Origin of the sequence: Rhodococcus sp. C-2 (assembly GCF_027854095.1) — a bacterium.
Taxonomy (GTDB): domain Bacteria; phylum Actinomycetota; class Actinomycetes; order Mycobacteriales; family Mycobacteriaceae; genus Rhodococcus_F; species Rhodococcus_F qingshengii.
The window spans coordinates 1-113,153 of sequence record NZ_JAQGFI010000008.1 but is presented as its reverse complement, the minus strand read 5'-3'; the positions used below and the strand labels follow the sequence as shown (position 1 = coordinate 113,153).

The window sequence follows — 113,153 nt, the reverse complement described above, 5'->3', positions numbered from 1 at the left end:
GGTCGCAGGCGTCATTCCCAGTGATGCCAGGGCAGACACAAGCGCGACGCCAAAGATCACCCACCAGGCCTGGCGGAAGGTGTCGTAGTCGACAGCAGAGCCGAGAACCGCGATCAGAACGCTCACGCCGAGAACGGTTCCGATCTGTCGGCTCATGCTGACGATTGCGCTACCGGTGGCCGATCTGGCAGGTGCCAGATCCGCCGTGGCCTGCGACAGGATGGTCGGCAGGGCAAGGCCGACACCGATCCCGGCGATGATCCAGCCTGGTAGGAGTCCGGTCGCGTAGTTGGGCGTCGTATCAACCGAGACGAGAACGAGTACGGTTCCGACTGCCCACAGAAGGCTGCCGAGTGCGGCGACGCGTCCCGCCGAGTACCTCCGCGTCAGCGATCCGCCGGCGATGGCGAACAGCGGAACGAGAAGCGGACCCGGTGAGACGGCGAAACCGGTTCGCAGAGCGGAGTATCCCCAGGCTTCCTGGAGCCACAGGATGTTCGAGAGAAGACCCGCGGCGAATGCTGCGCTGAACAGGATGGCGGTGACGTTGGACCAGGCAAACGAGCGGATCTTCAGAAGATCCGGTGCAATCAACGGAGTCCGGTGACGAGAGTTGCTCCACCAGAACGAGAGTAGTGTCACGGCGGCCACGGCGAAGGCGATCAGAACGCGATTGTCGGTCCATCCCCAGTCCGGACCCTGGACGAGTGCCAGGGCGAGAGAGCCGATTCCGACGGTGAGCAAGGCGGCGCCGACGAAGTCGATACCGGCATCGGGGTCCTTGTGTGTTGTATCCGGTACGAGTCGGACTGCGAAGTAGAGCAACACGATGCCCACTGGAACATTGATCAGGAAGACCCAGCGCCACGAGGCCTCTACGAGGATGCCGCCCACGACAGGGCCGAATGCAGCTGCTGCAGCGCCGGCGGCTGCCCAGATGCGAACGCCGGATTGACGTTTCGCGGCGGGAAGCGCATTGATCAGAAGCCCGAGGCTGGCCGGGGTGAGCGCAGCGGCGCCGACTGCCTGGACGATACGGAAGGCCACCAGTGCCCACAAGGACGGGCTGAAGGCACAGGCGGCGCTGGCGAGGGTGAACAGTGCGAGGCCGGCGATGAAGGCGCGCTTGTGCCCGATCCTGTCCGCCCAGCGTCCGAGGGGTATCAACAGTGCGGCGTAGACGATCGCGTAGCTGTTGAGGATCCAACTGAACTCGCCCAGCGAGTGACCCGGGTAGCTCTTGGCGATGTCGCCGAAGGCCACGTTGACCACAAAAAGATCGAGGCTGGCGACAAACGGCGCCCCCGACAGTATCGCGAGCAGGGGTCCGATCCGCACCGGCTGGCTATGAAGTTCCATAGTCAGCAATCTAGACTCTGGCTATGGTTATGGCAAGCCAGGGGGTATGGTGAATTGCATGGACGCTGTACGACTGACCGGAGTGCTCGAAGATCGCGACGCCTGGCGGGCCACGCACTGTTCGATCGGGCGGGCCATGGAAGTGGTCGGCACTCGATCCGCGATGCTCATTCTGCGAGAGGCCTATTACGGCACAACGCGTTTCGACGACTTCGCGTCGCGAGTCGGCATCACCGAGGCGGTTGCGTCGGCGAGGCTGAAAGAACTCACTGAGGCGGGACTGTTCGAGCGTGTGCCGTACAAGGAGCCTGGAAAGCGGACGCGGCACGAGTATGTGCTCACCGAGAAGGGCCGTGACCTGCTGCCGGCGGTTCTCGCGCTGATGCAGTGGGGCGACAAGTATCTGCACGGCGGAAAAGGTGGACCGTTGGAGGTGGCCGACGACGCTACTGGTGAGCGCGTTCGCGTCGAGGTGCGCAGTGAGTCGGGTCGTGAAGTGCCTTTGGGGGAGTTGCGAGTCTCTGTCAACGAATCGCGTCGGCGATTGCGCGAATAGCGATGCATCTCAACAGCTCTCGAGTGTGGGTCTTCTTGAAGTTGTCCGGTTTGTCTCTGGTTATCGAAAGTATGTTCGATTAAACTTTGGGCATGGACAGTCGGGATGCGTGGCAGCTGGATGGCGAGGACCTCAAGGGTGAGGTTCTGGATCTGGTGCGCGCCCGGCACGAGTTGCAGTCGCGGATGGTGTTGCTGATCGTGGAGATGTTTTCCCGGGACGTTCTCGGTGGGAAGGGTTTTCGGGCGATCGCGCAGTGGTTGCACGGTTCGACGAATTTGGAGATCGGTGAGTGCAGTCTGCTGGTCGGGTTGGCGCGGTTGTTGATGCTCGAACCTGTTGTCGGCGATGCGTTTCACCGCGGGGATGTTGATGCGTTGAAGGCGCGGCAGGTGGCGTCGTTTTGTCAGCATCCGCCGAAGAACATGACCCTGGCGGATGTGGACAAGGCTCGCGGGATTTTGTTGTCGTTGGCGTCGAAGAACATTGCGGATTGCGATGCGGTGCGGGCGGCGATTCGGCGGATCGAGAAGCAGTACGGCAAGCGCGAGGACGGCGTCCCGGTCGGCGAGGATTCCGAACGTAACGAGTTCTACGCCTCGAAAGGCTTGTACGGGCGGGTCACTGTGAAGGGTGATCTGGATGCTGTTAACGGGGCCCGGTTGATCACGTTGTTGTCGAGTCTGTCGGCTCCGACGCCGGAGAAGGACGGCGTGAAGGACACGCGTACTCCGGCATTACGGCGTGCGGACGGGTTTTGCGAGTTGTTGCGCCGGTACGAGCGGGCGGGGTTGGGCCCGATCGAAGGCGGAGTGAAACCGCACATCACGGTCACCGCGTCCGCGAAAGACATGACCGACCTTAAAGTTCTGAAAGACCTGTTGCCGTCCACCGAGGAGCTGGGATTTGCGTGGGCGGATTGGGTGGGCCCGATCAGCATCGACACCGCCCGGATGTTGGCGTGCGACTGCACAGTCACCCGGATCCTCCTGGATGAGAGTGGTGTTCCGCTCGACTGCGGTAAGGAAGCGAGAACGGCGACCGTTCCGCAGCGGCGGGCGTTGACGGTTCGTGATGGCCGGTGTGCGTTTCCGGGATGCGGGACACCATCGGGGTGGTGCGATGCCCACCATATTGTTCACTGGAACGATGGCGGCCCAACAGATCTCGACAACCTGATCTTGTTGTGCGGTCACCATCACCGGACACTGCACCACACCGAATGGCGGGTCGAGATCGGCCCCGATCGAAAAACGGTGTTCTACCCACCGATGTCGATCGATCCGTATCAACAGCCGATCGGCGGGAACAGCCCACCGACAGCGGCGTGAACCGCGACAACTGAAGACGTGAGCACCGGGGCACCTCTACGCCCCGGTGCTCGAGCTCGCGTTTGGGAGTTTTGTGGCAAGGCGTCAGCTCAGTGATTTCTTGAACCCGACATGGGAGGCCACAAATCCGAGTCGCTCGTAGAAGTCGTGAGCTTCCTTGCGAGTTTGATCCGAAGTGAGCTGCGCCAGAAACGCGCCGCGCCGGGCACCTTCTTCGCAGGCCCATCGGATCATCGAACTGCCGATGCCTTTACTTCGGTAGTCCTCGTGGACGCGAACTGCTTCGATCTGCAGTCGCGTGGCACCCATCCGGCTCATACCCGGAATGAAGGTCAATTGCATTGTGCCGATTACCGCGTCGCCGACCAGAACGGTGACGAGAAGTTGAGCCGGATCCTCGTCGATTCGCTTGAACGCGTCCTCGTAGATCGTTCGAGCTTCGGGGTTGGTCGTCTCCCGGGTGCTGCCGATCGGGTCGTCGGCGAGCAAGTCGATCAGTGCCTCCACGTGTCGAATCTCGGCCCGCGTGAGGGTGTACTCCACTCCGCCGGACTGAAATGACGTCGCAATCATCGATGCTCCCCTGAAGAAGAATGAATGTCTGAAATGTCAGACTCTCACGAGTCTCCTCCAGCGCACTCGATCACGTCCAAAAACGCATGAGGGCGTTACCGAGCATGGCGTAGTAGTCGGACACACCGCTCAATTCGAAGATCCAGTAGATCGCGTCGAAGAAGACGACATTGATCTGTGGGACGAACAGGAGCGCAACCAGCAGGAGCAGTCCGTACGGCTTGAACTGGTCGAGTTGGTGCCGTGTATTGGGTGCGAGGTAGGGCTCCAGCGCGTTGTAACCGTCCAGACCCGGGACTGGGAGCAGGTTCAAAACTGTTGCCATGACCTGCAAGAAAGCCAGGAAACTGAGGCCGGCCCAGAACGTCAGATGCTCGGCCGATGAGCCGTACGTACGTATGACGACGAGGAGGATCACGGCGGCGACGGCATTCGTGAACGGACCGGCGAGCGATATTCGGGCCTGCACCTTGGGCGGGAACATCCCGGTGCGCAGGTACACGGCGCCGCCGGGAAGCCCGATGCCGCCCAATGCGATGAACAGCACCGGCAGACCGATCGAGAGCATCGGATGGCTGTACTTGAGCGGGTTGAGCGTCAGGTAGCCACGAGCCTCGACGTCGGTGTCTCCATGACGCCACGCCAGATAGGCATGCGCGAATTCGTGCAAGCAGAGCGTGACCACCCAGCCGGCAACCACGAGGACAAAAACACCCGCGCGGCCCGCGATGGAACCCCACGTCGAGTTCCAAGCGACGATTCCGGCGATGACAGTGATCGCAACTACGCCGAGGAAGACAGGGCTCGGCCGAACCGCCGACCGTGCTGCTCCGGTTCTCACCTGACCAACAACCAAGTCTTGTCGTGCCGGTAGAAGGTCGAACGCTTCAGATCGCGTGGGTTGGCCACCCCATCGCGAACCAGTCGCGCTGCCGGCGAGCCCAGTTGAATGGCTCGGCCTTCCAGCCAGCGTCGCCCGCTCCAGCGGCTCTTGCGGTCGACTGATGCCTTGATCCCGGGGAGCTTGGGGCTCGGCACTATCCGGATGCCGGGGACTGTGCCGGAGAACAGCTTGTTGTCGTCGACGTAGGCCTCGCCGATCAGTTCGTCTGCATCCGCCGGACCCGTGACAGTTGCTGCACCGACCAGCGCGATTCCAGCGTCGTCGCGAATGAGCGGCACGGTGTGGACTGTGCCTTTCAAGGCCGTGCGCGCAGCTCGTGCACCGGTCGCGAGTTTGTACGCGTCGGTTGCGTCGGACCTGTTCTCGGTGACGTAGGCGAGTTCGACGTTGAGTCGCTCCAATCGCATCAACCGCGTCAATGCCGCGGCAAACGCGCCGTCGTTACCCACGACGATCAAGCGAGGCTCCGTCACGACCTGCAGTTGGGACAGTGCCTCGTCGAAGTCTTGCTTCTCCGGAAGTTCAGGGACAGTGAACGACGTGAGTTCACCCAGGGGGAGTGGAACCGGCGAATCGCCACATTTGAGCACCACAGGGGTCAAAGCCACTCCTAGCTCGATCAAGACTTCTTCTCGGGTAGTGGGACCTCGCCACCCTTCCCCGAAATGGCCGTCCGAATCACTGCCGACGATCTTAGTGCGAGTCTCTGTGTCGACTCGCAATCGTGACGGTCACCGGCCAAATTCTGGACCGTCAGGTCTGGTCTGATGCTCTGGGCTAGACTGCTCCTTCGGTCACTGCAACAGTTCGGCGCTGCATCATGTGCGCGGAAGCCAGGCAGTACCAATGCGGCGGGACAACTGCTGCACGTCGACCGTAGGAGACAACGTCATGCCGGCAATCGTCCTGATCGGCGCCCAGTGGGGCGACGAAGGTAAGGGCAAAGCTACAGATCTACTGGGCGAGCAGCTTCAGTGGGTCGTGCGATACCAGGGCGGTAACAACGCCGGACACACCGTGGTTCTGCCGAACGGTGACAAGTTCGCACTGCACCTCATCCCGTCCGGAATCCTCACCCCCGCCGTCAACAACGTCATCGGTAACGGTGTCGTCGTCGACCCGGGTGTGTTGTTGACCGAATTGGCAGGCCTGGAAGAGCGCGGCGTGGACACGTCCCGCCTGCTGCTTTCTGCTGATGCGCACCTGATCATGCCGTACCACGTGGCCATCGACAAGGTCACCGAACGCTTCCTGGGAGCGAAGAAGATCGGCACGACCGGCCGCGGTATCGGCCCGTGCTACCAGGACAAGATCGCCCGTGTCGGTGTCCGTGCCGCGGACGTCCTTGACGAGAAGATCCTGACCCAGAAGGTCGAAGCAGCACTCGAATTCAAGAACCAGGTGCTGGTCAAGATCTACAACCGCAAGGCACTCGACCCGCAGCAGGTCGTCGAAGAGGTACTGACGCAGGCCGAGGGTTTCAAGCACCGCATCTCGGACACGCGCCTGGAACTCAACCTCGCCCTCGAGCGCGGCGAGACCGTTCTGCTCGAAGGTTCGCAGGGCACTCTGCTGGACGTCGACCACGGCACGTACCCGTACGTGACCTCGTCCAACCCCACTTCGGGTGGTGCGGCGGTCGGTTCGGGAATCGGTCCCACCAAGATCACCACCGTGCTCGGCATCCTGAAGGCGTACACGACGCGTGTCGGTTCCGGTCCGTTCCCGACGGAGCTGTTCGACGATCACGGCGCATACCTGGCGAAGCAGGGCGGCGAGGTCGGTGTCACCACCGGACGCGCTCGTCGTACGGGGTGGTTCGACGCTGTCATCGCGCGCTACGCGACGCGCGTCAACGGCATCACCGACTACTTCCTCACCAAGCTGGACGTGCTGAGCAGCCTCGACACTGTGCCGATCTGTGTCGCGTACGAGGTGGACGGTGTCCGCCACGACGAAATGCCGATGTCACAGAGCGATATTCACCACGCCAAGCCCATCTACGAAGAGATGCCCGGCTGGTGGGAAGACATCTCGGAGGCTCGCACCTTCGAGGAACTGCCGCAGAATGCGCAGAACTACGTGCTTAGGCTCGAAGAGCTTTCGGGTGCGTTCATCTCCTGTATCGGTGTCGGCCCCGGCCGCGACGAGACGATCGTCCGGCGCGAGATCGTCCGCTAGTTCGTTCCCTCGAAATCCCCGCTCATGCAAGCATGAGCGGGGATTTCGTGTTTCAAGCCAGCTTCGACAAGTGCGCGGTGACGGTCATCCAGTCGGGAAACTTGGTGCTGCCGAACTTGATCCACTCGCCCTCGAATCGATCTGCTCCGTTTGCTCCGCGGTCGTCGACGAGGTAGTCGCCCCGATTGAGGTGTTTGTGGTGCGAGAGGATCAGACGTTTGTACGCGACGCTGCCTTCCTCCATTCCGAGGTGCTCTTGTACCCACAGAACCTTGTCGTGCCAGGCTGTGGCGTTCTTCCACGGCGCTGTCGAGAGGATGTAGGTGTCGAACTGCTGTGCCAGTTGGTGGTAGGCGTCGATAGCGCCGTCGAGAGGATCCATGCGAGAGAAGATGTGCGGCGCTTCGTCGAGGTCGTTCTTGTACTTCTCTCGGACGCTGTCGGTCAGGCGATCGATGCCCGACTGGAAGTTGACCAATGTGTTGTCGAGATCGATATAGAGAATTTTTTTGGAAGCCGGCATAGGAACCCTTTCTGGAGACTTTCTGAGTGCGAAAAGAGTCCAGTTTTACGCAACTGGACTGAGATCAGTGAATTCTTCCCCCTGATCACAATCGCACGGGGGTCTGACAGCGTCGTTCTCGCGGTCTGAAGTCTTGTCGTGGAAGATGCCGCCGAGGGGTGCTGCCAGGCGAAACTGCTCCAAACGAATGTATGTACCTTCACCTTCGGCGGGCGCGAAGAAGTAGACGAGTGCCACGAAGAGTCCGATGCCGATCAGGGTTGCGAAGGTAGTCATGGACATATGATCAACTCGACTGGTATTGAGTTACATAGCCAAGTTGTCGATACTGGACTGCATGATGACTCGAGTTCTCGGTGCCCGTTCGCTTGCGCGCGATCTGGGATCCTGGCAGGAAGAGTCCGGACGCAGGCCCGCGTACCGTGCGCTTGCCGACGGTATCCGCCTGCTCGTGCACGACGGTCGCGTTCCGCTGGGAGTCGCACTGCCGAGTGAGCGTGAACTTGCGGCGGTACTCGAACTCAGTCGAACCACGATCACGTCGTCGTACTCGGTGCTGCGAGACGAGGGGTACCTGATCAGCAGGCAGGGTTCGCGAAGCACCGTGGCATTGCCTGCCGGCGCGCGGCCGAACGGGTTGATGTTCCGCTCCCATCAACCCGGGCCGAGTGGACCCGTCGTCGACCTCAGTTACGCGGCGATGGCAGCTCCCGCCGCTCAGGTCGAACTGGCGTATGCGTCTGCGCTGCAGGAACTTCCGAACTTCCTTCCCACGCACGGGATGGAACCGGTCGGGATCGCCGACTTGCGTGACGTGATCGCGCAGCGCTACACGGCGCGGGGTCTTCCCACCACCGCCGAACAGATCATGGTGACCTCGGGTGCGCAGCACGCGCTTCGATTGTTGCTGTCGGTGCTCACCTCACCCGGCGAGCGAGTGCTGGTCGATCATCCGACGTACCCCAATGCGCTGGAAGCGATTCGGCGAAACGGCGCTCGGCCCGTACCGGTTCCGGTCCGACCGGAGTTCGCAGCAGCCGGAGCCTGGGATCTCGACGGGATTCGTAGTGCAGCAAGGCAAACCGCTGCCAGAATGGCATACCTGATCCCCGACTTTCACAACCCGACCGGCCTCTGCATGGACTCTTCCGGCCGCGCCGAGCTTGCGAAGATTGCGCACGAAACGCGAATGACTCTGGTCGTCGACGAGACGATGGTGGATCTGTGGCTCGACGCACCACCGCCGGCGCCGGTCGCCTCACATGGGCGAGGCGCAGCGAAAACCGAAGTGGTGACGCTCGGTTCGACGGCGAAGTCGCTGTGGGGCGGGCTACGTGTCGGTTGGATTCGCGCCGATGCCGCGCTCATCACCCAGTTGGTGGGGGCGCGTGCCGCGGTCGACCTCGGTACTCCCGTCATGGATCAGTTGGCAGCCGCCTACTTGCTCGCCGACGACCGCTCGTTGCTCGAACAGCGTCGCGAAGTTCTGCGAGAACAGCGTGCGGTACTCCTCGGTGCGGTGGCCGAGCATCTGCCGGACTGGCGTCCCACCATCGGTTCCGGCGGAATGTCGGTCTGGATGCGAATGTCCGCGCCCGTCTCGACGGCGTTGGCGGCGGTGGCACCCAACTTCGGCGTACTCCTTGCCGCCGGCCCCCGTTTCGGCGTAGAAGGTGCGTTCGAACGATTCATCCGCGTGCCGTACGCACGTTCTGCCGAGGACCTCATTCGCGGCGTTGCGTCCATCGCCGCTGCGTACGACACTCTCGCGACGGATCGCGACACGGCAGACCAACGAATGGTCGTCGTCTGAGAACTGGGTACACACCCTGAAAGTGGTGTGAAACCAGGAGGTAGGGCATGACGGCGGTAGACGGTACAGGCGCAGCGGGAACCAGTGCGGCGGAAGCGCTCGCAGAACGATTGTTCGCGGCCACGCTCGGGGCATCGGAGCTGCAGGCCGTGTATCTGGGCGACCGGTTGGGCTGGTACCGCGCGCTGAGCGATCACGGCCCGCTCACGTCGACGGAGCTGGCGGACCGGACGGGGACCGTCGAAAGATATGCGCGGGAGTGGCTCGAGCAGCAGGCCGTCGCCGGTTATGTGGACGTCAATTCGGATGCCGATCGCCGGTACAGCCTGCCGCAGGCCCACGCCGATGTTCTGGTCGACGACGAGAACCTTCTTTTCCTGGCGCCGCTGGCGAGGCTGTTCGTCGCGACGACGTCGTCGATGCCACGTCTACTCGACGCTTATCGTCACGGTGGGGGAGTCACGTGGGAATCGATGGGCCCCGATGCTCGCGAGGGTCAGGCGCTACTGAATCGGCCGATGTATCTCCATCAGCTCTGTCAGCAGTTTCTGCCGGTGGTCACCGACCTGCACGCCACACTTTCGGACGGCGGGCAGGTCGCTGATCTCGGGATGGGGGAGGGCTGGTCGTCGATCGCGCTCGCCCTCGGATACCCGAAGATCGAAGTGCACGGCTTCGACGTCGACGCGGCGTCGGTGAACGCTGCCCGTCGTAACGCTCATGATCGGGGGGTGGACGACCGCGTGCATTTCTCGTTGGTCGACGTCGCCGGACAGGCTCCTGAGGCCGGGCGAGCCGATGCCGGGACCTACGACGCCGTCTTCGCTTTCGAGTGCCTTCACGACGTTCCGGATCCGGTGGGTTTTCTTTCCACGGCTCGGGCGATTGCCCAGCCGGGCGCTCCGGTGATCGTGATGGACGAACGAACGGCGGATGAGTTCGATCCCGAGGCGGGTCCGATCGAGCAATTGCTGTACGGATTTTCGCTGACCTGCTGCTTACCGGACAGTCTTTCGCATCCGGGAAGCATTGCCACCGGGACGGTGATGAGGCACTCGACACTCGAAAGCTATGCCAAGGCGGCAGGTTTCGAGCGGGTGGACGTGCTGCCGATCGAGCACGAGATGTTCAGGTTCTACAGGTTGGGCTGACGCCCCGTGCGCCTTTTTGGTTGCAGTAACTACCAAAAAGGCGCACAGGGGCCGAAGGCCCTAGGTCCAGACCGTATCGATATCCGTCGCCTCACGCGCCGGCGCAGCAGGCGTCGTGGTGGGCGTGCGCGAGAAGCGCGGTGCGGGAGCATGCTGGGTGACGCCGTCCAGTTCGATGAGCGAACCGCGAGCCGCGATGTGTTCGTTGGACGGAGCCTCGGCGAAAGTCAGGACAGGGGAGACGCAGGCGTCGGTGCCGAGGAAGATCTTGGCCCACTCGTCGCGAGTCTTGGACAGGAACTTTTCGGTGAAGAGCTTCTTCATGTCGTCCCACTTGGACGTGTCCATCTGGTGAGGGAGCGTCGCGGGATCGAGTTCGAGGCCCTCGAGCAGCAATGCGTAGAACTGGGGTTCGATGGATCCGACGGCCATGTACTTGCCGTCGGAGGTCTCGTAGGTGTCGTAGAACGGAGCGCCGGTGTCGAGGAGATTGACGCCGCGCTCGTCGGACCAGACGCCGCGACCGCGGAATGCCCACATCATGTGGGAGAGCGCGAGGGTTCCGTCGACCATTGCCGCGTCGACGACCTGGCCCTTACCGGACGTCGAGCGCTCGACGAGAGCCGACAGAATGCCGAAGATCAGGAACATGGAACCGCCGCCGAAATCGCCGACCATGTTGAGCGGCGGGACCGGACGTTCACCCTTGCGTCCGATGGCGTTGAGGACACCGGTCAGTGAGATGTAATTGATGTCGTGACCGGCGGCGTTGGCGAGCGGTCCTTCCTGTCCCCAGCCCGTCATACGGGCGTAGACGAGGCGCGGATTGCGCTCCGAGACCACGTCGGGTCCGAGTCCCATGCGTTCCATGACGCCGGGGCGGAAACCCTCGATGAGGACGTCGGCGCGGCCCAGGAGATCGAGCACTTTCGCGACGTCGGCCGGGTCCTTCAGGTTGGCCTCGACGATGCGGCGGCCGCGCTTGATCTGGTCGGTTGCGTTCGAGTCTTGCGGAATCTGCCCTGCGCGCTGCACGATGACGATGTCGGCGCCCATGTCCGCCAACAGTGTCGCGGCGTGCGGGCCCGGTCCCAATCCAGCGAATTCCACGATCCGAATGCCCGCGAGCGGGCCCTTCTTCTCCACAGCTTCTGCAGACACACGCACTCCCAATTCAGACGGTGACAACACTTCTGACCCGACGGTAACGTGTCGAATCGATCAGGTGTGCTCCGGGGCACTGTGTCCACCGAGGGAGGCGCCGATCACTAGACGGCGGCACCCTCGAACTGAGCGTTGTAGAGACGGAAGTACGCGCCCGCCGCTGCGATGAGTTCGTCGTGTGTGCCCTGTTCGACGATCTTGCCCGACTCCATCACGACGATCAGATCGGCGTTACGGATGGTGGAGAGCCGGTGCGCGATGATGAAGCTGGTCCGCCCGACGCGCAACGCGGACATTGCTTGCTGCACAAGCTGTTCCGTACGTGTGTCGACCGAGCTCGTCGCCTCGTCGAGAATCAGCAGCGACGGCTCCGACAGGAATGCACGAGCGATCGTGATGAGCTGCTTCTCGCCGGAGCTGATGTTCGACGCCTCCTCGTCCAGCACGGTGTCGTACCCGTCCGGGAGGGTGTGGATGAAGCGGTCGACGAAGGCAGCGCGTGCGGCTTCGTGAATCTCGTATTCGCTGGCGTCGAGTCGGCCGTATGCGATGTTGTCGCGGATCGTGCCGCCGAAGAGCCAGGTGTCCTGCAGAACCATGCCGACGTGCTTGCGCAAGTCGGAGCGGCGCATCTGCGAGATGTCGACGTCGTCGAGAGTGATTCGGCCGGAGTCGACTTCGTAGAAGCGCATGAGCAGGTTGACCAAGGTGGTCTTGCCGGCACCGGTGGGCCCGACGATGGCGACCATCTGCCCGGGCCGAGCCGTGAGGTACACGTTCTCGATCAACGGCTTGTCCGGCTCGTACCGGAACGAGACGTTCTCGAACTCGATGTGACCGACGTTGCGATGACGTCCGGCGGGCTCGGGGAGAAGCGGCACGTCGATGTCGGGCGACTGCTCGGGTTCGTCGAGAAGCTCGAAGACCCGCTCCGCCGACGCGGCTCCGGACTGCAGGCTGGTCGACATGGACGCGATCTGCGTCAGTGGCTGGCTGAACTGGCGCGAATAGACGATGAAGGCCTGAACGTCACCGAGTGACATGTTGCCGCTGGCGACCTTGAGAGCGCCGACCACAGCGAGCAGCACGTAGGTGATGTTTCCGACGAAGTTCATGACCGGCATGATCAGGCTGGAGAGGAACTGTGCGCCGAAGGACGCGTCGAGGAGCTTCTTGTTCTGCTCGGCGAATTCACGCTCGGCTTCGGCCTGATGCCCGTACACGCGTACCAGGTCGCGACCGCTGTAGTTCTCCTCGATCTGCGCGTTGATCTTGCCCGTCTCGGTCCACTGAGCCTTGTACAACACCTGTGCTCGCTTGGCGACCCTGGCAACGAGGAGCACCGATACCGGCACCGCGATCAGTGCGATCAGGGCGAGCATCGGAGAGATGACGAACATCATCGTCAGGACGCCGAGGACGGTGAGCACCGACGTCAGGAGCGAGGTCAACGTCGACGACAGCGTCGACGAGATGTTGTCGATGTCGTTGGTGACGCGGCTGAGGATCTCGCCACGCGGCGTCTTGTCGAAGTATGGAAGGGGGAGACGGTGAAGCTTCGCCTCGACCGATGCACGCAGGTTGTAGATGGTCTTCTGGACGATGATGTTGAGGAGGAATGCTTCCAACCAGGCAAGCAGCGACGAGAGCAAGTACACGCCGATCGCGAGCATGACGACCTTGCCGATGGCGTCGAAGTTCAGACCCACACCGGGAACGACGTCGGTCGAGTTGGCGACAAGATCGGCGAACGTCGAATTCCCTGATGCCCGGATGGCGTCTGCGGCCTGCTCGCGGGTGAGTCCGGCGGGCAGGCTCTTGCCGATGAACCCGGCGAAGATGAGGTCTGTCGCGTGACCGAGGATTTTCGGCACTGCGACGGAGAGTGCGATGCTGGCGATCGTCGCAACGACGACACAGAAGACCGCAAACTTGTGCGGCTGCAGAAGCGAGAGAAGCCGCTTCATCGTCGCCTTGAAGTGGCGAGGTTTGGTGTCAGTCGCGGTCAGCGCGGGCTTCGGCTCTTTGTCGGGGGTCTCGGGGTTACTCGACTTCGCATCCCCGTCCGCGGATTCAGGTTCGCTCGGGATCTTGGCGAACACCACCGTCGGGGCATCGTCGAAGTACTGGCTGTTGGGGCCGCCCCATGTCGGGTCCTGCGGGCTGGTCATGCGCTCATCTCCGCGGGAATCTGGGAAGCCACGATCTCTTGGTACGTCGGACAGTTGGCCAGAAGGAACTGATGGTCGCCGAGGCCGACCGGCGCACCGTCTTCGAGGACCATGATCTGGTCGGCATCGATGATGGATGCGACGCGCTGAGCCACGATGATGACCGTCGAATGAGTCGAAACCGTCCGGAGTTCGCGTCGGACCGCGGCGTCCGTATGCATGTCGAGAGCGGAGAACGAATCGTCGAAGACGAAGATCCGGGGTCTGCGGACCACCGCTCTGGCGATGGCGAGACGTTGTTTTTGTCCGCCCGAGAGATTGCCGCCGCCCTGGGCGATCGGTGACTCGAGACCGTCGGAGAGTTCCCGGACGAAGTCGTCTGCCTGGGCGATGGTGAGGGCTGCCCAGATGTCGTCGTCGGTGGCGGTCGGGTTTCCGTAGCGGATATTGCTCGCGATCGTGCCGGCGAACAGATAGGCCTTCTGGGGCACGTATCCGAAGTTGGCGAAGAGTTCGTCCTGATCCCAGCCACGGACGTCCAAGCCGTCGACCAGGACGGCGCCGGCTGTGACGTCGAACAGCCGGGGGATGAGTGAGACGAGGGTCGATTTGCCACTGCCCGTACTGCCGACGATCGCGGTGACCGTTCCTGGCATGCATCGCATCGAGACATTCGACAGAACCGGCGTTTCTGCTCCCGGATACGTGAATCCGGCTCCACCGAACTCGACAACGCCGTAGGGGCTGGTCGGGCGAAGGGGCTGGGCCGGCGCGGGCACGGTCGGCTCGGTGTCGAGTACTTCGGTGATGCGGTCGGCACACACGGCGGCGCGGGGGATCACGACGGCCAACATGGTCGCCATGACCACGGACATCAGGATCTGCATGACGTAGGCGAGGAAGGCGCTGATCTGGCCGATCTGCATGTCTCCGGTGTCGACCAGATGCGCGCCGAACCACAGGACCGCGACGCTCGACAGGTTGGCGATCAACATGACGGTGGGCAGCAGAACCGCCTGGTACCGGCCGATGAGGAGCGAAGTGTCGGTCAGTTCCTTGTTGGCCTTGTCGAAGCGGATCGTTTCGTCGGGTTCGCGAACGAAGGCGCGAATGACACGCATACCGGTGAGCTGTTCGCGCAGTGATCGATTGATGTTGTCGATCCGCGTCTGCATCGTCCGGAAATGCGGGATCAGCTTGGCCACCACGACCGAGACGGTGATGCCGAGCAGTGGTACCGAAATCGTCAGGAGCCAGGACATCTGCAGGTTCTCGCGCAGAGCCATGATGATGCCGCCGATGCACATAAGTGGGGCGCTGACGAGCATCGAGGACGTCAGCATGACCAGGGCCTGGATCTGCAGGACGTCGTTGGTGTTGCGTGTGATCAGCGTCGGCGCACCGAAACTGTTGAATTCGCGATCCGAGAAACTGCCGACTGCCTTGTAAAAGGCGCCTCGAACGTCGTGGCCGAAGCCCATCGACGATTTTGCAGCCAGATAGGTCGATGCGACCGACGCGATGATCGACGCAAGCGAGACCAGGAGCATGATCCCGCCGGTGGACATGATGAATCCGGTGTCGCCTCGGGCGACGCCGTCGTCGATGATCCGCGCGTTGAGTGTGGGGAGGACCAACGACGCGATGGCCCCGAAGAGTTGCAGTGCGAGGACCCCGGCAAGCAACCAGCGGTACGGCGGCAGGTACGTCTTGAGGAGTTTTGCTAGCACGACGGTTCCCGGTGAGTTGCCTCGGTTGCCGCTCGTTCGCGATTGATCACACGCACACGGTATGACAGATCGCGGTCGAGGTTGGCACCGACTCTGACGATTGCATCCTTTTGTCCTAATTGACTGTGATCTCGAACACACTCGAATTCGAGATTGGATTCAGGTCACAGCACCTGAACTGCAGGTTTACATATTCATCCAATGTGTCACGTTTTCGCTTGGACAGAAACAAACTGGACGTACGTATTTAGCTTGGCTACAAAGACGTGGAGCGAACAAAACGTGCGCCGCGTCATAGATATTCATGCAAGGAGTCACATATGGGATCCCTCGGAAACCTCCTCAAGGCCAACGGTATGGGCTGGGGCATTCTCCAGCTTCTGCCCCTGGTCAACATGCTCAAAACCCTTCAGGGGCTGGACACCGCGAGCTCGAACTCCTGACGTCGACCTCGAGAAATCTTCCGAAACAACACAGGAGTAGTCGCATGACCTCGATTCAGAATCTCGACGCCTTCCTCAAGAGCGTTCTTGCATTCGTGACCAAGTTGAACGCGGGATCGGCAGACGGCTCGGGTTCGGCCGGTTCGGCCGCCGAGTAGTTCTCGGTCCTCACTTCATCTCAACTGCATTCCGACAAAAGGAGGCCCGACATGGGTTCATTCGAAGACTTCAGCGGCGTCGTCAAGACGTTCATTCCGGTGCTCAAGGACCTGTTCACGGCACTCGGTGGTGGCTCTCTCACCCCTGGGACGGGATCGGCGGCCGATAAGTAAGTCCAGTTTGTCCGAAAGTGTGGCTCGCAGTTGTCTGCGGGTCACACTTTTCGGCTTTTCACTGTGAGCTAAATCACATTATGGGACATTCTATAGGGTGAATTTGCGCTTTGAACTGCAATTATCCGTAAAGGTGTGACCGAAAGTCCGCATTGATAGCTATTAGGTAGCTAGACAAGTGTGGAAAGCCGGTCTATAAATGCAGGCAGCGCCAAGTAAGTGCGCTACATCACAGCTCGGGATGTTGTTCGGGGGGCGGTTCAGCCATCCGTGCGGCAGAAGTTCCCGAACCATCTCGGCCACCGCCTGCGGCCGGAATGGCGCTGGAACATCACATCACCTCACATACAGGAGAACCTCCTATGTTCGGATCACTCAGCACCCTCGGACCCCTGCTCACCGCGCTCGGAGCTTTCCTCAAGTCCGTTCCCACCGAATCGCTGTCCGGCAAGGGCGAGGGCTCGTCCACCGGTTCACTCTCGGGTCTGTCCAGCGGATCCGCCGAGTAGTCATCCCTTCCGGCAGGTCCATTCGGCTCCGCCGATCGGATTGCATGCAGGTGCCCTCTGTCCACTGTCGTGGCCGGAGGGCACTCGCGTTTGCGGAGATGGTCGCAGCTGCCGTTTTGGCATGTGAACACAGAACTGCGAGTGGCAGCACCTGCGTACGATGGTTCGACGACATCGGCATACGGTCACCGCGACGTCCGGTGCTCCCGAATTCAGAGGTAGCCGACCGCGAGGTGACGCATGGTAGGGACGAGTCGCTTTCTGCGCCTTCTCCTAGTGCTGGCCGTCGTACTTGCGGCATCGTTGATCGGCATCCTCACGCGCCCACCAGGTTTGCTCGCGACATTCTGGTGCGCCAACGCCATTCTGCTGGGAATGATGGTCAGATGGCCGGTCCTGATCGAATGGCGGACGTGGATCGCCGCGGCCGTCGGATACGTCTGCGCTGACCTGATTACGGGCAACTCGCTGTCGCTTGCCCTGCAGCTGAACGGGGCCAACCTCGCCGGAGTGACGCTCGGTGTTCTCGTTCTGTACTACTTGAAGCGCACACCGTTCCGATTGGTCGATTCGCAGTCGCTGGTATGGATGGTCTTCGTTTCGTTCGTCGCGGCGACTGGTACCGCGGCCACGGCCGGCGCCTTGGACCGGCTCTTACGCGGTCAGTCCTTTGCCGACACGTTTTTCCACTGGGGTGCCACCGAGGTCATGGCGTACCTGCTGGTCCTTCCTCTCATTCTCACTCTCACCATCCCGTCGAGCCTTGCCGAGTTCCGCAGGAAACTGACCGCCAGAACTGTCGCCGCTCTGAGCGTTCCGCTACTCGCCACTGCAGCCTGCGTGCCGATCGCCCTCAGTATCGAAGGGCCGATTGCGCTGGTCTTGCCGATTCCAGCTCTCCTCTGGTGTGCCACTCGCATCTCGGTTCCGAGCACTGCCTTCGTTTCAGTGGTCTGGTCGGTGTGGTCACTCATGATGGCGGGTAGCGGTCGACTCGACATCGGAGATCAAGCCGCCTCGACGTGGAACGAGGACGTCATCACATCCATAGCGGTCACCCTGATCGCGTTGGGGCCGATAGCGGTTGCCTGTGCGACCGAGGAACGCCGTGCTGCCGAGCGTGAGCTCTTCCTTGCCGTCGAATTCGACCATCTGACCGGGGTCCTCTCGCGCGGTGCGTTCCTCGGCCACGCGGAAGCGGAACTTGCCGACGCGGCTCGCACACAATCTCCGGTCGGCCTGCTGATGCTCGACCTGGACCACTTCAAGAGCATCAACGACACGCATGGACATATGACCGGTGACAGCGTTCTCGCGAACTTCGCCGAGCGGGCCGCTGACCGATTGTCGGACGGCGATCTGATCGGAAGGCTCGGCGGCGAGGAGTTCGCCGTTCTGCTTCCGGACTGCAGCTACGCGCGAGCAATCGATGTCGCCGAGACGGTCCGCGGCGCGCAAGTCGAGTACTCGGCCGAATCAGATGTGACGAGCACCGTCAGCGTCGGCGTCGCGTGGGTCGATCATGCGACGCCGGCGCTGTCGACCCTCATGAGCGTCGCAGACGAGGCTCTGTACGACGCCAAGCGTGCTGGGCGCAACCTCGTGAAAGTGCACCGCGTCGGCAACGACACCGTGCCGCAACGGAATTCCGAGCCGGACACTGCCACCCGCACCTATCGCAAACCTGCGCTACCCCGAACGATCCGGCGAGGATTTGGCCGCGAAGGTGTGGTGGACGGCCGATAACCGCGCTGACCTGCATCGGGATTGGCATATAGTCGCACCCATGCAGCTTGATTCGACGCCTTCGCCCCTGCCGACGCTTCCGCTCCGATTCGGAACCCCACTGACCGAGAACTCCATCCGCGTGATGATGTTGGGATCAGGCGAGTTGGGTAAGGAAGTTGTCATCGCGCTGCAGCGTCTGGGCGTCGAAGTGATTGCGGTGGATCGGTATCCCGATGCCCCTGGGCACCAGGTGGCTCATCGTGCTCATACCGTCGACATGACCGATCCGGAAGCACTGCTTGCCGTCATCGAGTTGGAAAAGCCTCACTTCGTGGTTCCCGAGATCGAGGCCATCGCGACGGATGCGCTTGCACTCGTCGAAGAACGCGGGGGTGCGGTGGTCATTCCGACCGCCCGAGCCACCCAGCTCACGATGAACCGTGAGGGAATCCGTCGGCTCGCGGCCGAGGAGTTGGGCCTGCCCACTTCGCCGTACGCTTTCGCGGACTCGCTTGCCGAAGTGCAGGCAGCGACAGACCGAATCGGTTTCCCGTGCGTCATCAAGCCAGTCATGTCCTCGTCGGGGAAGGGACAGTCGACGGTTCGATCCGCCGAAGATCTCGACGCCGCATGGGATTACGCGATGGCCGGAGGTCGTGTGAATCACGGCCGGGTGATCGTCGAAGGCTTTGTCGATTTCGATTACGAGATAACGCAATTGACAGTTCGAGCCGTCGGTGAGAGCGGTCAGGTCGAGACGTCGTTCTGCGAACCGATCGGGCACCTGCAGGAGGCCGGAGACTACATCGAATCGTGGCAGCCGCAGCAGATGTCCGCGGTTGCCCTCGCCTCGGCCCGAGACGTCGCCGAGAAGGTGACCACGGCTCTGGGCGGGCGAGGCATCTTCGGCGTCGAGCTATTCGTGAAGGGCGACGACGTCTTCTTCTCCGAAGTGAGCCCACGGCCGCACGACACCGGATTGGTGACTCTGCGGACGCAGCGACTTTCGGAGTTCGAACTGCATGCCCGCGCGATCCTGGGCTTGCCGGTCGACACGACGCTCACGTCTCCGGGAGCATCGGCAGTGATCTACGGCGGAGTGGAGGCAAAGGGGATCGGATTCGACGGCGTCGCCGAGGCGCTCGCGGTTCCCGAGACGGACCTGCGGCTCTTCGGCAAGCCGGAGAGCTTCACGCGTCGTCGCATGGGTGTTGCAGTGTCGACGGCCGCCGATGTGCCTACTGCACGCGACCGTGCTCGCGAGGCTGCGTCGAAGGTGCGTCCCGTCGGATGAGTCCAGCGGCCGAGGTCCTCGTCGGGCTGGTCATCCTGGTCGGTCTGATCGGTGTCGTCGTTCCGATTCTCCCGGGGACGCTTCTCGTTTTCGGTGCAATTCTGGTGTGGGCGATCATGACCGGTGGTGCCACGGCGTGGATGGTGTTCGCGCTGTCCACGCTGGCACTGGTGGTCACCGGGATCGTGAAGTACACGTGGCCGGGCAAGCGGATGAAGTCCGGGGGAGTGCCCAACCTGTCGGTGGTGGTCGGCGGCGTCGTCGGCATCATCGGGTTCTTCGTGATTCCGGTCGTGGGGTTGTTCCTCGGATTCATCGTCGGAACGTATTTCGCGGAACTAGCGCGGCTGCGCCGTTACGACATCGCTTGGTCGTCGACGCTTCACGCGGTGAAGGCAGTCGGATTGTCCATGCTGGTGGAACTGTTCGGAGCGCTGATCGCGGCGGGGCTGTGGCTGGGAGCCGTTGCGTTCACCTGAGCGCAGCGGTACCAGGAGCGGGCGTTGTCGCACATGACCGCGGGCAGGTCGTCGCCGACAGCGTCGGCGATCACGTCCAGGTCGTGGACCTCGAACGCTCGACGTGCCCGTGTACCGGGTAGATCGGTGCCGAACATCAGCGCAGCGGGATTGACCGCGTGGATCTGGCGCAGCACATCGCTGACGTCGGAGATGGTGGTGCGGCCGAACCCGGTGGCTTTGACGCGCACTCCGCGGTCGACGAGGTTGAGGAGATACGGCAGTCCGCGGGTGGACATTCCCAAATGGTCGATGCTCACCGCGGGCAATTTGGCGAAGACCGGTTCCAACGACAGCAACAGCGTGGCATCGACGTAGAACTCGGCGTGCCAGTCGACCAGATCGAAAGCGCGGTTGGCAAGATCGGCAAGCAGACGCAGGTCGGTGGCGCCGCGGCGCAGGTTGAACCGGACGGCACGCACTCCCAGTGCGTCCAGGGCAACGATGTCTTCATCCGTCGCATCGAGCGGCAAAGCAGTGACGCCCACCCAGCCTTCGCCGAGTTCGGACAAGGCAGCTTTCAGGTATTCCTGGTCATTGCCCTGGTACGACGCGGTCACCACCGCGCCGCCGTCAACGCTGAGGCCCTTCAGCGAGGCAATCCGGGCCCGGTAATCGGCCACGGTGAAGGGCTCAGGCAGGTACCCGTGATTCTCGACCAGCGGGAAGCGCGGGTCGATGATATGCACATGGGCGTCAAACACGGGGTCTATTTTGCCCTGTTGCCCTGGGTCCCTGCACACACCACCGGCCCGATGTGACCTGGGTCGCGTCGGGCCGGTGGAGGGCTTCTGTTCAGTTACTTCCGCGCACTCAGTTCGCGCGGTCGGGCTCGGATGCCTTCAGCATGTCGTGACGCTCGACGACCTTGATGCGCTCACGGCCCTCGGGCTCGCCCAGGCTGCGCTCGTGCGCGTCGAGGCGGTACCAGCCCTGCCAGGTCGTGTACGGAACCTGCTTGCCTTCGAGGAACTCGATGACTGCGTTCTCGTCGGGGTTCGCGGCGCCCGCGAAGTCGACGGAATCCTCGAGAAGATTCGCGACGGTTTCGTTGGCGTCACCCTTGGTGTGGCCGATGAGGCCGACGGGGCCGCGCTTGATCCAGCCGGTGACGTAGGTGGCCGGCATGAACCGGGCTGCGCCCTCGGCGTTGTCGTCGGCGACGACGCGTCCGGCGTCGTTGGGGACGGTGCCGGCCTGGTCGTCGAACGGCAACTGCGTGATGTTCTGCGAGAGGTAACCGACGGCGCGGTACACGGCCTGGACATCCCAGTCCTTGTACGTGCCGGTGCCCTTGACGTTGCCGGTGCCGTCGAGCTGAGTGCGCTCGGTGCGCAGGCCGACGACCTTGCCGTCTTCACCGAGGATCTCCGTGGGAGATTCGAAGAAGTGCAGGAACAGCTTGTGAGGACGGGCTCCGACGTCGCGAATTGCCCAGTCCTGCAGCGTATTCGCAACCATGTCGACCTGCTTGGAGTTGCGGCGAGCCTGCTCGGAACCCTCGTCGTAGTCGATGTCCTCGGGGTCGACGATGACCTCGATGGTCGGCGAGTGGTCGAGTTCGCGCAGTTCGAGAGGGGTGAACTTGGCCTGGGCCGGGCCGCGGCGTCCGAAGACGTGAACCTCGACGGCCTTGTTGTTCTTGAGGCCCTCGTAGACGTTGGCGGGGATCTCGGTCGGCAGCAGTTCGTCGCCGGTCTTGGCGAGAACGCGGGCGATGTCGAGTGCAACGTTGCCGACGCCGAGGACGGCGACCTTCTCGGCTTCGAGCGGCCACGTACGCGGTACGTCGGGGTGGCCGTCGTACCAGGAGACGAAGTCGGCCGCGCCGTAGCTGCCGTCGAGTTCGATACCCGGGATGCCGAGCGCACGGTCGGCGTTGGCGCCGGTGGAGAAGATGACCGCGTCGTAGAACGACTGCAGGTCGTCGAGGGTGATGTCGGTGCCGTAGTCGATGTTGCCGAGCAGGCGTACCTGAGGCTTGTCGAGCACCTTGTGCAGGGCGGTGATGATGCCCTTGATGCGCGGATGATCAGGCGCGACGCCGTAACGAATCAGGCCGAAGGGCGCGGGCATGCGCTCGAAGAGGTCGATGCTGACGCCGCGGCCGGAAACTGCGGTGTCGGATTTCATGAGGGCGTCGGCGGCGTAGATGCCGGCGGGGCCGGCGCCGACGATCGCGACCCGGAGTGGGCGGTTGGAGTCAGTCATCGTGAGGACAGCTACCTTCTTCGAAGTTCGGACAACATATCGACAAGTATCCAATTTAGCCGAACCTAAGCACAGTGCCTCGGTTGCGGCCGAACGGATCCACACTCTCACTCGATCGGTTGTGGGTAAACCTATTCTTTCCTCCCATTCTCCTGTTGTCTGGGGTATCCGGGGTAGGGGCCTGATCCTTGACGGGCCACAATTTCAAGTTGTGGGGGACTATTGGCGTTATGAGTGACGAGCTGCGCGAATCCGACAACATCGATGGCAAGAAGGCGTCTGCGGGGCCGTTCCTCTTGGCTGTCGCCATCGTCGCCTTGATCCTGGGTGGAATCTTCGTCGCATCGTGGATCTCGCCGGCCGAGGAGAACGTCACCGAGTCGGACCGCGTGAGCCGCTCCGTCACCGACTACGTCGATGCCGAGAATCGGAATGACGCGGAGACGATCAAGACCCTGACCTGCGCGAGCTTCAATTCGAGCAACGGTCCGATGGCCGGCGTCGACGGGACGGTCGAGCTGAAGGGTGTGGACGGGGTCGCGGTCAACGGCGATCGCGCCCGGGCCGACGTGACGATCACCGGTGGCGGAGCGGGCGAGCGAGTCTCGACCTGGGCCCTGACCCGTGACGGCAACCGTTGGGTCGTCTGCAACTGACGGCCCGCTCAGGCGCTCACGGCAGTCTTGTGAAAACATGGACTACGTGAGTTACGCAGGCGATCTGACGCCGGAGCAAGCCTGGGAGCTGCTCCGCGAAAACCCCGACGCCGTGCTGGTCGACGTGCGGACCGATGCGGAGTGGAAGTACGTCGGTGTCCCCGATGTGTCCTCCCTCGGCAAGCAGGCTGCACTGATCGAATGGGTGAGCCACCCGACCGGCGCGCGCAATGACAACTTCGTCGACCAGTTGAAGGAAGCCGGCATCACTGCTGATTCCTCCGGGTCGGAGCGTCCGGTGATTTTCCTGTGTCGATCCGGACAGCGTTCCATCGGTGCGGCGGAAGCTGCGACTGCGGCGGGCATCGGCCCGTCGTACAACGTGCTCGACGGGTTCGAAGGCGCATTGGGTGCCGACGGACATCGCGGACTTGTAGGTTGGCGGGCCATCGGCTTGCCGTGGAGGCAGCAGTGAGCGGAATTCCCCAGGGTGGCGCATTTCAACGGGCGCTGCCGGACGACGTCGGTCTCGGCACTCTCGGTGTTCGCGGCGGACTGATGCGTACCGGGTTCGAGGAGACTTCCGAAGCGCTGTTCCTCAACTCCGGATTCGTCTACGAGAGTGCAGAAGCCGCCGAACAAGCCTTCACCGGCGAGGTGGATCATTTTGTCTACTCCCGCTACGGCAACCCGACCGTCAAGATGTTCGAAGAGCGTCTGCGTCTCATCGAAGGTGCAGAAGCCTGCTTTGCGACTGCCAGCGGAATGTCGGCAGTCTTCACGGCGTTGGGCGCACTGTTGGCCAACGGCGACCGATTGGTGGCTGCGCGCAGCCTCTTCGGATCCTGCTTCGTCGTGTGCAACGAGATTCTTCCGCGCTGGGGAGTCGAGGTCGTCTTCGTCGACGGTGAAGACAACGCGCAGTGGGAAGAGGCGCTGTCCGTGCCTACCACGGCAGTGTTCTTCGAGACGCCGTCCAACCCGATGCAATCTCTCGTCGACGTTCGACGGGTGTCGGAGCTTGCTCATGCAGCCGGTGCAAAGGTAGTGCTGGACAACGTCTTCGCGACGCCGCTTCTGCAGCGCAGCCTCGATCTGGGCGCCGACGTCGTTGTGTACTCCGGCACCAAGCACATCGACGGTCAGGGCCGCGTGCTTGGTGGCGCGATCCTCGGTACCGAAGAATACATCAGCGGTCCCGTTCGAGAACTGATGCGGCACACCGGTCCTGCGCTCAGTCCATTCAATGCGTGGACTCTGCTCAAGGGCCTGGAGACGATGCCGGTCCGTATTCGGCACTCCGTGGCTTCGGCACTCGAGATCGCCGAATTCCTCGAAGGACACTCCGGCGTCAAGTGGGTCAAGTATCCGTACCTGACGTCGCATCCGCAGCACGAGCTCGCGAGGTCTCAGATGAGCGGTGGCGGAACGGTTGTCACGTTCGAGCTCGATGCGCCTGACGGAGAGGGCAAGAAGCGGGCGTTCGAGGTTCTCAACGGTCTGCGCGTCATCGACATCTCCAACAACTTGGGAGATTCCAAGTCGTTGATCACTCACCCCGCCACGACGACGCACCGGGCCATGGGTCCGGAAGGCCGTGCAGCAGTGGGTCTTACAGACGGCGTTGTCCGTCTGTCCGTCGGTCTCGAAGACACGGCTGATCTGTTGGCTGATCTGAAGCGAGCACTCGGCTGAATCGCTGGAGCGCCTTGCCTCGAACTTCCGACGGCAAGGCGTTCTACGGTGCGGGCGTGAGACCCAGTTGTTTGACGTCGATCGTCAACGCCGTCGTATTCAGTGTGAGACCTGAGCTTGTCGTGTCGGTGGGGTAGATCGTGAACAACACCTGCGCCGTCAGATTGGTGTTGTTCAGGGCCGACGTGACCGCGATGAGGTTCGGCGTCGGTGCTGTGCTGTCGTACAGCAGATTGTTGCTCTGATCCGTGACGTACGTGCGAAGGTCGATGTTGGCGGCCGCGAGCCCGCCGCTCAACTTGGTCTTGTCGACTGTCACGTTCGCTTTCAGACGTGGGCCGGTGGCCATCACCTTCGAATCGCAGAAATACGTGTAGTTGAATCCGGGCTTGAGCCGGTAGGTAGTGATGTCCGGGATATATACGAGTGGATTCGGATTGGTGGGCGCGTTGACGTAGACCTGCGAATACCAGCCCCCGCTGCTCGTGGTCACGCACGCTCCCAGATCCAGGGTCCCGGACTGGACAGCGGCGCTTGTCAGGGTCGCACTGTCGGTCCACTTCGCCAATGTGCCCGAACCGCCGAGCAATACGGCTCCGGCCGCGGCAACTGCCATGGCAGCTTTCGTTGTCTTTCTCATCACGGCACCAGCGCCTTGATCTCGTCCGGCAGTTCGCTCGGGGCAGGAGATTCGGCCCAGACTCCCGTTGACGTGTCGATGACGGTGACTCCGGAAGGGGTGATTACGTATAGCTGATCGGTACCGGTGAGCCAATGCAGGACAGCGTCGCTGTCGACGGTACCTCGATAGACTTCAGTACCTGATGAATTCGACACGGACACAACGGTTCCAGCGGAAGTCGAGAGCTTCTGTGCACTGTGACCGGTAGTGGTCACCGGGGCGTCGACGGGAACCTCGCTCGGGGTGGTCGTAGTTGGTGGCACCGTTGTCGTTGTCGTTGTAGCGGTCGTCGTCTGGGGCGCCGTAGTTGTAGCCGGTGACGAGGTGGTTGTCGACGGTGCAGTTGTGCTGGTGGTTGTCGACGGTGCAGTTGTGCTGGTGGTTGTCACAGCCGGCGCCAATGTCGTGGTGGGCGTGGTGGATGAGGCGGTCGTGGAAGTGACGGCCGTGGAAGTGACGGCCGTGGTAGGAGTGCTCGGAGCGTCTGCCGCCAGTGCCGGCGCTGCCGATCGACTGAGAGCAGATGTCCCGCTGATCGGACCGCCACACGAGTAGAGCAGGCCGACGAGAATGCTGAATTGGTAGCCGGAGTACGACGGCGTGACCGACGTGCCGCTCAGTCCATGGATTTCGATGTTGTAGGTGCCGACGATGAGCGGGAACGCGACTGTTGTACCGCCCGAGCCGTATCTCATGGAGCCTGTAGTAGACGTTGCGGTGTAGTCATTCGATCCCAACAAGGATCCGTTGCTATCGCGGGCAATGAGACGGTATGAGCTTCCGACCGTCGCTGGCCAAGTGATCGTTACTGCGACCGCAAAATTCACTGCGCAACTGGCTGTGCTTGGAGACGTGGGAAAGGTTGCAGCAGTGCCGAACTGAATGCTTGTTGCCGTGGCTGTGTCGGTGTACCCCGCCTTGGTACCACCGATCTGGGACACACCGACCATCGTGAGACCGACCGTAGCCAAGGCGACGATGGCCTTGAGGGCATGGGAGTCGCCGCGTATGTCCTGACGATCCCGCTGAGGTTCCTCCGCGTCGGAAGCCTCACGTCGACGGAACACGATGTACAGGAGCCCACCGACGGCAATCGCACCAAGCACAAGCCCACTCGGTCCGGACAGCCAGACTGCCACGTATCCGAGGCGGTTGATGCTGAAGAAGACGCGATCGGCTTCGGTGATGACGTAGGGATCGGGATCGGCGATCGGATTTGCATCACCACGTAGTTGTGCGACGGCAAGGTTGTTGCCCTGCTGATCTATTGATTCCACACGATGGGTGATGCGCGTGCCTTGGCTGTCGGAGACGCTGACGATGTCACCGACCAGCACTTCCGAAGCAGGCACGGTGCGCGCGAATGCGAGAGCACCGGTATCGATCGCGGGTGACATCGATCCACTCCGAAAGATCAGCGGGGTGATACCGAAAGCCAGACCGGCGATGAAAATGATGATGGATACCAAGCCTGCGAGGGCTCCCAGACTGAGCAGGACTTCCCGTACCCGGTTCGGCATCGAGGCCTTTGCATGTTTTTTCGCGTGTCGAGCCATTGCCATCACACCTTTGCCGTGAAGGTCAGGACGATGTTCGACGTGCTGTTCGTCGGCGGTGTCGGTGTTGTCGGAAGCTGCACCGAGACACATAAATTCTCGGTAGCCCCGACCGCCAGTGGGCGGTCGGGGCTACCGATGGCTTGATTCGCGGTGAGTGTCAGCGCGAGCGAGGACACAACGTTGGCGCCGTCAGTGCACTTGTTGGCAACAGTTCCGTTGGAGGAAACCGTCATTCGTAGAGAGGTCGTCAACGCACCACTACTCGTAGACGTGATCGTGTACTTCAGCGGGACAGTTGTCCCTGTGCCCAGGTTGTTGACCTTGATCAGAGCGGTATTCGAATCGCCGGGAATCATTCCGGACTTGCCAAGCTCACTGAAATTCAGAGACCTGGTCAGAATGGGCTGGGCAATGCTGTTCAACTGCAGATTGATGGAACCCGTCGTGATGTTGCCCGAGGTTGCCGTGGCGGAAGACGTCCAGGCCGCGAGTGTGGTCACGCCGCCGACACCCAGTACCATCCCCAAAGCGAGCAGCGCGCGAAAGCGCGTGCTGGTCAACAGGTGACGAATCCGGTGAGCCGGACGGTCAGGGCGCGAGGGCATCGTGCTGGCCTTTCTCGATCTGGGCGTTGTCTGCGGGCTCGAAAGGTGCAGGGTCAGCAGCCAATCGGGCGCGAGCTCGCTCCTTCCGGCCGTCACGGATGCCGCTGATCATCATGTACGACGCGTACAGCAGTAGAGCGGTCACTACGATCACCACGATCACGGTGCGCTGCTCTCCCGTCAGCCAGGTGTTCACGTAACCGAGATAAGGCAGGCTGTACCAGACCTTTCCCCGGATCTGCACCGGCCGCACTTCCTTCTCGTCAGGCTCACCGTTCGCATCGCCCTGGGTGATGAAAGTTCTTTCACCCTTCTGGTTTTCACTTGTGGCGATGATCCGGTGCGTGACGACGGTCGGCTGACCCGATTCCAGCTGGTACGTAATAGGTGTACCGATCCCCAGTTCGGACGGATCGACAGGTTTGACCACTACCAGTGATCCAGGGTTGTACGTCGGGCGCATCGAACCGGTCAGAATCGTGAAGCGCTGTGCTCCGGCAAAGAAGGGAACGACAATCGTTGCGACGATGACTGCCGAAATTGCCAGCAGCAGTGTCCAGCTGACAATCGAGGTGACCCACCACAGAGGGCCGGTACGTTCACCGCGTATGGTCGAGTGTTTTGTCATACCGGACCTGCCTGGAACGTGAAGGTGGCCTTGTTCGTTTGACCGGAGACCGCACCAGAGTCCACCGCGAGCCGCAGACACAAGACGTAGGTGCCGCCAGGCACGAGCGGATCCGGCATGTACGCCGGTGAAACCGGGTGCTGCAGCGACGCGGTCATCGGTGCTGACATCAGGGATGGAACGGCAGGAGCTGCCGTGTTCACGCCGGTCGGGCAGGCGCCTTCGTTGGCGACTCCGTACGTGGTCAACGTGAATCCCGTAAGTGCGGTCGTCGACTGCATTCGCCATTGCAGAGGATCAGTCCCCGAATTCTTGACGGTGAGCGGTGCTTGCACCGTGTTTCCCGGGACAACGGGCGTCGCGGCCGTCGTCAAGTTCGCCAGGGTGTACGCCGCACTGGTTCCGGCAGTTGTACCAACCGTGAGGTTGACGCTGGCGGCTGTCGCCGTACCGCCATTCGCGCTCGCCGAATCGGACCACAGCGCGAGCGACTGCTGTGACGATGCAAACACCGCTACAGCAGCCACCGCGACTGCGATCGCTCCCCAGACCTTTTTCCTCATGAAATTACGGGGCCGGTGTCAGTGCTGTCTGAGTGACGACCAACTTCATCGCCGACAAGTTCAGCGACTGGTTCTGCGCGACCTGATTGGCCACCTCGTTGAAGTTCAGCCGGACTCCGACGTGGACGATCGTTCCGTTCTGGGCTTTGGTGATCTGCGAAATCGGGTTGCCGCCAGTGTCCTTGATTGTCGTCACGGGCACGACAGCAGCGGCAAGCTCGGCGCTGTTCGCACCCGGAACGATTCCGGCCGTATCAGCGGTCAGAACAGCCGCGAGACGATCGCCCACTGCGGTCACAGTGACGTCGCAGGTGTATTCGATGCTCTCGGTGGTGACTATTCGGTAAGCCGAGATGTTGGTGATCGCGGTCTTCGTCGGGTTGAGGGAGTTCCACCCGCCACCGACCGGTGCGCAAGAGCTCAGGTCGAGGGCGCCGGACGTGACGGGCCCGCCGCCACTGACGTCGGCCGAATCGCTCCAGACTGCGAGCGAGCCGGCACCGCCGAGGAGGAGGGCACCGGCCGCCGCAGCAGCGATCGCACCCTTGGTCTGCTTCTTCATGAAAATCTCATTTCATGTCTGGGACCCGAAATGGGGCCATTCAGACATGAGTATCAGACACGGCAAACGATTCGTTACCACTTTTCGAAAAATCAATTTTACGACTGGAGTCCAACTGTCACTCGGTGTCGAAATGATCTTTGACCTGCGTCTAACTACTCGTTTGTAAGTTTGGTGCGAATAAAACCGTTGGTTTGTTCAGTTGGACAAAGCGGACGAGTCGGAACTTGGCAAATCTGCTGTTTTTTACCAGTTAATTACCGAGTTTCGGTTTTGTTTTGCAATTTGAATCAATTGTTTGTGTTGCTACGGAATGGATCGGTTGTTGTTCCCACAAGATCGGCGACCGACTCGAGGACGATGGTCGGGCGGTAGGGATAGAGCTCTACCGACGCGCGGGTCGAGATCCCGGTCATCACCAGAATCGTCTGCAGTCCGGCTTCGAGGCCACAGACGATGTCGGTGTCCATGCGGTCGCCGATCATCAACGTATTGGCGGAATGAGCGCCGATGGACCGCAGGGCTGAGCGCATCATCAAGGCGTTGGGCTTGCCGACGTAGTAGGGATCGCGTCCGGTTGCCTTGGTGATGAGTGCCGCGACCGAGCCGGTGGCCGGCAGCGAGCCGTCACGCGACGGCCCGGTGGCGTCCGGGTTGGTGGCGATGAACCGCGATCCACGCTCGACCAGGCGAATGGCGGTGGTGATTGCCTCGAAGGAGTACGTTCGCGTCTCGCCGAGGACGACGTAGTCGGGGTCGCTGTCCGTCAGGACGTAACCGATGTCGTGCAGGGCAGTGGTCAGGCCCGATTCGCCGACCACGTAGGCGCTGCCGCCTGGCCGCTGGTTGGCCAGGAACGTCGCGGTTGCGAGCGCTGACGTCCAGATCGACTTCTCCGGGATGTCGAGTCCCGAATTGAGCAGGCGTGCTCGCAGGTCACGCGGGGTGCGGATGGAGTTGTTGGTGAGCACCATGTACGGGATGTCGTTCGACGCCAGCTCTGCCAGGAACGTGTCCGCTCCAGGTATCAAGTGCTCCTCGTGGACGAGAACCCCGTCCATGTCCATGAGGTAGGTCCAACCGGTCTGATCTTCTGTACTGGTCATTGCTCCAGTATGTGCGGGTGGCGCCCGATGTGGGCGGTCAAGCGAGAAGGCGCCACAGGCCGATCAGGCCGACGACGACAATCGTGTAGCGCAATGCAGTGGGGGACAGGCGCCGTCCGTAGCGGGCGCCGAGGACGCCACCACCGAGTGAGCCGACGGCGATCAAACCGGCTGCTGCCCAATTGATCTGATCGAATGCCAGAGTGATGTACATCCCTGCTGCAACGATGTTGACGAGCAGCGACAGCAGGTTCTTCGCGCCGTTCATGCGCTGGAGGGTTTCCGGGAGGATGGCACCCATCACACCGATGAGAAGGATGCCCTGCGCGGCAGTGAAGTATCCGCCGTAGATGCCGACTGCAAAAGTGCCGGCGGTCAGGAGCATCAGCCTCTTGGTGGACAGCGTCGTTTCTTCGGTGGAACGCTTCTTGGCCCACGCCTGGATGCGTGGTTGGAGGAGGACGAGCGCGAGAGCGAGGACCAAGAGCACCGGAACGATGGTCTCGAACAGTTTCTCGGGTAGGTGCATGAGCAACCACGAACCGAGTAGTGCTCCGGCGAGGGACGCCGGAATCTGCCACTTCAGTCGGTCCCACTGTCCGGACAGCTCACGTCGGTAGCCCCAGGTACCCGAAACTCCGCCGGCGACGAGCCCGACCGCGTTGGACATGGTTGCGGTCACGGGCGGCATGCCGAAGGCGACCAGGGTGGGAAACGTGATCAGCGTTCCACTGCCGACCACGGCGTTGATCGCGCCCGCGCCGATACCGGCCAACAAGATGAAGAAAGCGTCGAGTCCACTCACTCCGCAGACGGTACGGCAGAGGAAAAGTCAGTCCGGACGGCGGTCCCGGTCTTCATTCGAACGCTCCATTCAACACGCCGAACGCGGCTTCGGACACCGTTGAAATCAATGCGATTTCAACATCGTAGACACTTCATTTCCCTTGCAGTGCAGGGAAATACAACATTTGACGACTCGACATTTCGCGTCTAGTCTTTGCTCACCATCCAGAGCGACCGAGAGACCTGGCTCGTCGACGTCGCAGCAACCCCCCGAGTGATCGGGAGCGGGTGCTACCGCCAGGACCGATGGAAGGCATCACATGGGTACCACTTCGCACGCTGCGCACAAGCGACGTCACATCGATCTGTGCCGCACCGCTTCGTGTCACTGTCGCTGACCGAACTCTCGTCGTCTTCGCAACTCGAGCGCACCAACTCGAGGACACAGCTGCGTTCCCATTTTCCCGAAAGGTCTATTCGTGATGTCCACTCCGTCAGGTAGCGCGCCGTGAGCGCGCCCACCGATGTCCGCCCCGAAAAGTCGGTGTCCGAGTCGCAACTTCCCGACTCGGAGCTTGTCGTCGCTCGCACCTGGCACCCGCTGCGCTGGGTGATCAGTGCGGTCGTGCTGGTCCTGCTTGCTCAGTTCATCCACGGGCTCGTCGTCAACCCCGGCTGGGACTGGCCGACGTTCGCGCAGTACTTCACCGCGAAATCAGTGCTCGCCGCGTTGTGGATGACGATCAAACTGACCCTGTGGGGGACGATCCTCGGTTTCGGTCTCGGTGTTTTCCTGGCACTCGGTCGGTTGTCGAAGAATCCGGTCCTGCAGGTGATCGCCTGGACCTACATCTGGGCCTTCCGCTCGATTCCACTCATCGTGCAGCTGCTCTTCTGGTTCAACATCACATACCTGTACCAGACGCTTTCTCTCGGAATACCTTTCGGGCCCGAGTTCTTCACCTTCCAGGTCAGCGGTGTGATCGGCGGATTCACCGCGGCAGTCATCGGTTTGGCGCTGCACCAGGCTGCATACTCGGCCGAGATCATCCGCTCCGGAATCATCTCGGTGGATCACGGTCAGATCGAAGCTGCTCACTCGCTCGGTATTCCGCGCAGTCGCCAGTTCTTCAAGATCGTTCTCCCGCAGGCAATGCGAGCGATCCTCCCCAACGCCGCCAACGAGGTCATCGGACTCTTCAAGGGAACGTCGATCGTCTCCACCATGGCAATCGCCGAACTGTTCTACCAGGTGCAGGTCATCTTCGGCCGCAACGGACGAGTCGTGCCCCTGCTGATGGTCGCCACGATCTGGTACATCATCCTCACGACGTTGCTCTCGATCGGTCAGTACTACGTGGAGCGCCACTATGCACGAGGATCCGCCCGTGCGCTTCCGTTGACTCCGGTACAGAAGGCGCGCAAGAAGTTCGAAGAGATTCGCGATGCGCGTCTCGATATTCCGAGAGGTGCGACCCGATGACCGCAGAACTGGCCGAAGAGACGGTGTATGCCGTCGAAGCGGGCGGAATTCACAAGTCCTTCGGCACGCTGGAAGTACTTGCCGGCGTTGATCTCCTGGTCCGCAAGGGCGAAGTGACCGTCATTCTCGGTCCGTCGGGTTCCGGTAAGTCCACCTTGCTGCGAACCCTCAATCACCTCGAGAAGGTCGACCGCGGAACCGTACGGATCGACGGAGAGCTGATCGGATACCGGCGCAAGGGAAATCGACTCCACGAACTGCGTGACCGCGAGATCCTGAAACAGCGTTCGCACATCGGATTCGTGTTCCAGAACTTCAACCTGTTTCCGCACCTGACCGCGTTGGAAAACGTGGTGGAAGCGCCGCTCTCGGCCCAGAAGCGTGATCGTGACGAGGTGTACCGCGAGGCCCGCGCGCTGCTCGAGCGAGTGGGGGTAGGCGACAAGGCGGACGAGTATCCGCGCCAACTCTCCGGTGGCCAGCAACAGCGCGTCGCGATAGCGCGAGCGCTGGCACTGCGGCCGGCGGTCATTCTCTTCGACGAGCCGACGTCGGCGCTCGACCCGGAACTGGTGGGCGAGGTTCTCGAAGTCCTCGCTCAGCTGGCCCGTGACGGCGCCACCTTGGTGATCGTCACACACGAGGTCGGATTTGCTCGGGAAGTGGCGGACACTGCGGTCTTCATGGACGGCGGCGTCATCGTCGAACAGGGCCCGCCTTCGCAGGTGATCGACAATCCGGTCCACGAACGGACCAAAGCCTTTCTCTCCCGCGTCCTCTGACGCGACCCAGACTCATTCCCGGAAGGAAAAATTGATGTTCTCCACATCCCGTCGCGCGACTTTTCTGATCTCGGCGCTTGCCACCGTCGGATTGCTCAGCGCTGCATGCAGCAGCGCGGACGCCGAGTCCGACGGCGCCCAGGTCACCGCTGCTGCGGGTTACAACCTCACGGCCGATCAGAACCGCATCACCACCGACAAGGTGGATTCCATCGCCGCCGAGCTACCTCAGGACATCCGCGATCGTGGCACGCTGCGCGTCACCGGTAGTGCCGGTTCCGCTCCGCCGCTCCGTTTCTACGCCGACGACGACACCACCCTCATCGGTTCCGAGACCGACTTCGCCTATCTGATCGGTGACGTTCTCGGCTTGAAGGTCGACCTGCAGACAGCAGATTGGGCACAGAACTTCGTCCGGATCGACTCCGGTGAGGCCGACGCCTTCCTCTCCAATGTGACTGTCACAGAGGAGCGTAAGGAGAAGTACGACTTCGCGACCTACCGTCTCGACACCCTCGCCTTCGAAGCCAAGAAGGGTGCCGGAATCTCCATCAAGGAACCCAAGGACGTCGCGGGCAAGAAGATCGCCGTCTCCTCGGGCACCAATCAGGAAGCGCTGCTGGTCAAGTGGAGTGAGCAGAACGTCGCGGCCGGCCTGGCGCCTACCGACATCTCCTACTACCAGAACACCACCGACTACTACCTCCCGCTGCAGTCCGGCCGGATCGACGCCTACTTCGGCCCGAACCCGTCATCGCAGTTCCACGCCAAGCAGTCGGGGGAGACCGAGGTTGTCGGTGAGTTCTCCGGGGCCGGCGACACCCTGCAGGGGCAGATCGCGGTGCTGGTGAAGAAGGACAACGGCCTGATCAAGGCGATCAACGACGCGATCAACCACACGATCGAGAACGGCACGTACCAGCAGATCCTCGAGCGCTGGAACATCACCAGCGAAGCCGTCGACACGTCCCTGATCAACCCGCCCGGCCTTCCGAAGACCAAGTGAGCTCTCGTCCATGAGTGAGATTCTCGATGTGATCGTCATCGGCGGAGGACTCGTCGGGTCCTCCGCCGCCTGGCGGCTCGCGGCACGCGGACGTAGCGTCGTTCAGCTGGAACAGTTCGGGCCGGGGCACAAGCACGGTGCGTCGCACGGTACTTCGCGCATCTATCGGCAGGCGTACGACAATCACCTGTACACAGGTTTGGCGGCCGACGCGCTGCCGCTGTGGCGGGAGTTGGAGACCACGACGGACATCGGGTTCCTGGAACTCACCGGTGCCGTTGATCACGGCCTGCCGCAGGCCGTGCAGTCCAAGGCGAAGATACTTCTCGAGGCGGGCATCAAGGGTGAGATCCTCACCCCTGCCGAGGCGTCCGCCCGTTGGCCGGGGCTGCGATTCGACACCACGGTGCTCCATCACCCCGACGCAGGCCGGCTGCACGCGGACCGCGCAGTGACCGCTCTGAAGGCAGGAGCGGTGTTTGCCGGTGCCGAGGTCCGTCACGATGTTCGGGTGTTGGCACTCGCGCGAGCGTCCTACGGCGTGGACGTGGTGACGGACAGTGGAACGCTCGCAGCTCGTCAGGTCGTGATCGCGGCCGGTGCGTGGACTGCAGATCTGATCGCAGACAGCGGTCTCGGCTCCGAGATCGTACTGCCGACGCTGCGCACGACACAGGAACAACCGGCACACTTCGCACCGCTCGATCCCGGAGTCGAGTGGCCGAGTTTCGTCCACCACACCGGCGCAGAATTGGAGACCGCGGGGATCTACGGGCTCGGTTCCGAGGACGGGATCAAGATCGGCGAACACGCGACCGGGCCGGTGGTGACTCCGCAGACCCGTGACTACACCCCTGATGTCGACGGAGAGCAGCGATTGGTGGAGTACGCCGAGTCGTGGTTGCCCGGCGTCGATTCCACCCGTGTCGAGTCGATCACGTGCCTGTACACGAGCACGCCGGACAGTAACTTCGTCATCGACCGAGTCGGCGCCGTCACGGTGGCGGCGGGATTCTCGGGGCATGGGTTCAAGTTCGGTCCGGCCTTGGGTGAACTTGTGGCGGACCTCGTCGACGGAACCACCCTCGCTCCGGAAGTTTTCAGGCTGGGGGAGCGTTGACCAGATTCATGGAGGAAAGTGTTGTGGCACTGGAGCTCGGAACTCGACAGCTCGAGGGTGTCGGAGCGGTAGAGGTCTATTCGGTATCGCAGGACGATCCCTTGGCAGCTCCACTGATCGCGGAGTTGGCACTCGAATACAGTTCGCGTTACGGCGGGACTCGCGAAGCGATGCTCGAGGATCTCACGACGTATCCGGCAGAAGAATTTGCCTATCCGCAGGGTGCGCTTCTGGTGCTCACCCACGACGGTCTGCCGATCGCCGGTGGTGCTTTTCGTCAATTCGATTCCACCACTGCGGAACTGAAGAGAATCTGGACGTCGGTCGACTATCGGAAGCGTGGCCTCGGCAAGGCCGTCGTTCGTGAGTTGGAACGAGAGATCGAGCTTCGCGGATACAGTCGGGTGTTCCTCACGACAGGGCCTCGGCAACCGGAGGCCGTCGCGCTGTATCTGTCCAGTGGATACACACCGCTTTACGACGCTTCGCTCTCGCCCGAAGAAGTGGGCGTCCACCCGTTCGAGAAGCAGCTTCGGGTGCTCGAAAATGTGACTCGAGCAGCAATTCCTACCGACCGGGTTGACAACACCCGGGTTTGACCTCGTACACTTGCGAACGACCATCCAGAGCGACCGAGAGACCTGGCTCATTGAAGTCGCAGCAACCCCCCGAGTGATCGGGTGCGGGTGCTACCGCCAGGACCGATGGAGGAACACGAAATGAAGGCAGTCGAAGGCGGTTTCGATACCGCCTGGTCGCGTCGTCACGTAGACCTGTGCCGCACCGCGGGATCTTTCTGTACCAACTGACCTCTCGGTCAGTCATTCGCACTCAGGCGAGTCGTCGACAAGTCTGTTTTCTCTTCTCACACAAGTGATTCGTGCTCGATCGCCTTTTTCGTCTCAGGCGACGGGTGCGCTCTTCGGCATGCCTCTTTAGGAGTTCTTGGTGTCTTCGCCCTCATTCGGTGCCCGCAAACGCGCGACCGTAATCGCCGGTATCGGTGCTGTCTCGGTTCTCGGCACCGTCCTCGCCGGCTGCAGCAGCGGGAGTGACAGTGCTGCCGACGCAGGCCCCGCCCAGTCCGGCGGAACCCTTCGCTACGGTCTGTCGCAGGCGCCGACGTGCGCCGATCCGGCCCAGGCCGGCAGTAACCAGACCGTGTATGTCACTCGGACAGTGGTGGATTCGATTACCGATCAAAATCCCGACACCGGAGAGATCACGCCGTGGCTCGCCAAGAGCTGGGAGATCAGCCCCGACGCCGCTAGCTTCACGTTCGTCCTTCGCGACGACGCCACCTTCAGTGACGGCACACCGGTGACGGCGGATTCGGTGAAGAAGACCTTCGACTCGGTCAAGAACCTGGGACCGAACGCGTCGTTGGCGAAGAGTTACCTGTCCTCGTACACCGGTACCGACGTCGTAGATGCTCACACGGCGAAGATCAATTTCTCCGGACCCAATGTTCAGTTCCTGCAAGCAACTTCGACGCCACAGCTCGGAATCCTCGCCGATTCCACCACCGCGCTGGCATCCGAGCAGCGCTGCCCCGGTGCAGCGGTGATCGCCTCCGGACCGTTCGTGTACACCGACTGGCAGCAGGACAAGAGCGTCAAGATCGCCAAGCGTGCGGGATACAACTGGGCCTCGGATGCGGTCGCGCATCAGGGCGAGGCGTACCTCGATGGCGTCGACTTCACGGTGGTTCCCGAATCCGGTGTGCGGGCGGGCAGCGTGGCCTCCGGCCAGCTCGATGCGGTCAGCGATGCGCTTCCGCAGGATGCGCCGCAGATCGAGGGCGCGGGTGGACGAATCCTCACAAGGCCGAACCCGGGTGTGAGCTTCTTCTTCCAGCCCAACGTCAGTCGCGGCGTTCTCGCTGATCAGGCTGTTCGTCAGGCCATCATTCCCGCGATCAACCGCCAAGAACTCGTCGACACCGTTCTGGATCCGTCGTTCTTCCCGGCCACGAGCCCGCTGGCTCACACCACTCCGCTCTACAGCGACGAATCCAGTGTCGTGACGTACGACGCCGACAAGTCGGCGAAACTCCTCGACGCGGCTGGTTGGAAGACCGGCAGCGACGGTATCCGCGAGAAGGACGGGCAGAAGCTCACTTTCAGCGTCACCTTCAGTCCGGTGTTCTCGGGTAACCAGGCCATCCTCGAGCTCGTGCAGCAGCAGCTCAAGAAGGTCGGCGTCGATCTGCAGCTCAACCTGGTCTCGAACGGTGAATGGACCGAGAAGGGAGTATCGGGTGATTACGATTCGCTGTATTACAACAGCACTCGCGCGGACGCCGACATCTTGCGGGCATCGTTCAGCACCGAAGGCCGCAACCTGAACCGTCGCGGCGCAGATCCGGAGCTCGACAAGGTACTCACAGACCAGCTTGCAGCCACGGACAACGGCCAACGCGGCGAACTGGTATCCACCGCACAGGAATTGATCCTCGACCGTGGACTCTCCATCCCCACCATCGAGCTCTCGCAGGCCATCGGCGCCGGATCGAGTGTGCAGGACCTGAACTTCGAAGCCTCCTCGCGCCTGCAGTTCTACGACGCATGGTTGTCGGGTAAGTAATCATGACTCGATACGTACTCACCCGACTGGGCCAGGCCGCAGTGGTTCTGTGGGCCGCCTTCACCATCTCGTTCGTGATTCTGTTCCTCCTGCCCAGTGATCCCGTCAGCATGGCTGCCGACTCGTCCGGTCAGGGTGTTGCAGTGGATCAGGCTGCGCTCGATCAGCTTCGGGCACGGTACGGCTTGGACCAGTCGGTGTGGGTGCAGTACTGGACATCGCTGACGAATGCTCTTCGCGGCGATTTCGGAACGTCCATCTCCACCGGTCAGTCGGTGACGGATGCCATCTTCTCGGCGCTGCCGAGCACTCTGGTCTTGGCAACCACCGCTTTGGTTCTGGCCGTGTTGTTCGGAGTGGCGATCGCGTTCTTCGCTACCTACACCCGCAGGCGGTGGCTCGCGAACCTGTTGTTCTCGCTGCCGCCGCTGGGTGTGGCAGTGCCCACTTTCTGGGTTGGCCTGATTCTTCTGCAGCTGTTCTCGTTCCGTCTGCACATCTTCCCGGCATTCGGAGACAAGGGATTCGCAACGGTGATTCTTCCGGCGATCACCTTGGCGATCCCGACCGGCGCGGTGATCGCGCAGGTGCTCACGACCAGCCTGCAGTCGACGCTGCGTTCGCCGCACGTGGAGACTGCGTATGCCAAGGGCGCCAGCCGTTGGCGCGTGCAGACCCGTCACGCGTTGCGTCTGGCGAGCATTCCGGCATTCACCATTGCCGGTGTGCTGGTCGGCACGCTGCTCGCCGGCTCGGTGGTTGTGGAAACGGTGTTCTCTCGCGCGGGTGTCGGCCGTCTGACACAGACGTCGGTGATGGCGCAGGACATCCCGGTGGTGCAGGGAGTCGTTGTGTTCGCCTCTCTCGTGTTCGTGCTCGTCAACCTCGCGGTCGACCTCTTCTACCCCTTGATAGATCCACGGATCATCCAGACGAAGAAGAGTCACACCGAAAAGTCGAATACCGAAAGCTCGACCGATCTGGAGCCGGCTCATGTCTGACACATTGATCGAACCCCTACTCCTCGATCCGAGCGTCGAGGCGAAGGCACCTGTTGTTTCGCGCCGAAAGTCCACGGCCATCGGCTGGATCCGAAAGCCCGGCTTGGTGATTCCGGTGTTGATCGTGTTGCTTGCCATCGGCTTTGCCGTCGCACCCGGATTCTTTGCCAGCGGCGATCCGTTGTCCGGTGTCCCGGCGGACAAACTGCAGGGCCCGAGCCTGGCTCACTGGTTCGGAACCGACAATCTCGGACGTGACCTGTACACACGGTTCGTGCACGGCGCCGCGCTGTCCCTGACCGCAACCTTGGTGGCGGTCGGAATCGCATTGGTGGCGGGATCGATAATCGGTTTGCTCGCGGGCTTTGTCGGTGGCGTCGTCGACGCCGTGCTGATGCGCATCGTCGACGTGCTGCTGTCCATTCCGGCGCTGCTGCTCTCGTTGGCACTGGTGACCGCACTCGGCTTCGGCACCATCAACGTCGCCATTGCTGTCGGCGTCAGTATGGTCGCCAATTTCGCGCGAGTGATGCGTGCCGAAGTGATGCGGGTGCGCGGAGCTCAGTACGTCGAGGCCGCGTTCAGTTCGGGTGTGCAGTGGCTCGGTGTCCTGCGTCGGCACGTGCTTCCCAACTCCTACGCGCCGGTGGTCGCGCTGTCCGCTGTCGAGTTCGGGCAGGCAGTACTGGCGGTGTCGGCTCTGAGCTTCTTGGGATTCGGCGCCGTTCCGCCTACCCCGGAATGGGGATCGCTGGTATCCGAGGGACGTAATTTCCTCGCCAATGCCTGGTGGATGACCACACTTCCCGGTCTCGCGATTGTCGCCGTGGTCATCTCGGCACACCGTATCGGCCACGAGATCGAAAGGAACAACCGGCGATGAGCACGACCGAGGAACAGTTGCTTTCCGTCACCGACTTACAGATCGCCTACGGCGCCGAGCCCGCGGTATCCGGCGTGAGCTTCACCGTCGGTCGGGGCGAAGTAGTTGCGGTGGTCGGGGAATCGGGTTCCGGTAAGTCGACCACGGCCCACGCGATATTGGGTCTGCTCGCCGGCAGTGGCCACGTCACCGGCGGGACCGTCGAGTTCGAGGGTGAACAGATCGACTCGTATTCCGACCGTGCGTGGCAGCGAATCCGCGGCGCGCGTATCGGTTTGGTGCCGCAGGATCCGACGACCTCGCTCAACCCGGTGACGAGGATCGGCGACCAGGTTGCAGAAGTCCTCCGGATCCACGGCCTCGCAGACCGTCGCAAAGCCCGGTTGGACGCCGTCGAGGTGCTCGAGCGTGCGGGTATCGACCGGCCGGAAATCCGAGCACGCCAGTACCCACACGAGCTCTCCGGCGGTATGCGGCAACGAGTTCTGATCGGTATCGCGCTTGTCTCGAACCCGGCCCTCGTCATCGCCGACGAGCCGACCAGTGCTCTGGACGTCACGGTTCAACGACGCATCCTCGACCACTTGGACGAGCGAATCGCCGAATCCGGTGCCGCCGTGCTCCTGATCACGCACGACCTGGGTGTGGCCGCAGACCGCGCGGACCGGATCCTGGTGATGCAGGGCGGCAGGATCGTCGAATCCGGCCGCACCGCGGATATTCTGGACAACCCGCGAGACGAGTACACGAAGAAACTTCTGAGCTCTGCGCCGAGCCTGTCCTCGGGACCAGTCGTTCGCCCGGTCCGCCAGGACACCAGCCCGCTGCTGACCCTGACGGGAATCACCAAGCACTTCAACGTCGGACGCGGGAGTTCGATCACCGCGGTGAACGAAGTGTCGCTGACTGTTCCGAGGGGTCAGACGGTGTCGCTGGTGGGGGAGTCGGGCTCCGGCAAGTCGACCACGGCGCGCATCGCCGTGCGATTGGAGCAGGCGGATGCCGGCACCATCACCTTCGACGGCCAGGACATCACGAAGGTCAAGGGCAGCGACCTGCGTGAGCTGCGCCGAAGGATCCAGCTCGTGTATCAGAACCCCTATGCATCACTCGACCCGAAATTGTCCGTCCAGGACATCGTTGCGGAGCCGCTGCGGGCCTTCAAGGTTGGTGGACGCAGCCAGCAGCAGAGTCGTGCAGCAGAGTTGCTCGATCAGGTTGCACTTCCCGAGCAGTTCCTGAGCCGCAAACCGGCCGAACTCTCGGGCGGCCAGCGTCAACGGGTGGCGATCGCTCGTGCGCTCGCTTTGAAGCCGGACCTGCTCGTTCTCGACGAACCTGTGTCCGCTCTCGACGTCTCGGTGCAAGCGCAGATTCTGGCGCTACTCGACGAGTTGCAGCGCGAACTGGGCCTGACCTATCTCTTCATCTCCCACGATCTTGCGGTTGTTCGCCAGATCAGCGACGTCGTCGGCGTCATGCAGTCCGGGCGATTGCTCGAAATCGGTACTACCACCGAGATTTTCGACAATCCCCGAAACGAGTACACACGCACACTTCTCGACGCGATCCCCGGGCGGGATCATTCGACACGAAAGGCCGAACATGTCCGAGCGTAGTTCCGGAGCATTCCTGGTCGGCCTCGAATTCGAGGGAACCGGAGCTCATCCGTACTCCTGGCGACGCGAGGATTCGCGCGCCGAAGATCTGTTCACGCCGTCGTACTGGGTGGACCTGGTGGCCACCGCGGATCGGGGTGGGGTGGATCTGGCGTTCCTCCCTGACTCGTTCGGACTGCAATCCGAGGGCCAGCACGCAGTGCGGGGCAGATTGGAGGCGGTTGCAACTGCGGCGCGGCTGAGTGCTGTGACCTCGCGTATCGGCCTGATCCCCACTGCGACAATCACGCACACCGAGCCGTTCCACATCTCCAAGGCCGTCGCGAGTATCGACTACTCGTCAGCGGGGCGGGCCGGCTGGCAGGTCGCGGTGTCCGACACCGCTGAGCAGGCGTCGTTGTTCGGCCGAAAGTCAGTGCAGGGCCCCGAGTCCGCGTGGGAGGAAGCGTCCGAGGCTGTCGAGGTGGTCAGTCGGCTGTGGGACAGCTGGGAGGACGACGCCGAGATTCGTGACGCTGCGAGCGGACGATTCATCGATCGGGACAAGCTGCACTACATCGACTTCGAGGGAAAGAACTTTTCCGTCAAGGGCCCGTCCATCACGCCGCGCTCCCCGCAGGGGCAGCCGCTGATCGCCGTCGACGCGAGCAGGCCGGAGGCACGCGAACTCGCGGTTGCGCGCGGAGATCTGATTCGGATCTCGGCAACCGATCTCGCCGAGGCCAAAACTACGGCCAAGCTGGTCCACGCGAGTGCCGCCGCCCTCGGGCGCAGCGTGCGGGTTCTCCTCGACGTCGACGTGCTCCTCGGCGCCGATCGCGGTGCCGCCGACGACGCTTTGGCGGAACTCGAGGAATGGGCGGGAGCGCCGTATGCCCCGCACTCGCTGTTCTATCGCGGTGACAGCGCGGGTTTGACTGCGCTGCTGCGTGAGATCGGTGGGCTCGCCGGGATCGACGGTGTGGTTCTGCGTCCACTGGCGCTGGCCGCCGCCGTGGACAAGATCGCGACGGACATAGTGCCAACTCTCAATCCGCGACCGAGTACCGCCCCGACGCTGCGCGAGCGGTTGGGCTTCCAGTTGCCCGTCAATCAGTTCGCGTAGCGCGAGTAGAGAACAGGAACACCGATGAAACAGAACAGGATTCGCAAGCAAGTTCATCTGGGCGCTCACTTTCCCGGCGTGAACAACACCACGGTGTGGACCGATCCGGCGTCCAAGAGCCAGATCGAGTTCAGCTCGTTCGAGCATCTCGCCCGCAGTGCTGAACGCGGATTGTTCGACTTCTTCTTCCTCGCAGAAGGTTTGCGCCTGCGCGAGCATCAGGGCAAGATTCACGACCTCGACGTGGTCGGCCGCCCGGATACGTTCAGTATTCTCAACGCGGTTGCCGGTGTGACAACGCATCTCGGCCTGGCCGGGACGATCAACACCACGTTCAACGAGCCGTACGAGTTGGCCAAGCAGTTCTCGACGCTCGATCATCTCTCCGACGGCCGCGCCGCGTGGAATCTGGTCACCTCCTCGGACGCATTCACCGGTGAGAACTTCCGCCGCGGTGGGTATCTGGAGCATTCCGAGCGGTATGCACGCGCAAACGAGTTGGTCGACGCAGTACGGACGCTGTGGGACAGCTGGAGCATCGATCGTCCGATCGTCGACCGTGAGCGCGGTATTTTTGTCACCGACCAACAGGTCGGCCAGTTCCAACACTCCGGCAGGCAGTTCGACATCACCGGGCGCTTCGAAGTTCCTCGGAGTCCACAAGGGCACCCAGTTCTGTTGCAGGCAGGTGACTCCGACGAAGGACGCGAGTTCGGCGCCGCCAAGGCTGACGCCATCTTCACCGGACACGGAACCCTCGAAGCAGGCAAGGCCTTCTACGCCGACGTGAAGGGACGCCTGGCCAAGTACGGACGCACGCACGCAGACCTCAAGATTCTCCCCGCCGCCACCTTCGTCCTCGGTGACAACGCCGCGGACGCACAGGAGAAGGCATATCACATCCGGCGGCAGCAGGTCGGACCCCAGACTGCCATCGCTTTTCTCGAACAGGTTTGGGGCAGAGACCTTTCGCAGTACGACGCCGACGGCCCGTTGCCGAAGGAAGATCCGTCGGACGACGTCAACATCACTCGCGGACGCGTCCGCCACGTCAAGGATCCGCGAGCGGTCGCCGATCAGTGGCGAGCGAAGGCCGAGGCCGAAAACCTCAGCATCCGTGAACTCATCATCGAAGTGACTGCCCGCCAACAGTTCGTGGGTAGCGCCGCCGAGGTCGCTGCCGAGATCGACAGCTACGTCCAGGGCGACGCGAGCGACGGATTCATCCTCGTTCCCCACATCACCCCCGCGGGACTCGACGAGTTCATCGACACCGTCGTACCAGAACTACAGGACCGCGGCAGTTTCCGGACCGAGTACTCAGGAACCACCCTGCGCAGCCATCTCGGGCTGCGCCACCCGCACGAGCAGGCTGAAGGAGTCCGCGCATCATGACCGTTACCGACACTTCCACCAGTACCTTCACCGGCGATTGGAATGCCTGGCACGCCTCGCGCGACGCCACCTTCGGCGAACCCCTCGGCTGGCTGAGCCTGACTGCGTTGCATTGGCTGGTGGACACCGATTCCACCTTCGCGGACCTGCCCGGTGCATGGCGCGCCGACGCGAATGCCGTTGTCGTCACCGCGACGCCCGCAGACGACTTGTCGATCGACGGCGTCGCCGTGGACGGTTCGGCCACTCTGAATCCGATCGAGGGGGCGCCGGGACTGATCGTCAAGCAGGGCGCACGGTTGGTCGAGGTCATCCGCCGCACCGGCGAGGTGGCTCTGCGGATCCACGATTCGTCGGCCCCGGCATTGGCGCAGTTCAGTGGTATCCCGACCTTCGAGCCGAACCCGCAGTGGCGCATCGAGGGTGTCTTCACAGCTTTCGAGGAGGCTCGCACGGTGACGACGGGCGCGGTCGTCGAGCGCCTCGAGCATCATCACGACGCCCGCGGAACCATCAGCTTCGAACACGACGGTGCAACGTATACGCTGATTGCGTTCGCGGGCAGGGACAACGGCTTTCACATCCTGTTCACCGACGCGACCAGTGGTGTGTCCACCTACCCGGCCGCACGCTCGCTGCACGTGAGCGCACCTGAACCCGGTGGCGCGGTAGTCCTCGATTTCAATCGGGCGTCGAACCTGCCCTGCGCGTTCACCGATTACGCGACGTGCCCGGTGGCCCCCGCCGAGAACCGCCTGGCGTTCGCGGTGGAAGCCGGCGAGAAGACACCGGACACCCGCTCCGAAAGCGGACCGAGGTGAGCGCGCCGCTGTCCGTACTCGACCTCTCGCCGATCAGTGAGGGCGGAACGGCCCGCCAGGCTTTGCGGAACTCGCTGGACCTCGCTCGTTCTGCCGAAGCGTGGGGATACAAGCGTTACTGGGTCGCCGAACACCACTTCGTCGGCGTTGCCTCTTCGTCGCCAGCAGTGCTTGTCGGGCTGATCGCGGCCGCCACCAACACCATTCGTGTCGGCTCGGCCGCCGTGCTGCTGGGCAACAACACGGCGGCTCAGGTGGTCGAGGCCTTCGGTACCGTCGAAGCGTTGTATCCGGGTCGTATCGATCTCGGTATCGGGCGCAGCGGACAGCGTCGGGTGGAGGCACTTCGCGCCGTCGCTGCCGGAACGCCTGCGCCGGCAGAATCGAAGCGAGAGAACGTCGTACGCGACGGCGTCGTGATCCCGGCACCCTTCGATCCAACCGGTCTTCTCACGTCACCGCGGTTGCAGGCGTCGTTCGAGGCATTGGCGTTTCCGGGCGCGCAGGCGCCCGATTTCAAGCAGCAGGTCGACGACATACGCTCGCTCCTGAACGGTACCTACAGAACCCGCGACGGCATCGAATTGCACGCCAGTCCCGGCGAGAATGCCGACGTCGAACTGTGGGTGTTCGGAAGCAGTGCGGGCCCCAGTGCCGAGCTCGCCGGACGACTCGGATTGCCGTTCGGTGCGAATTACCATGTGGCGCCCTCGAGTACGCTCGATGCCGTCGAGGCATACCGTGCAGCATTCCGACCGTCGGCAGTTCTGTCGGAGCCGTATGTCGTCGTCTCCGCGGATGTTGTTGCTGCGGAAGACGATGCGACGGCGAGAGAGTTGGCGTCTACGTTCGGGCACTGGACGCACAGCATTCGCAGCGGACACGGCGCCATCCCGTACCCCGATCCCGCGACAGCGCTCCCACTTTCCGACGCCGACAAAGCAGTGGTGGAGGATCGGCTGATCACGCAGTTCGTCGGTTCACCGTCTACCGTCGCCGACAGGCTCGACAGTTTGCAGAAGCTCACCGGAGCGGACGAATTGGTAATCACCGGGGTGACCCATCGGCACGAGGATCGTCTGCGCTCGTACGAGCTGCTTGCCAAGGAATGGGGACTACCCGCACTACTGGCAGCGTGAGTTTGCCTTGGTCCATTAGTGTCGAGTGATGTTTTCACCTCGAGATGCCCTTGCGGTTGCTCTTGACGTAGCGCGTGAGGGCATGGAGCTCGGGGAGATGCCGATCGGCGCAGTCGTGTTCGACGACGACCGTGTGCTCGGGCGGGCGTATACGCAAGAACGGGCACTCGGCCGACGGGTAGTCCATGCGGACCTTCAAGCGCTCTTGCAGGCCGACGAGGCTCTCGGATTCACTCGAGCGTCCGGTGAATTGACATTGGCGGTCAATCTCGAACCATGTCTCATGTGTATGGGTGCCGCGATCACGCTCGGCGTGACCCGGGTGTGGTTCGCTCTCGAATCCCCGAACGACGGTGCGGCGGAACTCGTGCAGCTGTGGGCGCCGCCTGTGGAACTTCCGTTTTTCTGTAAGCCGCGTGAAGTCCTCGGCGGCATCCGCCGTGACGAAGCGCGAAATCTGTTCGCTGAATACGCCACCGGCACTGGCCCCGCCGGGATGCGGGACTGGGCGCGCAGTCTCACCTGACGCCATGGCTTGTAAGGAGGGCCGTGAGGCTCACGCCCCGATAGCGCCCGCGATCATCGGCCACGACGCGCGCATGTCGGCTTCGAAGAGCCCCCAGGTGTGGGTGCCTTCGGGTCGGAAGCTGAACGTCGCGGGAATGCCGAGCTGACCGAATCGCCCCTGCAGGGCAGCGGTGCACATGTTGGTGATGCCTTCGAGGACCGCGCCGGGAACGACGCCGGCGGCCATCGCCAGCGAGTTGATTCCGTCCACCGGGCCGGGGAGGCCGTTGCCGGTCGAGATGAACAGCGCTGTGCCACGCAGTTTCTCGGCGTTGATCAACGGGTCGTGCGCCGCCCACTGCGGGCTACCCCACGGCCCCCACATGTTGGCCGCGTTGCCGCCGCCGAGTATCTCGACCATCGAGCGCACCGCTGCCTGGCCGAGCGGGTCGCCGGCGCGCGGACAGCCGCTGTACGAGCCGACTGCGCGGTAGGTGCCCGGCGACTGGATCGCGAGGTCCAGAACCGGTCCGCCTGCCATCGACACACCGCCGAGTGCGTTGACACCGGTCGTGTTGTACCGAGCGTTGACCGCCGCCGGTAGTTCCTTGGTGAGGTACGTCTGCCACTTGTTACGGCCCAGCACCGGATCGTCGGCGTTCCAGTCGGTGTACATGCTGAACTTGCCGCCGACCGGCATGACCACGTTGACGTGTTTGTCGTCGAAGAAGTCACGAACTCCGGTGTTGTTGAACCACGAGATCCCGTCCTCGCCGCCGCCGACACCGGTCAACAGATAGAAGGTCGGGGCCGGGCCTCCTCCGGCCGGCGAAATCACGTCGTTGGCGATCCAGCGGTCCATCGAGGGGGAGTAGACGTCGATGCGACTGACCACGGAATCCGCACTCGCGGTCGGCGCGCTGAGGCCGAGAAAGCCGGCGGCCATGGCCACCGCCATCGTCAGCCGAACCGTGAAACGACGTGTCTTCATATTTCCCCCCAGGCGCAAGCCGGACAGCGTATTTGTGCCTTCCAACAGTGGCACAATGCGAAGAGGAGTGACGAATGTCCGGGTAACAGTCGTATAAGAAGATGGAGACAATTGCGTGGGATCGCAGTCGCACCACCCCGAATCCGACGTGATTCGGCTGGCCTTCGGGCTGGCCGCGATCACGGCTGGTGCGGCGCGCAGAACCGCTGGTCTCGCACTTGATTCCGTGCAGCGGATCCCTGTCGTCGGTGACGCACTCGACGGCGCGATCACCCAGGTCACCACTCGCGGCACGGAAGCGATGCACTCGACAGTGGAGTTCGCCGACTCGACCTTGCGGACGGTGATCAAAGCTGTCGTCGACGCTGCTCTGTCCGAAGTCGACATCACCAAGATCGTCGTCGACCACGTGGACATCGACAAGATCGCCGAGAACATCGACGTGGACAAGATTGCCGAACGGGTCTCGCTCGAACCGATCATCGACCGGGTCGACGTGGACGAGATCGCAAGCCGCCTCGACGTCAAAGCGGTGATCGATCGCCTCGATCTCGACGGGATAGTCGACACGGTCGACCTCGAACGCCAGGTCAACCGCATCGACCTCGTCAAGATCGCCGACCAGGTCATCGAGGGCGTCGACCTGCCCCAGATGATTCGTGAATCGACCGGTTCACTCTCCACGGAAGCCGTGCACGGAGCTCGAGTGCAGGGCATGCAGGCGGACGACGCTGTCGCCGGCTTCGTCGGGCGACTCTTCGGCCGCGACAACGCACCGTCATCAGATAAACCGTCATCAGATAAACCGTCGACAGAGACCGATCCGAAGACGAACGCAGGCGAACGCTAGTGGCCCAGGAGAGTTCCGGCCCAGCCGGCATCGTCACCCGTGGACTCGCCGGACTGATCGACCTGGGCGTCGTCCTGCTCCTGATGGGTTCCGTGTACGTGGGCTTCGCCTTCGTCCGACTGCTCTTCTCGCCACAGAGTTTCACTTTCTCGGAACCGGGAATCTTCCTGTCCACGACGGCATTTCTCGGTGTCTCGGTGGCGTATCTGACCGCCTGCTGGGCGACCACCGGTCGGACTGTCGGGTCCCTCGTGATGGGGCTGCGGGTGATCACGTCCGGGCATCGCCTCGTGCGCTGGCCGTTGGCCTTCATCCGTGCGGTGCTCTGCGTGCTCTTCGCCTTCGGATTGCTGTGGTCGGCGGTCGATCGACGACGACGTTCGTTGCAGGACATCGTTCTGCGCACCGAGGTCGTCTACGACTGGCGTCAGGACCCGGATCTGGTGGCACCGCACGGAGGTGAGCACGCATGAGTGAACCGAACCGCCCGGACGAGCGCTTCACCCTTGCCAGCGAGCGCACCTTCCTCGCCTGGATGCGTAGCTCACTCGCCCTGCTGGCCGGAGGCATCGCCGTCGTCCAGTTGGTACCGGAATGGAGTACCGGGTGGGTTCGCACGACTCTCGGTCTGACCCTTATCGCACTCGCGGCGGCAGCCGCACTGGTAGGTATGCGACGCTGGCTACAGGTGAAGAAGGCGCTCGAGGACGGAGCGGCGATGCCGGAACCGCACGCATTGTGGCTGTTTGCACTGGCACTGGCCGGGGTTGCCGTCGCAGCCGGCGTGGCAACGGTGGTCACCAGCCTCGCTCGCTGAGATACGCAGAGAAGTCCCAGCGGTGTCTGGATAGTCTGCAAAGAACGTGAAGCATGTCAGAGAAGTAAACGAAACAGACGACAAGGGAGTGCACGGTGGCGCAGGAACTCAAGCTCGGATACAAGGCATCGGCTGAGCAATTCGGCCCTCGCGAACTGGTAGAGCTGGCAGTTCTGGCAGAGCAGCACGGCATGGATTCCGTTGCGGTGAGCGATCATTTCCAGCCGTGGCGCCACAACGGTGGCCACGCACCGTTCTCGCTCGCCTGGATGACCGCCGTCGGTGAGCGCACCGAGCGCGTGCAGATCGGCACGTCCGTGATGACGCCGACGTTCCGCTACAACCCGGCAGTCATCGCTCAGGCGTTCGCGACGATGGGATGTCTCTACCCGGGACGCATCATGCTCGGCGTCGGCAGCGGTGAGGCTCTCAACGAGATCGCCACCGGCTTCCAGGGCGAGTGGCCCGAGTTCAAGGAACGCTTCGCGCGGCTGCGTGAGTCCGTGCGGTTGATGCGTGAGCTGTGGCTGGGCGATCGTGTCGACTTCGAAGGCGAGTACTTCACCACTCGTGGCGCGTCGATCTACGACGTTCCCGAGGGTGGCATTCCCGTGTACATCGCGGCCGGCGGACCCGTTGTCGCCCGGTACGCGGGACGTGCCGGTGACGGCTTCATCTGCACCTCCGGAAAGGGCATGGAGCTCTACACCGAGAAGCTGCTTCCAGCCGTTACCGAGGGCGCAGCCAAGGCCGAGCGCGACGTCGCCGACATCGACAAGATGATCGAGATCAAGATCAGCTACGACACCGATCCGGAGGCTGCACTCGAGAACACCCGCTTCTGGGCTCCGCTGTCCCTGACGCCGGAGCAGAAGCACAGCATCGAGGATCCGATCGAAATGGAAGCCGCTGCCGACGCTCTGCCCATCGAGCAGGTGGCCAAGCGCTGGATCGTCGCTTCCGATCCGGACGACGCCGTCGAGCAGGTCAAGGCCTACGTCGATGCCGGTCTCAATCACCTGGTGTTCCACGCACCGGGCCATGATCAGCGCCGGTTCCTCGAACTGTTCGAGCGTGACCTCGCGCCTCGCTTGCGTGCTCTGGGCTGATCCTCGAGATCAACTGAACGGTGTCTGCCACTCGACGTGTGGCAGGCACCGTTCGTCTTTCTCGTAGCCGCCGGTTGTCGGCACGAGCGTGAGCGTGACCACGATCAGTGGCAAGGTGGGCGGCGGCCCACACTAGGCTGTTGGGCATGCCAGAAGCGCCCGCTGCCGTGTCGAGTGTCTACGTCGCCTCTCCTGAAGGTGATACCGGAAAATCCACCATCGCGCTTGGCGTGCTACAGATGCTGTGCGCGACCGTCGCCCGGGTCGGTGTCTTCCGCCCGATCGCCCGCTCTACCGAGGAAACCGACTACATCCTCGAACTGCTGCTCGAGCACACCACCGCCGATCTCTCCTACGCCGACGCACTCGGCGTCACCTACGAGCAGGTTCACGCCGATCCTGAAGCCGCGCTGGCCGACATCGTCGCGAAGTACCACACCGTGGCCGAGCAGTGCGACGCCGTCGTCATCATCGGAAGTGACTACACCGACGTAGCAAGCCCGAGCGAGCTGAGCTTCAACGCCCGCATCGCCGTGAACCTCGGCGCGCCGGTTCTGCTGGCGGTACGCGGCGCTCGGCGCAGTGTCGAGGAGGTCGCCCAGCTCGCGCATCTATGCGCCGCCGAGTTGGCCGCCAACCACGCTCATCTGCTCGCTGTCGTCGCCAATCGTTGCGATCCCGACAAGCTCGACGAGGTCACCGCAGCGCTGTCCGACATCGGTGTTCCGACGTGGAGCCTGCCGGAGATTCCGTTGCTCGTCTCGCCCACGATGGCCGAGTTGATGGAGGCCACCGGCGGCGAGTTGTATTCGGGTGACCCGGAACTGCTGCACCGCGAAGCGCTCAAGGTGATGGTGGGCGGCATGACCGCCGAGCACATCCTCGAGCGTCTGGTCGAGGGCATGGTCGTCATCGCACCGGGCGATCGCTCGGACGTACTGCTCGCGTTGCTCAATGCGCATGAGGCGGAGGGATTTCCGTCGCTCGCGGGCATCATCATGAATGGCGGGATCACGCCGCACCCGGCCATCGCGGCGTTGATGGCCGGCCTCAAACAGCGTCTTCCGATCCTGACGACAACCCTCGGTACCTTCGACACCGCAAGCGCCGCAGCCCAAACCCGCGGACGCGTGGCAGTCGGTTCGCAGCGCAAGGTCGACACCGCGTTGAGCTTGATGGAACAGCGCGTCGACGCCGACGTCCTGATGGACCGACTGGCACTGCCGATCCCGTCCGTCGTGACCCCACAGATGTTCGAGTACAAGCTGATCGACCGCGCTCGACGCGATCGCAAGCACATCGTCCTGCCTGAGGGTGACGACGACCGGATCCTGCGCGCGGCCGGCCGGTTGCTGCAGCGCCAGGTTGCCGACCTGACGATCCTCGGTGACGAACCCAGTGTGCGTCGACGCGCAGCGGAACTCGGCGTCGACATCAGTGGCGCGCAGGTACTCGCACCCGCGCAGTCCGAGTACACCGAGCGCTTCGCACAGGAATACACCGCGCTGCGTGCTCACAAGGGCATGACCATCGAGCGGGCCCGCGAGGTGATCGCCGACATCTCGTACTTCGGAACGATGATGGTGCACTTGGGAATTGCCGACGGCATGGTGTCCGGCGCTGCACACACCACCGCTCACACGATTCGACCCTCGTTCGAGATCATCAAGACCGCCCCCGGTGTCTCGACGGTCTCGAGCATCTTCCTGATGTGCCTGGCCGACCGCGTTCTCTCCTACGGTGACTGCGCCGTGGTTCCGGACCCGACGTCGGAGCAGTTGGCGGACATCGCGATCTCGTCCGCACAGACGGCGTCGCAGTTCGGGATCGATCCGCGCATCGCGATGCTCTCGTACTCCACCGGGGATTCGGGCAGCGGAGCCGACGTCGACAAGGTTCGCACCGCGACCGCTTTGGTGCGCGAGCGTCGACCGGATCTGTTGGTGGAAGGGCCCATTCAGTACGACGCCGCCGTCGAGCAGAGTGTCGCCGACAAGAAGATGCCGGATTCGCTGGTGGCGGGCAAAGCAACGGTGTTCGTGTTCCCGGACCTGAACACCGGCAACAACACGTACAAGGCAGTGCAGCGTAGCGCCGGTGCTATCGCCGTCGGGCCGGTTCTGCAGGGACTGAACAAGCCGGTCAACGACCTCTCGCGTGGAGCGTTGGTCCAGGACATCGTCAACACCGTGGCTATCACGGCAATACAGGCACAGGGAGCGCAAGCGTGAGCGACGGCACCGTACTGGTCATCAATTCCGGCTCGTCATCCATCAAATTTCAACTCGTGCATCCGGATACGGCGGAATCGGTGGCGCACGGTCTCATCGAGCGCATCGGTGAGCCCGACGGCCACATCGTCTACAACCACCGCACCGGAGTCGAAGACCGGAGCCTTCCGATCGCCGATCACCGCGCAGGTCTGAAGATGGTGCTCGACATCGTCGCCGAGGTCGGACGGCCGCTGAGTGAGGCCGGAATCATCGCAGTCGGTCACCGAGTCGTGCACGGTGGTGACATCTTCTATTCGCCGACTCTCATCGACGACGGCGTCGTGAAAGCCATCGCGGATTTGTCGAACCTTGCGCCGCTGCACAATCCGGCCAACGTGATCGGTATCGAGGTGGCGCGCGAAGAACTGCCAGACGTTCCGCACGTAGCAGTGTTCGACACCGCCTTCTTTCACACACTGCCCGCGGCGGCGTCCACCTATGCGATCGATCGGGATGTGGCCAAGGCCAACCAGATTCGCCGGTACGGCTTCCACGGGACCTCACACGAATACGTGTCTGGACGGGTCGCGGAGTTCCTCGGCAAGGATCCGGCCGAGCTGAATCAGATAGTTCTGCACCTCGGAAACGGCGCTTCGGCCTCGGCAATCAAGGGCGGCAAGGCCATCGACACCACGATGGGCCTCACCCCGCTCGAGGGTCTTGTCATGGGCACCCGCAGCGGCGACATCGATCCAGGCATCATCTTGCACCTCAACCGCAACTCGGGAATGAAGGTCGACGAGATCGACGACCTCCTCAACCGGCGCTCCGGTTTGAAGGGACTGTCGGGAGTCAACGATTTCCGTGCCCTGCTCGCACTGATCGAGGGCGGCGACCAAGACGCACAACTTGCGTACGACGTTTACGTGCACATGCTCCGTAAGTACATCGGCGCCTTCATCGTTCAACTCGGTGGCGTCGACGTCATCACCTTCACCGGCGGCGTCGGGGAGAACAACGTCGACGTACGACGCGACAGCCTGGCCGGGCTTTCCCGTCTCGGTATCGAGGTCGATCCGGCTCTCAACGAGGCGAAGAGTCGCGACGAGCGTCGTATCTCCGCATCCTCGTCGGCCGTCGAGGTGCTGGTGGTCCCCACCAACGAGGAGTTGGCGATCGCCCGCGCGGCGAAGGCTTTGGTGGCCGCACTATAGGTTTCTGCAGCACTGTAAACCTCGGGGCGTCCGTCAGAAATTGCTGCGCGGACGCACCGCATTCGCCCGGTCCACGAGGGCGTAGCGGTGCGTGCGGGAGGTCGTGGCGCGAGCGAGGGCGCGAAGGCAGGCTTCGGCTCCGGTGCGCAGACCTTGCTCGGTGAAGGGCAGATCGAGGATGGGTTCGAGTTCGGTGTGCGAGCGATTGCCGTAGCGAATCCAATCGAGTGCCGTGCCCAACACCAGGGTTCGCATCTGCAGGCTTCGGCTCTCTTCAGCAGGTAGCGCCCGAACACGACGGGCGGCTTCCCGCAGAGTCGATTCGTCGAGTTCGGCGATCGGAACGCCGGACAGCATCGTCAGAGCGCTGGACATCCGTGCGACGTTGTAGTGCCGGGAAGACGTGGGTACTTCGTCGAGGGCGGCGATGGCTGCCTTCTTGTTGCCGTGATCGGCGAGTTGTCGGGCGAGCCCGAATGCTGCGCTCACGTAGTTTCGTTCGGTCCGCCAGACGGTGCGGTAGTACTTCTCGGAGAATCGGCACCATTGGTCCGGGTCGTCGCTCTCCCAGTGCTGGAGAATCAGTTCTGCCGTCGCTGCCAACGCCAGCTTGGGGGCAGCCTCGCCGGGCAGTGCGGTGAGAACTGCCTCGAAGTGACTGAAAGCGGGCTCGAATCGGTCCAGTTGTAACGCCGCAAGTCCTCGATACCACTCGATCTTCCAGTGGTCCCCGATGTTCTGCTGGAGTTCGCCCAGAACTGTCAGTGCGGTTTCCGGATCACCGAGATCGAGATGAGCTTTGGCCTCGGCCAGTCGAACTTCGCCCGAGACGGCGGCCGCCGGTGTGCCTGACGTTCGGTCGATTCCGTTCTCGCGGGCATGCTTGAGAGCATCGAGAGTCTGAGACGGTTCGCTGTGCACCGCCGCTGCCAGCAACGGCGCGCTGGGATCGGTGGGGTCGACCAACGGAATGGGAAGTGCGTGCGCAACTTCGCGCGGATCGAGAGCGGCGTCGTGGCTGATACCGTCGACGTACACATCGGTTTGCCCGACCAATTCATCGGTGCCGAAAGACGTTCGCTGCCTGCTGAACACGAGCGAGAGTCCGGGATTCTCCTGCCCGGTCTGCTCGGCGAGGATTTCTCGCAGAACGCCGGTGAGCTGTCCCGCGATTTCCTCGGCGGACTGAAATCGCTTCTTCGGATCCGGGTCGGTGGCGCGTAGCAGTAGACGGTGGAAGAACTCGTGGTCGCGCAGTAGTGGCTCGTCCTCGGGTTCGGGAAGGCCGTCGAGGTACCGTCCGTGCTTCGAAGGCATGTCGAGGGTGAGAACCGCGAGTGTTCTTCCGACGGTGAAGATGTCGGAGGCGATGGTCGGACCGGTCTCGATGATCTCGGGTGCTTGATAGCCGGCGGTACCGTACAGGTATCCGTAGTCTTCGATTCCGGACACGGCGCCGAGATCGATCAGCTTCAACTGATCCTCGGTGACCATCACGTTCTCGGGCTTGAGGTCGTTGTAGGCCAGGCCGGTGGAATGCAGATAGCTCAGCGCCGGAAGGATTTCCAGTACGTAGCCGATTGCCTGCTCGATCGGCATGTGCTTGCCGTCCGGGAATTCGGCCAGCACCTCGCGCAATGATCGCCCACCCACGTACTCCATGACGATGTACCCCATGGGTGTGCCGTCCGGGCGCGGATGCTCGACGAAGTTGAAGATCTTGACGATGCTGGGGTTGGCGACCTCGGCGAGGAACTGACGCTCGGCCACCGCAACGGCTTGCGCTTCGGAATCACCGAAATGCAAGAGCCCCTTGAGAACTACCCACCTGTCGCTGACATTGCGATCGATCGCGAGGTAGATCCATCCCAGGCCGCCGTGCGCGATGGGCCCTTGAACCTCGTATTGACCGGACACCAATTCGCCCTCTTCGAGGAGTGGGCGGAAGTCGAAAGTGGAACCGCACTTGGGGCAGGTGCCGTGCTGAGTTGCCTTGGTGCTTGCGCTCTTACGACCGACTGGTTCGTTGCATTTCCAACAGAAGCGTTTCCGCTCGGGGACGGTCGGGTCACTCATCACCGCAGACGCGGGGTCGATCTGCGGGACGGGGGGAACCTCGACCAGGCCGCCGCCGAGACGCAGCTTTCGCCCCGACCGGCTGCGGCGGGATCGAGTGGAGCGGCCGGTAGGGGAGGAGGACGCGGACGGCGTGGTTCCTCGTATCTGGGCCGAGGTCGGTTCGAGACGCTCGTAGGCGCCCGTGGCTTCGGGCTCGGGCCGCTCGTAGGCGCCGGTGGCTTCGGGTTCGGGACGCATGGAAGCCTGCGTGGCGTCGGGCTCGGGGCCGGTTTCTTCGGTCATGTCAGCCTCAATCCCGGTAGACGGCCGGCGGGGGACCGGGCGAAGGACCGAGGACGCTGAGCCAGCGGTCGTAGATACGGTTCCAGGTCCCGTCGCTCCGGATCCGATCCAGTGTTCCGTTGACGAATCGGACCAAGTCGGGGTTGTCCTTGTTCACTCCGATTCCGTACGGTTCGACGCCCAGTGAGCCACCGACCATCATCAGATACGGGTCTTGCGAGGCGAGGCCCGCGAGGATCGTGTCGTCGGTGCTGATCGCGTCCACCTGCCCCTGCTGGAGGACGACGAGGCAGTCGGACCACATCGGGACGGTGACGACGGTGGCTTCGGGTTGGAGTTGCTGGATTCGAGTCGCCGAGGTCGTTCCCCGGGCAGCGCAGACCCGCTTGCCTGCGAGGTCGTCGATGCCGCGGACGGATGACCCCTGCAAGACCTGAATTCGTTGTTCAGCGGAGAAGTACTGCGTCGAGAAGTCGACCTTCTCGCGCCGCTCGCACGTGATGGTCATGGTCTTGACGACCACGTCGACCATCGATTCCTGGAGTGCGGCGATCCGATCGTCCGACGTCAGGATTCGGTACTCGATCTTCTCCGGGTCACCGAGCAGATCTCGGGCGATTTCGCGGGCGATGTCCACGTCGAAACCCTCGAGGCGCCCGGTGGCCGGATCGCGAAAGCTCATGAGGTTGGAACCGGTGTCCAGGCCCACGATCAGCCGCCCGCGGGCGCGGATGGCGTCGAGGCTCGGCGTGGGTGGCTGCGGAGATGCGTCTGCGGGGGTGGGCCGCAGGCTCGCGGTGAGGTTGGTGCACGACGCGGTAGTCGTCGGTGTCGGGCTGGGAGCGATGGTGGCCTCGGCCGGCAGCGGCGGTTCCGTGTACGACGTGGCGCCTGCGTTGTCCAAGTCTTCGGCTCGATCCGCACCGCAACCGGCGAGCACCAGCATGGCCGCTGCCAGAACCGCGACACATACGGCCGGGCTCTTCCTCCGCATCACCGGTACTCCCGTCACTGATACTCCCGCAGTCGAGGCCAGAATCCGATGAAGATTCCGGCAACTCCGAGAACTGCCAATACAGACATGCCCGGTGCAGAGGCAGCCAACACCCGGGAGGCGTACGAGACGTCGGACCGAAGATTCGTGCGCGAATCCACGATTCCCTGCCAGAGTTCGTGATCGAGCTTTCCGTACTCCGCGGCCGAATCCTGTTCTCCGGCGCCGATGGTGATGGCTGCGGCGGACGTGAAGTCGCCGTTTCCGAGACGGTCGTACATGCGCGTGTGCGCAGCCACCCACTGCTGGCGCGAGTCGAGTGCGGCGGTCAGCACTTCGCTGTTCACTCGGGCGCGTTCGTCGCTTTGCAGGCCCTCGAGGATGTCCCGCAGAGCATCGACCTTGCGGGTGAACGTCACGTTGTCCTCGGCGGTCGAATCCCGCCTCGCCAGCGTGAGGGTTTCCACGGTGCGTGCTTGCTGCGCCATGATTCGTGCCTCGGTCAGTTCGTGCAGTGGCTCGGCCCCGGCGTCGAGCGCGCGCCCGGTGGCCAGTGCGGAGACCAGTCCGACCGTGAGCAGCCACAGCAGAGCTGCAGCGACCGCGAGCGAGGCAAGGATCAACCCGAGATTGAAGCGTCGGCGACTCTTGCGGGAGAAGTACATCTGTGTCGCCACCAGCGCGCACAGCACGAAGACGAACGCCACGATCGGCCACCACGGTGGAGTCTCGAAATCGCGCTGTACTTGGGAGACCAGCGTCTCCTGCGAGGCGTGCAGTTGCTGGGCCATCGGCAGCAGCGAGGTCTGCATCAACTGCGAGGCCTCGCTCAAATATGCTGCCCCGACCGGGTTTCCGACGCGATTGTTCGCCCGTGCAGTTTCGACCAGGCCGGTGTAGACGGAGAGGTCGGTCGAGATGGTGGTCAACGCGCTGTGACCGGCAAGATCGGTCGAGTCGAGACCGGCCGACGCCTGGACGATCTCCGCAGAGGCCTCACCGATCGACTGCGTGTATCGGTCGCGGACTTCGGCGGGTTCGAGGCCGCCGGAGATGAAGGCGGTGGCCGCGGCGGCGTCTGCCAAGGACAACGCACTGTAGAGATTCTGGGCCGAGTTGGCGAGAGGCTCGGTTTCGACGAGGAGGAGGTCGAGGTTCGCCTGGCGGTTCTCGATCGCTGCGGTGGCGAGGAGTCCGGCGATCAAAGTGATCGCGATCAGGATCAGTCCGACGACGGTCAACCGGCCAGGCGTCGAGGACATGAAGGCCTGCAGTTCGCGCCGCAGAAGTGCCTGCTCGTCCTCCGCCGACACTGATGTGGCCTCGGAGGGCGGCAGCGACCGGGGTTCGATGGACGGGACGACACGGTCGACCATCGAGCACCTCACTTCGCTGTAGGCGGGCTACCGAGAAATGATGCCGCCGAGAAATGATTCAGGGCATCTTCGCGAGCATATAAGCATCACCTACACCTGGAGCAGATTGAAACGGTTAGTGTGGGACAACGGCGAGAGCGGGCGGAGCGAGGTAGTCGATGCGTGGTGACGGTGACGGTTGGTCCATCGGATCGGACGGTACTCGGCATTGGGGTAAACACGGAGCCGCAGGACTACTTCTGCGTGCCCCCGATTCGGACGGATCACCCATGGTCTTGCTGCAGCATCGTGCGGCGTGGAGCCATCAGGGCGGAACGTGGGCACTGCCCGGCGGAGCGCGGGACTCACACGAGAGCACGACGCACGCTGCCGTCCGGGAAGCACACGAAGAAGCAGGTATCGCCGAGGACGCCGTCCGTGTCCGCGGGGAAGTAGTGACGATGCGCGCCGAGAGCGGGTGGACTTACACCACCGTCGTGGCTGACGCGGCGCATCCACTGTCGACGGTTGCCAATGGTGAGAGCACCGAGTTGCGGTGGGTACGCGAAGCCGACGTCGACTCACTGCCGCTGCATCCGGGCTTCGGTTCCTCATGGCCCGACCTCCGGACCGAGCCTGTTGTGGCCGTGGACGGCGATCCGCACACCGTCGTGCTCGAGGACGGCGGATTCGGATGGTTGTCGGGTAGTTCCCACCACGGCAGTGACCAGGCAGGCAGCGACCAGACACGCAGCGACCAGGCAGGCAGCGACCAGAACCTGTCCGAGGCGTCGAGTACGCAGTCGTAGCACTCGAGTCTTCACAGTTCATACACAGCAGAAGGGCCGGACTCCGCGGGAGTCCGGCCCTTCGGTGTTTCGGTCGTCGACCGAAACGAGGCTCAGCTGAGCGAGTTCAGCGCCGTGATGAAGCTGACCGCGGTGATACCGAGCTTGAGCAGCTCGCTGATCTTGCCGAGGTTCAGGTCTTCGAGCGATTCGGTGCTGAGCGAGCCGGTGTCGAGGGATCCCATTTAGTGCTCCTAGGTTCAGTTAGTAACTGGAGGTAAACTACAACAAACCGAATGGGATGTGACACGCAATCGAAGCAACTGTGAGCAAGATCACTTAATCCGACTTTTCGGACATCCAATCGCACCTAGGAACTGGGAGTTTGTTGTCTGATCGGACAACTTCCGTTCACAATTCGAGTCAGGCGTGCTGACCCGTAACTGTGCGGAAATCGCCCGGCAAACACTTGACGAACGCCAGTTACCGGCTTTCAGCGCCCAGCGACGGCTGCGGCGAGGCGTTGCGCGGCCGCCTGGGGATCCGATGCTTGCGTGATTGCACGCACGACGACGATGCGCGTGGCGCCGGCATCGAGCAGCTCTGGCAGACGTTCTTCGTCGATGCCGCCGATCGCGAACCAGGGCCGCGGCGGTGCGGCGTCGGCGGTCGATCGAACCAGTTCCAAACCGGACGCACTTCGATTCGGTTTGGTCGGTGTCGCCCAGACCGGCCCGGTACAGAAGTAGTCGACGCCCTCTTCGATGGCGGCCAGACTCGCCTGCGCGCGACTGCTCGTCGAACGGCCGATGACTACGTCTTCACCGACAACGGTTCGCGCGTAGGGGACGGGAATGTCGTTCTGGCCGAGGTGGAGGATGTCGGCGCCGGAAGCCATCGCGAGATCCGCGCGATCGTTGACGGCCAACAATGCGCCGTGGCGTCGCGCTGCGGCCGCGAGAATGCCCAGCGCCACCAGTTCGTCCTTGGCCTCGAGCGGGCCGAACTCGCGCTCACCGGAAGAGCCTTTGTCACGCAATTGGATGATGTCGACTCCGCCGGACAATGCTGCCTCGGCGAACTGCGCGAGGTCGCCTTTCTCGCGGCGCGCGTCGGTGCACAGGTACAGCCGTGCTGCTGCCAGGCGCTCGCGCCGGTCGATGTCGTTACTGGGATGTGTGGGGTGCACGGAGCAAACGGTAGCCTCTAGGGAGCAAGGTTCGACACGGGAGTCCTGAAACGTCGTCGTCACTTTTTGTCGTGACTGCGAGGTTCGTAGGGCTGAGAGGGGATCGCGACCAGATCCCGACCGTCAGACCTGACCCGGATCATGCCGGCGCAGGAAGTGGAGGTGGAGTTTCGTGAGTACACACGCTCGTACGGTGTCGGTTGTCGGCGGCGGTGTCATCGGTCTCGCTATCGCGTGGCGAGCAGCCCGCGACGGGTGGGCCGTTCGGTTGTACGACCCGTCCATTGGATCAGGTGCTTCGTGGGTGGCGGGCGGAATGCTTGCCCCGCTTTCCGAAGGCTGGCCGGGTGAAGAAACCGCGTTGACAATCGGTGCAGCGTCCCTGGAACGGTGGCCGACGTTCGGTGAGGAGCTCGGAAAATTCGGGCAATCGGTCTTCACCGCGGACAGCTCGCTGACGGTTGCACTCGATGCTGCCGACGCGCAGGACCTGCAGACCATCGCCGAGTGGGTGAGCTCGCAGGGGCACGAACTCGAAGTTCTCGGTCGCGCGCGCATCCGTGAACTCGAACCGATGCTGGGCCGGGGCATCCGGTCGGGGTTGATGGCTGTCGGTGAGTCCGCCGTCGACAACAGACTTCTGCTGGCGGCGTTGCAGAAGGCCTGTGCGGAATCCGGCGTCGAATTGATTGCGCGGGCCGTCGACAACCTCGCCGAACTCGATACCGATCAGATAGTGCTCACCGCCGGTATCGCGTCACCCAAGCTGTGGCCCGGGCTACCGGTACGCCCGGTCAAGGGCGAAATCCTTCGCTTGCGCAGTAGGCCTGGAGTCACCCCGGCGCCCAGCCGTACCATCCGTGGCAGCGTCCACGGCAGGCCCGCCTACCTCGTCCCGCGCGGTGACGGAATCGTCGTCGGCGCAACACAATACGAGTCCGGCGAGGATACACAGGTCACGATGGCCGGCGTACGGGACCTGATCAACGACGCCGAGGCCCTGATGCCGGCGATCGGCGAATACGAACTGTACGAGTGCGCGGCAGGTCTGCGTCCGATGACGCCGGACAACCTGCCGTTGATCGGGCGCGTGTCCGATCGTGTTGTCGTCTCCACCGGGCACGGCCGCAACGGGGTCCTGCTGACGCCCGTCACCGCCGATGCGACGGTCGCGTTGCTGAACGGCACATCTTTGGTCGAGGTAAAAGGAACCGAACCCGAGCGGTTCGCAGTAGCTAAGGAAAATTCATGAGTGAGCAGGTCCCGATCGGGATCACCGTCAACGGCGAAGATCTCGAGTTCGATCGAGCAGTCACGGTGACCGAACTTCTGACGCACCTCGAGTTGCCGAGCAAAGGCATCGCCGTCGCCGTCGACGGTGCGCTCTTTCCTCGCGGGCGTTGGGACGAATCCGTCGGACGTGGTTGGGAAATCGAGATCCTCACGGCGGTGCAGGGTGGCTGAGCAGGACCTTCTCACTATCGCGGGCCGCAGTTTCGGTTCCCGGCTCATCACGGGGACAGGCGGCGCCGCCAACCTTGCGGTCCTCGAGGAAGCGCTTGTCGCCTCCGGTACCGAACTGACCACCGTCGCGATGCGGCGAGTCGACGCGGCAGGCGGCACCGGCGTTCTGGACCTGCTTCGTCGCCTCGGAATCGAACCGTTGCCGAACACCGCCGGGTGTCGGGGCGCCGCCGAAGCGGTCCTGACGGCGCAGTTGGCACGCGAAGCGCTCGAGACGAACTGGGTCAAACTCGAAGTCATCGCCGACGAGCGGACTCTGCTGCCCGACGCAATCGAACTCGTCTCCGCCGCAGAACAATTGGTGGACGACGGATTCACCGTCCTGCCGTACACGACGGACGATCCGGTGCTGGCGCTTCGCCTCGAAGAGGTCGGCTGCGCGGCAGTCATGCCGCTCGGTTCACCCATCGGGACAGGGCTGGGTATCGCGAATCCGCACAATATCGAGATGATCGTCGAGCGCGCCGGCGTGCCCGTCATCCTCGACGCCGGAATCGGAACGGCCAGCGACGCCACCCTTGCCATGGAGTTGGGCTGCGACGCCGTCCTACTTGCGACAGCGGTGACGCGGGCCAAGAATCCCGCGTTGATGGCGTCGGCGATGCGGCACGCAGTGGTAGCAGGTTTCGAAGCGCGTCACGCCGGCCGGATTCCCAAGCGGTTCTGGGCCCAAGCATCGTCCTGACGGACCATTTCCGGGTGTTTTCTCAGGGTTATGCCCGGATTGTCCGGCTTCGTGTCCTACCTGAGTACCACTCGGAACTAGACCTGTGGCCGATGTGCTGGTCATTGCCGGTAGGGCAAAGTTCTCCTCATGATTGAACTGAGGGGATTGACCAAGGTTTACGGACCGACGAAAGCGGTGGACGATTTGTCGTTCACGGTCAAGCCGGGCATCGTGACGGGCTTCCTGGGCCCGAACGGTGCCGGTAAGTCGACGACGATGCGGATGATCCTGGGTTTGGATCAGCCGACGTCGGGTGCGGCGTTGATCGAGGGCAAGCCGTACCGCGAGCTCAAGACGCCATTGCGGACTGTCGGTGCGTTGTTGGATGCGAAGTGGGTGCACCCCAATCGCAGTGCGCGGGCGCATCTGCAGTGGATGGCTGCTTCGAACGGGATCCCGAAGTCCCGCGTCGACGAGGTGCTCGGGTTGGTCGGATTGTCCGAGGTGGCGGGCAAGAAGGCAGGCGGGTTCTCGCTCGGTATGTCGCAGCGTCTGGGGTTGGCGGGTGCGTTGTTGGGGGATCCGAAGGTGTTGTTGTTCGACGAGCCGGTCAACGGTCTCGATCCGGAGGGCATCGTCTGGATTCGTAAGTTCATGCAGCGGTTGGCGGCCGAGGGCCGCACGGTGTTGGTGTCGAGTCACCTCCTGTCGGAGATGGCGCTCACGGCGGAGCAGTTGGTGGTGATCGGTCGGGGTCGGTTGATTTCGGATTCGACGGTCGCGGAGTTCGTGGATCGTTCGTCGGAGTCGACGGTGCGGGTGCGCAGCCCTCAGCTCGATGCGTTGCGCAGTGTGTTGCTCTCGCAGGGGCTGACGGTGCGTGAAGACGGTTCCGGTGTTGCCCCGGCATTGGTGGTCGTGGATTCGACCACCGATGTGATCGGTGGTTTGGCTGGTTCGCAGGGGATCGTGTTGTACGAGTTGGCTTCTCAGCAGGGGTCGCTCGAGGATGCGTTCATGAAGTTGACCGGGGACGATGTCCAGTACCACGCATCCGGTATCGATCCGGGTGTCGGTGCACACCACGCAAATACACAGCAGGCAAACACGCAGCAGGCTATGGGAGGTGCACTGTAATGGCTGTTCTCAGTGCTGAACGTATCAAGATCACCACGACCAAGTCGCCGCTGTGGTGCTCGGTCATCATCGTCGTGCTCGCGCTCGGCTTCGCGGCCATCATGGGCGCGGTTGCCAAGTCGGCTCTGACGTCCTCCGACGTCCAGGGAGCACCGGACCTCGACACCGCCGTTGCCACGGCCGGCATCTCGGGTTTCGGAATCATGGTTCTCATGATCATGGCGGCCCTCGCGGTCACCAGTGAGTACCGCTTCGGGACCATCCGCACCACCTTCCAGGCCGTTCCGAACCGTGCCTCGGTTCTGATCGCCAAAGCCGGCCTCATCGGTGCTTTCGGTGCTGTACTGACATTTGTTCTCGCCTTCGGCGCGTACGCCATGGCCAAGGCCATCGCCGGTACCGAGGCGAGTGCCGGATTGACCCTGTCGAGCGGCAGTGACTGGCGCGCGATCTACGGCATCCCGATCTACGCCTTCCTGTGCGTGATTCTCGCTGTCGGCGTCGGATCGATCATTCGCCAGTCGGCCGGCGCAATTGCGTTGCTCCTGCTCTGGCCGCTGCTCATCGAGAGCCTGTTCGGACTGTTCGGCAGCTTCGGCGAGAAGATCACCCCGTTCCTGCCGTTCGCGAATGCAAACCACTTCCTCAGTGCGAGCAGCGGTGGCGTCGACTTCCACTGGGGACCCTGGGGCAGCCTGATCTACTTCGCGGCCTTCGTTCTGGTGATTTTCGGAGCAAGTATCGTCATCGTGAATCGTCGCGACGCCTGATCTTGTCGCTCCCTCGGTAGGTGTTGTCGGGAGACCTACCGAGAACCAGGAGTGACAGCAGAGTAGGGACCCAGTACGAAAAACCATTCGTACTGGGTCCCTTTCCTGTGCTTCGGCCGATATCCTCCGAAGATGAGACTCTTCGGTGTGGTTGTGGTCGCAATGGCTGGAGCACTCGTGGTGAGTGGATGCTCGTCGGGAAGTGAAGCGGCCGTCCCGACAGACCCGGTTGCATTCTCCGAGACCGTCACGGTCGACGCCGTGACCGGGCATCTGGAGCAACTCGAGAAGATCGCCGCCAACAACGAGGGCAATCGATCGGCCGGTACCCCCGGCTATGACGCCAGTGTCGACTACGTGGCAAACCTGCTCGAAGACAAGGGTTTCGAGGTCAGCACCCCGGAATTCGACTTCAGCTCCTTCGATCCCGGCACCGAATCCCTGAAAGCCGCTGACGGCTCCGATGTTCCGGTGCGGGCGCTGACATATTCCACCTCCACGGGACCGACCGGAATCACGGCGCGTCTGGTGGCGATTCCCGCCGACGAGACCCCCGGTTGCGAGGCCACCGACTACGACGGCCGCGACGTGAACGGTGCAATCGTGCTGGTCACCCGCGGAGTGTGCCCGTTCGGCGACAAGCAGAAGATCGCCGCTGACCGCGGCGCGGCAGCGTTGTTGGTTGCCAACAACGAGGACGCGATGCTGGGCGGGGCAACCTTGGGTGAACCCGAAGACGCCCGCATCCCGACCGGCGGGGTGAGCAAGGCGTCGGGCGAGGCTCTTGCCGCAGCGCCCGGAGACCTCACGCTGATTCTCGACACGTCGACGGAAACGACGAAGTCGCGCAACGTGATTGCACAGACCAAGACCGGCGCGACCGACAACGTGGTTGTCGTGGGCGCCCACCTCGACAGCGTGCCGGAAGGTCCCGGAATCAACGACAACGGAAGCGGTACCGCAGCCGTACTGGAAACCGCGCTGCAGATGGGAAGCTCACCGAGCATCGAAAATGCCGTGCGTTTCGCTTTCTGGGGAGCGGAAGAAGTGGGATTGGTCGGCTCCACCCGCTACGTCGAGGGTCTGAGCGATCAGGAACGGGCCGACATCGCCCTGTACCTGAATTTCGACATGCTCGGTTCGCCCAACGCCGGATACCTGGCTTACGACGGCGACAACTCGGACGCCGTGGGGGAGGGGCCCGGGCCCGAGGGGTCGGCGGGCATCGAGCGCACCTTCGTCGACTTCCTTGCCGATCGGGGGATTGCGGCGGACGGAACGGACTTCGACGGGCGTTCCGACTACGGCCCGTTCATCGAGATCGGAATCCCGGCGGGCGGAGTGTTCAGCGGCGCGGACGAGCGCAAGACGCCGGCACAGGCCGAGAAGTGGGGCGGAGAAGCGGAGGAGACCTTCGACCCGAACTACCACAGTGCCCAGGACAACCTCGCGAACATCGATCGCGAAGCGCTCGCTGCCAACGCTTCTGCAGTAGCCTTCGGAGTTGCGACGTATGCCCAGGATTTGAGCGGGCCGAACGGAGTTCCCGTCGGCGATGCCCGGACACAGGCCAGAACCGAATGATCGACTGACCGAATGATCGACTGACCGAATGATCGACTGCGCGAGCGACCAGGAGGCCACTGTGCGAGAACCGCGGCAGCACACTGTCTGTAACTCTGAGTTACGCTTGAGTTATGGCTGATCTGTCCCCGGAGAACACCGACACGACAGGTGCTTCTTCCTCCTCGGTTCGAGGCGTCGTCGACGTCGTCTTGAATTCTGCGGCAGAACTGAACCGTCGACAGCAGCTCATCGATGCGCTACGGCGGCTCAGGCGGGCATTACCCGGCGATCCCGGGTTCGGGGACCCGCTCTCGCTCGCCGGCCCCGGCGGTGCCCGCGCCGTGGCCCGCGTCGCTGACAGATTGCTCGATCAGAAACCGGCAGCCACTCGCGAAGTGAGCCTCGGAGCACTGCAGGTCTGGCAGGCAGCGCTGGAAAAGATGGGCCGCGGCCGCGGGGATCAAGAACTGACCATCGTCTTCACCGATCTGGTGGGCTTCTCCACCTGGTCGCTCGCAGCCGGTGACGGCGCGACGCTGACCCTTCTGCGTGCGGTGGCGCAGGCCGTGGAAACTCCGATCACCGACAACGGCGGACACGTCGTCAAACGGATGGGCGACGGTCTGATGGCAGTGTTCATTCGCCCGGATGCGGCTTTGAAGGCGGTGTTCACCGCGCAGGACGCGCTCGCGGAAGTCGATCTCGACGGATACACCCCGCGCATGCGCGTCGGCCTACACACGGGTACCCCGCGTCAGATCGGTGACGACTGGCTCGGCGTCGACGTGACCATCGCCGCCCGGATGATGGGCTTGGGCGGCGACGGAAACGTCATGATGTCGGCGACCACTCTCGAGGAACTCGAAGCCGGCACCCTGGAGGATCTCGATCTCACGATCCGGCCATGGCGACGAGGGTTTTTCGCCACGACGCCCAACGGGGTTCCCGTCGACCTGGGAATCTGGCGCGTACGCCGGAACTAGCGCCCTGGACCTCGAGCGCTAGACCTGGAGCCGCCAGAGCGGGGACACCGGACCGTGTCCCGCGCCGAGGTCGTACGACGCCTCGAGGCACTTGGTCACCCACTCCTTGCCGAACGCCACCGCGTCCGGAACGGAATAGCCGTGTGCGAGAGCGCAAGTGATCGCAGCAGCCAGCGTGTCTCCGCCGCCGTGATCGTTGCCGGTGTCGATCCGGGCACTGCTGAATTCGAGGAAACGGTCGCCGTCGAACAACAGGTCGGTGGACAACTCCGAAGTACGAAGGTGGCCACCCTTGACGATGGACCATTGAGCGCCGAGCGCATGCAGCGCTTCTGCCGCTTGGCGGGCGCTCTTGTCGTCGACGACCTCGATACCGGTGATCAACCGAACCTCGTCGAGGTTCGGAGTGACCACCGTGGCTGCCGGAATCAAGGTGTTGCGGACCGCGTCGAGAGCTTCTTCGTGCAACAGCGGATCGCCGTGCATCGACGCGCACACCGGGTCGACCACGAGCGGAATCGGACGGTCGCGGCCGATCCCAACCTCGGCGGCAACCGCGGCCACCGCTTCGATGATCGTCGTCGACGCGAGCATTCCCGTCTTCGCCGCACCGACGCCGATGTCCGAGACCACGACGCGCACCTGGTCGGCGACGATCTCCGGCGGAATCTCGTGGAATCCGCTGACTCCCACCGAATTCTGGACCGTCACCGCGGCGACGGCCACGCAGGCGTGCACTCCGCACATCGCCATCGTGCGGGAATCGGCTTGAATGCCGGCTCCGCCACCGGAGTCGGTTCCGGCGATGGTCAATGCCCGAATCGGGGTCTGTCCGGCGGGGGTCAGGGGCAGCAGCTTCACGACGACGAGCCTACCGATCGGACCTGGGGAAACGGCAGCTCGGTCCCACCTCTCGCGGGAACGACGGCGCGAACTGCGATTGCGATCCGGTCGTTCCCGGTGCAAAAATTGGTCGAACCCGGGACAGCGTCGTCGGTAGCTGATTCTATGAGTGGCATGGATCACAGTTATGGAGAGCGTGCGAACGCAGCTGTCGCCGATCGCGCAGGTGCACATCGTGCCGTGGAGGTCGCCGCAATGAACGACATCGAAAATTCGAAAACCGGAACCTCACCGGAAGTCACGCTCGTGGACAATCCGTCGCACGAACGATTCGAACTGCTCTCCGACGACGAGTTGGTCGGCATCCTCGGATACCGCGACGAAGACGAGATTTCGGGGAGCGGAGCCGAAGCGGGCGACGTGGTTGCGTACATGCATACCGTCGTCAAAGAGGAGTACGGCGGGCAGGGACTGGCAGCCGTACTCGTGCAGTTCGCAATGGACTGCGCCCGTGAACGTGATTGGTCGGTACGGCCCGTGTGTACCTATGTTCAGCGGTACCTCGGCGAGCATCCCGAGTATCTGGAACTGCTCGTCGAGGACTAGAAGCCCGAGGGTGCAAACAGACGATCAGGCTCCGAGATTCACGATCACCCGAGATTCACGATCACCGGAGCGTGATCGCTGGCGCCCTTGCCTTTTCGCTCGTTTCGATCGATCTCGGCCGCCTCGACGCGTGCTGCGAATGCCGGTGAGCCGAGGATGAAGTCGATTCGCATGCCCTGCTTCTTCGGGAAGCGAAGCTGCGTGTAATCCCAGTACGTGTACACGCCGGGACCGGGTGTGTACGGGCGAACTACGTCCGCGAACCCGGACTCGGTGAAGGCGGTGAACGCAGCTCGTTCCGGCTCCGACGTGTGGGTCTTGCCCTCGAAGAAAGCGGGATCCCACACGTCGTCGTCCGTGGGAGCGACGTTCCAGTCGCCGACCAGGGCGATCTGCGCGTCGGGATCCTGCTTGAGCCAGCCCTCCGCGTCGTCGCGCAGCTTGGCCAGCCAATCCAGCTTGTAGGCGTAATGCGGGTCTTCCAGCTCACGGCCGTTGGGGACGTACAGGCTCCACACCCGCGCACCGCCGCAGGTGGCACCGATCGCACGTGCCTCGCGGACCGGGTCTGCCTCGGGATCCTTGTCGAATCCGGGCTGATCCTCGAATCCGATCTGCACGTCCTCCAAGCCGACGCGGGAAGCGATGGCGACACCGTTCCACTGGCTCAACCCGACGTGGGCGACCTCGTAGCCGATTTCCTTGAAGCGTTCGTACGGAAACTGCTCGTCCTTGCACTTGGTTTCCTGCATTGCCAGGACGTCGACGTCGGATCGACCGAGCCAGTCGATGATCCTGTCGGTACGGGCACGGACGGAGTTGACGTTCCAGGTAGCGATGCGCACGAGGGCAAGCCTAGCGTCAGCCGCCGACAGGATCGGTGGCGTATCGGTAGCGGTGGTGTTCGACGAATCCGAGCCGCTCGTACAGCGCGATCGCCGCGAAGTTGTCCGCCGAAACCTGGAGGTACGCGTGCGTCGCACCGTTCTCACGACCCCAGGAGAGTAGATCTCCGCAGATCAGCGACCCGATTCCGTGACGACGGTGTTCAGGGGCGACGTGAATGCCGGTCAGTCCTACCCAGCGTTTGTGGTCGGGTGCCTCGGTGAGCGCAGCGCGCCCGATGGCAAGCGTCGTGTCGGTGTTTCCGATCGCGCCGAAAGTTGCAGTGCCCACGACAGCCGTGAGGACCGCCTCGACGTACGCCGGATCGCCGTGGGCGTCGTACATCGACAGCCAGTTGTGGTCGGGGCGGTCGGCGAACGAGGTGACCGGAGGACCGAGCGGCAGCGTGACATTGTCCAGATCGGCGGCCATCACGATGGTTTCCTTCTTGCTGGTCCACCCGTCCGGAGCGGTGCCGAGTCGATCGGGGAGGAGCAGCAGGGTTGGCAGGCCGCGGTCACCGAACCACTGGCGTATCCGCTCGATGGTGCTCGCGTCGAAGCCGGCAACCGCCCCCGCACCACCGAGCGGCAAAGCCGAATTGGCGCGGCCGGTGACACCGTGACCGGCGCGCAGCAACCAACCGTCGATCCACGCCTGCTCGACCCCCGGCCACGCCGCCGCAGCAGCCGTTTCGAGGTTTCGAATCTCGCCGATGCGAATCGGGCGGGCCGAGAGACTCTTGAGCGCGATCACCTGATCGGCGGAGACCTGGACCAGCCGACCGTCGCCGGCGCGAACGGCGATGGGATCGGCGCCCTCGAGGATGCCGATGACGTCGGTCATGGGATGCGAATAGCCGGGTGGGAGCTTGTATCGCAAGACCACCCGGCTACCGATCGAAATGTTGCCGTTCAGAGCAGAATTCTCAGTCTTCGTAATCGTCGTCGTCGTGACCGAACGGATCGTCGACGGTCCCCGGCGTCCAGGTCAGACCGGGCTTGCCCCAACCGGAACGCTTGATGATCTTCTTGGCAGCGCGCGCGTTGCGGCCGATCAGTACGTCCGTGTAGAGGAAACCGTCGAGATGCCCGGTCTCGTGCTGGAGCATCCGTGCGAAGAATCCGGTGCCCTCGACCTCGATCGGGTTGCCGTCGGCGTCGGTGCCGGTGACCTTCGCCCAATCGGCGCGACCCGTCGGGAACTGCTCGCCGGGAACGGACAGGCAACCCTCGAAGTCTTCGTCCGGGTCGGGCATCGTCTGGGGGATTTCGGACGTCTCGAGTACCGGGTTCACGACGACGCCGCGTCGACGCTCGCTGCTGCGGTCGTCGCCGGGGCAGTCGTAGACGAAGACTCGCAGTGGAACACCGACCTGATTGGCCGCCAGACCGACGCCGTTGGCAGCGTCCATCGTCTCGTACATGTCTGCGATCAGTTCGGCGATCTCGGCCGGGGACTGAGTGACCGGCTCTGTCGCCTTGTGCAGTACCGGGTCGCCGACGATTCGGATGGGGAGGATAGCCATGCGGACAAGGATAGTGCGGCGCGCCCGCGTAGTTATCACGGCCCGCACACTCGATCATGGTTCAATGGTTGCTGAAGAACAGCGATGTAATTCGTTGCTCGGTCGGAACGTGGGCCGCGGGGGAAATTGTGAGTTACCTTCGGGCCAGGGGACCGGGAAACTCACGGCCGCGAGAATTCGGTCGGAAAAAGAACACCGGGCATACGAGTCTCGCTGACGCCGAGCACAGCAGTCGAGGAGTGACATGGACGGCGCAACCGCGCGTAGTCGGAACCAGTCCGAAGGCACTGGCGCCGACGATTCGGTAGTAGATACAGCAGGCATGCACGAGGTGGGCGAAGACGGCCTCACCCGCCGGGAGCACGACATCCTCTCCTTCGAGCGCCAGTGGTGGAAGTACGCCGGTGCGAAGGAAGAAGCCATCAAGGAGTTGTTCGACATGTCGGCAACCCGCTACTACCAGGTTCTCAACGCCTTGGTCGATCGCCCCGAATCCTTGGCGGCTGATCCCATGCTGGTCAAGCGCCTGCGTCGTCTGCGTGCCAGCCGTCAGAAGGCCAGGGCCGCCCGCCGCCTCGGCTTCGAGGTCACCTGAATCACGCGTACATATGATCGGGCTGTCCACGCACTGGCGATAAGGTCGACATCGTGAGTACCCCGAAAGAGCAGCCGTCCGGACCTCCGCTTCGCGCAATCGCCATGGTGTTGATCGCGTTGGCGATCGTGTTCATCGGTCTCGGAGCAGCCTCACTGGGTGGATCGAGCGACGGTGGATCGGGCGACGAGAACACCGCAGCAGAGCAGACCGAATCCTCGGCGTCTGCCACGACGAGCGCCACCGCACCGGCATCTGCCACTTCCAAGCCGGCAGCGACGACGCAACCCGCTTCGGGCGATACCACCACTACGTCGCGTCCCTCGGGAACTGCGACGACCACGACTTCCAGCTCCGCGAGCGGCGTCGACACGTCGAATGTCAGCGTTCGAGTTCTCAACAACAGCACCGTCTCCGGTCTGGCAGCAGGCACCGCCGAGGAATTGACGGCAGCAGGTTGGAACGTCGAGGAGACGGGTAACTACAGCGAGGGCACCGTCAGTACGACGACGGTGTATTACGGATCGTCCGCGGCGGAGAAGGCAGCGGCGCAGAAGATCGCGGCTGAACTCGGAGTCTCCGCAGAGCCTCGATTCGCCGGCATCGCGAACGCGTCACCTGGCGTGATCGTGATCGTGACCTCCAACTGACCGGTCGTGAAGGTGGAACTGACCCGTCGGTTCCAGCTACTACACGCGCCGTTATGATCAGAAGCACTTTCTCGCCACCTCAAAGGAGCGGTTCGATGGCCCCCAGCAGCACCCGGCGTATGTCCTGGCGCGTCGTTGCCCCTGTAGTCGCGATTGCCGCTTTCGGCTTGACCGCTTGCAGTAACAGCGAAGAGCCCAGCAGCGTCCCCGGCACGACTCCTCCGGTGTGGACCGGTGCAGCCGATCCCAGCGCGCACGAAAGCGCGGGCGGCCACGGTTCCGAGACGGCTCACGCCGGCGCTTCTGCCGAGACTGTCACCGCAACGCTGAACGGCACCGACGGCGCCAAGGTCGGAACGGTCACGTTCGCGCAGGAAGGTAGCGACGTCAAGGTCACCCTCGACGCCAAGGGCCTGACCCCCGGCTTCCACGGATTCCACGTTCACCAGGTCGCCAAGTGCGAGACCAATTCCGTAGCTCCCAGCGGCGGAGAGCCGGGTAACTTCCTCTCGGCAGGCGGACACTTCCAGGCCGAGGGTCACACGGGCCACCCGGCGAGCGGTGACCTCACTTCGGTTCAGGTCCTCGAAGACGGCACCGCCACGCTGGTCACCACAACCGACGCGTTCACCGTCGACGAACTGGTCGCAAACGGTGGAACATCCGTCATGATCCACGCCGGAGCGGACAACTTCGGCAACATCCCGACGCGTTACGCGCCGGCACCGGATCAGCAGACCCTCGACACCGGTGACGCCGGCGGACGCGTCGCTTGCGGTGTCATCACCAAGAGCTGACAAACTCACCTGAGTTTTGCATCACTTCCGGCGACTACCACGCAGTAGCCAGCACGGTGTTTTTACCGACACTGTGATTGGATTCTCTGCGTGGTAGTTCCATTTCCAGGTTCGCCGCGCCCGACGCTGGGCGTGGAGTGGGAGATCGCGCTGGTCGATCGCAAGACCAGAGATCTCTCCAACACAGCAGCCGAGGTGTTTTCGGCGGTCGAAGAGCTTGCCGGCTCGGAAACCCCGCACATCACCAAGGAACTACTGCGAAATACCGTCGAACTCGTCACGGGTATTCACTCGACGGTCGGCGAGGCGATGAGTGATCTCGACAGGTCACTGGATCTGCTGCGTCGCGCTGCGAATCCGCTGGGCGTCGACCTCATCAGCGCGGGCACGCACCCGTTCGCGCAATGGTCGACTCAGTTGGTCACCCGGACGCCCGACTACGACGAGCTCATCGAACGCACGCAGTGGTGGGGTCGGCAGATGCTGATCTGGGGCGTGCACGTCCACGTGGGTGTCTCGTCCGCGGACCGCGTTTTCCCCATCATCAACGCACTGCTGCAGCGCTATCCGCATTTGCTGGCGCTGTCGGCATCCTCGCCGATGTGGGCCGGTGTCGACACGGGGTATGCGTCCAATCGAGCGTTGATGTTCCAGCAGCTCCCCACCGCAGGTCTTCCGTACCAGTTCGAGAACTGGGCCGAATACGAGTCGTTCATCGACGACCAGATGAAGACCGGTGTGATCACCAAGATCGGTGGCATGCACTGGGACATCCGTCCCGCGCCGAAGTGGGGAACCATCGAGGTCCGGGTGTTCGACGGCGTCTCGACACGCGCCGAACTGGGTGCACTCGTTGCTCTGGTCCACTGCCTCATCGTCGATCTGGACCGCAGACTGAGCGCCGGTGAGACTCTGCCGAACATGCAGCCGTGGCACGTCAAGGAAAACAAGTGGCGCGCAGCGAGATACGGACTGGACGCCGAGATCATCCTCGACTCCGACGCAAACGAGTGCCTCGTCACTGACGATCTGGATCGCCTGCTCGACGACTTGGCGCCGATCGCGGTCTCACTCGGCTGCGCGGACGAGTTGGCGTCGGTGGCGGACATTCCCCGTCGCGGCGCGTCCTACCAGCGGCAACGTCGTGTCGCGGAAGCGACGGGCGGCGATCTGGTTGCGGTCGTCGACGCCTTGGTCGCAGAGTTGGGCACCTAGCAGGTTCACAGTGCGAACGGCTGTTTCGCGGACTGGAAATCCGGGCATACCAACCGTTTGTCCAGTGGGTGTCCATATTCAGTTCACACGCCGTTTACTATTGTCCGGTGTTGATAGACAGTTGGTCCCAACGAGGGGGCGCACCCGGACAGTCGGACCGTTCGTGGTCGAGTTCTCACCGACTCCTTCTGATCGGCACAGCAGCATTGACCGTGCTGGTCCTGGGCGTGCAGGCGTTCGCGTCGTACAAGGGCTATCTCGGTCCGGTGGAAAGCCTGTTCGGTGACTATTTCCTCGTTCCTCGCTCGGCGACCATGCCTTGGGTGGGCCTCGCTCTCGCGCTCGTCGGACTGAACAACAAAGAACGCATCTACGCGGTATCCGCGGCCGTCGTGATCGACGTGGTCGTCGGCGCGATCCGCTGGTTCTCGGGTGGACCGCTGACGATGGGCACCGGCGGCACCTGGGTGCTGACGGCCATCGCGGTGTACGCGGTGTGGAAGTTGTCCGGCGAGCGTCGACTCAGCGTTCTGCACGGCGTCGCTCTCGGCGCGTTGCTCATCATCGCCGCCAAGGTTGCCGAGACGTGGCTGGAGATCACCATTCTCGTCGGCACCGACGTGTGGGACGAGTACGTCTTTCTCGCCGACCAGGCTCTCGGGAATCCGTCGTGGGTGATGGGCCAGATCGTCGACGCCATGGGCCCCGTCGGTGCCGCAGCCCTCGACTGGATCTACGTCGAACTACCCGTCGCAGTGATCGTGGTTGCTCTCTATCAAGTACGTAAGGGATGGCCGTCGCATCACCTGCTGCGCACGTTCCTGCTCATCGGGCTGATCGGCCCGATCTTCTACGTCCTGTTCCCGGTGGTCGGCCCGGTGTTCGCCTTCGGTCCGCGTGGGTTCGGATTCCAGATCGGTGACTACTGGCCGAACATCGTGCCCAACTTCGACTTCGCATCACCGTCGTCGCTGCCGTTCGACGACGCCGCACCGCGAAACTGCATGCCGAGCCTGCACACCGCGTGGGCAGTCGCGCTGTTCATCCACTCGCGCAGCGGACCGTGGTGGATTCGCAGCCTGGGATCGTTCTGGCTAGTTGCGACGCTGACCGCGACGCTCGGCTTCGGATTCCACTACGGCGTCGACCTCATTGCCGGTGCCGTCCTGTGCTTGACCCTCGATGCGGCGCTACGGGATCCGGAGCGCGGCTGGGGTTGGTTCCGAGTGCGTCTGTTGATCGGTGGCTCGGCACTCCTGGCGGGATTGTTGCTCTCGTACCGGTTCGCTGCGGTGCAGATGGCCGAGTACCCGGCGATCTTCGGGCCGCTGCTGATGGCTGTCCTGGTTCTCATGTCGGTGGCGTACTTCGCCACCTTCTTCGCCCGCCCCGGCACTGCTCTTGCGGTGTGGGGCGAGCGCGACGGCGAGTGGGATGTCGTTACAGGAGAGAGTCCGGGTCTTCCAGCTCGTTGATCTTCATGAGGTCGTCCTCTTCGCGCTGTTCGCGGTAGGCGACTCGGCCGACGCTGTGCGCGATCACGGGCGCCGTCAGCAGCGTGAAGATGCCCACCAGGACCAACATCCAGATGTCGACGCTCCCACGAAGCAGGAACACGGCGCCCATCAGGACCAAGATCAGTCCGACCACCTGAGGTTTCGTGGCCGCGTGCATACGACGCAGAGTGTCGGGGAAGCGAACGATTCCCACCGCGGCGGTCAGCGCGAGCAGCGCGCCGAGGAAGATGGAAATGGCCCCGATCGTGTCGAGGATGTTGCCGATCACTGGTCACTCACCCGGAAGCGCGCGACGGACACCGAACCGATGAAGCCGACCAGCGCCAGCGCGACGATCGCGGGAACGATGGTCGTGTCTTTGCTGTACGCGGCCCAAACCGCGAGTCCACACATCGAGACCGCGATGATCGTGTCCAGGGCGACGAGGCGGTCGAGTGAGCTCGGACCGTCGAGCAATCGGAACGTGGTCAGTACGGCGGCGATCAGCAGAATCACTCCGGAAATGATCAAGATCGTGGTGATGAACCCGTTCATGGTTGGTCCTCCTGCCGGGGTGCATCGAATTCGTAGTCGCGCTGGTGCCATGGGCTGGGTTGCCAGTCCGAATCACGTTCGAACGACGCGATGAACAACCGCTCGAGGTCCTCCACCGAGCGGTAGAACGCGCTGACGGCTTTCTGCGAGCCGACGTCGAGCACGTGGACGTAGACGATGCGTCGGTTCTGGTCGATCTCGAGAACCATCGTGCCGGGGATCAGGTTGAGAACGTCGATGCACAGCGTGAGAACCAGGTCGGACTTGATCCCGAGTTGGTACCGCAGAACTCCGGTGACCGGCGGCGGCGACGGACGGATCGCCAGCCACGCGACCTGGATACTCGACTGGATCGCGTAGTACACGATCATCCACAGCAGACGCAGAATCGACAGCAGATGTACCCGACCCTCGACCGGTACGCGGGGGAGGGGAAGCAGGACCATGATGATCAGGCCTACGGCGAGTCCGCCGAAGATGTTGCCGAAACTGATGTTGCCCCACAACAGGATCCATACGACCATCAGCCACAGCAGGATCCCGACGCGGAGTACCTGTTCGCGTTTCATCGCGGAGCCTCCTCGGTGTTCGGGGCCTCGGTATTCGGGACATCGGTACTGGGAGCTACAGCAGGGTCGTCTGCAGCGACGGGAGCTTCGTCGACCGGCACGGGCCGGTGGTTGCCGAGAACCGCGTCGATGTAGATGGACCGGTCCTGCAGGTCCTTCGCCGCTCTGTCGCTGATGTCGATGATCCGGCCCGCGAACACCGTCAGTGCCAGACCGACGATGACAAGTCCGACCGTCGGAATCAGCATGAAGAGCGGAATCTTGCCGACATCCTCGCGGTCGACGAACGCGATGTCCTCTTCGGACTCGTCGATCAACGCTGACGGGCTGACGTCGGCGAGGTCACCTTCGGGCGCGTCGGCCCGGGCTCGCCAGAAAGCCTTGGTCCACACGCGGGCGACGGCGTAGAGCGTCAGCAAGCTGGTGATCGTGCCGCCGGCAACGAGGATCCAAGCCAACGCGCTGGCGTCGGCCGCACCGGCCTGAAGGAGCGCGACCTTGCCGATGAAGCCCGAGAACGGCGGGATACCACCGAGATTCAGCGCCGGGATCAGGAAGACGATCGCGAGGATCGGGCTGGCCGCCGCCAGACCGCCGAGACGGCGCAGCGACGACGACCCGGCTTGTCGTTCGATCAGACCCACGACGAGGAAGAGCGTCGTCTGCACGATGATGTGGTGGGCGACGTAGTAGATCGCGCCGGACAGTCCGGACGTCGTGGACAGTGCGATACCGAAGATCATGTAACCGATATGGCTGACCAGTGTGAACGAGAGCAGACGTTTGATGTCGCTCTGCGCGATGGCACCCATGATGCCGACCACCATCGTGAGCAGGCCGCACACCATCAGTACGTTGTCGAGTTCTCCTTGCGGGAACAGCAGTGAGTGCGCGCGGATGATCGCGTACACACCGACCTTGGTGAGCAACCCGGCGAAGACGGCGGTGATCGGTGCGGGCGCGGTCGGATACGAATCCGGTAGCCACGCGGACAGCGGGAAGACCGCGGCCTTGATGCCGAACGCCACGAGCAGGACAGCGAAGATGGCGGTTCGTGTGCCCGGCGGAATGTTGTCGAAGCGCAGGGCCATGTCGGCCATGTTGAGGGTGCCGGTCGCCGCGTAGGCGAAGGCGATGCCCGCCAGGAAGATCAGCGAGGACACCATCGAGACCATCACGTACGAGACACCGGCCCGGACGCGGTCGGCGCTGGCACCGAGCGTCAGGAGCACGAAACTCGCGGCGAGCAGAACCTCGAACCCGACGTAGAGGTTGAAGAGGTCACCGGCGAGGAACGCGTTGGAGATACCGGCAGTCAATGCGAGATAGGTCGGCAGGAAGATCGAGACCGGCTGGGCCTCGCTGCCGTCGCGAATACCCTGACCGATCGCGTAGATCATGACGGCGAGCAACACCACCGACGAGACCACGAGCATCATCGCCGAGAGACGGTCGACCACGAGTGTGATGCCGATGGGGGAGTCCCAGCCGCCGACCTGAACGGCCGTTGTACCGTCGCGGTCGGCGAGGTAGAGCAGCAAGCCCGACACCGCGACGACGCCGACGAGCGCGATCAGTGTGATCACGCGCTGGAAACGAGGACGTCGGCCGACGACCAGCGTCGCAGCAGCGGCCAGCATCGGGATCAAGACGGGCAGGGGCGCAAGGGCTCCCATCAGGTTGTCCGAGATGGTCATGCGCCCCCACCTCCCTCGATCTTGGTCTGGCGAGCGTCTTTGCGCCGCTTCTCGGATTCCCTCTTACGAGCAAGGTCGGTGGCCCAGTCGGGTACCGGTTCGTCCTCGAAGTCGCCGTCGTGGAGGTCGTCGTAGCATTCGATGTCCTCGAGGTTGACCAGTTGTTCGAGGGGAATAGGGTTGCCGTCCTTGTCGAATGCGTCGCCGCCGATGCTCGGGGCACCGGTGACCGGGTCGTCGGAGCGGTCGTGGTCGGGAGCGTCGGCAGGCAGGCGACGCTTGAGAACCTTGGTGTCCTCGGGATCGTCCTCGACGGCGTCGGCGGTGTTGATCTTGTAAGACCGGTACGCCAGTGCCAGAACGAAGCCGGCGATACCCATCGTGATCACGATCGCCGTCAGGATCATGCCCTGGGCGAGCGGATCCGCTATTTCCTCGTGGACCGAATCTCGGCCGACAATGGGCGGATTCCCGTCCGATCCACCGACGGTCAGGATCAAGAGGTTGATGGCGTTGCCGAATAGAAGTAGACCGAGCAGCATCCGAGTGATGCTTCGTTCGATCAGCAGGTAGACACCGGCCGACGTGAGGACGCCGATCAGGATCAGCATTCCGATGTTTGCGCTCATGGTGCTTTCACCTCGATTTCTGCGTCGAGGCGGGCGCCGAGACTTCGGAGTACGTCCAGGACCAGGCCGACCACGATGAGGTAGACGCCCAGGTCGAAGAGCAGTGCGGTGACCAGTTTGACGTGGCCGATGAGCGGGAGTGTGAACTCGAAGACGGCGGACGAGAGCGCCGGGGCGCCGAGGAACAGCGACACCAGGGCGGTGCCCGCGGCCAGCGCCAAACCGAGGCCGAGAATCTTGCCCGCGTCGATGGGTACGGCTTCACCGAGTTCGTAGCGTCCGCCGGCGAGGTACCGAAGTACCAGCGCCAGGCCCGCCGTCAGGCCTCCGGCGAAACCGCCACCGGGGGCATTGTGACCGGAGAAGAAGAAGTAGATCGACAACACCATGATGGTCGGGAAGATCAACCTCGTGGTGACCTCGAGAACCAGCGAACGGTGTCGAGGATCGATGAGGTCTCCGCCGCGCAACCACGTCGTGTCCGAGTTGGCAGCTGCCTTGTCGACGATGACGGAGGGGGCGTCCGCGACGCGCGGCGCGATACCGAACCGGCGGTTGCGGAAGACGAGGCTGGCGACGCCTGTCGCAGCTACCAGCAGCACCGAGATCTCACCGAGGGTGTCCCATGCGCGGATGTCGACGAGTAGGACGTTGACGACGTTCTTGCCGTTGCCCAGGTCGTAGGCAGCGTCGGGAAGCAGCTCGTAGATCGGACGAGTGTTTCGGGCATTGGTCGCGAAGGCCGCGATGGTGGTGACGGTGATACCGACGGCGACAGCGAGTGCGGCACGCGGCCACTTGAAGCCGATCGCCTTGCTCTCGTCGACTTCGGCGGGGAACTTCCGGAGCACGAGCACGAAGATCACCAGTGTCAGTGTCTCGACGAGGAACTGGGTCAGCGCGAGGTCGGGTGCGCCGTGCAGCGCGAACAACACGCCGCAGCCGTAGCCGGTGAGTCCGACGAGGATGACGCTGGCGAGTCGGTTGCGCATCAGCGTCGCGGCGATGGCGGCCGAGATCATCATCAGCGCGATAGTGAACTGGATGGGTGAATCCCACATCCGAAGGTCGACTCCGCCGCCATCGGTGTCGATGATCAGCAGGAACAGCGGCACAACGACCAGCGTCGCGAGAATCGTCGACTGTGTGCGGGGGAGCGAACCACGCTGAGTGGCACCGGTCAGGCGCATCGAGATGGTGTCCATGCCGCGCAGGGTCGCGTCGTAGATACGGTCGGCGTTGCCGAGCGGCGGGTGCTCGAAGTGCAGTCGGCTGATCTGACGCTGCGCGATGTAGAGCGCGATGCCGCCGGCGATGACGATGCAGGTGAGCAGCAGCGGAGTGTTGAATCCGTGCCACAGCGCGAGGTGGTAGTCGGCGTGAGGTCCGGGGGCCAGTGTGGTGGAGTACGGGGTCAGCAGCTTCTCGAGCTGGGGCGAGAGAATGCCGGCGGCCAGACCGAGAACAGCGAGCAGGCCGGGCGCGAACAGGAACAGCCAACCCGGCTTGTGCATCTTGCTCACGGCTGGGCTGGGCTTGCTCAGGGTCTTACGTCCGAAGGCGCCCCAGATGAAGCGGACGCTGTAGCCGACGGTGAGGATCGAGCCCAACACGATCACCGTGACGACGGCGATGGACGACCAGTGGCCGAGCGCGTTCGTTTCGAGCACCGATTCGAGTGCGGCTTCCTTGCCGACGAATCCGAGTAGCGGTGGCAGACCGGCCATGCTGGCGGCAGCGAGGCTCGCGATGATCGCGAGAGCGGGTGCCGCTTTACCCAGGTGAGCAAGTTTGCGCAGGTCACGGGTACCGGTCGTGTGATCGATGATGCCAACGACCATGAAGAGTGCGGCCTTGAACATCGCGTGCGCCACGACCATCGTCATGCCGGCCAGGGCGGCGTCACGCGTGCCGATGCCGACCAGGACCATCATGAAGCCGAGTTGGCTGACGGTTCCGAAGGCGAGGACGAGTTTGAGGTCGTACGCGCGCATGGCTCGCCAACCGGCGAGGATCATCGACAGCAGACCCAAACTGATGATGGTGATGCGCCACGGCGGCGAATCGGCGTACCCGGGAGCCAGGCGCGCGACGAGGTAGATACCGGCCTTGACCATTGCAGCAGCGTGAAGATAACCGCTGACAGGGGTTGGCGCGGCCATTGCACCGGGAAGCCAGAAGTGCAGGGGCACGATTGCCGATTTGGAGAGCGCACCGATCAGGATCAGGACGATCGCGACGGACGGGAGCCACCCCGTCGGCGGGTTCGCGACCAGTTCGGACAGGTTGTAGCTGCCGCCGACCTGGCCGAGGATGATCATGCCGACCAACATCGCCAGACCACCCGCGGTGGTGACCAGCAGTGCCTGGGTCGCGGCGCGGCGGCTGGTGGCGCGTTCGGCGTAGTGACCCACGAGCAGGAACGACAGGACCGTTGTCAGTTCCCAGAACACGTAGAGAAGCAGCATGTTGTCGCTGGTCACTAGCCCGAACATGGCACCCGCGAAGGCGACCATCTCGGCGGCGAAGATACCGAGTCGAGGTTCGTCGTCGGTGAAGTAGCGGGCGCAGTAGATCAGGATGAGCGTGCCGACACCCAGGACGAGCACGGCCATGATGGCCGAAAGCGCGTCGAACCTGAAGTCGATGTCCATCGACAGCCCTGGAACCCAGGTGATGTGCAGCGTCTCGACGGTGCCCCATTTGTCGATGACCCAGCCGAGGCCGGCGAGGGGGACTATCGCGAGGGGGAAGAAGCCGTTTCGCCCTAACCTGCGCACCACAAGCGGAGCCAAGAGGGCGGCAACGGCATGGGCAAGCAAGATAGCGAGCAAAAGGCACTCCGTCGTGTTGTCAGCGGGCGGCGGGGTGTCCGAACAAAATCGAACCTATCGGATTAACGAGACAATTCACCTTGTCGGAGAGGTTGTCTTTGCGTACATATTACCGGGCGTGGCAGTTTCGATGTGCAGCGAGTCGATTCGGACATCATCGGCACTCGCTGATACACGTAGGTTGGACGACGTGAATTCGTCGACACCCACCACGATCATCCGTACCGCTGCCCTTGCACACATTCGTGACCGCAAGCTGATCCAGACCCGCTCCGTGGGCAAGACGGCGTTCTACATGGCCGGCGGAAAGATCGACCCGGGGGAGACGCCCGAGCAGGCACTGCACCGCGAAATTCGGGAGGAACTCGACGTCGATCTGGTCGACGGGACGGTCACGTTCCTCGACGTCTTCGAGGCTCACGCTTTCGGACATTCCGCGGACACGGGCCTGCACATGAGTTGTTATCTGGCGGAGATGGCCGGAGACCCGCACCCGACCAGCGAGATCGCCGAGTTCCGCTACTTCACGCTCGCCGAGTACGCAGCGATGGACGAGGTGGCGCCCGGATCACTCAAAGTGTTCCATCGCCTGGCGTCGATGGATCTGATCGACTGATCGGCGGAGGAACGGATCGATTGATCCGCCCCAATCGGAGACTCACGTAGGCGCAGACGGCCACGATGATCAGCGCCACGGCGTCGAGTATCAGAATGTCGGTCGAGATTTCGAACGGGCCGACCGTCGTGATGCCGTTGAAGGGCTTGTTCTCGTCGAGCGGCGTGTACGCCGTCCATCCGTAGTCGAACTGCGGATAGACGAGCAGGGCCAGCGCCGTCGGGCCGAAGATGACACCGAGTCCGACGAGGGCTCGTGACGCTCCGGTCCGCGGTGGCTCTCGGTACATCGCGCTGGCGATCGCGTACGTGACGACCGCAGCGGTGAAGGCGACAAGAAGATCGCTGATCGTGAGAACGTCACCGATCTTCGGCGACGGCGACGTGGCGTAGCTGACGATCCCGGCGACCGTGACCGTCAGGAGCAATCCGTAGCCGACGACTCGCGAGGGAGCGATCGCGCCGATCGCTGCCGCGGCGACGATGACGAGTCCGATCACGACGGCGGTGGAGGCGGGGGTTTTCGACCATTCCATGGCTTCGGTTGCGGGACGGTTCGCCGAGACCGCCGCCAGAGTTGCGACGGCAGCGGTACACATCAGCAGGATTCGACTGCCGTCGCCCAGCACCCGCGCGCAGATCACCGTGATCACCAGCGCGACGAGTAGTAGAGGCACCGCCGCCGTGACGGTGGTGATCTCGAACCACCAATTCGCAGCGACCCCGAAGAGAGTGAGCACCGCCGCGATCGTCACCGGTCGAACGGCCATCCGTTCCTTGGGGTGGTCCTTGTCGAAGTCGTGGAACCAGAACGCGGCGACGCAGGCGGCGGCCAAAGCGAGCGCGAGCAGTGTTGCCCCCAACACTGGTGGTTGAAACTGGTTGGTGTTGTCGGCGATGTAGTCCGCGTACCGCCGAGGAATAGCGTCTTCGTCGAGGAGTGAATCCGAGACATGCACGGCAACAATCGTTCCCGCGACGGAAGCGGCTCGGACCCGGGGAGCGGCAGCAACCGTGACCGCGCCGACAGCGACTCCCGCACCCACGGGTGAGAGTGCCTCGAAGTTGTGATCGTAGAGCCCGGGCAGTTCGAGTAGGAGTCCACCGAAGACCGTCATGGCCGCGGTCCGCAACCGGCAGCGGGCCATCATCGCGGCTGTCCCGACCGCGACGACAGCCAGAACGCCGGCGCCGATCGTCGAGATCGACCAGAACCTGTCGCCCGTCGAAATCGACGTCGACTGGCTGTTCACGAACGGTGCCAAGGCGACGACGGTGACGACGAATGCCGTCACACCACTCAGCGCGACGAGCAGCGTCCTGCGGGCGATGGGCACTGCTCCAAAATAGTCAATCCGGTACCAGTTGCACCGCAATAGCAGGTCTCAGTCCGGTGACGGTGTGTCAGTCGACTGGCTCCGGTTCGATCCGAGATTCCGTGGTGTCGACGGGTGGATGGGACCGTCGGAGGATCGCTGCACCGCAGAAGCCGATGATCAAGGCGAAGAGGATTGCAGCGCCGACGGTCTGAGGGGTGACGTAGTCGATGGTGATGCCTATTCCGCGTCCGAATAGTCCTCCGTTGGCGCTGACGTGCGCCGGGATGGGAAGTTCCATCAATCGCTGAATGTCTGCCGCTGTCAACTCTGGCGGCGCGGTGAGCTGATCGGTGAGAATGGCGATCGACGAGAAGGTCATTGCGGCAAAGGGAATGGCGAGTCCGAGTGTGGCGTCGACCAGGCTGCCGGGAGCCAGGGCACCGAACAGCAATCCGGCGGCGAGGCCCAGTGCGGCGATCTTCAGTGCGATTGACCAGACACCGTGCGCGGAGTCGAAGGGCAGTAGTTCGGACAGCGGTACCGCAACGAGAACGGCGATGGGAACGAGGTTTGGCACCTGCTTGTGCAGTCGCAATCCGACGGCGACCGGCAGGGCTGCGAAAAGCACCAGTACCCAGGGGGACTTCAGGTCTCCCCAGTGGCCGGAACCCTTCGCGATGTCGACGAACAGCGGAGCCGACGCAGCGGCCAGCGCGGTTGCGGCCCAGAGGAACTTGCCACCAGCACCGGAGGTGTCGCCGAGACGGTAGGCGGCGATCCATGTCAACGCGAGCGCAGCGCCCGCTGCCAAGACCATGACGATCCAGGCAGTTGCCTCGGACGCGTACTGCTGGCGATCGATCACGGCGCCGAGCACTCGATGCCCGATCGCCAGCGCGGCGATCACCACGAGCGCTATGCGGATTTCGCCCGCGTCGGGCTTGCGGATCCGGAAGCCGGATTGCGCGGTCACTGCACAGGCGATTGCTGCTGCGGCCGTGGCGCCGATCAGCCACCACGACGGCTCACCTACCGAAGACGTACTCATTCGGCCCGTCCCGCCGGCGAACGTGCGAACCGCGAGGAAGGCGGCAAGCACGCCGAGGAGGGTGGCGTTCTTCGTGGCGGTGCGATCCCAACTGACGGCAACCACACAACCCAGAATCGCACCGGCTGCAACACTTTTGACGATGATCACGGCGATCAGCAGGTCCAGTGACGCAACCTCGGGCACGACTGCCCGAATGATCGCGATGACGGCGACCCCGACGGTGATCGCGATCCAGGCTGCCCGACGGGAGCCGCGACGCTGTGAGAGTGCGCAGGCAAGCACGGCAACCACGGCGCCGAGCCCGACAGCGGTGGGTCCACTGCTGATCCAGCGATCTACTTCCGACGGAGAGGCCACGATGGCCCAGTCGCGAAGAACGGGATTGGTCAGGGCCAGCGCCGCGAGTATCCCGGACAGGAGCGCAGCGACGGTGGTGAGGATCGCTCGAGGATCGAGTGGCATCGGGCCAACCTATCGCGGCGCCGCGACATCGGTCGTGGGCGGCGTGAGTGCCGGAAACCAGATGTCGGTGAGAACGTCTGCTGCGACGTCCGCACCCGCGGTGATCGCGCCCTGTTCCGCCCAGCGAATGAAGAAGCGCTCGACTTGTGTCAGCAGGAGTTCGACCCGGAGTTTCGCCTCGTCGTGTCGGCTCTGCGGCCAACGGGCGAGGTACGACGGCATCGCGTTGGGCAGTGCGGAGATGCCTTCGCGGGCCAGTGTGCGGAACTCGGGTTCGAGGACCATGGCCTCGTCCCACGCCCGCATCATGTGGTGGTGATCGCGGCACCAGTCGAGAGCGCGGTTGATCCAGCCGGCGAATTCTTCGCGCGAACCGGAATCGAGTACGTGGTCGAGATCCTGGAATATGGCGAGGGTGCTGGATACGACGGTGTTCGAGCCGAGCGCCTTGAGGATGTCGATCTTTCCGGGAAAGTGCAGGTAGAAGGTGGCTCGGCTGCAACCGACCCGGCCGGCGATGTCCTCGACGGTGACAGCCGCGTATCCGCGTTCGGTGAAGAGCGCGCCGGCGGCATCCACGAGGTCTGCGCGGGTTCGCTGCTTCTGCTTCTCTCGCAGCGTCAGTCTGCCGGAGGTATCTGTCATTACCAGGATCCTAGTGCCGCGGGGGCTCTCACGGGTCAGTTGCACGAGACTCTCCGTCTTTCACTTGACAGTCCGTTAGTGAAAGCTACTCTGTGGTGTAGCGCACATTCGACCGATCAGAGGACGCCATGACCATCTCGGACACAACACGCACGCCTGACCTGCCGGCCGGATTCGACGTCACCGATCCTGCTGTCCTCGGGGAGCGGATCCCTTTCGAGGAATTCGCCGAACTGCGTCGCAACGCACCCGTGTGGTGGTGTGAGCAGCCGCCGACGGTCGGTGGATTCCAGGACGAGGGCTACTGGGTGGTCTCGCGTCACGCTGACGTCAAAGAGGTCAGCCAGCGCAGCGATGTGTTCTCGAGCTGGGAGAACACCGCGATCGCGCGTTTCGCCGACGACATGCCACGTGAGGCCGTCGAGATGCTCCGGCATCTTCTGCTCAACAAGGATGCACCGGAGCACACCAAGCTCCGCAAGCTGATTTCGAAGCTGTTCACGCCTCGCGCGATCAACGGCATGCGCGACGAATTGGACCGTCGTGCACGGAGCATCGTCGACACCGCTGTGAGCGAAGGCCCGGGCGACTTCGTGAAGCAGGTTGCCAGCGAGCTGCCGCTCCAAGCGATCGCGGATCTGATCGGTGTACCGCAGGACGATCGGGACAAGCTGTTCAAGTGGTCCAACGAGATGATGGGCTACGACGACCCGGAATACCAGGGTGATCCGGCAGTCGCGTCCACCGAGGTCCTCGGATACGCGTACCAAATGGCAGACGCACGTCGTACCTGCCCGGCAGACGACATCGTCACCACTCTGGTCCAGGCCGACATCGACGGCGACTCCTTGAGCCCGGAGGAGTTCGGGTTCTTCGTGCTCATCCTGGCGGTCGCAGGGAACGAGACCACTCGCAACGCCATCACGCACGGAATGATCGCGTTCCTGGACAACCCCGAGCAGTGGGAGCTGTACAAGAAGGAACGTCCCAAGACGACGGCCGACGAGATCGTCCGTTGGGCGACACCCGTCACCGCCTTCCAGCGCACCGCGCTCGAGGACACGGAATTGGCAGGAGTGTCGATCAAGAAGGGTCAGCGCGTGGTGATGCTGTACAGCTCCGCGAACTTCGACGAGGACGTATTCGAGAACCCGATGACGTTCGATATCACTCGTAACCCCAATCCGCACTTGGGCTTCGGCGGAACGGGCGCGCACTTCTGCATCGGTGCCAACCTCGCTCGCATGGAGATCGACTTGATGTTCAATGCGATTGCCGACAACGTCCCGGACATCACCAAGATCGGTGATCCGCGCCGTCTGCGCTCGGGTTGGATCAACGGCATCAAGGAGTTCCAGGTCGATTACAAGAGCACAGGCTGCCCGGTCGCTCACTAGAGTCGGTAGGTGAGAGGTACACCCCACGATCTCGAGGAGCCACCGCATGACTTCGATCAACGACAAGGCAACTGCTCTACTGGCGTTGCACCAGCCAGGTAATCCGGTCATTCTCCCGACGGTGTGGGACGCGTGGTCGGCGAATCTTGCGGTGGCTGCCGGTTTTGCAGCCCTGACGGTAGGCAGTCATCCGGTTTCCGATTCCATCGGCAAGCCGGACAACGAGGGCATCACCTTCGACGAACTTCTGCACCGGATCAAGCAGATCACCGGTGCGGTCGACGCCCCGATCTCGGTGGACATCGAGGGTGGTTACGGGCTCGAGCCGGCAGTTCTCATCGACGGGTTGATCGATGCCGGCGCTGTCGGACTCAACATCGAGGACACCGTTCACAGTGAAGGCGGACGCTTGCGCGAGGCGCAGGAGCACGCCGACTTCGTGGGTGGGCTTCGTCAGGCCGCCGACGCAGCCGGAGTTCACGTTGTCGTCAACGCGCGCACCGACCTGTTCGTGAAGCAGGTCGGTGACGAGTCCGATCGCGTCGATCGCGCCATCGCACGCCTCAAGCTGGCGGCCGACGCCGGCGCCGACGTTCTCTACCCCGTCGGGCGCCATGACGACGCGACCCAGCGCCGCCTGACGTCCGAGCTCCCACTTCCGATCAATGCGATCGGAATCCCGGACCAGGACGACCCGGCAAGTTTCGGTCCGCTCGGAGTGGCACGTGTGAGCTTCGGTCCGTTCTTCCAGATGGCATTGGCCAACCGTGCGAACGAGATCTTGGGACGCTGGAAGTAAGAATGCAGACACTGATGTCGCCCGGCCCGCTTCTCGACGATCGCGGACATTTGGTCGAGACGGGTTGGGCCCCATCGGAGATTCGCAAGTATCGACGCTCTGCGATCACCGCTCCCAAGTTCCGGATCAAGGAGTGGGACTACTACTGCGTTCTCACTGCGGATTACGGCATCGCGTTGACCGTCGCCGACAACGGGTACATGGGCTTGCTCGGGGTCTCCTGGCTCGATTTCCGAACACCACACGAGATCACCGAAAACGTGATGCTGCCGTTCCCGATGGGAAGGCTCGGTCTGCCCGAAAGCGCCGACGACGGTGATGTGGTGGTGTCGAAAGGTAAAGCTCGCTTCGAGTTTCGCCATGTGGACGGTGGGCGCCACCTGATCGTCGACTACCCGGCTTTCGACGGTGGACGAGGTCTTCATGCCGACTTGTTCCTGGCGAGTCCTGCCGATGACCGGATGGTGATCGCCACACCGTTTCCGAAGGCGTCCCGTTCGTTTTACTACAACCAGAAGATCAACTGCCTGCCCGCTGCCGGGACCGTGCGAATCGGGATCGACGACTTCACATTTCGCTCGGAAGACTCGTTCGGCGTTCTCGATTGGGGCAGGGGAGTCTGGACTTACGACAACACCTGGTACTGGGGTTCTGCATCCGGACTGGTGAACGGCGAGCGGTTCGGATTCAACATCGGTTACGGCTTCGGCGACACTACGGCGGCCAGCGAGAACATCGTGTTTGTCGGAGGGCGGGCCCACAAACTGGACAGGATCGACTTCGGCATCCCGCAGGGAACGTACGACGGCGCTCCGTGGAACTTCTCGAGCAACGATGGTCGCTTCGAGATGACTTTCGAGCCGATCATCGACCGTGCCGCGACTTTCGACGTCGGGGTGCTGCGTTCGATTCAGCATCAGGTGTTCGGAAAGTTCTCCGGCACAGTGATCCTCGACGACGGCACCTCCGTGGTGGTTCGAGATCTCCTCGGATTTGCCGAGGAGGTTCGGAACCGCTGGTAGGCCGTACGTCTCCGCGAAGATGACGGAACGCAGCACGAGCACCGGGGCATGATCGTGCCCCGGTGCTCGCGTCTCGAGTTGTTTCACTTCAGGCTGCTGTCGGTGGGCCGTTCCCGCCGATCGGCTGCTGATACGGATCAACAGACATCGGCGGGTAGAACACCGTTTTGCGATCCGGGCCGATCTCCACCCGCCATTCGGTGTGGTGCAGTGTCCGATGATGATGACCGCACAACAAGATCAGATTGTCGAGATCTGTTGGGCCACCATCGTTCCAGTGAACAATATGATGAGCATCGCACCACCCCGACGGCGTCCCGCACCCCGGAAACGCACACCCGCCATCCCGAACCGCCAACGCCCGCCGCTGCGGAACCGTCGCCGTTCTCGCTTCCTTACCGCAGTCGAGCGGAACACCATTCTCGTCCAACAAGATCCGCGTCACGGTGCAGTCGCACGCCAACATCCGCGCAGTATCGATACTGATCGGGCCCACCCAATCCGCCCACGCAAACCCGAGTTCCTCCGTCGACGGCAGGAGGTCTTTCAAAGCCTGCAGATCCGTCATGTCTTTTGCGGACGCAGTCACCGTGATGTGCGGTTTCACCCCGCCCTCGATCGGACCCAACCCCGCCCGCTCGTACCGCCGCAGTAAATCGCAGAACCCGTCCGCCCGTCGTAATGCCGGCGTACGCGTGTCCTTCACGCCGTCCTTCTCCGGTATCGGCGCAGACAGGCTCGACAACAACGTGATCAGACGGGCCCCGTTCACAGCATCCAAGTCACCCTTCACCGACACGCGCCCGTACAAACCTTTCGAAGCGTAGAACTCGTTGCGCTCCGAATCCTCACCCACCGGAACCCCGTCCTCGCGCTTGCCGTACTGCTTCTCGATCCGCCGAATCGCCGCCCGCACCGCATCACAATCCGCAATGTTCTTCGACGCCAAACCCAACAAGATCCCGCGAGCCTTGTCCACATCCGCCAGGGTCATGTTCTTCGGCGGATGCTGACAAAACGATGCCACCTGACGGGCTTTCAACGCATCCACATCGCCGCGGTGAAACGCATCGCCGACAACAGGTTCGAGCATCAGCAACCGCGCCAACCCGACCAGCAGACTGCACTCACCGATCTCCAGATTCGTCGAACCATGCAACCACTGAGTGATCGCCCGAAAACCCTTCCCGCCGAGAACGTCCCGGGAAAACATCTCCACGATCAGCAACACCATCCGCGACTGCAACTCGTGTCGGGCGCGCACCAGATCCAGAACCTCACCCTTGAGGTCCTCGCTATCCAGTTGCCATGCTTCCCGACTGTCCATGCTCAAAGTCTAATCGAACAAAGTTTCGAACACAAGACTTGTATCTCGAAAACTGTTCCTATGCAATAATTTTCGACAATTCCGATTTTTGGGACTTTTCGGATCTTCATTCGATTTGCGGCAGGCAATCTCGACTGCCTCATTGCATGGACTCTGCTGACGCCGAGCACTCGGCATACATTCCGGCTTCATGTTGACGTGGACGAGGGCACTTGGACGCGTGGCCGCGCATGGGCTCTGTCGATTGCATTGGTTGCCTTGCCGTACTACCGCGACACGAACGAGCAGATCACGGCCTGGGCGAAACATGCGATTGCTCAGGTCGTTGACGACATCCGCACTGAACCCTGAGACCACCTGCGCCGTCTCCGTTTTCGCAACAATCCTTGGAACTCGAGCAGAGAAGGTTATCGGCCTTTGTCCACGGCGTTCGGCGACCGATCAGCCGATCGCGCTCAGGTCTCCGTACACCGTCCGACCCTCCAGGATGGTGGCGAGCACCGTGATGTCGGCCAGCCTGGTCGGCTCGACGTCGAGGGGATTTGCCGACAGCACAACAAGATCCGCGTAGGCACCGGGAAAGATGGACCCGATGTGATCTTCGCTGAACAGCTGCCACGCGGCGTTGACCGTGTGGGCGCGCACTGCGGCATCCACGGGGATCCGTTCCTGGGGTGCCACGACGCGGCCGCTGGGCGAAAGTCTGGTGGCGGCGTCCTGCATATTCCGTAGCGGATTGGCGGGGGTGACGGGACCGTCGTTGTGGAAGGTGAACCGTTGCCCGGCCGCGAGTGCAGATCCTGCTGCGGCCCAGACGGATCCGTATTCGGGGCCGAACAGGTCATCCACCAGAACGTCACCCCAGTAGTGCAGGTGGTCGATGAAGATGCTGACCGTGACGCCCAGTTCCGCCGCGCGGACGAACTGATCCGGACGCATCGCGCCGACGTGTTCGAGACGCAACCGGTGATCGGGCCGGGGGTGCTCCTTCAGAAGTTGCTCCCACGCATCGAGAGCCATGGTGATCGCGTCGTCACCGTGGGCGTGGCACGCCATCTGCCACCCTTTGGCGAAGTAGGCGGAACTGATGTCGTGGATCTGTTCGCCGGTGTAGTTGGCGTGCCCGTGCGTGCAGGCGATCCCGAGCGCGCGGGTGGCTTCGGTATCGAGATACGGGAAGCTGGTGGCGATGTTACCGACCCACGGTGAACCGTCGGACCAGACCTTGATGCCGATCTGGCGCACCAGGTCGTTTCCGTCGCCCGGTGACGCCTCGGTAGTGCGCGCGTCGTTGGACATCTCGTAGAGCCGCAGGCGGGTGGTGAGGAGTCCGGCGTCGGCTATCGCTGCCAGGGCGGGCCGCATCTTGGGGTCGAACGACAATTCGGCGATGGTGGTGATTCCCGCGGCGTTCAGCCGGGCGCATTCGGCCGCCACCAGTGCGGGGAAGTCGTCACCGATGGTGACTGCGTGGCCCGCGACTGCGAACACCGCAGGCATTTCGTACGCGGCTCCGTCGAGTGCGCCCGTCGCGTCGTGGCCGTACGATCCGCCGATCGGATCGGGGGTATCGCGGGTGATGCCGGCCTGCACTGCTGCCGCCGTGTTGAAATACGCGACGTGTCCCGAGTTGTGCATGATCACGAGGGGGTACTCCGGCGCTATGGAGTCCAGCCAGTCGATGGTCGGATCGGGTAGGCCCTTCTGCAGCAACGGGTCCCAACCGTTCAGAGAAGCGCCGGCAGCACCTCGCGAACGAACAGTGTCGACGACGGCAGCAACTACGGCATCCGCCTCGGCGATCGTGACAGGCCGGATGTCGACGACGTCAGGCCCGAGAACGATGGCTTCTTCCAGGGGGTGACCGTGCGGTTCGATGAACCCCGGCAGAACAGCGGCACCTCCGACGTCGACGACGCGGGTATCCGGCCCCACCAGTTTCTCGACGTCCGTGCGCGCGCCGACGGCTGTGATCCGGCCGCCCGTCACGGCGAGCGCCTGGGCGCGTGGTGATTCCTCGTGCATGGTCACGATGTCGCTGTACAGAACCAGATCAGCAGCCATGGTCAGTCCTTATCGGTTGTCCGCGTACGCCTGTAGGTGTGCCACCTGCTCGGGATCGAGTGAGGGACGTACCTTCTCACGGGCGGTTGCCACGTCCGCGGCCGTCACGTCGGCCGCGTCCATGCTCCGACGCATGGCGGCGAGTGCAGCCTCACGCAGGAGAGCCGAGCAGTCTGCTGCCGAGTATCCCTCGAGATCGACGGCCAGAATGTCCAAATCGACATCTTCGGCGAGCGGTACCGACTTGCCGGAAGCACGCAGAATCGCTTTGCGGGCCTCCGCATCCGGCGGCGGTACGAATACGAGACGTTCGAGTCTGCCGGGGCGCAGAAGAGCCGGGTCGATCAGATCCGGTCGATTGGTGGCGCCCAACACCACGACGTCGCGTAGCGGTTCGACGCCGTCGAGTTCGGTCAGCAACGCGGCTACGACGCGATCCGACACCCCGGAGTCGGAACTTTGACCACGACGCGGGGCAAGGGCGTCGATTTCGTCGAGGAAGATCAACGAGGGCGCCGAATCGCGTGCGCGCTGGAACAACTCGCGTACGGCCTTTTCGGAGGCGCCGACCCACTTGTCCATCAGCTCCGCACCTTTGACGGCGTGGACGCTGAGGTGACCTGAGCTGGCAAGGGCACGAACGAGATACGTCTTACCGCAGCCGGGAGGGCCGTAGAGGAGCACGCCGCGGGGTGGGTCGACACCGAGGCGTGCGAAGGAGTCGGGGTGCTGTAGCGGCCACAGCACCGCTTCGGTGAGGGCCTGTTTGGTTTCGACCATGTCGCCGACGTCGTCGAGGGTGACGCTGCCGATCGACAGTTCTTCGGTACTCGAACGAGACAGTGGCCGAATCACTTCGAGGGCACCGACAAGATCTTCCTGCGTGATCTCCGGAGAATCACCGGATTTGGACGCCCGCGTCGCCGCTCGCAAGGCAGCTTCACGGCAGAGCGCCGCGAGGTCGGCGACCACGAATCCCGTTGCGCGCGAGGCGATGGCGTCGAGTTCGAGGGTTCCGGTGGGCACGCGGCGGAGCAGGAGTTCGAGCAACGCCTTGCGGGTTGCGCCGTCCGGCAGGGTAAGTGCGAGTTCTCGATCGCAGAGATCCTGGCCGCGAAGGCGCGCGTCGACGGTCTCCGGATGGGCGGAGGTCGCGACGAATGCCACGCCCGGGGTTGCGACGGCGCTGCGCAGTTGTTCGAGGATCAGTGCGGATACCGGTTCCGCGGTGGCCGGAAGCAGAGCGTCGATGTCACTGATCAGCAGTACACCACCGCCGCGCACGGCAGCAACGGCGTCGACGATTCGCTGCAGGCGGGTATTCGCCTCGGTGGCACCGACTCCCGGGCCGTCGAGTTCGACAAGTTTGCGCGAGGACAGGACCGAGCGGGCCAACGTGGCTTTGCCCACGCCGGCGGGGCCCGTGATGAGGACGCCGAGGTGCGGTGAGGCGCCGAGCGTACGGAGCAGTTCTGGTTCGTCGAGTGCCAGGCCGAGCCACTCGGTCAGCTTGGCTGCCTGCGCCTGCGCGCCGACGAGGTGATCCAGCGGAACCGACGGTGCAGGCTCGATTGCGACGGCGGCCGGACTGGAAACAAGCGCACTCGGTGTCAGTGTGCCCGCCGAGCCGGAACCCCAGTTGACTGCCGAATTCGGCTGGACGCTGACCGGACCACCGGCAGGTTCGACGGCCGTGACGGTGAGCAGTTCGGATGTCCACGCGACGCCGAAGGTACGGGAAAGCGCTTGGGTGGCTTCGGAAGTGCTCGTACCCGGACCGAGATCGCGGGGGAGGAGCGAGACCGTGTCGCCGACGCTGACGACCTTGCCCAGAAGGGCTTGTCGCAGAACCGTCGAGCTGATCGAATTTGTCGCCATGGACGAGCCGGTGACGGAGACGGATCGCGCTCCGTACACCGTCACCGGACCGACCACGACGGATGAGTTCTCGGTCAGGCCGACGTTCGACATGGTGACGTCGTCGAGAAGGATCGTGCCTGCCGGGGTTCCGGTGGGCGCACGGCCCGCGACGGTCGCGGTGCCGCGGGCTCCCATGAGTGCGATGGCATCCCATTCGCGGATGCCCAACGCCGCCAACGCTTCGGGGTGCAAGCGCACTACCCCGCGGCGTAGGTCGGCGGCAGAGGTGTTGAGTCGAACGGTGAGGGCGAGTTCCGGCGAAGTCACCTCTCGAGAGTACGTCGTGGACTAGCGGGGTCGCCGCAATCCGAGACGAGCGGCCGAGCGGCGACCACCGACGTTGGGTTGGCGTCGGATCGCGCGGCGTTCGGAAGGCTTGATGTCCCAGGTTTCGGGACGTGCTGCCACCCACCGCTTCGAGTGCACGGCAAACGGGATGTGCACCAGGTAGATCGCGATGAGAACGATCAGCAGGATGTACGGGTAGGTGATGAGTGCGGCCGCAGCCAACGTCACCAGGACGAGCAGGCCGGCCGCCATGTGCGGCGGCACGGATACCGACTTCATCGCCAGCGTCGGGATGCGGCTGACGATCAGTGCAGCCGAGAAGAGCGTCCACACGATGACGACGAAGTGCGAAGACCACCAGCCGTCACCCCACTGAGCCGTCGCGGCCAGGGGAGTGAGGGCGATGAGTGCGCCGGCCGGAGCCGGCACGCCGACGAAGTACTCACGTGCGTACGCGGGGACGTCGTCGTCGTCGAGCAGAGTGTTGAAACGGGCGAGTCGCAACACGATGCTGACCGCGTAGATCAACGCGATGATCCAGCCGATGCTGGTGCCGTCCAGCAAGGTCACGTATAGGACCAGGGCCGGGGCGACGCCGAAGGAGATGGAGTCGGCCAGTGAGTCGAGTTCGGCGCCGATCTTGCTGGTGGCGTCGAGCAGTCGCGCGATGCGGCCGTCGAGTGAATCGAGGACGGCAGCGGCGCCGATCATCGCGAGCGAGGTACCGGGTTGTCCGTCGAGAGCGAATTTGACGGCGGACAGCCCGGCGCACAGCGCCAGGATGGTGATGACGGACGGCAGCAACCGCACCGCCTGGGTGCGTTTGGGCATCTTCGCGCCGGGTTGGGCTGCTCCCGGCTTCTTCACGGCTGACTTCATCTTCGGCGTCTTCACGGCAGTTGCGCGATAACTGTTTCAGCACCGATCGTGCGTTGTCCCGGCTCGACCAGGAGTGTGGTTCCGGCGGGGAAGTACGTGTCGACGCGTGAGCCGAAACGGATCAGTCCGTACGTGTCGCCGATCGGCAGGACGTCACCGACACCGGCGTAGCAGACGATGCGGCGCGCGAGCAGTCCCGCGATCTGGACAACCGCAACGTCGTGACCATCGGCGGTTTCGATCAGCATGCTGTTGCGCTCGTTGACCTCGCTGGCGTCGGCGAGATCTGCGGAGAGGAACTTGCCGGCCTGGTGAACGACCTCTTTGACCGTTCCACCGACAGGGCTGCGCTGGACATGCACGTCGAGAACCGACAGGAAGATGCTGACGCGCGGGCGCGGCTCGCTTCCGAGATTGAGCTCGGCGGGCGGAACGGCGTTGTCGACCAGCGCCACCTCGCCGTCGGCGGGTGCGACGACGACGCCGATGCGGTTGGGCGGCACCCGGTGCGGGTGACGGAAGAACGTGGCGCATGCGGCGGCGGTGGTCAGACCGGCTCGGCGCACCCACTTACGGTTGCGGCCCAGAGCTGCAACTCCCAGCGGGGCCAGCACGAACGGCAGGCCGGCGGGATGAAGTGGCGGAATCGCATGGCGAACCAGATCGACGATATGTCCGATCCCGGTGGGTTGCGGGGTTCCGGGGGGTGTGGGTCGGCGTGCCACAGGCTCCTCTAACTACTCGGTAGGTCTTCTGCTGGTCGCACTGACAGTACGGGGCGGTAGAGCATCCATAGATTACGTGAACGCCTTCTCTCCTACAGGCTGTAGTGGCATCAAGTACGAGTAGTACCCGACACAGTCGCCGGTGCGTATCGCCAGCGGGAGCGTCGCACCGCTTACTCGGATCACCAGTTGCCGCCCCGGTTGGGCTGCGGCGGCGTCGCGCAGTCGCTGCCGGTCGACCAGTACTCGGAACTTCTCACGGGGATCTGTTCCGCCCGGATCCACCCGGGCACCACCGTCTTCGCCAACGCTGACGACGGCACTGTCCTCGGTGCCGTTGAGCAGGGCAGCAAGGTGGTCGCCGCTCAGTTCGACGGCGTTGTGGTGCTCGCGCAGGATTCGGTGATCCGGGAACTCTCCGTCCTCGATCAGGGGACTGGACACCTCACCTCCCGGATACGACGCAGTCACCGTGCGCGCGGAGAAAGTCAACGTCACGACGCCGGCGACGTCGCGTAACAATCGCGCGAAGGTGACGGGAACGACAGCGGACACCGTCAGAGCGGAGTGAACTTTCACCTCGGCGACCGCGAGCCGGAACTGATCAGTGGTGACAAACGCAGCGACGCCGTCGTGAATGTCGAGGTGGACGCCGCGAAGTATCGGGAACTCCGATTCCTCGTTCACTGCGAACAGCACGGCGTCGAGTGCGCGTCGTAGATCCCACGAGTCGATGTCCACGCCGCCGGAGGCAGGTAGCGAATCGATCAGCCGGTGAATTCGCCCCAGTTCGGCGCGGGCGTCGGCGAGACCGTCCTCGAGGTTGCGCAGATGGGCGTCGAGGCACGAATGGGGTTCCGGTCCGGTCAGGACGGCCATCATGTCGCGGATCGGAACACCGACGCGCCGCATACCGGCGATCACGCGTGCGTCGCGGAGTTGGTCGTCGGTGTACCAGCGGTAACCGGTGTGCGGATCGACGGAATGCGGGACGAGTACGCCTTCCTTGTCGTAGAACCGCAGCGCGCTGATCGGGAGCGCCGACGCCCGGGACATCTCGCCGATCGTCAAGAGGGCGGAACTAGTGGTCACGGATCAATTCTGCCCGCAGTCGCTCGATAGCGCCCCTGATCATCCGGCCGTAACCGTCGTCGGCGAGTGTGCCGACCGACGCCTCGGCCTTCGTCAGATGCTCGACGGCCTCGGCGTCGCGTCCGAGTTTGCGGTAGTCGGCAGCCAGGTTGAGGTGCAGCGATGGATAGAAACCGGCGACCTGCAGCGATGCGTGGTGTTCCTGGGCTCGCGCGTCGGTCAACGAATCGGCAGCGTCGAGGGCGCGCAGGTCCCAGCAGAGCTCTTGAGCCGGATCGTCTTGAACGTCGGCCATGTAGTGCGCGAGGGAGACGATGTGGAGCGCATCGGGGGCGGCGCTGATCTCTTCCCACACCTTCTCGAACGCAGAGCGAGCCCCGGCTCGATCGCCGGAGCTCGCCAATTCTTGTGCCTGCGCTATCTGTGTCATCACGGGATCCATGGAACGGATCCTGATGCCTCGACCAGGTCGAGGGTCAAGCAGAGGTGCGTGCAGCCGCCTCGGCCTCGCTCTTCACACGCTTCAATGTGGCATTCATGCCTTCGACGAGCTCGACCTCGAAGTCGGCGTTTCCGCCCAGGACGGTCTTGACGAGGAACTGCGAGACCTTCGACGTTCCGGTGGGAGCCTCGCGACGCTCGGTCACTTTGGTGCCGGTAGCGGTCGGCTCGAGTTCGTAGGACCAGATCGTGCGGTTCTCCGCGATGCGGAACGCCACCGACTTGTTGGGCTCGAAGCGAACGACCTTCGACGACGTCGGCCAGACCAGCAGGCCCTTGCGGTTGACGTTGATCGTCTTGGCACCCTCACGCACGGTCCCGCCGATCACCTTCATGACCTTGCACTGGGGGCTCCATTCGCCCATGCGCTGCAGGTCGGCGACGATTGCCCACACATCCTGCGGTGATGCGTCGATGTCGATGCTTGCTTCGAGGGTGTTGGACACAGTCTCTCCAGTCGAGTTGATGCTACGTAAAGTTACAAACACTTTTGTCGATCGTAAGCGATCCGTCAATGGACCATGTGTGTCAGGTCACTGTACGGCCGTCCAACAGGGTCGTGCGGGAACACGCGCGGTGGTAGCGGACAATGGTTCGCGCACGTATGACGATCCATCCGACTGGAGTACCGAGAAGTGAACAGCGACGCAGCGACGCAGGATGGCCTCAAGCGAGGGCTGACAGCGCGCCATATCCGCTTCATCGCCCTCGGATCAGCCATCGGAACCGGACTGTTCTACGGCAGCGCCGAGGCCATCAAACGAGCCGGCCCGTCGGTGCTCCTGGCCTACCTGATCGGCGGTATCGCGGTCTACCTGGTGTTGCGAGCGCTCGGCGAGATGGCGGTCCGTAACCCGGTTTCCGGTTCGTTCAGCGAGTACGCGAACAAGCACCTCGGACCACTCGCCGGTTTCATGACCGGGTGGACGTACACGTTCGAGATGGTGATCGTGTGCCTCGCCGACGTCACCGCCTTCGGCCTGTACATGCAGTTCTGGTTCCCGGACGTACCGAGATGGATCTGGGTTCTGGCTGTCGTCTTCTTCATCGGCGCGATAAACCTGTTGAGCGTCAAGGTGTTCGGCGAACTGGAATTCTGGTTCACGCTCGTGAAGATCACCGCCATCATCGCGATGATCGCCGGCGGCATCGCGATCATCGTGTTCGGATTCGGCGTTCACGACACCGATGCCGGAATCAGCCACCTCTGGTCGGACGGCGGGTTCTTCGCGACGGGCTTCGGCGGATTCGTCGCGTGTTTCGCGATCGTCATGTTCGCGTTCGGCGGCACCGAGATCATCGGTATCACCGCGGGCGAAGCCGAGGATCCGGCGCAGACCATCAGGAAAGCCGTCAACACGGTGCCGGTGCGCATCATTCTCTTCTACATCTGCACCCTCGCCGTCATCATGGCGATCATTCCGTGGCAGGCCATCAACTCCGACAACAGCCCGTTCGTCCAGATCTTCGAGAACCTCGGATTGGGAACGGCCGCTTCGATCCTCAACATCGTCGTCATCACCGCAGCCCTGTCGGCCATCAACAGCGACGTTTTCGGTGCGGGTCGCATGATGTTCGGAATGTCGCATGCCGGTCAGGCCCCGCAGGTGATGAAGAGAGTCTCCGCCAACGGTGTTCCGTGGATGACCGTTGTCATCATGACCGGTGCCCTGTTGGTGGGAGTCCTGCTCAACTACCTGATCCCGGACCAGGTGTTCCTCGTCATCGCCTCGCTGGCCACCTTCGCCACGATTTTCGTCTGGATCATGATCCTGCTCTCGCAGTTCCGTTCCCGCGCTCAGATGAGTGCAGACGAAACAGCGGCACTGAAGTTTCCAGTGCCGCTGTGGCCGTACGGTCAGATCTTCGCGATCGTGTTCCTGGCTTTTGTCATCGTGTTGCTCGGCGTCATCGCCGATACCCGAGTTGCTTTGCTCGTCGGTGCCGGATGGCTGGTTCTGCTGACGGGCGCGTACTACAAGTGGGTGAAACCGGCTGTCAGCGCAGCGGATCGAAGTGGCGCATGACGGTCGGCGTCTGAGCGCCGGTCATCGAGTCGGCCACCATCTTTCCGGTCAACGGACCCAGGGCGATTCCCCACATCCCGTGACCACCGGCGACGTGCACCCGCGGCGACTTCGTGGCTCCGATCAACGGCAAGCCGTCGGTAGTGCACGGTCGTGATCCCACCCACTCCTCTTCCCGCGCAGTCCAGTCGATGCCGCTGAGCATCGGCTTGGCCGCATCGATGATCGCCTGCACGCGGCGCGGATCCAGCGGCGCGTCAGGGCTGCGGAATTCCATCATTCCGGCCACTCGGAAGCGATCGTGCAACGGAGTGCATGCGACGCGCTGGGTGGGGAAATACACAGGGTTCTTGGGGAGGTGCTCGGGCTTGACACTGAAGCTGTATCCGCGTCCGGCCTGCACCAGTTTGCGCACACCGAACGGTGCTGCGAGCTTGTTCAAGCGGGCACCGCTCGAGATGACCACGGCGTCGCCGTCGCGTGAATCACCGTGTGCACTGCGAACAGTGACTCCGCCGACCCGATCGTCGATCTGCGTGACGTCGAAACCGCTGACGATTTCTCCACCGCGTTCACGAACCGCGTCCGCCAACGAGTTCACGAACAACGGGGGATCGATGAAACGCTGATTACGCAGACGCAAACCGGCTTTCACACCCTGGCCGAGTGAAGGCTCGAGCGAGTGAATCGCGTCGTAGTCGAGGAGGTCGAAGTCGACTTCTCCGCCGGCAGCTTCGACGTGATGGAACTCGTCCACCAAGGTCTGTCGGTCCTTCTCGGACGCAAACGCGGCGAGGAAAGGATCGGCCAGGCGGGTCAGCTCTTTGACGCCACCGTCGGCGAGTTCGTCGTACGCGCCCAAGGCTGTTCGGTTGACCTCGGTGTAGACCGACATCGCTTCCTGCCACTTCGACGGCGTGCAGTGGCGCGCGAACCCGACCAGGAACCGAATCAGCTTCAGATCGGTGGTGAGTGGCACGTACACCGGGGACGACGGGCTGAGCATCGCGCGCAAGCCGTATTGGAGCACTGCGGGTTCGGGCAGCGGAAGCGTCAATGCGGGGGCCAGCCAACCGGCGTTGCCCCAGCTCGCGTCGGCTGCGACGCCGTCGCGATCGACGACGGTGACCTCGACTCCACGTTCCTGCAAGAACCAGGCCGTCGACAATCCGACAACACCCGCACCGACCACGACCACACGATCGGGGCTTTGACGAGTTCCCATGACGCACTCCTTCTACAGACTCTGCTCGAACCGAGACGCCGGTCACATCCGGCTCTTCTCCCAAGCATGAATCGCGGGGGCGGCAAAAGGACTGGCCGTTCGGCCACAGCTTCGGGGAATGCGTTGTGCGAGTGCACAGCCCTCGCTTGGGAAGCGAATCACAGTGAGTCGGTTCGTAAATGCGCTGGAACTTTTGAATTAATACTAAAGTATTAACCATCTCTCGAATGAGCTGCGTTGTTAATACTTTAGTATTAATGTTTCACTGAATGTTAGTTCCTTGGTATTAGTCGCGTGCAAATCCTGGATGTAAGTGGGGGCGCCATTTCAAGTTGTCGAGAGATTTCTTTCAAGAACTGTTACAAGTTCTAGTAATTGAGGTATGGTGACGGTCATCACATAAACGGCAAATCGTGAATGGCCTTCAATCGTCGATCAGCTGTTCCAACTTACCGCTCGGTGTGAGCATCCAGTGGAATGGGTGCTACCAAACCAGCTGATTGGAGGTGGTTTCTCACGGTCGGACGTCATCTTTTTCGGAATCGAGACATGATTCCCGGGTGATGTCGTATCGCTAATCTCCGTTGTCAAGATTTCGGTCGTGCATCGGTAGTGAACAAATCCTATCGTGCTGCGCACGGCCTCAAAGACTTCCCCTTCGCCGCGAAAATTCCGGTGATGCGGAGGCTGTCAATGCAGTAGTTCAACTTTACTCGAACTGCGTTTTGGCAGGAAGTGCTATCAACGCTAAAAACCGATCCCGAAAGGGAATGAGGAGTAGAAGATATGCATGTTTCAACGGCAAAACGTACGGTGGCCGCTCTAGCAGTAGCAACTGCTTCGGCGGGCATGGTATTCGCAGCAGTTGCACCGGCGTCGGCAACTGCAGGTACGACGGTGACGAGCTATAACCAGGCGTGCCGCGCTGTAAGTGTTGGGCAGACCGTGGATCAGGTAGTTCCAACCTCGGTCACGGCTAACCACGTCACTGTGAATGCCACGCCCGGGGTAAATTCATACACCCTTCAGCCCGGTTCAGCGACGACGCCCAGCAGTTCTGGCGTCTCGGGTGTCACATTCCTCGGCATTGATGACGTCAGGCTTGTCTACCGCTATGACCCAGCGACGTTCGTCGCAGGATCGGCCGCACTGGTGGCCGGTTCCGGTTCGGGCTACACAGGCACGGTCACTCTCACCGATACCGGATCGCAACTGATCGTGGACGGTGCGGATGTCGGCGTAGGCGTGACATACCAGCTTCCGAAGATTAGTTTCCAAACTCGGAACAGTGCGTTGGACGTGAAGTTCGACACTCAGGGCACCGCGGCCCAGATGTATAACTTCTCGGCGAATTACTTCCGTTTCACATCGAAGGCGTCAGTGCCTATCTTCGGGACAGTCAGTGCGCCGACCTCATGCATTCCCGCCAATGCGGTGGGTGCGACCGGTAGTTACCCGGCACTGAATTCGGGTGCGGGCGTTCTGCATCCATAGTCAATCCGGACCCCGGTGATTAGCAGCGCTGCCTGACACCCCACTCAGGCAGCGCTGTTTTGCGTAGTCTTGTGCGTGAGTGCCAGAAGTGTGTGCCGGGAGGCGCTTCCAGACCATGTGGATGCGAGTTACGTGCAGAATTACCCGCTCGACAAGAATCCCGACCTACCGCAGTGGTAGGCCGGGCTCGTAATGTCTTGGTGAATAAGGGATCAGGATGCGATGACGGTCGAGTTGCTCTCGAGCTCACGCGTCTTTGCGGCTTCCTTCAGTTCCTCGAAACTCGCGCGAAGCAACTCCAGGTAGTGGCCTAGATCTGGCATCGTTGCGGCGTCTGCAATCACGTTGAGCGTTAGGTTGCCGCCACTCGCAGCTACCATGAAGTGCCGCAGCCCGTCACCGTCGACCGGTGCTTGATTAGCGAGTACGGCAGTGCCAGATGCCCCGTTCAGGGTCAGTCCGTTGACCGAGAGCGGAATGTTACTCACCATCGTGTGCTGATACCGCGGCCCATCCGGCTTGTAGTCGTCATGGTGACGTGAATATGCCATCAACCGCGCTATCGGAGCGGGTAGGGTCTCCAACACTGTGCTCATCCGCCGGACCGCTGTGTGGGACGTACGGGCCTTCTCCGAGCGTGCAGACTCTGCGATGAGAGCGAGTCTCTTCAGCGGATCCGTGATCGTGGTGTGCATGTTCACGGACAGATTCACCAATTGGTTTGCGGACTCCCACTCCTCTTGCTTGCGCATGGACCGCGGAACCATCGCGAACAGAGAACCTCGAGGCGCTTCGCTCTTCTCGGTAAGGTATCGCGCCATCGCGCAACCGACCACAGCCAGAAGGACGTCGTTGACAGTCGCTCCGGGGACTGCGTTCTTCACATGCCGAACCTCGTTGCCTGCGAGGATGATCGGCTCCACCAATGCCGACCCGCTTACCTTGCAGTTGAAGCGGGTGCTAGTACTTTCGTAGATGCACTCGTCCCATTCTCCAGCACTCTTCGCCTCGACTACCGCACGGGCAGCAGCCCGATTGCCCGGAATGCTCTTGGCGAACTGGATAAGTTGGCCGGGGAAACTCAGCACTGATCGCGTGAAGAGACGTCCCCGTAGGAACCGTATTGCAGGTGCTGATTTCCTCGGCCGTTGCGCATCCGAAAATATGGCTTCACCCAGCATTCGGATCGCGATTCCGTCGGCCGCGCTGTGATGAGACTTGAGCACAACCGCCGTCAGCCTGCCGGGTAGAGCGTCAAGCCCCTCGATCCCCGTGAAAAAGTGCAGTTCCCAGGGTGGGCGGCTGAGATCCATTCTCGAGGTCAGCAGGGCGCTGAGCATTTCTTGAAATGGTGCCCAACCCGGCTCGGAAATCGCGTTGACCCGCACGTGGTCGCCCACATCCAGGTTGGGGTCTGGAACCCAGTACGGATGGCCGAGTCCCAGTGGCGTGTGCTGGATTCGGTGGGTGAACATGCGATTGTGTCCGAGCCTGGCGGTGACCCAATCGACGGCTTGCGCCTGCGTGAATTCTGCGGCTGGGTGCTGAGATGTTTCGAAGAAGTACACGCCGACCAGATGCTTCAGGTGGCCGGCGGACTCGTTGTAGACGAAGTCCGCGTCTCGCGGATTCACCTGTGTGACAGCCGCATCCAGCAGGTTGGGCAGTCTCATGTCGAACTCCTCACGTGGCGGGTGCCGGATCAAAGTGTCCGTGCCCCGGAACTCTCGTGGCCCGGAACTCTCGTGCCTGGAAAACTCTCGTGCTTGGAACGCGAAATGACCCCCGAGGCGAATTGGAGCCTCGGGGATCATCGAAGTTCAGAGTAGAGAAGTTGCACCAGAGAATTTACTTCTGCAGAATGGTACTTCCCAGGCCGGTCAACTCTATGGTCCCAGTAGCCCAGGCGATCAAACTGGTGATATATCTTTGCAGCATTGTAAATCACCTTTCCTTAGAGCGGCGTCGGCGTGTACGCGGACAGGGTGTTGAGATACTTCGCGAACGTACCTACTAGGTCGATTGAGCCAAATCCCATCAGATCCGACAGATAGCTCATTGAAAGATCGAACATTATTGTCTCCTCTCCCGACTACGGGGCAACGGTCGAGCCGAGGGCGGTCTGAATGCTTCCACCAATACCTGCAGAACCGCTAGCCATTAGGTTGATGGCTGCGGAGATAGACTTGAAGATGCCGTCGACTATTGCCTGCACATAAACGAACGGGGGTAGCAATGATTGCGAATCAATGCTCGTGACTGCGTCGATTATACTTGCTGTATCCACTATGCTAACGCTCCTTGCGGTAGATTTTTATCACGGTAGGAAATTCTGTTGAAGTCAGCCGAGTGGGGGTTGCCAGTCGAAGTCGACTGACGCCATGGAGCCTCTGTATACGAGCAATGAAATGATCTGCAAAATTATCGGTTCCTTGAGGTAAGGCACCATCGATCCTAGATCCATCGTTTACTCCTGTCGTTGGGTGATGTTCTGAAATGGATCAGGGTTGCGATGAGCCGGTCTCGATTAATCCGGCTAGCGAGCCGGTGGCGCCCTCGATGCCGGGCACTAGGGATCCGCTCCATACATTGTCCAGTAATCCGGTGAACAACGCAGCCGTTGCTTGAAGGAACATTGCGATCATATGAAGTTCCATCCTTTCGATAGATCTGGAAGACTTTTTGTACATCGGCGCATGCTTGTTGCATTCCACAAAGAGCAGGTTCGACTAGTGCACGGACCCTTGCGATCGTTCTGCTAAGAGATCCGTGTGGCGTTCGGGGTCTTATGTGGCGTGACGGGAATGAGGTTAGCTCGAGCAAGTCCACTTTGACTAGGAATTTGTAGAACCAAACTGAAACGTGTTTCATTTGTGCTGGTCAGGCAACCAAAATGGCCTATTTGGGCCGTGAGAGGAAGATCTTGCGGAACGCTAACCAGATTGCAAGATTGATGATTGCCGAATTGCTGGGTTTTGGGAATCGTGGCCGGTAATTATGACTTTTGGCGGACTGGTCGTTAATACTTTTGGGTGATATTTTGTCGAATACCCCCCAAAGTGGAGCGGCGCGGGAGATGCTCCGATACCTTCTTCGCCGGCTCAGGAACTTCGTAGTTTGAACTGAAGCATCAGGATCAGTCGAGTGTCCGCGTCGCTCAGGTCAACCCCGCACATCTCCTTGCAGCGGCGTAATCGATTGCGGAGAGTGTTGGGGTGAACATGCAATGCTGCGGAGGAACTCGCGACATCACCGCCCTTGTCGAGGAAGGTGTGGGCCGTTGCGACGAGTTCGCTTCCATGTCGACGGTCGTACCCTTCCAGGGCGTGCATAGGTGTGGCGGTGCTCAGTCCGTCGAATATGTCGGCAACATGTAAGGCCAGTACCGACGCCAAGGTGTCGTTCATACCCGCGACAATCCCGCCGGACCGGTTGTGTCGCAGCGCGCCCAGAACATGGTCGGCGTCGGCGCGTGACAAATGGCATTCGCTGGCTGATTTCACGGTGCGGCCCACCGCAACGGCAAGTTGTGCTCGTGTGCGGGCGCGGCTGAGGAAGTCCTCCAACAGTCGGCGGGCGTTCGCTTCGTCAGCGCCGACAACAAGGTACGTCGAGTCGATCAACTGTGCGATCACGGCGTCGACGGCCAGAGTGTCCAGGTACAAGCTCAAGGAGGCGACCAACCCCGCCGGCAGTGGTCCCGTGACGGTTCCGACCGCGACCACCGTGAGCGGACCTGCCAACCGCAAGTCGTCGGCGGCGCGGAATGCGGGTTCGCCACCGCCGATCAGTGCTTGGACGCGCTGGGATTGGCGACGACGTGTGCTGTCGACCCGGTCACGCTCCGAGGCGATTCTCTCGGCCACGACAGATACCGCGGAACGAAGTATCGATTCCTGTGTGGGCGTCGGTGTTCCGGCCAGTGCGACCCAGATCGAGCCGACGGGGTGATCGTTCTCGCGAACTGCGATAACCAGTCGCGGCGTGATCGCGGGGTCTTCGAGGTCGACGTAGATGGGATCGCTCTCTCGGTGAAGCCGATCGAATACTCCTGCATCGGAGAGTAATTGGCGGAATCGGCTGGGTACCTGCCGACCGAGGATCGTGCCGATGCGAGCTTCGTCTACGGCCTGCTCGCCGCCGGAGTACGCGAGAACCGTCGAGTTCTCGTCCTCGATCGTGACGGGAGCGCCGAGCAATTCGGCCAGAGAACCGGCAACGGAGAAGAGGTCGTCGTCGCGCAGGTCCATGGGTGGGAGCCTACTGAGCGATGGACGGATTTCGGGTTTCGACGCCTCGGCAGGACCTCGATGGCGAATATAGGCTGGTGCAATGGCCGACATCGAAGGTGTTCTGTTCGATATCGACGGAGTCCTGCTCACGTCCTGGCAGCCGATCGAGGGAGCAGGGGAAGCAGTACGCGAAGTTCGGCGGCGCGGATTGGCCTGTGGGTTTCTGACCAACACCACCTCGCGCAGTTCGACACTCATCGCGCAGGGGTTGTGCGACGCCGGTATCGAGGTGGAGGCGAGCCAGATAGTTACTGCCGCCAGGCTCACGGGGGAGTACGTGCGGGCGACGTACCCGGACGCGAGGGCGTGGGTACTCAATCACGGTGACGTGTCCGCCGATCTCGAGGGAATCGAGTTCGACGACGCCGATCCCGAGGTCGTGATTCTCGGCGGCGCCGGCCCGGAGTTCACCCACGAGGCGCTGAGCCGAGTGCTCGAACTATTGCTCGCCGGAGTGCCCGTCGTCGCGATGCACCGCGGGATGATGTGGGAGACCGTAGACGGCCTTCGGATCGACACCGGAACGTACTTGCCCGGCTTCGAGGAAGTGGCGGGTGTAAACATCGCCGCAGTGGGTAAACCGTCTCTCACGGGGTTCCTGACAGCCACGGAGTTGATGCATGTCGAACCTGAGGCGACGGTGATGGTCGGCGACGATCTGATCGGGGACGTCCTCTCCTCGCAGCGGGTCGGCCTGACCGGAGTTCTGGTGCGCACAGGCAAGTTTCGGCAAACAGTGCTCGACCTCTCGGTTCAGAAGCCCGATCATGTCATCGATTCGGTCGCGGATCTCCCGGCCCTTCTCGGGGTCGTCCTCGAGGCTTGACCAGGCGGGGGTGACGGACTTCACTCGAGCGGGTACTCTCGCGCCCGAATCCAATGAACTTGTTCCACGAAGGAGTTTCTATGCCCTTGATCTCGTCAGTCTGGTTCCGTCGCTCATACTCTCGAGTCAGCGGAATTTCCAGTAGTCGGTTGGGGGGCCGCCTGGCGAGAACAGGGGCTGTGATGACTGTAGGTATGGGGCTCGCCGCCGGGCTGGCGCTGACCGGTGCGGGAGCTGCTTCCGCGGCGCCCGTCGCGTGTGTCTCGCCGCCGTCGGCAAATGACATCCAGGTCTCCGAGACCGCGAGCTGCGGCGCGCAGTCCGTCGGAGCCGGCCGCGCGCAGGCCGGTGCCGCCGAGAGCGGTACGGCAGTGAGCGTCGCCGCCGACAACGGCTACTCCAATTCATATGCCAACGGCTTCGGAACCGCGCTGGGGGCGTCTCGCGGTAACGGTCAGGCGCAGGCATTCGCGCTCGGCGGCGGTATCGCGCGGGCCGGGGCGGCTGACGGAAATGTCACCTTCGCCATCGCCGGTTACGGGGCGGGCGCTACAGCCGATGCCAATGGCGTCGACTGCGTCGGAGTGCTCTCGTTCGCGGTCAATTTGAGTAACGGACAGTTCTGCATCGCGGGCTGAGGCTCAACCTTGCACTCGGCACGCTCGAGTGCTAAAAATGCAGTTGGCACTCGCGAACCGTGAGTGCCAGGTCGAGGCAGTGAGACCGGGAACCATAGACACCCCCGGTCGTCCGTCGCGGGCACTGACTAGACCACAGGCGTAGATGGGTGACCAGGCAAATCGGTCGCCCGTGTAATGAGGTGACCGGTCAAACGGTCGCCTTGTGCCGATGAGGTGACCCGACGAGCGGTCACCTTGTGTGTCACCCCCTATCCGGAGGATCACTTCGCAATGGCAAAGATCATCGCGTTCGACGAAGAGGCACGTCGTGGCCTCGAGCGAGGCCTCAACGCCCTCGCCGACGCTGTCAAGGTGACGTTGGGCCCCAAGGGTCGCAACGTCGTTCTCGAAAAGAAGTGGGGCGCCCCCACGATCACCAACGATGGTGTTTCCATCGCCAAGGAGATCGAACTCGACGACCCGTACGAGAAGATCGGCGCCGAGCTCGTCAAGGAGGTCGCCAAGAAGACTGACGACGTCGCTGGCGACGGCACCACCACCGCTACCGTTCTCGCACAGGCACTGGTCCGTGAAGGTCTGCGCAACGTCGCAGCCGGCGCGAACCCGCTCGGCCTCAAGCGCGGCATCGAGAAGGCTGTCGAGGCTGTCACAGCTCGCCTGCTCGAGACCGCCAAGGAGATCGACACCAAGGAGCAGATCGCTGCTACCGCCGGTATTTCCGCCGGCGACCCGTCCATCGGTGAGCTCATCGCCGAGGCTATGGACAAGGTCGGCAAGGAAGGCGTCATCACGGTCGAGGAGTCCAACACCTTCGGCCTGCAGCTCGAGCTCACCGAGGGCATGCGCTTCGACAAGGGCTACATCTCGGCGTACTTCGCCACCGATGCAGAGCGTCAGGAAGCCGTCCTCGAAGACGCGTACATCCTGCTCGTCAGCTCCAAGATCTCCACGGTCAAGGACCTGCTGCCCCTGCTGGAGAAGGTCATCCAGTCCGGCAAGCCGCTCCTGATCATCGCCGAGGACGTCGAGGGCGAAGCTCTCTCCACCCTCGTGGTCAACAAGATCCGTGGCACCTTCAAGTCTGTTGCCGTCAAGGCTCCCGGCTTCGGTGACCGTCGTAAGGCTCAGCTCGCCGACATCGCCATCCTCACCGGTGGCGAGGTCATCAGCGAAGAGGTCGGACTCTCCTTGGAGACCGCAGGCCTCGAGCTCCTCGGCCAGGCACGCAAGGTCGTCATCACCAAGGACGAGACCACCATCGTCGAGGGTGCCGGCGACGCCGACGCAATCGCCGGTCGTGTCAGCCAGATCCGCGCCGAGATCGAGAACAGCGACTCGGATTACGACCGTGAGAAGCTGCAGGAACGTCTGGCCAAGCTGGCCGGCGGCGTTGCAGTCATCAAGGCCGGCGCTGCTACCGAGGTCGAGCTCAAGGAGCGCAAGCACCGCATCGAAGATGCAGTGCGTAACGCAAAGGCAGCCGTCGAAGAGGGCATCGTCGCCGGTGGTGGCGTTGCACTTCTCCAGGCAGCTCCCGCACTGGACGACCTCAAGCTCGAAGGTGACGAGGCAACCGGCGCGAACATCGTTCGCGTTGCACTGTCCGCTCCGCTCAAGCAGATCGCATTCAACGCAGGCCTCGAGCCCGGCGTTGTTGCGGACAAGGTCTCCAACCTGCCCGCAGGTCACGGCCTCAACGCTGCGACCAACGAGTACGGCGACCTGCTCGCTGCAGGCATCAACGACCCGGTCAAGGTCACCCGCTCGGCACTGCAGAACGCAGCGTCCATCGCGGCTCTGTTCCTGACGACCGAAGCCGTTGTCGCTGACAAGCCCGAGAAGGCCGGAGCGCCTGCAGGCGATCCGACCGGCGGCATGGGCGGCATGGACTTCTGAGTCCATCTCCACCTAGCTCCTAGAGCCCGGCCCACCATTCGGTGGGCCGGGCTTTTGCTCGTGCGGGGGAGGCAAGTTTCGATGACTTGGCAGCGGCAGCCGCGATGCAGATTGCGGATTCACCTAACCAAGAGGTTGCCTCCTGATCGATCGGAATCACAGGCACCTTTTCCGATTGCTGGATCCGGTGATACCCAACGATTCCGAGCAGAACCCAGAGGATCGGCATGTCAGCTCGCTACAATTCGGACATTCGTTCAGCGTCGGAATTGAGGGGCATGCATGATCTTTCGGAACTCGTTGCCAGCCGCGGTATCTCAGATGGGGCCGCGAGACGCGGAGTTCGTCTACAACGAGTCCGGCGGACATCTGAGCCACATGGTCTGCGCCTACTTCTTCGACACGACGGGCCATCCGCTCGCAGAGATGACGCACGACGACGCGGTTCGGTGGATCACCGAAAGATTCGGATACTGGCCACTGTTCACGAGTCGACTCCAGCGAGTTCCGCTGGATCTGGACTATCCCTATTGGGTCCCGGCCGATTTCGACGTCGGTGATCACGTGCACGTCCATCGTGCCCCGGTTGCCGGGTGGGCGCCGGTTCGTGAATTGCTCGGGCGCTCGCTCGGTGAGCCGATGGACTTGTCCCGGCCGCCCTGGGAGTTGCACGTCATGACCGGAGTGCACGGGATCGACGAGCTACCGGGCAATCTGACGCTGATCATGCTCAAGACCCACCACGGGGCCGGTGACGGTCTGGCGATCCGCGATCTGACCAACCTTCTGTTCTCCGGTCCGCCGAAGCCGGAGACGAAGCGTGCCGGTTCGGGGCTTTCGTCGCTGAATTTGATCGGGCGCACGGTCGTGGGTTTGCCCGGCCAGGCGATCCGTTTCGGCCGGGGTCTGTCCGTGACAAAGGTTGCGGCCGAGACGGTTCGGGAGGCGGAAGAGGCCGGAGAGCTGCCTACGTACTCGGCCGACCGCCTGCCGACCCGATTCAACGGCATGCTGGGCGGAGACATCACGATCGATTTCCTGACGCTGGACGGCGCAGACATCAAAGCGATCCGAGCGGCCGTTCCGGACGTGACGGTCAACGACATCTTCCTGACCGTCGTCGCCGGCGCTCTCGACGCATACCTGTCGGAGAAGGGCGAGAAATCAGGCAGTGGGTTGGCGGCGATGGTTCCCCGATCGATGCGGCAGATCGCCGAATGGGAATCGGCCAACCAACTGGCGCTGTTGACGGTCGATCTGCACACGGACGTCGAAGATCCGGTCGAGCGGCTGACACGAATCAGGGATTCGGCGCTGATGGCAAAGGGGCGGAGTTTGCACCCAGCCGTCCGTCGATACGGCACACGCATCGAAACGTCGCCCGCGGCTCTGCTCAGACTCACCGGTCTCTCGCGTCGGATCAACAAGCTTGACCCTTCGCACAAGGTCATTCAGAACACGACGATCAGCAATGTCCCGGTATCGGTCGACGGCAATGTCTTCGAAGGTGCGCCGGCGGTGGCAGTTCTCGGCGGGCAGGCGCCGGTCGACGGAGACATTCTGCGCCACTTCCTCATTGCTGCGCGTGGAGGTTCTCTGACGCTCAATGTCATTGTCTCGCGAGAGACGATGCCAGATATCGAGCACTACATCGAATTATTGCGGGTGGGGTTCACGGCGCTTCTGCAGGCAGTTTCCGACCAAAATCGTGAGTTGGTCGAACGATAATCTCTCGACACCTCAGCTTTACGCCGCCTGTCGTTCCCTGAGTTTTCTGATCGGCGTCATTTGCTCGTCCCAAGTGAACCACTGAACATCTTGGTTGGGCAGCGTCAGTGGCCTGGCCGTCAAGGGTCTCGAGGCCCTCGCTGCGCTCAGCGGTGGAGAGTTGAAGGCCGCCAAGTAGATTGTCGATTTCGGGGCCTGCTCGTGTTGGCGCGTAGGCCCCGAAATACCTTTTGTCGGCGCGTAATTCTCGCCATGTCAAGTGCCGGAATTCTCAACCTAACGGCATGAGCATCCAGGCGGCGAGATATACCAAAGCCGCGGTTCCACCCGTGCAAATAGCCGCGATAACGGCGAGTAGACGGACAAGATTTACGTCGGCGCCGAAGTAATCTGCAATTCCGCCGCACACTCCGGCGAACATTTTCTTGTCGTTGGAACGGGTGAAGGGGCGAGGTGTGTTGCTTTCGAATGTCATGCTTCAATTCTGAAGCGAGATCGCATCAGGCACCATCGGGGACGACCCCCATCTGCACCCTGATCTTTTGAGCCCGTCGTGTCATACCCCGGTAGTTCATCCCAGCTTCACCGAACGGTTGCTGCGGGAGACTACCTTGTCGGCGGTGACCGATTTAGCTGTATGAGGAACGGACGTTGGTGACGCGGTGCCGGCGGTAAGCGGCGGGCGGTCGTCCTCCGCGTGCTGAATGCGGT

111 protein-coding genes and 3 riboswitches (1 of these 114 running past the window's edge) are annotated in these 113,153 nt (G+C 62.8%); of the genes, 61 read left to right on the top strand and 50 right to left on the bottom strand.

Features of this window, described 5'->3' with window-relative positions; genetic code table 11:
- A protein-coding gene (locus PCS43_RS18305; protein WP_209907929.1) for an MFS transporter crosses the window boundary here: on the bottom strand, positions 1-1,359 show its 5' portion. 57 nt of this gene lie to the left of the window's left edge; 1,359 of the gene's 1,416 nt are visible here — the first part of the coding sequence; the start codon lies at positions 1,357-1,359; its stop codon lies beyond the left edge, outside the window.
- A 58-nt stretch (positions 1,360-1,417) separates the two neighbouring features.
- Between PCS43_RS18305 and PCS43_RS18300 the strand changes: the two genes are divergently transcribed.
- Together PCS43_RS18300 and PCS43_RS18295 are read left to right on the top strand one after the other, a co-directional pair.
- Positions 1,418-1,915 (top strand): winged helix-turn-helix transcriptional regulator, encoded by a 498-nt coding sequence (locus PCS43_RS18300; RefSeq protein WP_003944415.1) that lies wholly within the window; start codon positions 1,418-1,420, stop codon positions 1,913-1,915.
- 92 nt (positions 1,916-2,007) lie between these two features.
- Positions 2,008-3,246, top strand: coding sequence for an HNH endonuclease signature motif containing protein (locus tag PCS43_RS18295; RefSeq protein WP_209907931.1), 1,239 nt, complete (start codon positions 2,008-2,010; stop codon positions 3,244-3,246).
- An 84-nt stretch (positions 3,247-3,330) separates the two neighbouring features.
- On the opposite strand, the gene PCS43_RS18290 is transcribed toward PCS43_RS18295, so the two are convergent.
- From PCS43_RS18290 to PCS43_RS18280, 3 genes are all read right to left on the bottom strand, one after another.
- Positions 3,331-3,819 carry a GNAT family N-acetyltransferase gene (locus PCS43_RS18290; RefSeq protein ID WP_007726792.1) on the bottom strand — a complete coding sequence of 163 codons (489 nt, stop codon included), beginning with the start codon at positions 3,817-3,819 and terminating at the stop codon, positions 3,331-3,333.
- A gap of 70 nt (positions 3,820-3,889) precedes the next feature.
- The gene (locus tag PCS43_RS18285; protein WP_003944319.1) at positions 3,890-4,660 is read right to left on the bottom strand and encodes a site-2 protease family protein; all 771 of its coding nucleotides are present in this window, start codon (positions 4,658-4,660) and stop codon (positions 3,890-3,892) included.
- Positions 4,657-5,331: a hypothetical protein gene (locus tag PCS43_RS18280; protein WP_080961056.1), complete on the bottom strand. Its 675-nt coding sequence runs from the start codon at positions 5,329-5,331 to the stop codon at positions 4,657-4,659. The genes PCS43_RS18285 and PCS43_RS18280 overlap by 4 nt, the downstream gene beginning before the upstream one ends.
- A 283-nt stretch (positions 5,332-5,614) precedes the next feature.
- Here PCS43_RS18280 and PCS43_RS18275 point away from each other — a divergent pair, with 283 nt between their 5' ends.
- The gene (locus PCS43_RS18275) at positions 5,615-6,904 is read left to right on the top strand and encodes an adenylosuccinate synthase (RefSeq protein WP_003944351.1); all 1,290 of its coding nucleotides are present in this window, start codon (positions 5,615-5,617) and stop codon (positions 6,902-6,904) included.
- Between the two features lie 52 nt (positions 6,905-6,956).
- Here the strand turns inward: PCS43_RS18275 and PCS43_RS18270 are convergent, their stop codons facing one another.
- Both PCS43_RS18270 and PCS43_RS18265 read right to left on the bottom strand, forming a co-directional pair.
- Positions 6,957-7,427: a 5' nucleotidase, NT5C type gene (locus PCS43_RS18270; RefSeq protein WP_073513520.1), complete on the bottom strand. Its 471-nt coding sequence runs from the start codon at positions 7,425-7,427 to the stop codon at positions 6,957-6,959.
- 45 nt (positions 7,428-7,472) lie between these two features.
- The gene (locus tag PCS43_RS18265) at positions 7,473-7,703 is read right to left on the bottom strand and encodes a hypothetical protein (protein WP_003944349.1); all 231 of its coding nucleotides are present in this window, start codon (positions 7,701-7,703) and stop codon (positions 7,473-7,475) included.
- 61 nt (positions 7,704-7,764) lie between these two features.
- Here PCS43_RS18265 and yczR point away from each other — a divergent pair, with 61 nt between their 5' ends.
- Together yczR and PCS43_RS18255 are read left to right on the top strand one after the other, a co-directional pair.
- Positions 7,765-9,240 (top strand): MocR-like transcription factor YczR, encoded by a 1,476-nt coding sequence (yczR, locus tag PCS43_RS18260; protein WP_003944301.1) that lies wholly within the window; start codon positions 7,765-7,767, stop codon positions 9,238-9,240.
- Between the two features lie 47 nt (positions 9,241-9,287).
- On the top strand, positions 9,288-10,391 hold the full coding sequence (locus PCS43_RS18255; RefSeq protein ID WP_003944389.1) for a class I SAM-dependent methyltransferase: 1,104 nt from the start codon (positions 9,288-9,290) through the stop codon (positions 10,389-10,391).
- Positions 10,392-10,451: 60 nt separating this feature from the next.
- Here the strand turns inward: PCS43_RS18255 and PCS43_RS18250 are convergent, their stop codons facing one another.
- From PCS43_RS18250 to PCS43_RS18240, 3 genes are all read right to left on the bottom strand, one after another.
- Positions 10,452-11,552 (bottom strand): CaiB/BaiF CoA transferase family protein, encoded by a 1,101-nt coding sequence (locus PCS43_RS18250; RefSeq protein WP_042924245.1) that lies wholly within the window; start codon positions 11,550-11,552, stop codon positions 10,452-10,454.
- Between the two features lie 107 nt (positions 11,553-11,659).
- Complete coding sequence (locus PCS43_RS18245) at positions 11,660-13,726, bottom strand: ABC transporter ATP-binding protein (protein WP_042924214.1); 2,067 nt, start codon at positions 13,724-13,726, stop codon at positions 11,660-11,662.
- Positions 13,723-15,456: an ABC transporter ATP-binding protein gene (locus PCS43_RS18240; protein WP_021333951.1), complete on the bottom strand. Its 1,734-nt coding sequence runs from the start codon at positions 15,454-15,456 to the stop codon at positions 13,723-13,725. The genes PCS43_RS18245 and PCS43_RS18240 overlap by 4 nt, the downstream gene beginning before the upstream one ends.
- Before the next feature lie 320 nt (positions 15,457-15,776).
- Here PCS43_RS18240 and PCS43_RS18235 point away from each other — a divergent pair, with 320 nt between their 5' ends.
- The 6 genes from PCS43_RS18235 (at position 15,777) to PCS43_RS18210 (ending at position 20,241) form a co-directional block, all read left to right on the top strand.
- Positions 15,777-15,899 carry a hypothetical protein gene (locus PCS43_RS18235; RefSeq protein WP_003944443.1) on the top strand — a complete coding sequence of 41 codons (123 nt, stop codon included), beginning with the start codon at positions 15,777-15,779 and terminating at the stop codon, positions 15,897-15,899.
- A 209-nt stretch (positions 15,900-16,108) separates the two neighbouring features.
- Positions 16,109-16,231: a hypothetical protein gene (locus PCS43_RS18230; protein WP_019749478.1), complete on the top strand. Its 123-nt coding sequence runs from the start codon at positions 16,109-16,111 to the stop codon at positions 16,229-16,231.
- Positions 16,232-16,593: 362 nt separating this feature from the next.
- Positions 16,594-16,740: a hypothetical protein gene (locus PCS43_RS18225; RefSeq protein ID WP_007726811.1), complete on the top strand. Its 147-nt coding sequence runs from the start codon at positions 16,594-16,596 to the stop codon at positions 16,738-16,740.
- Between the two features lie 240 nt (positions 16,741-16,980).
- On the top strand, positions 16,981-18,486 hold the full coding sequence (locus PCS43_RS18220; protein WP_234552037.1) for a GGDEF domain-containing protein: 1,506 nt from the start codon (positions 16,981-16,983) through the stop codon (positions 18,484-18,486).
- Between the two features lie 40 nt (positions 18,487-18,526).
- Complete coding sequence (gene purT / locus PCS43_RS18215) at positions 18,527-19,762, top strand: formate-dependent phosphoribosylglycinamide formyltransferase (protein WP_003944342.1); 1,236 nt, start codon at positions 18,527-18,529, stop codon at positions 19,760-19,762.
- The gene (locus PCS43_RS18210; RefSeq protein ID WP_021333954.1) at positions 19,759-20,241 is read left to right on the top strand and encodes a DUF456 domain-containing protein; all 483 of its coding nucleotides are present in this window, start codon (positions 19,759-19,761) and stop codon (positions 20,239-20,241) included. Before purT ends, PCS43_RS18210 begins: the two co-directional genes overlap by 4 nt.
- Here PCS43_RS18210 and PCS43_RS18205 read toward each other — a convergent pair.
- Together PCS43_RS18205 and PCS43_RS18200 are read right to left on the bottom strand one after the other, a co-directional pair.
- Entirely contained in the window at positions 20,145-20,984 is an 840-nt protein-coding gene (locus PCS43_RS18205) for an amidohydrolase family protein (RefSeq protein ID WP_270923076.1), read from the bottom strand. The genes PCS43_RS18210 and PCS43_RS18205 overlap by 97 nt on opposite strands.
- Positions 20,985-21,093: 109 nt before the next feature.
- Positions 21,094-22,491: an FAD-dependent oxidoreductase gene (locus PCS43_RS18200; protein WP_003944405.1), complete on the bottom strand. Its 1,398-nt coding sequence runs from the start codon at positions 22,489-22,491 to the stop codon at positions 21,094-21,096.
- Positions 22,492-22,721: 230 nt separating this feature from the next.
- On the opposite strand from PCS43_RS18200, the gene PCS43_RS18195 reads away from it, so the two are divergent.
- Genes PCS43_RS18195 through PCS43_RS18185 form a run of 3 tightly spaced genes read left to right on the top strand, consistent with a single transcriptional unit; the run spans position 22,722 to position 24,842 of the window.
- A complete protein-coding gene (locus PCS43_RS18195; RefSeq protein WP_007726820.1) occupies positions 22,722-23,147 on the top strand; it encodes an Rv0361 family membrane protein in 426 nt (141 codons plus the stop codon).
- Between the two features lie 46 nt (positions 23,148-23,193).
- Complete coding sequence (locus PCS43_RS18190; protein ID WP_007726822.1) at positions 23,194-23,622, top strand: rhodanese-like domain-containing protein; 429 nt, start codon at positions 23,194-23,196, stop codon at positions 23,620-23,622.
- Positions 23,619-24,842 carry an O-succinylhomoserine sulfhydrylase gene (locus PCS43_RS18185; protein ID WP_209907933.1) on the top strand — a complete coding sequence of 408 codons (1,224 nt, stop codon included), beginning with the start codon at positions 23,619-23,621 and terminating at the stop codon, positions 24,840-24,842. The genes PCS43_RS18190 and PCS43_RS18185 overlap by 4 nt, the downstream gene beginning before the upstream one ends.
- 43 nt (positions 24,843-24,885) lie before the next feature.
- Here PCS43_RS18185 and PCS43_RS18180 read toward each other — a convergent pair whose 3' ends face one another.
- From PCS43_RS18180 to PCS43_RS18145, 8 genes are all read right to left on the bottom strand, one after another.
- Complete coding sequence (locus tag PCS43_RS18180; protein ID WP_209907935.1) at positions 24,886-25,482, bottom strand: alternate-type signal peptide domain-containing protein; 597 nt, start codon at positions 25,480-25,482, stop codon at positions 24,886-24,888.
- Positions 25,482-27,080, bottom strand: coding sequence for a hypothetical protein (locus tag PCS43_RS18175; protein WP_209907937.1), 1,599 nt, complete (start codon positions 27,078-27,080; stop codon positions 25,482-25,484). The genes PCS43_RS18180 and PCS43_RS18175 overlap by 1 nt, the downstream gene beginning before the upstream one ends.
- A 5-nt stretch (positions 27,081-27,085) precedes the next feature.
- Complete coding sequence (locus PCS43_RS18170) at positions 27,086-27,688, bottom strand: SipW-dependent-type signal peptide-containing protein (protein ID WP_082920554.1); 603 nt, start codon at positions 27,686-27,688, stop codon at positions 27,086-27,088.
- Positions 27,672-28,316 (bottom strand): signal peptidase I, encoded by a 645-nt coding sequence (locus PCS43_RS18165; RefSeq protein WP_209907939.1) that lies wholly within the window; start codon positions 28,314-28,316, stop codon positions 27,672-27,674. The genes PCS43_RS18170 and PCS43_RS18165 overlap by 17 nt, the downstream gene beginning before the upstream one ends.
- Positions 28,313-28,879, bottom strand: coding sequence for a hypothetical protein (locus PCS43_RS18160; protein WP_064443278.1), 567 nt, complete (start codon positions 28,877-28,879; stop codon positions 28,313-28,315). Before PCS43_RS18160 ends, PCS43_RS18165 begins: the two co-directional genes overlap by 4 nt.
- A 4-nt stretch (positions 28,880-28,883) precedes the next feature.
- Complete coding sequence (locus tag PCS43_RS18155; RefSeq protein WP_047269467.1) at positions 28,884-29,441, bottom strand: alternate-type signal peptide domain-containing protein; 558 nt, start codon at positions 29,439-29,441, stop codon at positions 28,884-28,886.
- Positions 29,442-29,731: 290 nt separating this feature from the next.
- Positions 29,732-30,547 carry an HAD-IIA family hydrolase gene (locus tag PCS43_RS18150; protein WP_003944345.1) on the bottom strand — a complete coding sequence of 272 codons (816 nt, stop codon included), beginning with the start codon at positions 30,545-30,547 and terminating at the stop codon, positions 29,732-29,734.
- A gap of 37 nt (positions 30,548-30,584) precedes the next feature.
- Positions 30,585-31,352, bottom strand: coding sequence for a sulfite exporter TauE/SafE family protein (locus tag PCS43_RS18145; RefSeq protein WP_003944404.1), 768 nt, complete (start codon positions 31,350-31,352; stop codon positions 30,585-30,587).
- Between the two features lie 199 nt (positions 31,353-31,551).
- A riboswitch (SAM riboswitch) is annotated at positions 31,552-31,646 on the top strand.
- A 7-nt stretch (positions 31,647-31,653) separates the two neighbouring features.
- On the opposite strand from PCS43_RS18145, the gene PCS43_RS33475 reads away from it, so the two are divergent.
- The 16 genes from PCS43_RS33475 (at position 31,654) to PCS43_RS18075 (ending at position 46,799) form a co-directional block, all read left to right on the top strand.
- Positions 31,654-31,731 carry a putative leader peptide gene (locus PCS43_RS33475; protein WP_350318888.1) on the top strand — a complete coding sequence of 26 codons (78 nt, stop codon included), beginning with the start codon at positions 31,654-31,656 and terminating at the stop codon, positions 31,729-31,731.
- Between the two features lie 110 nt (positions 31,732-31,841).
- Positions 31,842-32,816 (top strand): amino acid ABC transporter permease, encoded by a 975-nt coding sequence (locus PCS43_RS18140; RefSeq protein WP_003944440.1) that lies wholly within the window; start codon positions 31,842-31,844, stop codon positions 32,814-32,816.
- Positions 32,813-33,598: an amino acid ABC transporter ATP-binding protein gene (locus tag PCS43_RS18135; RefSeq protein WP_209907941.1), complete on the top strand. Its 786-nt coding sequence runs from the start codon at positions 32,813-32,815 to the stop codon at positions 33,596-33,598. Before PCS43_RS18140 ends, PCS43_RS18135 begins: the two co-directional genes overlap by 4 nt.
- 34 nt (positions 33,599-33,632) lie before the next feature.
- Positions 33,633-34,604, top strand: a complete 972-nt coding sequence (locus tag PCS43_RS18130; protein ID WP_007726832.1) for an ABC transporter substrate-binding protein — start codon at positions 33,633-33,635, stop codon at positions 34,602-34,604.
- 10 nt (positions 34,605-34,614) lie between these two features.
- Positions 34,615-35,724 carry an FAD-dependent oxidoreductase gene (locus PCS43_RS18125; protein ID WP_054831834.1) on the top strand — a complete coding sequence of 370 codons (1,110 nt, stop codon included), beginning with the start codon at positions 34,615-34,617 and terminating at the stop codon, positions 35,722-35,724.
- 8 nt (positions 35,725-35,732) lie between these two features.
- The gene (locus PCS43_RS18120) at positions 35,733-36,323 is read left to right on the top strand and encodes a GNAT family N-acetyltransferase (RefSeq protein ID WP_047269464.1); all 591 of its coding nucleotides are present in this window, start codon (positions 35,733-35,735) and stop codon (positions 36,321-36,323) included.
- A 17-nt stretch (positions 36,324-36,340) separates the two neighbouring features.
- Positions 36,341-36,435, top strand: a riboswitch (SAM riboswitch).
- Positions 36,429-36,533, top strand: coding sequence for a putative leader peptide (locus PCS43_RS33470; protein ID WP_019749498.1), 105 nt, complete (start codon positions 36,429-36,431; stop codon positions 36,531-36,533). (Overlaps the previous riboswitch by 7 nt.)
- 139 nt (positions 36,534-36,672) lie before the next feature.
- Entirely contained in the window at positions 36,673-38,310 is a 1,638-nt protein-coding gene (locus tag PCS43_RS18115; RefSeq protein WP_209907943.1) for an ABC transporter substrate-binding protein, read from the top strand.
- A gap of 2 nt (positions 38,311-38,312) precedes the next feature.
- Positions 38,313-39,311, top strand: a complete 999-nt coding sequence (locus PCS43_RS18110; RefSeq protein WP_054186919.1) for an ABC transporter permease — start codon at positions 38,313-38,315, stop codon at positions 39,309-39,311.
- Positions 39,304-40,194 carry an ABC transporter permease gene (locus PCS43_RS18105; protein ID WP_007726838.1) on the top strand — a complete coding sequence of 297 codons (891 nt, stop codon included), beginning with the start codon at positions 39,304-39,306 and terminating at the stop codon, positions 40,192-40,194. The genes PCS43_RS18110 and PCS43_RS18105 overlap by 8 nt, the downstream gene beginning before the upstream one ends.
- Positions 40,191-41,813: a dipeptide ABC transporter ATP-binding protein gene (locus PCS43_RS18100; RefSeq protein ID WP_209907945.1), complete on the top strand. Its 1,623-nt coding sequence runs from the start codon at positions 40,191-40,193 to the stop codon at positions 41,811-41,813. Before PCS43_RS18105 ends, PCS43_RS18100 begins: the two co-directional genes overlap by 4 nt.
- Positions 41,800-42,918: an LLM class flavin-dependent oxidoreductase gene (locus PCS43_RS18095; RefSeq protein WP_209907947.1), complete on the top strand. Its 1,119-nt coding sequence runs from the start codon at positions 41,800-41,802 to the stop codon at positions 42,916-42,918. The genes PCS43_RS18100 and PCS43_RS18095 overlap by 14 nt, the downstream gene beginning before the upstream one ends.
- Positions 42,919-42,942: 24 nt before the next feature.
- Complete coding sequence (locus PCS43_RS18090; RefSeq protein ID WP_209907949.1) at positions 42,943-44,313, top strand: NtaA/DmoA family FMN-dependent monooxygenase; 1,371 nt, start codon at positions 42,943-42,945, stop codon at positions 44,311-44,313.
- A complete protein-coding gene (locus PCS43_RS18085) occupies positions 44,310-45,134 on the top strand; it encodes a DUF1684 domain-containing protein (RefSeq protein ID WP_209907951.1) in 825 nt (274 codons plus the stop codon). Before PCS43_RS18090 ends, PCS43_RS18085 begins: the two co-directional genes overlap by 4 nt.
- Entirely contained in the window at positions 45,131-46,273 is a 1,143-nt protein-coding gene (locus tag PCS43_RS18080; RefSeq protein ID WP_063314815.1) for an LLM class flavin-dependent oxidoreductase, read from the top strand. The genes PCS43_RS18085 and PCS43_RS18080 overlap by 4 nt, the downstream gene beginning before the upstream one ends.
- Before the next feature lie 28 nt (positions 46,274-46,301).
- The gene (locus tag PCS43_RS18075; protein ID WP_076948810.1) at positions 46,302-46,799 is read left to right on the top strand and encodes a nucleoside deaminase; all 498 of its coding nucleotides are present in this window, start codon (positions 46,302-46,304) and stop codon (positions 46,797-46,799) included.
- A 30-nt stretch (positions 46,800-46,829) separates the two neighbouring features.
- Here PCS43_RS18075 and PCS43_RS18070 read toward each other — a convergent pair whose 3' ends face one another.
- Positions 46,830-47,771 carry an alpha/beta hydrolase gene (locus PCS43_RS18070; RefSeq protein ID WP_003944347.1) on the bottom strand — a complete coding sequence of 314 codons (942 nt, stop codon included), beginning with the start codon at positions 47,769-47,771 and terminating at the stop codon, positions 46,830-46,832.
- 115 nt (positions 47,772-47,886) lie between these two features.
- Between PCS43_RS18070 and PCS43_RS18065 the strand changes: the two genes are divergently transcribed.
- From PCS43_RS18065 to PCS43_RS18040, 6 genes are all read left to right on the top strand, one after another.
- Complete coding sequence (locus PCS43_RS18065; protein WP_042925894.1) at positions 47,887-48,621, top strand: hypothetical protein; 735 nt, start codon at positions 47,887-47,889, stop codon at positions 48,619-48,621.
- Positions 48,621-49,094, top strand: coding sequence for an RDD family protein (locus tag PCS43_RS18060; protein WP_003944375.1), 474 nt, complete (start codon positions 48,621-48,623; stop codon positions 49,092-49,094). The genes PCS43_RS18065 and PCS43_RS18060 overlap by 1 nt, the downstream gene beginning before the upstream one ends.
- On the top strand, positions 49,091-49,438 hold the full coding sequence (locus PCS43_RS18055; protein WP_003944317.1) for a YidH family protein: 348 nt from the start codon (positions 49,091-49,093) through the stop codon (positions 49,436-49,438). Before PCS43_RS18060 ends, PCS43_RS18055 begins: the two co-directional genes overlap by 4 nt.
- Before the next feature lie 95 nt (positions 49,439-49,533).
- Positions 49,534-50,547: a glucose-6-phosphate dehydrogenase (coenzyme-F420) gene (gene fgd, locus PCS43_RS18050; protein ID WP_054186924.1), complete on the top strand. Its 1,014-nt coding sequence runs from the start codon at positions 49,534-49,536 to the stop codon at positions 50,545-50,547.
- A gap of 146 nt (positions 50,548-50,693) precedes the next feature.
- Positions 50,694-52,778: a phosphate acetyltransferase gene (gene pta / locus PCS43_RS18045; RefSeq protein WP_042452123.1), complete on the top strand. Its 2,085-nt coding sequence runs from the start codon at positions 50,694-50,696 to the stop codon at positions 52,776-52,778.
- Positions 52,775-53,974 (top strand): acetate kinase, encoded by a 1,200-nt coding sequence (locus tag PCS43_RS18040; protein WP_047269457.1) that lies wholly within the window; start codon positions 52,775-52,777, stop codon positions 53,972-53,974. The genes pta and PCS43_RS18040 overlap by 4 nt, the downstream gene beginning before the upstream one ends.
- Positions 53,975-54,007: 33 nt before the next feature.
- On the opposite strand, the gene PCS43_RS18035 is transcribed toward PCS43_RS18040, so the two are convergent.
- The 3 genes from PCS43_RS18035 to PCS43_RS18025 are packed head-to-tail and all read right to left on the bottom strand — an operon-like array spanning position 54,008 to position 58,705.
- Positions 54,008-56,335: a serine/threonine-protein kinase gene (locus PCS43_RS18035; RefSeq protein WP_047269456.1), complete on the bottom strand. Its 2,328-nt coding sequence runs from the start codon at positions 56,333-56,335 to the stop codon at positions 54,008-54,010.
- A 7-nt stretch (positions 56,336-56,342) separates the two neighbouring features.
- Complete coding sequence (locus PCS43_RS18030; protein WP_003944406.1) at positions 56,343-57,329, bottom strand: glutamate ABC transporter substrate-binding protein; 987 nt, start codon at positions 57,327-57,329, stop codon at positions 56,343-56,345.
- 14 nt (positions 57,330-57,343) lie between these two features.
- Complete coding sequence (locus PCS43_RS18025) at positions 57,344-58,705, bottom strand: hypothetical protein (protein WP_042452116.1); 1,362 nt, start codon at positions 58,703-58,705, stop codon at positions 57,344-57,346.
- Between the two features lie 158 nt (positions 58,706-58,863).
- Here PCS43_RS18025 and PCS43_RS18020 point away from each other — a divergent pair, with 158 nt between their 5' ends.
- A complete protein-coding gene (locus tag PCS43_RS18020) occupies positions 58,864-59,493 on the top strand; it encodes an NUDIX hydrolase (RefSeq protein WP_209907953.1) in 630 nt (209 codons plus the stop codon).
- A 92-nt stretch (positions 59,494-59,585) separates the two neighbouring features.
- Here PCS43_RS18020 and PCS43_RS18015 read toward each other — a convergent pair whose 3' ends face one another.
- Both PCS43_RS18015 and thiE read right to left on the bottom strand, forming a co-directional pair.
- Positions 59,586-59,717 (bottom strand): hypothetical protein, encoded by a 132-nt coding sequence (locus PCS43_RS18015; RefSeq protein WP_003944354.1) that lies wholly within the window; start codon positions 59,715-59,717, stop codon positions 59,586-59,588.
- A gap of 248 nt (positions 59,718-59,965) precedes the next feature.
- A complete protein-coding gene (thiE, locus tag PCS43_RS18010) occupies positions 59,966-60,661 on the bottom strand; it encodes a thiamine phosphate synthase (RefSeq protein WP_192712082.1) in 696 nt (231 codons plus the stop codon).
- A 26-nt stretch (positions 60,662-60,687) separates the two neighbouring features.
- A riboswitch (TPP riboswitch) is annotated at positions 60,688-60,834 on the top strand.
- Between thiE and thiO the strand changes: the two genes are divergently transcribed.
- The 7 genes from thiO (at position 60,834) to PCS43_RS17975 (ending at position 67,308) form a co-directional block, all read left to right on the top strand.
- The gene (gene thiO / locus PCS43_RS18005; RefSeq protein ID WP_192712083.1) at positions 60,834-61,913 is read left to right on the top strand and encodes a glycine oxidase ThiO; all 1,080 of its coding nucleotides are present in this window, start codon (positions 60,834-60,836) and stop codon (positions 61,911-61,913) included. (Overlaps the previous riboswitch by 1 nt.)
- The gene (thiS, locus tag PCS43_RS18000) at positions 61,910-62,125 is read left to right on the top strand and encodes a sulfur carrier protein ThiS (RefSeq protein ID WP_003944402.1); all 216 of its coding nucleotides are present in this window, start codon (positions 61,910-61,912) and stop codon (positions 62,123-62,125) included. The genes thiO and thiS overlap by 4 nt, the downstream gene beginning before the upstream one ends.
- Positions 62,118-62,870, top strand: a complete 753-nt coding sequence (locus tag PCS43_RS17995; protein ID WP_007726857.1) for a thiazole synthase — start codon at positions 62,118-62,120, stop codon at positions 62,868-62,870. The genes thiS and PCS43_RS17995 overlap by 8 nt, the downstream gene beginning before the upstream one ends.
- Before the next feature lie 129 nt (positions 62,871-62,999).
- On the top strand, positions 63,000-63,989 hold the full coding sequence (locus PCS43_RS17990) for an ABC transporter ATP-binding protein (RefSeq protein WP_058038516.1): 990 nt from the start codon (positions 63,000-63,002) through the stop codon (positions 63,987-63,989).
- Positions 63,989-64,759, top strand: a complete 771-nt coding sequence (locus PCS43_RS17985; protein WP_047268852.1) for an ABC transporter permease — start codon at positions 63,989-63,991, stop codon at positions 64,757-64,759. Before PCS43_RS17990 ends, PCS43_RS17985 begins: the two co-directional genes overlap by 1 nt.
- 132 nt (positions 64,760-64,891) lie before the next feature.
- A complete protein-coding gene (locus PCS43_RS17980; RefSeq protein ID WP_192712084.1) occupies positions 64,892-66,343 on the top strand; it encodes a M20/M25/M40 family metallo-hydrolase in 1,452 nt (483 codons plus the stop codon).
- Between the two features lie 113 nt (positions 66,344-66,456).
- Entirely contained in the window at positions 66,457-67,308 is an 852-nt protein-coding gene (locus PCS43_RS17975; RefSeq protein ID WP_047268851.1) for an adenylate/guanylate cyclase domain-containing protein, read from the top strand.
- An 18-nt stretch (positions 67,309-67,326) separates the two neighbouring features.
- Here the strand turns inward: PCS43_RS17975 and thiD are convergent, their stop codons facing one another.
- Positions 67,327-68,169, bottom strand: coding sequence for a bifunctional hydroxymethylpyrimidine kinase/phosphomethylpyrimidine kinase (thiD, locus tag PCS43_RS17970; RefSeq protein WP_003945044.1), 843 nt, complete (start codon positions 68,167-68,169; stop codon positions 67,327-67,329).
- Positions 68,170-68,406: 237 nt separating this feature from the next.
- Here thiD and PCS43_RS17965 point away from each other — a divergent pair, with 237 nt between their 5' ends.
- Positions 68,407-68,757, top strand: coding sequence for a GNAT family N-acetyltransferase (locus PCS43_RS17965; RefSeq protein WP_042453439.1), 351 nt, complete (start codon positions 68,407-68,409; stop codon positions 68,755-68,757).
- Positions 68,758-68,801: 44 nt separating this feature from the next.
- Here PCS43_RS17965 and PCS43_RS17960 read toward each other — a convergent pair whose 3' ends face one another.
- The 3 genes from PCS43_RS17960 to PCS43_RS17950 are packed head-to-tail and all read right to left on the bottom strand — an operon-like array spanning position 68,802 to position 71,170.
- Positions 68,802-69,602, bottom strand: a complete 801-nt coding sequence (locus PCS43_RS17960) for an exodeoxyribonuclease III (protein ID WP_209907955.1) — start codon at positions 69,600-69,602, stop codon at positions 68,802-68,804.
- A 16-nt stretch (positions 69,603-69,618) separates the two neighbouring features.
- Entirely contained in the window at positions 69,619-70,560 is a 942-nt protein-coding gene (locus PCS43_RS17955; protein WP_439131452.1) for an N-acetylglutamate synthase, CG3035 family, read from the bottom strand.
- A gap of 10 nt (positions 70,561-70,570) precedes the next feature.
- Entirely contained in the window at positions 70,571-71,170 is a 600-nt protein-coding gene (locus PCS43_RS17950) for a peptide deformylase (RefSeq protein ID WP_003945053.1), read from the bottom strand.
- A 244-nt stretch (positions 71,171-71,414) separates the two neighbouring features.
- Here PCS43_RS17950 and PCS43_RS17945 point away from each other — a divergent pair, with 244 nt between their 5' ends.
- The 5 genes from PCS43_RS17945 (at position 71,415) to PCS43_RS17925 (ending at position 75,902) form a co-directional block, all read left to right on the top strand.
- On the top strand, positions 71,415-71,765 hold the full coding sequence (locus tag PCS43_RS17945) for a DUF3263 domain-containing protein (protein WP_007730120.1): 351 nt from the start codon (positions 71,415-71,417) through the stop codon (positions 71,763-71,765).
- Positions 71,766-71,818: 53 nt separating this feature from the next.
- Positions 71,819-72,415 (top strand): LytR C-terminal domain-containing protein, encoded by a 597-nt coding sequence (locus tag PCS43_RS17940; protein ID WP_042452105.1) that lies wholly within the window; start codon positions 71,819-71,821, stop codon positions 72,413-72,415.
- Between the two features lie 95 nt (positions 72,416-72,510).
- Complete coding sequence (gene sodC, locus PCS43_RS17935; protein WP_007730117.1) at positions 72,511-73,212, top strand: superoxide dismutase[Cu-Zn]; 702 nt, start codon at positions 72,511-72,513, stop codon at positions 73,210-73,212.
- Between the two features lie 90 nt (positions 73,213-73,302).
- Positions 73,303-74,427 (top strand): glutamate--cysteine ligase, encoded by a 1,125-nt coding sequence (locus PCS43_RS17930; protein ID WP_003945034.1) that lies wholly within the window; start codon positions 73,303-73,305, stop codon positions 74,425-74,427.
- 107 nt (positions 74,428-74,534) lie between these two features.
- Positions 74,535-75,902, top strand: a complete 1,368-nt coding sequence (locus PCS43_RS17925) for a phosphatase PAP2 family protein (protein WP_209907957.1) — start codon at positions 74,535-74,537, stop codon at positions 75,900-75,902.
- Here the strand turns inward: PCS43_RS17925 and mnhG are convergent.
- From mnhG to PCS43_RS17895, 6 genes are read right to left on the bottom strand one after another with little or no spacing between them, the layout of a single operon-like run.
- Positions 75,868-76,212 carry a monovalent cation/H(+) antiporter subunit G gene (mnhG, locus tag PCS43_RS17920; protein WP_003945045.1) on the bottom strand — a complete coding sequence of 115 codons (345 nt, stop codon included), beginning with the start codon at positions 76,210-76,212 and terminating at the stop codon, positions 75,868-75,870. The genes PCS43_RS17925 and mnhG overlap by 35 nt on opposite strands.
- On the bottom strand, positions 76,209-76,478 hold the full coding sequence (locus PCS43_RS17915; protein ID WP_003945061.1) for a monovalent cation/H+ antiporter complex subunit F: 270 nt from the start codon (positions 76,476-76,478) through the stop codon (positions 76,209-76,211). Before PCS43_RS17915 ends, mnhG begins: the two co-directional genes overlap by 4 nt.
- Positions 76,475-77,047 carry a Na+/H+ antiporter subunit E gene (locus tag PCS43_RS17910; RefSeq protein WP_003945063.1) on the bottom strand — a complete coding sequence of 191 codons (573 nt, stop codon included), beginning with the start codon at positions 77,045-77,047 and terminating at the stop codon, positions 76,475-76,477. Before PCS43_RS17910 ends, PCS43_RS17915 begins: the two co-directional genes overlap by 4 nt.
- Positions 77,044-78,744: a Na+/H+ antiporter subunit D gene (locus PCS43_RS17905; protein ID WP_047268847.1), complete on the bottom strand. Its 1,701-nt coding sequence runs from the start codon at positions 78,742-78,744 to the stop codon at positions 77,044-77,046. Before PCS43_RS17905 ends, PCS43_RS17910 begins: the two co-directional genes overlap by 4 nt.
- Positions 78,741-79,373, bottom strand: coding sequence for a Na(+)/H(+) antiporter subunit C (locus PCS43_RS17900; RefSeq protein ID WP_209907959.1), 633 nt, complete (start codon positions 79,371-79,373; stop codon positions 78,741-78,743). The genes PCS43_RS17905 and PCS43_RS17900 overlap by 4 nt, the downstream gene beginning before the upstream one ends.
- Positions 79,370-82,207 (bottom strand): Na+/H+ antiporter subunit A, encoded by a 2,838-nt coding sequence (locus PCS43_RS17895; RefSeq protein ID WP_270923075.1) that lies wholly within the window; start codon positions 82,205-82,207, stop codon positions 79,370-79,372. Before PCS43_RS17895 ends, PCS43_RS17900 begins: the two co-directional genes overlap by 4 nt.
- A gap of 190 nt (positions 82,208-82,397) precedes the next feature.
- Between PCS43_RS17895 and PCS43_RS17890 the strand changes: the two genes are divergently transcribed.
- Positions 82,398-82,823, top strand: coding sequence for an NUDIX hydrolase (locus PCS43_RS17890; RefSeq protein ID WP_007730102.1), 426 nt, complete (start codon positions 82,398-82,400; stop codon positions 82,821-82,823).
- Here PCS43_RS17890 and PCS43_RS17885 read toward each other — a convergent pair.
- The 3 genes from PCS43_RS17885 to PCS43_RS17875 all read right to left on the bottom strand — a co-directional run bounded on the left by PCS43_RS17885 (position 82,780) and on the right by PCS43_RS17875 (position 86,299).
- Positions 82,780-84,159 (bottom strand): hypothetical protein, encoded by a 1,380-nt coding sequence (locus tag PCS43_RS17885; protein ID WP_223304380.1) that lies wholly within the window; start codon positions 84,157-84,159, stop codon positions 82,780-82,782. The two genes, PCS43_RS17890 and PCS43_RS17885, sit on opposite strands and share 44 nt — an antisense overlap.
- Positions 84,160-84,226: 67 nt before the next feature.
- The gene (locus PCS43_RS17880; protein WP_209907963.1) at positions 84,227-85,654 is read right to left on the bottom strand and encodes a hypothetical protein; all 1,428 of its coding nucleotides are present in this window, start codon (positions 85,652-85,654) and stop codon (positions 84,227-84,229) included.
- 9 nt (positions 85,655-85,663) lie between these two features.
- The gene (locus tag PCS43_RS17875) at positions 85,664-86,299 is read right to left on the bottom strand and encodes a TetR/AcrR family transcriptional regulator (protein WP_042926208.1); all 636 of its coding nucleotides are present in this window, start codon (positions 86,297-86,299) and stop codon (positions 85,664-85,666) included.
- A 128-nt stretch (positions 86,300-86,427) separates the two neighbouring features.
- Here PCS43_RS17875 and PCS43_RS17870 point away from each other — a divergent pair, with 128 nt between their 5' ends.
- The 3 genes from PCS43_RS17870 to PCS43_RS17860 are packed head-to-tail and all read left to right on the top strand — an operon-like array spanning position 86,428 to position 89,517.
- On the top strand, positions 86,428-87,696 hold the full coding sequence (locus PCS43_RS17870) for a cytochrome P450 (RefSeq protein WP_003945041.1): 1,269 nt from the start codon (positions 86,428-86,430) through the stop codon (positions 87,694-87,696).
- Between the two features lie 46 nt (positions 87,697-87,742).
- On the top strand, positions 87,743-88,495 hold the full coding sequence (locus PCS43_RS17865; protein ID WP_007730096.1) for an isocitrate lyase/PEP mutase family protein: 753 nt from the start codon (positions 87,743-87,745) through the stop codon (positions 88,493-88,495).
- Between the two features lie 2 nt (positions 88,496-88,497).
- Positions 88,498-89,517, top strand: a complete 1,020-nt coding sequence (locus tag PCS43_RS17860) for a DUF2804 domain-containing protein (RefSeq protein WP_042926211.1) — start codon at positions 88,498-88,500, stop codon at positions 89,515-89,517.
- An 88-nt stretch (positions 89,518-89,605) separates the two neighbouring features.
- On the opposite strand, the gene PCS43_RS17855 is transcribed toward PCS43_RS17860, so the two are convergent.
- Positions 89,606-90,844: an HNH endonuclease signature motif containing protein gene (locus PCS43_RS17855; RefSeq protein ID WP_209907965.1), complete on the bottom strand. Its 1,239-nt coding sequence runs from the start codon at positions 90,842-90,844 to the stop codon at positions 89,606-89,608.
- Positions 90,845-91,042: 198 nt separating this feature from the next.
- On the opposite strand from PCS43_RS17855, the gene PCS43_RS17850 reads away from it, so the two are divergent.
- Positions 91,043-91,195, top strand: a complete 153-nt coding sequence (locus PCS43_RS17850) for a hypothetical protein (RefSeq protein ID WP_047268844.1) — start codon at positions 91,043-91,045, stop codon at positions 91,193-91,195.
- A gap of 90 nt (positions 91,196-91,285) precedes the next feature.
- Here the strand turns inward: PCS43_RS17850 and PCS43_RS17845 are convergent, their stop codons facing one another.
- From PCS43_RS17845 to PCS43_RS17815, 7 genes are all read right to left on the bottom strand, one after another.
- Entirely contained in the window at positions 91,286-92,908 is a 1,623-nt protein-coding gene (locus PCS43_RS17845) for an amidohydrolase (protein WP_209907967.1), read from the bottom strand.
- A 9-nt stretch (positions 92,909-92,917) separates the two neighbouring features.
- The gene (locus PCS43_RS17840) at positions 92,918-95,095 is read right to left on the bottom strand and encodes an AAA family ATPase (protein WP_209907969.1); all 2,178 of its coding nucleotides are present in this window, start codon (positions 95,093-95,095) and stop codon (positions 92,918-92,920) included.
- A gap of 21 nt (positions 95,096-95,116) precedes the next feature.
- A complete protein-coding gene (locus tag PCS43_RS17835) occupies positions 95,117-95,947 on the bottom strand; it encodes a CDP-alcohol phosphatidyltransferase family protein (protein WP_029254795.1) in 831 nt (276 codons plus the stop codon).
- A 59-nt stretch (positions 95,948-96,006) separates the two neighbouring features.
- Positions 96,007-96,720: a phosphatidylserine decarboxylase gene (locus PCS43_RS17830; RefSeq protein WP_003941540.1), complete on the bottom strand. Its 714-nt coding sequence runs from the start codon at positions 96,718-96,720 to the stop codon at positions 96,007-96,009.
- 72 nt (positions 96,721-96,792) lie between these two features.
- A complete protein-coding gene (locus tag PCS43_RS17825; RefSeq protein ID WP_063314800.1) occupies positions 96,793-97,812 on the bottom strand; it encodes a DNA polymerase III subunit beta family protein in 1,020 nt (339 codons plus the stop codon).
- Positions 97,802-98,254: a hypothetical protein gene (locus tag PCS43_RS17820; protein WP_007733713.1), complete on the bottom strand. Its 453-nt coding sequence runs from the start codon at positions 98,252-98,254 to the stop codon at positions 97,802-97,804. Before PCS43_RS17820 ends, PCS43_RS17825 begins: the two co-directional genes overlap by 11 nt.
- A 34-nt stretch (positions 98,255-98,288) precedes the next feature.
- On the bottom strand, positions 98,289-98,759 hold the full coding sequence (locus tag PCS43_RS17815) for an SRPBCC family protein (RefSeq protein ID WP_003941500.1): 471 nt from the start codon (positions 98,757-98,759) through the stop codon (positions 98,289-98,291).
- A 189-nt stretch (positions 98,760-98,948) separates the two neighbouring features.
- Here PCS43_RS17815 and PCS43_RS17810 point away from each other — a divergent pair, with 189 nt between their 5' ends.
- Entirely contained in the window at positions 98,949-100,340 is a 1,392-nt protein-coding gene (locus PCS43_RS17810) for an amino acid permease (RefSeq protein ID WP_007733714.1), read from the top strand.
- Here the strand turns inward: PCS43_RS17810 and PCS43_RS17805 are convergent.
- Positions 100,312-101,565, bottom strand: a complete 1,254-nt coding sequence (locus PCS43_RS17805) for an NAD(P)/FAD-dependent oxidoreductase (protein WP_007733715.1) — start codon at positions 101,563-101,565, stop codon at positions 100,312-100,314. The genes PCS43_RS17810 and PCS43_RS17805 overlap by 29 nt on opposite strands.
- A 786-nt stretch (positions 101,566-102,351) precedes the next feature.
- Here PCS43_RS17805 and PCS43_RS17800 point away from each other — a divergent pair.
- Positions 102,352-103,059, top strand: a complete 708-nt coding sequence (locus tag PCS43_RS17800) for a hypothetical protein (protein WP_125050456.1) — start codon at positions 102,352-102,354, stop codon at positions 103,057-103,059.
- Between the two features lie 212 nt (positions 103,060-103,271).
- On the opposite strand, the gene PCS43_RS17795 is transcribed toward PCS43_RS17800, so the two are convergent.
- Positions 103,272-104,732, bottom strand: coding sequence for a wax ester/triacylglycerol synthase domain-containing protein (locus tag PCS43_RS17795; protein WP_007733717.1), 1,461 nt, complete (start codon positions 104,730-104,732; stop codon positions 103,272-103,274).
- 1,428 nt (positions 104,733-106,160) lie between these two features.
- Positions 106,161-107,309, bottom strand: coding sequence for a PucR family transcriptional regulator (locus PCS43_RS17790; RefSeq protein ID WP_007733721.1), 1,149 nt, complete (start codon positions 107,307-107,309; stop codon positions 106,161-106,163).
- Positions 107,310-107,391: 82 nt separating this feature from the next.
- On the opposite strand from PCS43_RS17790, the gene PCS43_RS17785 reads away from it, so the two are divergent.
- From PCS43_RS17785 to PCS43_RS17770, 4 genes are all read left to right on the top strand, one after another.
- Entirely contained in the window at positions 107,392-108,177 is a 786-nt protein-coding gene (locus tag PCS43_RS17785; RefSeq protein ID WP_003941506.1) for an HAD-IIA family hydrolase, read from the top strand.
- An 80-nt stretch (positions 108,178-108,257) separates the two neighbouring features.
- Positions 108,258-108,815, top strand: coding sequence for a DUF6764 family protein (locus tag PCS43_RS17780; RefSeq protein ID WP_039973364.1), 558 nt, complete (start codon positions 108,258-108,260; stop codon positions 108,813-108,815).
- Positions 108,816-109,088: 273 nt separating this feature from the next.
- A complete protein-coding gene (gene groL, locus PCS43_RS17775) occupies positions 109,089-110,714 on the top strand; it encodes a chaperonin GroEL (RefSeq protein WP_003941476.1) in 1,626 nt (541 codons plus the stop codon).
- Positions 110,715-110,996: 282 nt separating this feature from the next.
- Positions 110,997-112,442: a wax ester/triacylglycerol synthase domain-containing protein gene (locus tag PCS43_RS17770; protein ID WP_007733729.1), complete on the top strand. Its 1,446-nt coding sequence runs from the start codon at positions 110,997-110,999 to the stop codon at positions 112,440-112,442.
- A gap of 271 nt (positions 112,443-112,713) precedes the next feature.
- Here the strand turns inward: PCS43_RS17770 and PCS43_RS17765 are convergent, their stop codons facing one another.
- On the bottom strand, positions 112,714-112,917 hold the full coding sequence (locus PCS43_RS17765) for a PspC domain-containing protein (RefSeq protein ID WP_003941534.1): 204 nt from the start codon (positions 112,915-112,917) through the stop codon (positions 112,714-112,716).
- Positions 112,918-113,153 lie beyond the last annotated feature (236 nt).

Excerpts from the sequence above, each read along its gene's own strand:
- PCS43_RS18300 (WP_003944415.1), top strand. The coding sequence starts at position 1,418 with ATGGACGCTGTACGACTGACCGGAGTGCTCGAAGATCGCGACGCCTGG.
- PCS43_RS18295 (WP_209907931.1), top strand. The coding sequence starts at position 2,008 with ATGGACAGTCGGGATGCGTGGCAGCTGGATGGCGAGGACCTCAAGGGT.
- PCS43_RS18290 (WP_007726792.1), bottom strand. The coding sequence starts at position 3,819 with ATGATTGCGACGTCATTTCAGTCCGGCGGAGTGGAGTACACCCTCACG.
- PCS43_RS18275 (WP_003944351.1), top strand. The coding sequence starts at position 5,615 with ATGCCGGCAATCGTCCTGATCGGCGCCCAGTGGGGCGACGAAGGTAAG.
- PCS43_RS18270 (WP_073513520.1), bottom strand. The coding sequence starts at position 7,427 with ATGCCGGCTTCCAAAAAAATTCTCTATATCGATCTCGACAACACATTG.
- PCS43_RS18265 (WP_003944349.1), bottom strand. The coding sequence starts at position 7,703 with ATGACTACCTTCGCAACCCTGATCGGCATCGGACTCTTCGTGGCACTC.
- yczR (WP_003944301.1), top strand. The coding sequence starts at position 7,765 with ATGATGACTCGAGTTCTCGGTGCCCGTTCGCTTGCGCGCGATCTGGGA.
- PCS43_RS18255 (WP_003944389.1), top strand. The coding sequence starts at position 9,288 with ATGACGGCGGTAGACGGTACAGGCGCAGCGGGAACCAGTGCGGCGGAA.
- PCS43_RS18245 (WP_042924214.1), bottom strand. The coding sequence starts at position 13,726 with ATGACCAGCCCGCAGGACCCGACATGGGGCGGCCCCAACAGCCAGTAC.
- PCS43_RS18235 (WP_003944443.1), top strand. The coding sequence starts at position 15,777 with ATGGGATCCCTCGGAAACCTCCTCAAGGCCAACGGTATGGGCTGGGGC.
- PCS43_RS18230 (WP_019749478.1), top strand. The coding sequence starts at position 16,109 with ATGGGTTCATTCGAAGACTTCAGCGGCGTCGTCAAGACGTTCATTCCG.
- PCS43_RS18225 (WP_007726811.1), top strand. The coding sequence starts at position 16,594 with ATGTTCGGATCACTCAGCACCCTCGGACCCCTGCTCACCGCGCTCGGA.
- PCS43_RS18220 (WP_234552037.1), top strand. The coding sequence starts at position 16,981 with ATGGTAGGGACGAGTCGCTTTCTGCGCCTTCTCCTAGTGCTGGCCGTC.
- purT (WP_003944342.1), top strand. The coding sequence starts at position 18,527 with ATGCAGCTTGATTCGACGCCTTCGCCCCTGCCGACGCTTCCGCTCCGA.
- PCS43_RS18210 (WP_021333954.1), top strand. The coding sequence starts at position 19,759 with ATGAGTCCAGCGGCCGAGGTCCTCGTCGGGCTGGTCATCCTGGTCGGT.
- PCS43_RS18200 (WP_003944405.1), bottom strand. The coding sequence starts at position 22,491 with ATGACTGACTCCAACCGCCCACTCCGGGTCGCGATCGTCGGCGCCGGC.
- PCS43_RS18195 (WP_007726820.1), top strand. The coding sequence starts at position 22,722 with ATGAGTGACGAGCTGCGCGAATCCGACAACATCGATGGCAAGAAGGCG.
- PCS43_RS18180 (WP_209907935.1), bottom strand. The coding sequence starts at position 25,482 with ATGAGAAAGACAACGAAAGCTGCCATGGCAGTTGCCGCGGCCGGAGCC.
- PCS43_RS18175 (WP_209907937.1), bottom strand. The coding sequence starts at position 27,080 with ATGGCTCGACACGCGAAAAAACATGCAAAGGCCTCGATGCCGAACCGG.
- PCS43_RS18170 (WP_082920554.1), bottom strand. The coding sequence starts at position 27,688 with ATGCCCTCGCGCCCTGACCGTCCGGCTCACCGGATTCGTCACCTGTTG.
- PCS43_RS18165 (WP_209907939.1), bottom strand. The coding sequence starts at position 28,316 with ATGACAAAACACTCGACCATACGCGGTGAACGTACCGGCCCTCTGTGG.
- PCS43_RS18160 (WP_064443278.1), bottom strand. The coding sequence starts at position 28,879 with ATGAGGAAAAAGGTCTGGGGAGCGATCGCAGTCGCGGTGGCTGCTGTA.
- PCS43_RS18155 (WP_047269467.1), bottom strand. The coding sequence starts at position 29,441 with ATGAAGAAGCAGACCAAGGGTGCGATCGCTGCTGCGGCGGCCGGTGCC.
- PCS43_RS18150 (WP_003944345.1), bottom strand. The coding sequence starts at position 30,547 with ATGACCAGTACAGAAGATCAGACCGGTTGGACCTACCTCATGGACATG.
- PCS43_RS33475 (WP_350318888.1), top strand. The coding sequence starts at position 31,654 with ATGGGTACCACTTCGCACGCTGCGCACAAGCGACGTCACATCGATCTG.
- PCS43_RS18135 (WP_209907941.1), top strand. The coding sequence starts at position 32,813 with ATGACCGCAGAACTGGCCGAAGAGACGGTGTATGCCGTCGAAGCGGGC.
- PCS43_RS18130 (WP_007726832.1), top strand. The coding sequence starts at position 33,633 with ATGTTCTCCACATCCCGTCGCGCGACTTTTCTGATCTCGGCGCTTGCC.
- PCS43_RS18125 (WP_054831834.1), top strand. The coding sequence starts at position 34,615 with ATGAGTGAGATTCTCGATGTGATCGTCATCGGCGGAGGACTCGTCGGG.
- PCS43_RS18120 (WP_047269464.1), top strand. The coding sequence starts at position 35,733 with ATGGAGGAAAGTGTTGTGGCACTGGAGCTCGGAACTCGACAGCTCGAG.
- PCS43_RS33470 (WP_019749498.1), top strand. The coding sequence starts at position 36,429 with ATGGAGGAACACGAAATGAAGGCAGTCGAAGGCGGTTTCGATACCGCC.
- PCS43_RS18110 (WP_054186919.1), top strand. The coding sequence starts at position 38,313 with ATGACTCGATACGTACTCACCCGACTGGGCCAGGCCGCAGTGGTTCTG.
- PCS43_RS18105 (WP_007726838.1), top strand. The coding sequence starts at position 39,304 with ATGTCTGACACATTGATCGAACCCCTACTCCTCGATCCGAGCGTCGAG.
- PCS43_RS18100 (WP_209907945.1), top strand. The coding sequence starts at position 40,191 with ATGAGCACGACCGAGGAACAGTTGCTTTCCGTCACCGACTTACAGATC.
- PCS43_RS18095 (WP_209907947.1), top strand. The coding sequence starts at position 41,800 with ATGTCCGAGCGTAGTTCCGGAGCATTCCTGGTCGGCCTCGAATTCGAG.
- PCS43_RS18090 (WP_209907949.1), top strand. The coding sequence starts at position 42,943 with ATGAAACAGAACAGGATTCGCAAGCAAGTTCATCTGGGCGCTCACTTT.
- PCS43_RS18085 (WP_209907951.1), top strand. The coding sequence starts at position 44,310 with ATGACCGTTACCGACACTTCCACCAGTACCTTCACCGGCGATTGGAAT.
- PCS43_RS18075 (WP_076948810.1), top strand. The coding sequence starts at position 46,302 with ATGTTTTCACCTCGAGATGCCCTTGCGGTTGCTCTTGACGTAGCGCGT.
- PCS43_RS18070 (WP_003944347.1), bottom strand. The coding sequence starts at position 47,771 with ATGAAGACACGTCGTTTCACGGTTCGGCTGACGATGGCGGTGGCCATG.
- PCS43_RS18055 (WP_003944317.1), top strand. The coding sequence starts at position 49,091 with ATGAGTGAACCGAACCGCCCGGACGAGCGCTTCACCCTTGCCAGCGAG.
- pta (WP_042452123.1), top strand. The coding sequence starts at position 50,694 with ATGCCAGAAGCGCCCGCTGCCGTGTCGAGTGTCTACGTCGCCTCTCCT.
- PCS43_RS18035 (WP_047269456.1), bottom strand. The coding sequence starts at position 56,335 with ATGACCGAAGAAACCGGCCCCGAGCCCGACGCCACGCAGGCTTCCATG.
- PCS43_RS18030 (WP_003944406.1), bottom strand. The coding sequence starts at position 57,329 with ATGCGGAGGAAGAGCCCGGCCGTATGTGTCGCGGTTCTGGCAGCGGCC.
- PCS43_RS18025 (WP_042452116.1), bottom strand. The coding sequence starts at position 58,705 with ATGGTCGACCGTGTCGTCCCGTCCATCGAACCCCGGTCGCTGCCGCCC.
- PCS43_RS18020 (WP_209907953.1), top strand. The coding sequence starts at position 58,864 with ATGCGTGGTGACGGTGACGGTTGGTCCATCGGATCGGACGGTACTCGG.
- PCS43_RS18015 (WP_003944354.1), bottom strand. The coding sequence starts at position 59,717 with ATGGGATCCCTCGACACCGGCTCGCTCAGCACCGAATCGCTCGAAGAC.
- thiS (WP_003944402.1), top strand. The coding sequence starts at position 61,910 with ATGAGTGAGCAGGTCCCGATCGGGATCACCGTCAACGGCGAAGATCTC.
- PCS43_RS17990 (WP_058038516.1), top strand. The coding sequence starts at position 63,000 with ATGATTGAACTGAGGGGATTGACCAAGGTTTACGGACCGACGAAAGCG.
- PCS43_RS17985 (WP_047268852.1), top strand. The coding sequence starts at position 63,989 with ATGGCTGTTCTCAGTGCTGAACGTATCAAGATCACCACGACCAAGTCG.
- PCS43_RS17980 (WP_192712084.1), top strand. The coding sequence starts at position 64,892 with ATGAGACTCTTCGGTGTGGTTGTGGTCGCAATGGCTGGAGCACTCGTG.
- PCS43_RS17975 (WP_047268851.1), top strand. The coding sequence starts at position 66,457 with ATGGCTGATCTGTCCCCGGAGAACACCGACACGACAGGTGCTTCTTCC.
- PCS43_RS17965 (WP_042453439.1), top strand. The coding sequence starts at position 68,407 with ATGAACGACATCGAAAATTCGAAAACCGGAACCTCACCGGAAGTCACG.
- PCS43_RS17950 (WP_003945053.1), bottom strand. The coding sequence starts at position 71,170 with ATGGCTATCCTCCCCATCCGAATCGTCGGCGACCCGGTACTGCACAAG.
- PCS43_RS17945 (WP_007730120.1), top strand. The coding sequence starts at position 71,415 with ATGGACGGCGCAACCGCGCGTAGTCGGAACCAGTCCGAAGGCACTGGC.
- sodC (WP_007730117.1), top strand. The coding sequence starts at position 72,511 with ATGGCCCCCAGCAGCACCCGGCGTATGTCCTGGCGCGTCGTTGCCCCT.
- PCS43_RS17915 (WP_003945061.1), bottom strand. The coding sequence starts at position 76,478 with ATGAACGGGTTCATCACCACGATCTTGATCATTTCCGGAGTGATTCTG.
- PCS43_RS17910 (WP_003945063.1), bottom strand. The coding sequence starts at position 77,047 with ATGAAACGCGAACAGGTACTCCGCGTCGGGATCCTGCTGTGGCTGATG.
- PCS43_RS17905 (WP_047268847.1), bottom strand. The coding sequence starts at position 78,744 with ATGACCATCTCGGACAACCTGATGGGAGCCCTTGCGCCCCTGCCCGTC.
- PCS43_RS17900 (WP_209907959.1), bottom strand. The coding sequence starts at position 79,373 with ATGAGCGCAAACATCGGAATGCTGATCCTGATCGGCGTCCTCACGTCG.
- PCS43_RS17880 (WP_209907963.1), bottom strand. The coding sequence starts at position 85,654 with ATGCCACTCGATCCTCGAGCGATCCTCACCACCGTCGCTGCGCTCCTG.
- PCS43_RS17875 (WP_042926208.1), bottom strand. The coding sequence starts at position 86,299 with ATGACAGATACCTCCGGCAGACTGACGCTGCGAGAGAAGCAGAAGCAG.
- PCS43_RS17870 (WP_003945041.1), top strand. The coding sequence starts at position 86,428 with ATGACCATCTCGGACACAACACGCACGCCTGACCTGCCGGCCGGATTC.
- PCS43_RS17865 (WP_007730096.1), top strand. The coding sequence starts at position 87,743 with ATGACTTCGATCAACGACAAGGCAACTGCTCTACTGGCGTTGCACCAG.
- PCS43_RS17860 (WP_042926211.1), top strand. The coding sequence starts at position 88,498 with ATGCAGACACTGATGTCGCCCGGCCCGCTTCTCGACGATCGCGGACAT.
- PCS43_RS17855 (WP_209907965.1), bottom strand. The coding sequence starts at position 90,844 with ATGGACAGTCGGGAAGCATGGCAACTGGATAGCGAGGACCTCAAGGGT.
- PCS43_RS17845 (WP_209907967.1), bottom strand. The coding sequence starts at position 92,908 with ATGGCTGCTGATCTGGTTCTGTACAGCGACATCGTGACCATGCACGAG.
- PCS43_RS17835 (WP_029254795.1), bottom strand. The coding sequence starts at position 95,947 with ATGCCCAAACGCACCCAGGCGGTGCGGTTGCTGCCGTCCGTCATCACC.
- PCS43_RS17820 (WP_007733713.1), bottom strand. The coding sequence starts at position 98,254 with ATGGATCCCGTGATGACACAGATAGCGCAGGCACAAGAATTGGCGAGC.
- PCS43_RS17805 (WP_007733715.1), bottom strand. The coding sequence starts at position 101,565 with ATGGGAACTCGTCAAAGCCCCGATCGTGTGGTCGTGGTCGGTGCGGGT.
- PCS43_RS17800 (WP_125050456.1), top strand. The coding sequence starts at position 102,352 with ATGCATGTTTCAACGGCAAAACGTACGGTGGCCGCTCTAGCAGTAGCA.
- PCS43_RS17795 (WP_007733717.1), bottom strand. The coding sequence starts at position 104,732 with ATGAGACTGCCCAACCTGCTGGATGCGGCTGTCACACAGGTGAATCCG.
- PCS43_RS17790 (WP_007733721.1), bottom strand. The coding sequence starts at position 107,309 with ATGGACCTGCGCGACGACGACCTCTTCTCCGTTGCCGGTTCTCTGGCC.
- PCS43_RS17785 (WP_003941506.1), top strand. The coding sequence starts at position 107,392 with ATGGCCGACATCGAAGGTGTTCTGTTCGATATCGACGGAGTCCTGCTC.
- PCS43_RS17780 (WP_039973364.1), top strand. The coding sequence starts at position 108,258 with ATGCCCTTGATCTCGTCAGTCTGGTTCCGTCGCTCATACTCTCGAGTC.
- groL (WP_003941476.1), top strand. The coding sequence starts at position 109,089 with ATGGCAAAGATCATCGCGTTCGACGAAGAGGCACGTCGTGGCCTCGAG.
- PCS43_RS17770 (WP_007733729.1), top strand. The coding sequence starts at position 110,997 with ATGATCTTTCGGAACTCGTTGCCAGCCGCGGTATCTCAGATGGGGCCG.
- PCS43_RS17765 (WP_003941534.1), bottom strand. The coding sequence starts at position 112,917 with ATGACATTCGAAAGCAACACACCTCGCCCCTTCACCCGTTCCAACGAC.